This is a genomic window from Paratractidigestivibacter sp., from assembly GCF_963660155.1.
GTDB lineage: Bacteria > Actinomycetota > Coriobacteriia > Coriobacteriales > Atopobiaceae > Paratractidigestivibacter.
In genome coordinates this window covers 1-104,811 of sequence record NZ_CAVKWG010000033.1, presented here as the reverse complement: position 1 = coordinate 104,811, position 104,811 = coordinate 1, and the positions used below count along the sequence as shown (strand labels likewise).

81 protein-coding genes and 1 pseudogene are annotated in these 104,811 nt (G+C 65.5%); 64 read left to right on the top strand and 18 right to left on the bottom strand.

The window, feature by feature from the left end; translation table 11 throughout:
• The first annotated feature begins 325 nt into the window (after nt 1-325).
• The gene (locus U5709_RS06265; protein WP_321972477.1) at nt 326-1,174 is read left to right on the top strand and encodes an aldo/keto reductase; all 849 of its coding nucleotides are present in this window, start codon (nt 326-328) and stop codon (nt 1,172-1,174) included.
• Nucleotides 1,175-1,206: 32 nt separating this feature from the next.
• Nucleotides 1,207-2,121 (top strand): ROK family protein, encoded by a 915-nt coding sequence (locus U5709_RS06260; RefSeq protein ID WP_321972476.1) that lies wholly within the window; start codon nt 1,207-1,209, stop codon nt 2,119-2,121.
• A gap of 271 nt (nt 2,122-2,392) precedes the next feature.
• Here the strand turns inward: U5709_RS06260 and U5709_RS06255 are convergent, their stop codons facing one another.
• Entirely contained in the window at nt 2,393-3,775 is a 1,383-nt protein-coding gene (locus tag U5709_RS06255) for a cation:proton antiporter (RefSeq protein WP_321972475.1), read from the bottom strand.
• Between the two features lie 200 nt (nt 3,776-3,975).
• Here U5709_RS06255 and U5709_RS06250 point away from each other — a divergent pair, with 200 nt between their 5' ends.
• Nucleotides 3,976-4,776 (top strand): YebC/PmpR family DNA-binding transcriptional regulator, encoded by an 801-nt coding sequence (locus tag U5709_RS06250; protein WP_321972474.1) that lies wholly within the window; start codon nt 3,976-3,978, stop codon nt 4,774-4,776.
• Between the two features lie 89 nt (nt 4,777-4,865).
• Here U5709_RS06250 and U5709_RS06245 read toward each other — a convergent pair whose 3' ends face one another.
• Nucleotides 4,866-5,132 (bottom strand): hypothetical protein, encoded by a 267-nt coding sequence (locus U5709_RS06245; RefSeq protein WP_321972473.1) that lies wholly within the window; start codon nt 5,130-5,132, stop codon nt 4,866-4,868.
• Between the two features lie 84 nt (nt 5,133-5,216).
• Between U5709_RS06245 and U5709_RS06240 the strand changes: the two genes are divergently transcribed.
• The 11 genes from U5709_RS06240 (at nt 5,217) to U5709_RS06190 (ending at nt 18,511) form a co-directional block, all read left to right on the top strand.
• Nucleotides 5,217-6,500: an aminotransferase class I/II-fold pyridoxal phosphate-dependent enzyme gene (locus U5709_RS06240; RefSeq protein WP_321972472.1), complete on the top strand. Its 1,284-nt coding sequence runs from the start codon at nt 5,217-5,219 to the stop codon at nt 6,498-6,500.
• A gap of 235 nt (nt 6,501-6,735) precedes the next feature.
• The gene (locus tag U5709_RS06235; protein WP_321972471.1) at nt 6,736-7,569 is read left to right on the top strand and encodes a tetratricopeptide repeat protein; all 834 of its coding nucleotides are present in this window, start codon (nt 6,736-6,738) and stop codon (nt 7,567-7,569) included.
• Between the two features lie 40 nt (nt 7,570-7,609).
• Nucleotides 7,610-7,915: an STAS domain-containing protein gene (locus U5709_RS06230; RefSeq protein ID WP_321972470.1), complete on the top strand. Its 306-nt coding sequence runs from the start codon at nt 7,610-7,612 to the stop codon at nt 7,913-7,915.
• A gap of 21 nt (nt 7,916-7,936) precedes the next feature.
• Nucleotides 7,937-8,440, top strand: a complete 504-nt coding sequence (locus U5709_RS06225) for a twin-arginine translocase TatA/TatE family subunit (protein WP_321973020.1) — start codon at nt 7,937-7,939, stop codon at nt 8,438-8,440.
• 5 nt (nt 8,441-8,445) lie between these two features.
• Nucleotides 8,446-9,234, top strand: a complete 789-nt coding sequence (gene tatC, locus U5709_RS06220; RefSeq protein ID WP_321971182.1) for a twin-arginine translocase subunit TatC — start codon at nt 8,446-8,448, stop codon at nt 9,232-9,234.
• Between the two features lie 135 nt (nt 9,235-9,369).
• Nucleotides 9,370-11,931 carry a DNA topoisomerase I gene (locus tag U5709_RS06215; RefSeq protein ID WP_321973019.1) on the top strand — a complete coding sequence of 854 codons (2,562 nt, stop codon included), beginning with the start codon at nt 9,370-9,372 and terminating at the stop codon, nt 11,929-11,931.
• A 68-nt stretch (nt 11,932-11,999) separates the two neighbouring features.
• Nucleotides 12,000-13,784 (top strand): glycoside hydrolase family 2 protein, encoded by a 1,785-nt coding sequence (locus U5709_RS06210; protein WP_321973018.1) that lies wholly within the window; start codon nt 12,000-12,002, stop codon nt 13,782-13,784.
• Nucleotides 13,785-14,544: 760 nt separating this feature from the next.
• On the top strand, nt 14,545-15,180 hold the full coding sequence (tmk, locus tag U5709_RS06205) for a dTMP kinase (RefSeq protein WP_321971179.1): 636 nt from the start codon (nt 14,545-14,547) through the stop codon (nt 15,178-15,180).
• Nucleotides 15,180-16,292, top strand: coding sequence for a DNA polymerase III subunit delta' (gene holB / locus U5709_RS06200; RefSeq protein ID WP_321971178.1), 1,113 nt, complete (start codon nt 15,180-15,182; stop codon nt 16,290-16,292). The genes tmk and holB overlap by 1 nt, the downstream gene beginning before the upstream one ends.
• Nucleotides 16,293-17,810: a regulatory iron-sulfur-containing complex subunit RicT gene (locus U5709_RS06195; protein ID WP_321973017.1), complete on the top strand. Its 1,518-nt coding sequence runs from the start codon at nt 16,293-16,295 to the stop codon at nt 17,808-17,810.
• A 113-nt stretch (nt 17,811-17,923) separates the two neighbouring features.
• Complete coding sequence (locus tag U5709_RS06190; RefSeq protein ID WP_321973016.1) at nt 17,924-18,511, top strand: nitroreductase family protein; 588 nt, start codon at nt 17,924-17,926, stop codon at nt 18,509-18,511.
• A 120-nt stretch (nt 18,512-18,631) separates the two neighbouring features.
• Here the strand turns inward: U5709_RS06190 and U5709_RS06185 are convergent, their stop codons facing one another.
• A complete protein-coding gene (locus U5709_RS06185) occupies nt 18,632-21,562 on the bottom strand; it encodes an insulinase family protein (RefSeq protein WP_321973015.1) in 2,931 nt (976 codons plus the stop codon).
• Nucleotides 21,563-21,658: 96 nt separating this feature from the next.
• Between U5709_RS06185 and U5709_RS06180 the strand changes: the two genes are divergently transcribed.
• Complete coding sequence (locus U5709_RS06180) at nt 21,659-22,612, top strand: DMT family transporter (protein WP_321971174.1); 954 nt, start codon at nt 21,659-21,661, stop codon at nt 22,610-22,612.
• A 288-nt stretch (nt 22,613-22,900) separates the two neighbouring features.
• On the opposite strand, the gene U5709_RS06175 is transcribed toward U5709_RS06180, so the two are convergent.
• Entirely contained in the window at nt 22,901-23,857 is a 957-nt protein-coding gene (locus U5709_RS06175) for an undecaprenyl-diphosphate phosphatase (RefSeq protein ID WP_321971173.1), read from the bottom strand.
• A 225-nt stretch (nt 23,858-24,082) separates the two neighbouring features.
• Between U5709_RS06175 and U5709_RS06170 the strand changes: the two genes are divergently transcribed.
• Both U5709_RS06170 and U5709_RS06165 read left to right on the top strand, forming a co-directional pair.
• The gene (locus U5709_RS06170; RefSeq protein ID WP_321973014.1) at nt 24,083-25,183 is read left to right on the top strand and encodes a hypothetical protein; all 1,101 of its coding nucleotides are present in this window, start codon (nt 24,083-24,085) and stop codon (nt 25,181-25,183) included.
• Nucleotides 25,183-26,328 (top strand): hypothetical protein, encoded by a 1,146-nt coding sequence (locus tag U5709_RS06165; protein ID WP_321973013.1) that lies wholly within the window; start codon nt 25,183-25,185, stop codon nt 26,326-26,328. The genes U5709_RS06170 and U5709_RS06165 overlap by 1 nt, the downstream gene beginning before the upstream one ends.
• A 257-nt stretch (nt 26,329-26,585) precedes the next feature.
• Here the strand turns inward: U5709_RS06165 and U5709_RS06160 are convergent, their stop codons facing one another.
• A complete protein-coding gene (locus tag U5709_RS06160) occupies nt 26,586-27,560 on the bottom strand; it encodes a type I phosphomannose isomerase catalytic subunit (RefSeq protein WP_321973012.1) in 975 nt (324 codons plus the stop codon).
• A gap of 224 nt (nt 27,561-27,784) precedes the next feature.
• On the opposite strand from U5709_RS06160, the gene U5709_RS06155 reads away from it, so the two are divergent.
• Entirely contained in the window at nt 27,785-29,323 is a 1,539-nt protein-coding gene (locus U5709_RS06155) for a D-alanyl-D-alanine carboxypeptidase family protein (RefSeq protein WP_321971169.1), read from the top strand.
• Nucleotides 29,324-29,346: 23 nt separating this feature from the next.
• Complete coding sequence (locus tag U5709_RS06150) at nt 29,347-30,393, top strand: hypothetical protein (RefSeq protein WP_321973011.1); 1,047 nt, start codon at nt 29,347-29,349, stop codon at nt 30,391-30,393.
• A 76-nt stretch (nt 30,394-30,469) separates the two neighbouring features.
• On the opposite strand, the gene U5709_RS06145 is transcribed toward U5709_RS06150, so the two are convergent.
• Nucleotides 30,470-31,615, bottom strand: a complete 1,146-nt coding sequence (locus U5709_RS06145; RefSeq protein WP_321973010.1) for an acyltransferase family protein — start codon at nt 31,613-31,615, stop codon at nt 30,470-30,472.
• Nucleotides 31,616-31,877: 262 nt separating this feature from the next.
• On the opposite strand from U5709_RS06145, the gene U5709_RS06140 reads away from it, so the two are divergent.
• The 3 genes and pseudogenes from U5709_RS06140 to U5709_RS06130 form a co-directional block, all read left to right on the top strand.
• Complete coding sequence (locus tag U5709_RS06140) at nt 31,878-32,897, top strand: inorganic phosphate transporter (RefSeq protein ID WP_321971166.1); 1,020 nt, start codon at nt 31,878-31,880, stop codon at nt 32,895-32,897.
• Nucleotides 32,898-32,944: 47 nt separating this feature from the next.
• On the top strand, nt 32,945-33,577 hold the full coding sequence (locus U5709_RS06135; RefSeq protein ID WP_321971165.1) for a DUF47 domain-containing protein: 633 nt from the start codon (nt 32,945-32,947) through the stop codon (nt 33,575-33,577).
• Between the two features lie 610 nt (nt 33,578-34,187).
• Nucleotides 34,188-34,469, top strand: a pseudogene (locus U5709_RS06130) (peptide chain release factor-like protein); the annotation flags it as partial.
• A 32-nt stretch (nt 34,470-34,501) separates the two neighbouring features.
• On the opposite strand, the gene U5709_RS06125 reads toward U5709_RS06130, so the two are convergent.
• The 3 genes from U5709_RS06125 to U5709_RS06115 all read right to left on the bottom strand — a co-directional run bounded on the left by U5709_RS06125 (nt 34,502) and on the right by U5709_RS06115 (nt 36,263).
• A complete protein-coding gene (locus U5709_RS06125) occupies nt 34,502-35,551 on the bottom strand; it encodes a threonine aldolase family protein (protein WP_321973009.1) in 1,050 nt (349 codons plus the stop codon).
• A gap of 84 nt (nt 35,552-35,635) precedes the next feature.
• Entirely contained in the window at nt 35,636-35,917 is a 282-nt protein-coding gene (locus U5709_RS06120; RefSeq protein WP_321973008.1) for a type II toxin-antitoxin system RelE/ParE family toxin, read from the bottom strand.
• A gap of 46 nt (nt 35,918-35,963) precedes the next feature.
• On the bottom strand, nt 35,964-36,263 hold the full coding sequence (locus U5709_RS06115) for a type II toxin-antitoxin system Phd/YefM family antitoxin (protein ID WP_321971162.1): 300 nt from the start codon (nt 36,261-36,263) through the stop codon (nt 35,964-35,966).
• 160 nt (nt 36,264-36,423) lie between these two features.
• On the opposite strand from U5709_RS06115, the gene U5709_RS06110 reads away from it, so the two are divergent.
• From U5709_RS06110 to U5709_RS06060, 11 genes are all read left to right on the top strand, one after another.
• Entirely contained in the window at nt 36,424-37,515 is a 1,092-nt protein-coding gene (locus U5709_RS06110) for a branched-chain amino acid aminotransferase (protein WP_321971161.1), read from the top strand.
• A 518-nt stretch (nt 37,516-38,033) separates the two neighbouring features.
• Nucleotides 38,034-39,422: a GHKL domain-containing protein gene (locus U5709_RS06105; RefSeq protein ID WP_321973007.1), complete on the top strand. Its 1,389-nt coding sequence runs from the start codon at nt 38,034-38,036 to the stop codon at nt 39,420-39,422.
• A 9-nt stretch (nt 39,423-39,431) separates the two neighbouring features.
• Nucleotides 39,432-40,175, top strand: a complete 744-nt coding sequence (locus tag U5709_RS06100; RefSeq protein ID WP_321971159.1) for a LytTR family DNA-binding domain-containing protein — start codon at nt 39,432-39,434, stop codon at nt 40,173-40,175.
• Between the two features lie 418 nt (nt 40,176-40,593).
• Nucleotides 40,594-43,821, top strand: coding sequence for a beta-glucosidase (locus U5709_RS06095; protein WP_321971158.1), 3,228 nt, complete (start codon nt 40,594-40,596; stop codon nt 43,819-43,821).
• A 37-nt stretch (nt 43,822-43,858) separates the two neighbouring features.
• Nucleotides 43,859-44,926: a hypothetical protein gene (locus U5709_RS06090; protein ID WP_321971157.1), complete on the top strand. Its 1,068-nt coding sequence runs from the start codon at nt 43,859-43,861 to the stop codon at nt 44,924-44,926.
• 96 nt (nt 44,927-45,022) lie between these two features.
• The gene (locus U5709_RS06085; protein WP_321971156.1) at nt 45,023-46,747 is read left to right on the top strand and encodes a hypothetical protein; all 1,725 of its coding nucleotides are present in this window, start codon (nt 45,023-45,025) and stop codon (nt 46,745-46,747) included.
• A 460-nt stretch (nt 46,748-47,207) separates the two neighbouring features.
• Nucleotides 47,208-48,521, top strand: a complete 1,314-nt coding sequence (hisS, locus tag U5709_RS06080) for a histidine--tRNA ligase (protein ID WP_321973006.1) — start codon at nt 47,208-47,210, stop codon at nt 48,519-48,521.
• Nucleotides 48,522-48,533: 12 nt separating this feature from the next.
• Nucleotides 48,534-49,226, top strand: a complete 693-nt coding sequence (locus U5709_RS06075) for an RluA family pseudouridine synthase (protein ID WP_321973005.1) — start codon at nt 48,534-48,536, stop codon at nt 49,224-49,226.
• Between the two features lie 109 nt (nt 49,227-49,335).
• Nucleotides 49,336-50,391: a nucleoid-associated protein gene (locus U5709_RS06070; RefSeq protein WP_321973004.1), complete on the top strand. Its 1,056-nt coding sequence runs from the start codon at nt 49,336-49,338 to the stop codon at nt 50,389-50,391.
• Nucleotides 50,392-50,574: 183 nt separating this feature from the next.
• The gene (locus U5709_RS06065) at nt 50,575-51,801 is read left to right on the top strand and encodes a Tat pathway signal protein (protein ID WP_321971152.1); all 1,227 of its coding nucleotides are present in this window, start codon (nt 50,575-50,577) and stop codon (nt 51,799-51,801) included.
• Between the two features lie 189 nt (nt 51,802-51,990).
• Nucleotides 51,991-53,112, top strand: coding sequence for a transporter substrate-binding domain-containing protein (locus U5709_RS06060; RefSeq protein WP_321973003.1), 1,122 nt, complete (start codon nt 51,991-51,993; stop codon nt 53,110-53,112).
• Between the two features lie 467 nt (nt 53,113-53,579).
• On the opposite strand, the gene U5709_RS06055 is transcribed toward U5709_RS06060, so the two are convergent.
• From U5709_RS06055 to U5709_RS06045, 3 genes are all read right to left on the bottom strand, one after another.
• Nucleotides 53,580-55,874 (bottom strand): KUP/HAK/KT family potassium transporter, encoded by a 2,295-nt coding sequence (locus U5709_RS06055; RefSeq protein WP_321971150.1) that lies wholly within the window; start codon nt 55,872-55,874, stop codon nt 53,580-53,582.
• A gap of 106 nt (nt 55,875-55,980) precedes the next feature.
• A complete protein-coding gene (locus tag U5709_RS06050; protein ID WP_321971149.1) occupies nt 55,981-56,283 on the bottom strand; it encodes a hypothetical protein in 303 nt (100 codons plus the stop codon).
• A 26-nt stretch (nt 56,284-56,309) separates the two neighbouring features.
• Nucleotides 56,310-56,573, bottom strand: a complete 264-nt coding sequence (locus U5709_RS06045) for a type II toxin-antitoxin system Phd/YefM family antitoxin (RefSeq protein WP_321973002.1) — start codon at nt 56,571-56,573, stop codon at nt 56,310-56,312.
• A 204-nt stretch (nt 56,574-56,777) separates the two neighbouring features.
• Between U5709_RS06045 and rlmKL the strand changes: the two genes are divergently transcribed.
• From rlmKL to U5709_RS06030, 3 genes are all read left to right on the top strand, one after another.
• On the top strand, nt 56,778-59,063 hold the full coding sequence (gene rlmKL / locus U5709_RS06040) for a bifunctional 23S rRNA (guanine(2069)-N(7))-methyltransferase RlmK/23S rRNA (guanine(2445)-N(2))-methyltransferase RlmL (protein ID WP_321971147.1): 2,286 nt from the start codon (nt 56,778-56,780) through the stop codon (nt 59,061-59,063).
• Nucleotides 59,064-59,089: 26 nt separating this feature from the next.
• Nucleotides 59,090-60,007, top strand: a complete 918-nt coding sequence (locus U5709_RS06035) for a CPBP family intramembrane glutamic endopeptidase (protein WP_321971146.1) — start codon at nt 59,090-59,092, stop codon at nt 60,005-60,007.
• Nucleotides 60,008-60,189: 182 nt separating this feature from the next.
• The gene (locus U5709_RS06030) at nt 60,190-61,914 is read left to right on the top strand and encodes a phospho-sugar mutase (protein WP_321971145.1); all 1,725 of its coding nucleotides are present in this window, start codon (nt 60,190-60,192) and stop codon (nt 61,912-61,914) included.
• A 203-nt stretch (nt 61,915-62,117) separates the two neighbouring features.
• On the opposite strand, the gene U5709_RS06025 is transcribed toward U5709_RS06030, so the two are convergent.
• On the bottom strand, nt 62,118-63,278 hold the full coding sequence (locus U5709_RS06025; RefSeq protein ID WP_321971144.1) for a hypothetical protein: 1,161 nt from the start codon (nt 63,276-63,278) through the stop codon (nt 62,118-62,120).
• Nucleotides 63,279-63,476: 198 nt separating this feature from the next.
• On the bottom strand, nt 63,477-65,519 hold the full coding sequence (locus U5709_RS06020) for a PBP1A family penicillin-binding protein (protein ID WP_321973001.1): 2,043 nt from the start codon (nt 65,517-65,519) through the stop codon (nt 63,477-63,479).
• A gap of 174 nt (nt 65,520-65,693) precedes the next feature.
• Between U5709_RS06020 and tyrS the strand changes: the two genes are divergently transcribed.
• The 6 genes from tyrS to hisE all read left to right on the top strand — a co-directional run bounded on the left by tyrS (nt 65,694) and on the right by hisE (nt 71,717).
• Complete coding sequence (tyrS, locus tag U5709_RS06015) at nt 65,694-66,911, top strand: tyrosine--tRNA ligase (protein ID WP_321971142.1); 1,218 nt, start codon at nt 65,694-65,696, stop codon at nt 66,909-66,911.
• Between the two features lie 99 nt (nt 66,912-67,010).
• The gene (locus U5709_RS06010; protein ID WP_321973000.1) at nt 67,011-69,554 is read left to right on the top strand and encodes a U32 family peptidase; all 2,544 of its coding nucleotides are present in this window, start codon (nt 67,011-67,013) and stop codon (nt 69,552-69,554) included.
• Nucleotides 69,555-69,885: 331 nt separating this feature from the next.
• A complete protein-coding gene (locus U5709_RS06005) occupies nt 69,886-70,122 on the top strand; it encodes a NifU family protein (RefSeq protein ID WP_321971140.1) in 237 nt (78 codons plus the stop codon).
• A gap of 13 nt (nt 70,123-70,135) precedes the next feature.
• Nucleotides 70,136-70,960, top strand: coding sequence for a prolipoprotein diacylglyceryl transferase (lgt, locus tag U5709_RS06000; RefSeq protein WP_321971139.1), 825 nt, complete (start codon nt 70,136-70,138; stop codon nt 70,958-70,960).
• 9 nt (nt 70,961-70,969) lie between these two features.
• On the top strand, nt 70,970-71,344 hold the full coding sequence (hisI, locus tag U5709_RS05995; RefSeq protein ID WP_321971138.1) for a phosphoribosyl-AMP cyclohydrolase: 375 nt from the start codon (nt 70,970-70,972) through the stop codon (nt 71,342-71,344).
• A 55-nt stretch (nt 71,345-71,399) separates the two neighbouring features.
• Nucleotides 71,400-71,717: a phosphoribosyl-ATP diphosphatase gene (gene hisE / locus U5709_RS05990; protein WP_321971137.1), complete on the top strand. Its 318-nt coding sequence runs from the start codon at nt 71,400-71,402 to the stop codon at nt 71,715-71,717.
• A 94-nt stretch (nt 71,718-71,811) separates the two neighbouring features.
• Here hisE and U5709_RS05985 read toward each other — a convergent pair whose 3' ends face one another.
• The gene (locus tag U5709_RS05985; RefSeq protein ID WP_321971136.1) at nt 71,812-73,014 is read right to left on the bottom strand and encodes a coiled-coil domain-containing protein; all 1,203 of its coding nucleotides are present in this window, start codon (nt 73,012-73,014) and stop codon (nt 71,812-71,814) included.
• Nucleotides 73,015-73,329: 315 nt separating this feature from the next.
• Here U5709_RS05985 and murJ point away from each other — a divergent pair, with 315 nt between their 5' ends.
• Nucleotides 73,330-75,102 carry a murein biosynthesis integral membrane protein MurJ gene (gene murJ, locus U5709_RS05980; protein WP_321971135.1) on the top strand — a complete coding sequence of 591 codons (1,773 nt, stop codon included), beginning with the start codon at nt 73,330-73,332 and terminating at the stop codon, nt 75,100-75,102.
• A gap of 112 nt (nt 75,103-75,214) precedes the next feature.
• A complete protein-coding gene (locus U5709_RS05975; protein ID WP_321972999.1) occupies nt 75,215-76,444 on the top strand; it encodes an ATP-grasp domain-containing protein in 1,230 nt (409 codons plus the stop codon).
• Nucleotides 76,445-76,648: 204 nt separating this feature from the next.
• Here U5709_RS05975 and U5709_RS05970 read toward each other — a convergent pair whose 3' ends face one another.
• From U5709_RS05970 to U5709_RS05960, 3 genes are read right to left on the bottom strand one after another with little or no spacing between them, the layout of a single operon-like run.
• Entirely contained in the window at nt 76,649-77,398 is a 750-nt protein-coding gene (locus tag U5709_RS05970; protein ID WP_321972998.1) for an aspartate/glutamate racemase family protein, read from the bottom strand.
• 23 nt (nt 77,399-77,421) lie between these two features.
• Nucleotides 77,422-78,720: an aminoacyltransferase gene (locus U5709_RS05965; protein WP_321971132.1), complete on the bottom strand. Its 1,299-nt coding sequence runs from the start codon at nt 78,718-78,720 to the stop codon at nt 77,422-77,424.
• A gap of 45 nt (nt 78,721-78,765) precedes the next feature.
• Entirely contained in the window at nt 78,766-79,797 is a 1,032-nt protein-coding gene (locus tag U5709_RS05960) for a lipid II:glycine glycyltransferase FemX (protein ID WP_321972997.1), read from the bottom strand.
• Between the two features lie 169 nt (nt 79,798-79,966).
• Between U5709_RS05960 and uvrC the strand changes: the two genes are divergently transcribed.
• The 20 genes from uvrC (at nt 79,967) to gpmI (ending at nt 104,690) form a co-directional block, all read left to right on the top strand.
• Entirely contained in the window at nt 79,967-81,877 is a 1,911-nt protein-coding gene (uvrC, locus tag U5709_RS05955; protein WP_321971184.1) for an excinuclease ABC subunit UvrC, read from the top strand.
• A gap of 436 nt (nt 81,878-82,313) precedes the next feature.
• A complete protein-coding gene (locus U5709_RS05950; RefSeq protein WP_321971130.1) occupies nt 82,314-83,933 on the top strand; it encodes an ABC transporter substrate-binding protein in 1,620 nt (539 codons plus the stop codon).
• 154 nt (nt 83,934-84,087) lie between these two features.
• Nucleotides 84,088-85,044 (top strand): ABC transporter permease, encoded by a 957-nt coding sequence (locus tag U5709_RS05945; protein ID WP_321971129.1) that lies wholly within the window; start codon nt 84,088-84,090, stop codon nt 85,042-85,044.
• Nucleotides 85,045-85,046: 2 nt separating this feature from the next.
• Entirely contained in the window at nt 85,047-87,071 is a 2,025-nt protein-coding gene (locus U5709_RS05940) for a dipeptide/oligopeptide/nickel ABC transporter permease/ATP-binding protein (protein ID WP_321972996.1), read from the top strand.
• A complete protein-coding gene (locus U5709_RS05935) occupies nt 87,072-87,914 on the top strand; it encodes an ABC transporter ATP-binding protein (RefSeq protein WP_321971127.1) in 843 nt (280 codons plus the stop codon).
• A gap of 61 nt (nt 87,915-87,975) precedes the next feature.
• Nucleotides 87,976-88,956: an acetylxylan esterase gene (locus U5709_RS05930; RefSeq protein WP_321972995.1), complete on the top strand. Its 981-nt coding sequence runs from the start codon at nt 87,976-87,978 to the stop codon at nt 88,954-88,956.
• Complete coding sequence (locus tag U5709_RS05925; RefSeq protein WP_321972994.1) at nt 88,956-89,831, top strand: acetylxylan esterase; 876 nt, start codon at nt 88,956-88,958, stop codon at nt 89,829-89,831. The genes U5709_RS05930 and U5709_RS05925 overlap by 1 nt, the downstream gene beginning before the upstream one ends.
• 82 nt (nt 89,832-89,913) lie before the next feature.
• Nucleotides 89,914-90,837, top strand: a complete 924-nt coding sequence (locus U5709_RS05920) for a dihydrodipicolinate synthase family protein (RefSeq protein WP_321971124.1) — start codon at nt 89,914-89,916, stop codon at nt 90,835-90,837.
• 68 nt (nt 90,838-90,905) lie between these two features.
• Nucleotides 90,906-91,862: an ROK family protein gene (locus U5709_RS05915; protein ID WP_321971123.1), complete on the top strand. Its 957-nt coding sequence runs from the start codon at nt 90,906-90,908 to the stop codon at nt 91,860-91,862.
• Between the two features lie 52 nt (nt 91,863-91,914).
• On the top strand, nt 91,915-92,601 hold the full coding sequence (locus U5709_RS05910) for an N-acetylmannosamine-6-phosphate 2-epimerase (protein ID WP_321971122.1): 687 nt from the start codon (nt 91,915-91,917) through the stop codon (nt 92,599-92,601).
• A gap of 140 nt (nt 92,602-92,741) precedes the next feature.
• Nucleotides 92,742-93,824, top strand: coding sequence for a Gfo/Idh/MocA family oxidoreductase (locus U5709_RS05905; RefSeq protein WP_321971121.1), 1,083 nt, complete (start codon nt 92,742-92,744; stop codon nt 93,822-93,824).
• Nucleotides 93,824-94,573, top strand: a complete 750-nt coding sequence (locus U5709_RS05900) for a DeoR/GlpR family DNA-binding transcription regulator (protein WP_321971120.1) — start codon at nt 93,824-93,826, stop codon at nt 94,571-94,573. Before U5709_RS05905 ends, U5709_RS05900 begins: the two co-directional genes overlap by 1 nt.
• 230 nt (nt 94,574-94,803) lie before the next feature.
• Nucleotides 94,804-95,706, top strand: coding sequence for a 1-phosphofructokinase (gene pfkB / locus U5709_RS05895; RefSeq protein ID WP_321971119.1), 903 nt, complete (start codon nt 94,804-94,806; stop codon nt 95,704-95,706).
• Nucleotides 95,707-95,760: 54 nt separating this feature from the next.
• The gene (locus U5709_RS05890) at nt 95,761-97,737 is read left to right on the top strand and encodes a fructose-specific PTS transporter subunit EIIC (RefSeq protein ID WP_321971118.1); all 1,977 of its coding nucleotides are present in this window, start codon (nt 95,761-95,763) and stop codon (nt 97,735-97,737) included.
• 225 nt (nt 97,738-97,962) lie between these two features.
• Nucleotides 97,963-98,889 (top strand): RNase adapter RapZ, encoded by a 927-nt coding sequence (rapZ, locus tag U5709_RS05885; protein WP_321972993.1) that lies wholly within the window; start codon nt 97,963-97,965, stop codon nt 98,887-98,889.
• Nucleotide 98,890: 1 nt separating this feature from the next.
• Nucleotides 98,891-99,856, top strand: a complete 966-nt coding sequence (gene whiA, locus U5709_RS05880; protein ID WP_321971116.1) for a DNA-binding protein WhiA — start codon at nt 98,891-98,893, stop codon at nt 99,854-99,856.
• A 202-nt stretch (nt 99,857-100,058) separates the two neighbouring features.
• Nucleotides 100,059-101,084 carry a type I glyceraldehyde-3-phosphate dehydrogenase gene (gene gap, locus U5709_RS05875; RefSeq protein ID WP_321971115.1) on the top strand — a complete coding sequence of 342 codons (1,026 nt, stop codon included), beginning with the start codon at nt 100,059-100,061 and terminating at the stop codon, nt 101,082-101,084.
• A 96-nt stretch (nt 101,085-101,180) separates the two neighbouring features.
• Nucleotides 101,181-102,371, top strand: coding sequence for a phosphoglycerate kinase (locus tag U5709_RS05870; RefSeq protein ID WP_321971114.1), 1,191 nt, complete (start codon nt 101,181-101,183; stop codon nt 102,369-102,371).
• Nucleotides 102,364-103,131: a triose-phosphate isomerase gene (tpiA, locus tag U5709_RS05865; protein ID WP_321971113.1), complete on the top strand. Its 768-nt coding sequence runs from the start codon at nt 102,364-102,366 to the stop codon at nt 103,129-103,131. Before U5709_RS05870 ends, tpiA begins: the two co-directional genes overlap by 8 nt.
• A 5-nt stretch (nt 103,132-103,136) precedes the next feature.
• On the top strand, nt 103,137-104,690 hold the full coding sequence (gpmI, locus tag U5709_RS05860; protein ID WP_321971112.1) for a 2,3-bisphosphoglycerate-independent phosphoglycerate mutase: 1,554 nt from the start codon (nt 103,137-103,139) through the stop codon (nt 104,688-104,690).
• Nucleotides 104,691-104,811 lie beyond the last annotated feature (121 nt).

The window sequence follows — 104,811 nt, the reverse complement described above, 5'->3', positions numbered from 1 at the left end:
GGCGCCCCGATGACCGAAGGCCTCCTGCTTTTGAGGGTTTTGCGCCGCGCGTTTTGGACACGGGGCGCAAAACCCTTTTTTCGCGGAAGAAAGCATCCTCGATTTGAGGGTTTTGCGTCGCGTGCCCAAAACGGAGGGCGCAAAACCCTCAAAAACAGGAGAGGGGAGGCCCGCTATAAGACAAGTGGTCAGTCCCTTCGTCTTATCCTGCCCCCGAACGGATTCGCATGAACCGTTCGGGGCGCCTTTGTTTGCCGGCTGGGCTCACTGCGCTATGGTTGGAAGCACATTGGGCGCAGGACGCGCGAGCATGAAGGGGCGTTGTATGGATAACTTGACCGATGATTTTGAGCTGACCGGCGGCGTTGGGATTCCCTGCATCGGCTACGGCACGTGGCAGACGCCCGACGGCGAGGTGGCCGCGGCGAGCGTGGCCGCGGCCATCGAGGCGGGCTATCGCCACATCGACACGGCGGCCGTCTACGGCAACGAGCAAAGCGTCGGCGAGGGCATTGCTCGCGGCGGCGTACCACGCGACCAGCTGTTTATTACAAGCAAGCTGTGGAACACCGAGCGCGGCTACGAGAAGACCCTCGCGGCTTTCGAGAAGACGTGCGCGGACCTCGGGACCGATTACCTCGACCTGTACCTGATTCATTGGCCGGCCTCCGAGCACCAGTTCGAGGATTGGGAAGAGGTCAACCTTGCCACGTGGCGCGCCATGTGCGAGCTCCACCAGGCGGGCAAGATCCGTGCCATCGGCGTGTCGAACTTCTTGCCGCACCACCTCGAGGCGCTGATGAAGACCGACGTCGCCCCCATGGTCGACCAGATCGAGTTCCACCCCGGCTGCATGCAGGCAAAGACGGTCGAGTATTGCCGCGAGCACGGCATCCTCGTGGAGGCGTGGAGCCCGCTCGGCTGCGGGCGCGTGCTGCAGAACGCCGACCTCGGCGCTATTGCTGCCAAGTACGGCAAGTCCGTGGCGCAGATCTGCATCCGCTGGATCTTGCAGCACGAGGTCCTTCCGCTGCCCAAGTCCGTCACGCCCTCGCGTATTCGCGAGAACGCCGATGTCTTCGACTTCGAGCTCTCGGCCGAGGACATGGCGGCAATCGATGCGCTGGGAGAGTTCGGCGGCTCCGGGCTTCACCCCGATAAAGTTGATTTTTAGATGAGTGGCGCGTCCGCGACGAGGAGTTTGGCATGAAGGAGTACTTCGGTATCGACATCGGTGGAACGGCCGTCAAGTGGGCGGTTCTCACCGAGGACTACCGCGTTGTGGAGCGCGGCAGCTTGCCGACGGCGTTCGAGTCGGCCGACGAGGTCGTGGCCGTGCTGGCGGACCTGGTCCGGCCGTACGTGGGTCGCGTCTCGGCTGTGGGCGTTTCGGCCCCCGGTGGCATCTACGAGGGAGACCCCGACGGCACCATCCACCGAGGAGGCGCGCTGCTTTACATGGACGGCTGCCCGCTGGGACGCCGCTTGCGCGAGGAGCTCGGCCTTCCCGTGGCCGTGAACAATGACGGCAAGTGCTGCGCGCTCGGCGAGTACGCGGCCGGCGCCCTGCGCGGGGTGAGGACCGGCGTCGTACTCGCGGTCGGCACCGCTATTGGCGGCGGCATCGTGCTGGACGGCCATGTGCTGCGCGGCGCCCATTGCTTCGCGGGGGAGTTCTCGTTCTTGCGCAACAGCATCGATGAATCGGAGGGCGGAATGCCCCCGACGTTCGCCATCTCCGGCGGCTGGCGCAGCCTCGCCGGGCTCGTGTGCGAGGAGAAGGGCATCGAGCTCACCGACGACATCGACGGCCGGGTCGTCTTCGACTGGGTCGAGGCCGGCGACAAGGCGGCGCTGCGCGGCCTCTCGCGCTACGCGCTGCTGTTCGACCAGTGGCTCGCCAACCTGCAGGCCGTGCTCGACCCGGAGGTGTTCGTCATCGCGGGCGGCATCTCTCGCCGCCCGGAGCTCATGGCGGCCCTGCGCGCGCAGATGCCGGCGGCCATCGCGCCCTTCGAGGCGTTCGGCGGCATGCCCGAGCCGCAGGTCAAGGCCGCTGAGATGGGCAACGACGCGAACCTCGCCGGCGCCGTCATGGAAGCCATCCGCCTGGCCGGCTAGCGCGCGGCCCTCCCGCGCGGGCCCGCGCCCCGGGCCGGCCCGCGCACCTGCCGGCCTGGGGCCGATTCGGCGCCCGGTTCAGGCCCCTTCTGATATCTCGGGCGACTTTTCCGGGACTAAAACCGGAAACCCTGAGTAGCCTCCCGCTTCGCAGCGCGCTTACCTGCGGTTTTGCGACCCATGGTGGCCAATCTACTCGCCAGCTCCAAATTTAGTCCCGGAAAAGTCAGCCGACCTAGTCGGGCAACCAATAATTCGCGCCTATTGGTCACTAACGGCGGCGGTGGCGGCGGCGAAGCTCGGCGCGGCGGGCAAGGAAGTCGGCCGACGAGAGGCGCACGCCCTCCTCGCGAAGGTGTTGGCGCTCCTCGCGCAGCTCCTCCACGCGCTCGTGGGCGTGCTCGTGGTGCTCGTGGATAATCTCGCGCATGTGGTGCGGGTGCTCGGCCATCTCGTGGACGGCGTCGATGGGGTGGGCCGCCACGGCGCGCACCGAGAGGCTCGTTATGACGGGGATGACCAGCACTGTGAGGGCGCCCGCGCACACAAGCACACTTGCCATCGCCTCGTCCATGGCGCCCGCGGCCACGGCGGCCTCGGTCAGCGCCACAATCAGCGGCAGCGCCATCGTGCAGTACAGCGACGCAGAGATCTTCTCGCCGAGCGGCATGGTCCGCGTCTCGGGGGACGCCGTCAGGCTCACCAGCAGCGGCAACGCGCGCACCAGCAACAGCAGCGCCATAAAGCCCACCAGCAGCCCGGGGTTCTCGCCGACGGCTCGGAAGTTGATGCCGATGCCCGAGTACACGAAGAACACGGGCACAAACAGGCCGTTGCCCAGCGCCTCCACCTTGTCCATCAGTCGATGCCCGTGGTCCGCGGGCATCACGTGGCGTAGGATGAAGCCGGCCGCGAAGGCCGCGAGCACCGCGTCGAGGTCGAGCACCGCCGCCAAGGCGAGCAGCGCGCATAGCAGCGCGACCACCGCGCGCAGCGTGGGCTGCGAGCTGCTCTCGGCGTTCTCGTGCAAAAAGCGCGAGAGCCGCGAGCCCAGGTCGCGCGCCGTCGCCCCCTGTACCGCCACGAGCGCGCAAAAACCAATAAAGCCTAGCAAGACGGCCACGTTCGCGCCGAGCGAGCGACTCGGGGAGAGAAGCACCGACATGGCCACGACCGGCCAGATCTCGCCCATGGCGCCGTAGGACTCGATGACCTCGCCGACGGAGGTCCCGGCGAGCTCGCGATCTCGCATGATGGGCACGAGCGTGCCGTAGGCTGTGGTGGTCAGCGCGATGGCGAAGGCGGCGCAGCCCGTCTGATCGAGGCCGAGCCTCAGCCACGGCACCACCAAAAGCGCGATGCCGAACGAGGCGGCCCAGCACACGCTCGCGTGGCGGCCCATGGTGCCCGTGAGCTCGCGCAGGTCGAGCTCGTAGCCGGCCATGAGGAAGAGGAACCCCATGCCTAGGCGGCTCACCAGGTCGAGCCCGGGCGTCGACTGCACGATGCCCAGGCAGTTTGGCCCCACGATCACGCCCGCGACCACGAAGAACACGACTTCCGGCACGGGGCGGCCAGGGATCAGGCTCGCGACGAACGATGCGGCCACGACCGCGATCATCATGACGGCGAGCATGCAAAGATTGGCAACCAAAGCGATCCTCACGACGGCGCTGCAGACGATCTTCTCTTACCCAATCGCACGGCGTGGACAAAGGGACAGTCCCTTTGTCCACTTTTTGCAGGTCTTGTCGCGGTTCGAGCAACCTCTTTACAGCGGCGCGGGGTTTCCTTTAGCATATGGACGTTTCATGCCATGCGCGGCGAAGGGCCGCATACAAAGAGGAGATGTGCATGTCCGGACACTCTAAGTGGGCAACCACTAAGCACAAGAAGGCCGCTATTGACGCTAAGCGTTCCGCGCTCTTCTCCAAGCTTTCCCGCAACATCACCGTTGCTGCCAAGCTCGGTGGCGACCCCAACCCCGAAAACAACGCGTCGCTCGCCGCCGCCGTCGCCCGCGCCCGCATGGTTTCCATGCCCAACGCCAAGATCAAGGCCGCCATCGACAAGGCCTTCGGCGCCGGCGCCGACGCCGCCGTCTACTCCGAGATCGTCTACGAGGGCTACGGCCCCGCGGGCATCGCGGTCTACGTCGACTGCCTGACCGACAACAAGAACCGCACCGCCGCCGACGTCCGCTCCGCGTTCGCCCACTCCGGCGGCTCGCTGGGCACCTCCGGCTCCGTCGCCTTCCAGTTCGAGCGCAAGGGCTCCATCGCCGTCGACAAGGTCATCAAGTCCGACGACAAGAAGGTCGCCGACCGCGAGAACGCCGTCGACGAGGACGAGTTCATGATGGCAGTCGCCGAGGCCGAGGGCGACGACTACGAGGACGCCGGCGAGCAGTGGATTGTCTGGACCGCCTACGACAAGATGCAGGATGTCCAGAAGGGCCTCGAGGCCCAGGGCATCGAGGTCAAGGGTTCCGAGCTCACCATGGTCCCGACCACCCCGACCGACGTGACCGTCACTGACGCCAAGAAGGTCCAGCGCCTGGTCGACCGCCTCGAGGAGCTCGAGGACGTCCAGAACGTCTACCACACCATGAACATCACCGACGAGATCGCCGAGGCACTGGCCGAGGACGAGTAAGACTCGCGCACATGCTCTAACGCTTGCGGGCGGCCCCGAACTTCTCGGGGCCGCCCGTTTTTTCTTGCCCGCGTCCTCCGAGCGCGCGCCTATTCCACCGTCCCGTAGACCCCGCCCCAGCCATGGCCGACGAGAATCGAGTTCATCTGGTCGCACAGCTGCACGCGCGTGAAGCTGCGGGAGGGGAGAAGGTCGATGACTTCCTGCAGGTCGGCACCAAAGTCGAAGGTCTCGGCGCGCGTGAGGACGTCGATCTTGCTCACCGTGGCGTGCGCGGACACGCCGGGCCTGAAGAGGGTGTCCACCAGGCGCTGGAGCTCGCCGTACTCCTCGGAGCGAATCTCGTACATGTCCATCTGAATACCTTTCCGCAGGTGTGTCGCGGCCGGCCGCCGCGCCAATACTATACTCAGCGCAGCCACTGACTAAGGAGGACATTCATGCCCAACATGTACGAAGCGATGGCCACCCCCGAGCTCGACGCCGCCATCGCCGACCTCGAGCGCCAGGCAGACGAGGTCCGCGCCAAGGGCCTCGCGCTCGATATGGCCCGCGGCAAGCCGAGTCCCGAGCAGACCGCTCTCTCCAAGCCCATGCTCGACCTTCTGACCTCCGAGACCGACCTCACGGACGAGGGCGTCGCGGTGGACAACTACGGCCTGCCCGACGGCATCCCCTCCGCCCGCAAGCTCGCCGCCCAGATCCTGGGCGTGGACGCCGCGAACGTTATTGTCAACGGCTCCTCCAGCCTGAACCTCATGCACGACTTGGTCTGCCGCGCCTACACCCACGGCATCGCAGGCGAGAAGCCCTGGTGCGAGCAGGGCGAGGTCAAGTTCCTGTGCCCCGCCCCTGGCTACGACCGCCACTTCACCGTCACGGCCAGCTACGGCATCAAGAACATCCCCGTCCCCATGACCGAGGGCGGCCCCGACATGGACGTCGTGCGCGAGTACGTTGAGAACGACCCGCAGGTCAAGGGCATCTGGTGCGTGCCCATGTACGCCAACCCCACGGGCATCACCTACTCTGACGAGACCGTGCGCGCCTTCGCCGCCCTGAAGCCCGCTGCCCCCGACTTCCGCATCTTCTGGGACAACGCCTACTGCGTCCACACCTTCAGGGGCGAGGGCGACCACCTGCTCAACATCTTCGACGCGTGCCGCGAGGCCGGCGCCACAAACCTCGTCTACGAGTTCGGCTCCACCGCCAAGGTGACCTTCCCCAGCTCCGGCATCGCGTTTGTGACCGCCGACTCCGACGACATGGCCCAGATTCGCGCGGCCTTCTCCACCATGCGCGTCGGCCCCGAGAAGATCGGCCAGCTCGCCCACGTCAAGTTCCTGAAGGACGCGGACGGCGTCCGCGCCCACATGGCAAAGCACGCGGCCGTGGTGGCCCCGCGCTTTGCCCTTGTGGAGGAGAAGCTCGAGGCCGGCCTTGCCGCAACGGGCGTTGCCACCTGGACCAAGCCGAGCGGCGGCTACTTCGTGAGCTTCGACGGCCCCGAGGGCTCCGCCAAGGTGATCGTGGCCCTCATGGCAGAGCTCGGCGTCAAGCTCACCGGCGCCGGCGCCACCTGGCCCTACGGCGCCGACCCCAAGGACACCAACATCCGCATCGCGCCCACCTACCCCTCGCTCGCCGAGCTGGGAGAGGCCCTGGACGTTTTTGTCATTGCGGTGAAGCTCGTCTCGGCGCGCCTCGCCCGCGCGGCCCGCTAGCGCCGCTCGCCGCAAGTCTGTCCCCAAACCGCTGCGGAAAGGGGACTGTCCCCAAACCGCTGCGGAAAGGGGACTGTCCCCAAATGGCAGGCGGGTGGCTGGCTCGTCGCGCCGCATACGCTTTTTTGGATTAAGGAGGGCCCTTCCGCACACGCGGGAGGGCTCTCGTGCCATACTCTATAAACTTGCGGGCATAATGCCCACGGATGTTTGGCAATGAGAAAGGCCCCGAAACATGGCCCAGCAGAACACAAAGAAGAGCACCAACAAGGCGGACAACCTTGGTATCGGCGCCAAGTTCGTCATTGCCCTGTTTGCCCTCCTCATGGCGTTCTCGCTCGTTCTGCCTATGCTCTCGAGCGTCCTTTCGTCCACGAAGTCCACGTCCACGAGTACCGATACCACCACGGACACCAGCTCCGAGAGCGCCGACGACTCCGAGGAGAAGACCGAGGTCGAGAAGGCGGACGACAAGTACGGCGCCCTGGTGTCCTCGCTCGAGGAGAAATACGCTTCGGACTCCACGAACCTCGCCACCCTGCTTAACCTTGGCAAGGATTACATGGCCTGGGGCGCCTATGTGCGCTACTACGGGTCAACCGACAGCGACACCACCCATGCCAACGAGCTTCTCGACAAGGCCGTCACGTACTACGACGAGTACCTCGCACAGCGCGAGTCCAGCGCCGTGCGCGTCGACAAGGCCCTGTGCGCGTACTATCAGGAGGACGGCACCTCCGCGCTCAACCAGCTCAAGGCGCTCACCGAGTCCGCCCCCGATTACGGCCCCGCTTGGGCTAACCTGGGCCTCGTTTACGAGTCGTCCGGCGACACCGATTCTGCCAAGGAAGCCTACGCAAAGGCCGAGGAGGCCGACCCGAACGACGAGTACGGTGCAAAGACCTACGCCGAGCAGCGCCTCTCTTCCCTCGACTCCTCCGAGAGCACCGACGAGTCGAGCAGCGACTCCGCGACCTCCACGAGCACCTCGACCGGCAGCTCGACCACGTCCTCGTCTTCAACCAGCCAGGGTCTTTCCGACACCCTTTCCGAGCTCAACGGCCTCTAAGTCGCGAGCGCAGAGCCAACGTTCCAAGGGAGGAATCCTCATGAGCCTTTCCATCCAGACCATCGCCGACGCCGGCGCGACCAAGGTCCTCGTTGCCGGCGAGGTCGACGTCTCCAACGCCGATAAGCTGCGCGAGGCGGTCGATGCCGCTCTCGCCGCCGCCGGCGGCGAGCTCACCGTCGACCTCGCGGAGGTCCCCTATATCGACTCCACGGGCATCGGTGTCCTCGTCGGCGCCGCGCATCGTGCCGCCGACGCCGCAAAGAAGCTCATCGTCGCCAACCCGCAGAAGAACGTCGCGCGCGTGCTCGGCCTCCTCGGCGTCGCCGGCGACCTCAACATCTAGCAGTAAGAAGGGATCAGACCAGTGTTTGGCATCGGAGAAACCGAGCTCGTACTCATCCTGCTTTTTGCCTTTATGATTTTCGGCCCCGACAAGCTGCCCGGCATGGGCAAGACCCTGGGCCGCGCCCTGCGCCAGTTCCGCAACGCCCAGGAGGGCTTCACGCAGGTCGTCCAGACCGAGATCGTCGACCCCGCCACCGAGGCCATGAGCGACTCCCCCAAGAAGCCGAACCGCGAGTTCGATGAGGACGCCGACCTCGACGGCGAGGGCGCCGCTCCCGTCAAGAAAGCCGAGACCTTCGCCGAGCGCAAGCGCCGCCTCGAGGCCGAGCGCAAGGCCAAGGAGGCCGCCGAGAAGCAAGTCGCCTCAGATGAGGCCGACGCCCCTGCCCCCGAGGTCCCCGCAGACGCCCCCACCCCTGCTCCGATCGCGGAGGAACCGAAGAAGCCCTCCGTCGCCGACCTCTACACCATGAAGCGCCCCGCCGCCCCCGAGGCGACTACTGACACCCAGAAGGAGGCGTAATCCCCATGCCTATCGGTCCCGCACGCATGCCCCTCTTTGATCATGTCGGCGAGCTTCGCCGGAGGGTCACCATCGTCGTCGTCTCGGTCCTCGTGGCGGCCATCGTCATCTACTTTGCCACGCCTTCGCTCATCGAGCTCATGATCGAGCGCATCTCCGATGCCATGAACGGCGGCTCACTCTACGTTTTCACCGCGCTGGGCGGCTTCACCATTCGCTTCAAGGTGGCGTGCTTCTTCGCCGTCATTGTGTGCACGCCCATCATTATCTGGGAGCTCATGGCGTTCTTTTTGCCGGCGCTTAAGCCCAACGAGCGCAAGTGGGTCGTTCCCACCGTCGCCGCCATGGTCGGCCTCTTCTTCCTCGGCATGATTTTCTGCTACTTCATTATCCAGCCCGCGGCTTTTGGCTGGCTGCTCGGCGAGTCCGATGCCTTCGCGACCACCATGGCCGATGCTGAGGACTACCTCAACATCTATATGATGCTCGAGCTCGGCTTCGGCGTCGCCTTCCAGCTGCCGCTCATCATCTTCTACCTCACGATTTTCCACCTCGTGCCCTACTCGACGCTGCGCGGCCAGTGGCGCTACGTGTATGTGGCCCTCATGGTCTTGTCAGCTGTTGTCACCCCCGATGCAAGCCCGGTGACCATGTTCCTCATGTTCGCCGCGCTTATCGCCCTCTATGAGGTCGCCCTCGCTGTTGCCCGCTACGTGCTCGTGGCCCGCGACGGCAAAGAGTCCCTTAAGTGGACGCGCGCCGACTATGAGGAGCATGTCTTTAACGAGGCTTAGGCGAACGGTCTTTTGCCGGGCGGGCGGTGGGCGAGGGCCTTGCCGCCCGCCCGCTTATTTCTATAATGTGCTCCACATGCACAACCGCGGCCGACGCGCCGCGCGCACCATCACGGATACGAATAGGAACCGCTCTTGAAGCTCATCGTCACCGAGAAGAACGACGCCGCCGGCCAGATCGCCCGCCTGCTCTCCGAGTCGGGCAAGCCCACGGCCGACAAGGTCTACGACACGCCCGTCTACCGCTTCCGTATGGGCGGGGAGGACTGCGTGACCATCGGCCTGCGCGGGCACATCCTGCAGCCCGACTTCCCCACGGAGCTCAAGTTCAACGATCGGGAGGGCTGGTTCGCCGTCGACTCCAACGGTGAGATTATGCCCGCCGATTTGCCCGACGGCCTCGAGCACCCGCCGTACAAGTCCAAGCGCAAGCCGTACCTTAAGGACGGCGTCGACATCAAGGGCTGGAAGATCGCGAGCCTCCCGTACCTCGTGTGGGCCCCGATCCAGAAGCTCCCTGCCGAGAAGGGTATCATCCGCGCGCTCAAGAACCTCGCCAAGAAGGCCGACTCGGTCGTCATCGGCACGGACTTCGACCGCGAGGGCGAGCTTATCGGCTCCGACGCCCTGCGCCAGATCCTTGAGGTCAACCCCGACGTGCCGGTTTCCCGCGCGCGCTACTCCGCCTTTACCAAGGGTGAGATCGACCACGCCTTCGCGAACCTCGTCGACCTCGACCAGGACCTCGCCGATGCCGGCGAGAGCCGCCAGTACATCGACCTGATCTGGGGCGCCGTGCTCACGCGCTATCTCACCACGGCGCGCTTCTCGGGCCTGGGCAACACCCGCTCGGCCGGCCGCGTGCAGACCCCGACCTTGGCCCTCGTGGTCGAGCGCGAGCGCGAGCGCCTCGCCTTCGTGCCCGACGACTACTGGGTGATCTCCGGCGAGGCCAGCCACGACGGCTCCGAGTCCTTCAAGATGACCCATGCCGAGGGCCGCTTCTGGAAGAAGGACGCGGTCGACGCCGCTTGGGCGAAGGTCGCCGACGCCAAGGAAGCCAAGGTCACGGGCGTCGAGAGCAAGAGCCGCCAGCAGAGGCCGCCCGCGCCCTTCAACACCACGAGCCTGCAGGCCGCCGCGGCCGCCGAGGGCATCAGCCCCGCGCGCACGATGCGCCTCGCCGAGAGCCTCTACATGGACGGCCTCATCTCGTATCCCCGCGTCGACAACACCGTCTACCCGAGCTCGCTCGACCTCAAGGACTGCGTGCGCACCATCTCCAAGGTGCCGCAGTACGCGCCCACCTGCAAGGAGCTTCTCGCCCAGCCGAAGCTCACCGCGACGCGCGGCAAGCAGGAGACGACCGACCACCCGCCCATCTATCCCACGGGCGCGGCCGACCCCGACAAGCTCCAGCCCGCGGCTTGGAAGCTCTACAACCTCATTGCCCGCCGCTTCTTGGCCACGCTCATGGGGCCCGCGACCATCGAGGGCACCAAGGTCTCCCTCGATGTCAACGGCGAGTCCTTCACCGCTTCCGGAAACGTGCTGGTCAAGCCTGGTTTCCGCAGCATCTATCCCTATGGCCTCAAGAAGGACGACCAGCTGCCGGAGCTTCGCGCCGGCGACGTGTGCGCCGTCGAGTCCATGGACTTCGCCGCCAAGCAGACCGAGCCCCCCGCGCGCTACAGCCAAGGCAAGCTCATCCAGGAGATGGAGAAGCGCGGCCTCGGCACCAAGTCCACGCGCGCGAGCATCATCGACACGCTTTACCAGCGCAAATACCTCAAGAACGATCCTTGTGAGCCGAGCCAGCTGGGCATGGCCATCATCGACGCGCTCCACACCTACGCGCCGCGCATCACCACGCCCGAGATGACCTCCGAGCTCGAGGACGACATGACCAAGGTCGCCGAGGGCAAGGACACGCAGGCGGACGTGGTCAACCACTCCCGCGCGCTTCTCGCCGGCATGATGGACGGGCTCATCGAGCACACCGAGGACCTCTCGGAGGCCATCGCCGACGCCGTTACCGCCGACGCGAAGATCGGCGTCTGCCCCAAGTGCGGCCGCGACCTCGTGGTCAAGACGAGCGCCAAGACGCGCGGCAGCTTCGCCGGATGCATGGGCTGGCCCGACTGCGACGTCACCTATCCGCTCCCGCAGGGCCGCATCGAGGCCCTCGAGGGCGAGGCGTCCGTGTGCCCCGACTGCGGCGCCCCGCGCGTGAAGGTCCACCCGTTCCGCAGCCGCGCCTTCGAGCAGTGCGTGAACCCCGCCTGCCCCACGAACGTGGAGCCCGACGTCGAGGTCGGCACCTGCAAGGCGTGCGCCGAGGCGGGCCGCGAGGGCAAGCTCATCGCCCACAAGTCCGAGCGCACCGGCAAGCGATTCATCCGCTGCACGAACTACGAGGAGTGCAACACGAGCTATCCTCTGCCCGGGCGCGGCAAGCTCGAGGCGACGGGGGAGGAGTGCCCCGACTGCGGCGCGCCGATGGTCGTCGTGACCACCCCCCGCGGCCCGTGGAAGCTCTGTCCCAACATGGATTGCCCCGGCCGAGAGAAGAAGGAGGCTGCGAAGGCGGCCCGTGGCCGCGGCGGCGCGAGCAAGTCCTCCGCTGCTAAGAAGCCCGCGGCAAAGAAGACGGCGGCGAAGAAATCGACGGCCAGGAAGACGGCCGCAAAGAAGTAGGACAGAACGCAAGGCCACAGGCTCCCGCGGCAAATGCGGGGGCCTGTTTTTGGATAGGGGAGACGCACATGCTTGACTTCGCGCGCGTGCTCAAGGTGGGGCTCAAGCACCCGGCTGCAGGGCCGCTGATTCCGCTCACCACCCCGTGGGGTGAGCGCATCCTCGCAGGCGAGGAGCCTGCGTGGTCGCATCCGCGCCCACAGTTCGCGCGAGACGGCGCCATCTGCCTCAACGGGTGGTGGGGCTTCTCGGCGGGCACGGACGCGCTCGACCGGCAGGTCCGCGTGCCCTTCTCGCCCGAGGCGGCGCTTTCCGGCATCGGCGAGAGGACCGAGCCGGGCTGCGAGCTGTGGTATCGGCGCGAGCTGCCCGAGATCGACCTTGCGGGCGGCAAGCGGGCGCTTCTTCACTTCGAGGCTGTGGACTGGGAGTGTGAGGTTTGGGTCAACGACGTGCGGGTCGGAGGGCATAAAGGGGCATATTTGCCCTTTGCGCTCGACATCACCGAGGCGCTGGCCGCCAAAGATTCCGGCACGGCCGTGCTCAAGGTCCGCGTTTGCGATCCGGGCGATGCCGGCACGCAGCTTCGCGGCAAGCAGAGTTCGACGCCGGGCGGCATCTGGTACACGACGCAGTCGGGCATCTGGCGGGACGTGTGGCTCGAGGTCGTTCCTGCGACGCACTTGACGTCGCTGCAGGTGGACGCGTCGCTTGACGGAGAGGTGTCGCTCACCGTGGGCGTCGACGGCGCGGGCGCGGAGGCTGCCGTGGTCCGGGCGAGGATCCTCGACGAGGGCGAGGAGGTCGCGGCCGCGGCCGGCGTTGTCGGTGCGCCTCTATGCGTGCGCATCCCGCAGCCGCGGCTCTGGTCGCCCGCCGATCCGCATCTCTACGACGTTGAGCTTACGCTGGGCGACGACGTCGTGCGCAGCTATTTCGGCATGCGCGAGGTGGAGGTGCGGCCCGACGTCGACGGCTGCCGGCGGTTCTTTCTCAACGGCGAGCCTCTCTTTATGCGTGGGGTGCTCGACCAAGGGTATTGGCCCGACGGCCTCATGACGCCGCCCAGCCCCGAGGCGCTCGAGTTCGACATCCGCAGCATGTTGGACGCCGGCTTCAACCTGCTGCGAAAGCACATAAAGGTCGAGGACGGCCGCTTTTACGAGCTCTGCGACCGCTTGGGAATGCTTGTCATGCAGGACGTCCCCTGCGGCGGCGACGCCTACTCCTCGTGGCATTCCAGCAAGAAGCCCACGCTGTTTCGCGCCTCTTGGACGGCCGTGCGCGACACGGGAGAGCGAGCTCATCGCGCCCTGGCCGCCAGCGACGCGGCCTACCGTGAGGAGTGGGTCGCCACGTGCGAGGGCATGGTCGAGCTGCTGCGGGCTCACCCGAGCGTTGTGGCCTGGTGCCTCTTCAACGAGGGTTGGGGGCAGTTCGACGCGGCTGAGGCGGCGCAGCGCGTGTGGGCGCTCGACCCCACGCGCCCCGTCGACGCAACGAGCGGCTGGTACGACCAGGGCGTGGGCGACTTCTGGAGCATCCACAACTACTTTCGGCCGCTCGGGCCCGAGCGCTGCCGGGCTGCGGAGGGGAGAGCCTATCTGCTTTCCGAGTTCGGCGGCGTCACGCTGGCCGTGGCCGGGCACGTGAGCCGCGAAGATACCTACGGCTACGTCGAGGCCGCCGACGGCGCGGGCTTTAGGCGAGAGGTCGCGGGGCTTCTTGCCCAGGCCGACGCGCTGGAGGCGCAAGGCTGCGCCGGCTTCGTGTACACGCAGCTCTCCGACGTGGAGGAGGAGGTCAACGGCCTTCTTACCTACGACCGCCGCGTGAACAAGCTGGCGGGCTGATCGTGTGCCCGCGACTTTTTGAATCGCGAAAACAAGAAGGCAGGGCTCGGGGCCCATGGCGGCGCCCCTCGCCTTGATTCGCCCGTTGCGAGCAGGCCCGATGAACGGGTATGGTCGGTCGCGTACAGAGGCTTTCGCCCTCATGTATAAACGGAGATAGTGGGTTTTACCCCAGAATCAGCCGCCGTGCAGGGCGGCTGATTCGCTTTACGGGACACTCACTACCAAGAAACCTAGAGCTTAGAGATCAGGCGATAGATCGCCGCCGCCAAGAAGAGCACGGCCACCGACAAAGCCGACACGGTAATTCCGTCCACACGAACCCCCTAATCTGCCTGCAGGACTCGGAGGGCGCCGCTGCGCGCGTGCGAACAAAAGTACCATACATGTGTGGGGTGTGAGCTGGGAATTTTGGCCGATATGGTCTACGAACGTCCGCGTAAGGGCGTTTCCGGTCCGGCGGCTGCAAAAAACCGGGGATGGCGGCAGTTTTCTGCGGACCTTCCGAGTAGGTCGCGCTCTATGTCTAACAAAACCGCAGGTAGATGAGCTGCCAGGATTTCGGGTACTCGGGCCGCTCGCGGAAAACTGCCGCCATCCCTGGTTTTTGTGCGCGCGAGGTCGCGGCGGGAGCCGCTGACGGCCGACGCGCGCCGCCGGAGGGCGATGTTGCGCAGAAGGACGCAGGTCATTTTGGCCGAACCGAAGAATCGCGGTATGATTAGAAGGTTAATTCGGTGCAAAGCGGAAAGCGGGTGCCATGCAAGGGGTCTTCATCACGCTCGAGGGGGCTGACGGCTGCGGAAAGTCGACGCAGGCCGCGCGCCTCGCCACGGCGCTGGAGGAGGCCGGCCGCGAGGTCGTGCGCCTGCGCGAGCCGGGCGGCACCCCCATCAGCGAGAAGATCCGCGCCCTCGTGCTCGACCCTGCGAACGCCGAGATGGCGCCCGAGTGCGAGCTGCTCCTCTTTGAGGCGAGCCGCGCGCAGCTCGTGCGCGAGGTCATCGAGCCCGCGCGGACCCGCGGCGCCGTGGTGCTGTGCGATCGCTTCTACGACTCCACGTACGCCTATCAGGCCGCCGGCCGCTCGATTGGCGAGGGTACCATCCGCCGCGCGAATGCTCTCGGGAGCTGCGGCGTCGACCCCGACCGCACGCTCGTGCTCGATATGGATACCGACGCCGCGCTGGCCCGCGCCACGCGCGATGGGGCCGACCGCATGGAGGCCGAGGGCGTCGCGTTCCAGCGTCGTGTTCGCGAGGGGTATCTGCGCCTGGCCGCCGAGGAGCCCGGGCGCGTGCGCGTCGTCGATGCGTCGGGCACGCTCGATGAGGTCTCGGCCCGTCTCGCCCTTGCGCTCGCAGACGTGCTCCCCGAGCTTGCAGGCGGTGCCTGATGGACGCCCCCCGCGCTCTCGACGCCATAGCTGACCAGCCGCGCGTTCGCGAATTTTTGGCCACCGCCATCACGGAGGGCCGGCTCTCCCATGCGTATCTCTTTGTGGGGGCGCCCGGCTCCGGCAAGGTGGACGCTGCCTGCGCGCTGGCCCGCGCCGTCGTCTGTCCGAACGGCGGCGACGGCACCTGCGACGAGTGCCGCCGTGTCTCTCACCACACGCACCCCGACGTGCATTGGCTCGCTCCCGCGAGCGCCACGGGCTACTTGGCCGACCAGATCCGCGATTTGATCGCCGACGTGAGCCTCGCGCCCATGCGCGCGAAGGCCAAGGTCTACATCATCGACCGCGCCGACCTTCTGCGCGGAACGGCCGCGAACGCCCTGCTCAAGACCCTTGAGGAGCCGCCCGGGGGCGTCGTCTTCGTCCTCTGCGGGCGCACTGTGGCGGCCATGCTCCCCACGATCGTCTCGCGCTGCCAGGTCGTTCCCTTCCGCGTGAGCTCGCCGGACGCCGCGCTCCAGGCGACGGTGCGCGAGTCCGGCGCCTCCGAGCGCGACGCCCGCATCGCCCTTGCGGTGGCCGGCACTCCTGCCCGCGCGACGGAGTTCCTCAATTCCACCGAGCGACGCCAGGTCCGCCGCCTCGTGGTCCAGGCGCTGGGCGGGCTCGCCCGCGACGACTCCTGGGATGTCCTCAAGTGCGCGCAGGAGATCGCAGCGGCCGTCAAGATCCCTCTCGCCGCCATCAAAGATGCTCAGGAGGAGGCCGTCAAGGAGAGCTCCGACTTTCTCACCTCCGCCGCGCTCAAGGCGGTCGAGGCCGCCAATAAGCGCGAGCTTACGGCCCGTGAGCGTTCAGGTATGATGGAGGCCCTGGCAGCAGCCGAGTCGCTGCTGCGCGACGTGCTCGTCCGCTGCGAGGGCGTCGATTCGCCGATTGTCAACGAGGATGCCGCGGCCACGGTCGACCGCATCGCCGCCCGCTCCACGACCGCGGGGGTTGTGCGCGCGCTCGGGGCCTGCTCCGACGCCGCCGCCAACCTCTCGCGAAACGTTTCTGCGCAGCTGACCCTCGAGGTCATGCTGCTCGCCATAAAGGAGGCACTCTAAATGCCCAACGTCATTCCCGTTAAGCTCGAGTACGCGGTGCACGAGCTTTGGTTCGACCCCGCAGGGACGGGTGCCCAGGAGGGCGACCACGTCATCGTTCAGACCGAGCGCGGCCACGAGATTGGCCTCGCTGTGGGCGACGCGCAGTCCATGAACAACGACGAACTCACCTTGGCCATCGGCCACGCGCAGCTCAAGAGCGTGTTGCGCATCTGCTCGGATGCCGACCTCGACCACGCGGAGCAGCTGGCCCAGCGCGGCGACGAGGCGCTGCCGGTGTTTCGCCGCTACGCCTCGGCCTCCGGCCTCGAGATGAAGCCCGTGGGCGTCGAGTTCCTCTTCGACGAGGACAAGGCCGTCTGCTATTTCGCCGCCGAGGACCGCGTGGACTTCCGTCAGCTCGTGCGCGACCTCTCGCGCGAGCTGCACGTCCGCATCGACATGCGCCAGATCGGCGTCCGCGAGGAGGCCGCAATCGTGGGCGGCTACGGCCACTGCGGCCAGGAGCTCTGCTGCCGGCGCTTCTCCACGAGCTTCGACCCGGTGAGCATCCGCATGGCCAAGGAGCAGGACCTGCCGCTCAACTCCACCAAGATCTCGGGCGCGTGCGGCCGCCTCATGTGCTGCCTGCGCTACGAGTTCGAGGCCTATCGCGACTTCAAGGGCCGCGCGCCCAAGCGCAACGCCGTTATCGACACGCCGCTCGGCAAGGGCAAGATCGTCGAGTACAACACCCCCAAGGAGCAGATCGTACTGCGCCTCGAGGGCGGAAAGACCATTCGCGTCGACCTCGCCGATATGACGGCCTCCGAGGCCGCCTGCAAGAAGTCGCAGGAGCTCGGGTGCGCCTGTCGCCCGGACACCGTGACGCGCGAGGTGCTCGAGAAGCTCCAGAGCCCCGACGTCCAGATGGCGCTGGCCGAGCTCGACCGCAAGAACGGCGTTATCCCCGCCGAGGGCCCCGACGCGAGCGACATCTTCGTCGACACCCGCAAGCGCCGCCGCGAGCGCCTGTCCGCGCAGAAGGACGAGGGCAAGGCGCAGGGAGAGGACACGCGTCGCCGCCGCGGCGGCGAGAATCGCGCAGCGGAGCAACCCGCCGCAGCTCAGGAGGGTCGCCGCCGCAAGCGCCGCGCTCCCGGCGACGGAGGCAACGGGACGGCTCCCGCGCACATGAAGCCGGCTGCCGATGCTGCCGAGCCCAAGGCCGGCGGGGCCACGCGCAGGCGCCATCACCGTGCGGAGGGCGCCGACGAGGCATCCGAGCAGGAGCGCCAGCAGCCGCGCGGCGGCGGGATGCGCCCGCGCCGTCGCCGTCCCGGCGACAAGGGCGGCGCGGCGGCCCAGCAGCAGACGCAGGCGCCTAAGCAGCAGGGACAGGGCGGCCAGCAGGCCCAGGGCGGCCAGCAGGCCCAGGGCGGCCAGGGCGGCCAAGGCGAGAACAAGCCGCGCCGGCGCCGCCGTCGCCGCGGAAACGGCGGGGGTCAGGGTGGCGGAAACGCCCCGGCGGCCGAGTAAACCTAGTCGTCACCAAGCTGGCGCAATCGGTACGTTTTCTCAGCAAAATCCGTACCGATTGCGCCAGAATTTTGTCTTGCAGAGCAAAGCGGCCCGAATAGGGGAGGATACACATGGATTCAGAGACCTTTGACCAGTTGGTAAAGGGCGCGAGGACGTATCGGCGCTACGACGGCGAACCGGTCGGCGAAGACGTGCTCCGCGGGCTCGTGGACGCCGCGCGCTTTGCCCCGACGGGCAACAACATGCAGCTCCTGCGCTTCCATGTGGTGAGCGCCGACGATACCGCCGAGGCGGGCAAGGTCTTCTCTCACCTGCACTGGGCGGGCGCGCTCAAGGACTGGGACGGGCCCGTCGAGGGCGAGCTTCCCGGCGGCTACGTGATCATCTGCCTGCCCGAGAAGCTCGCCGAGAATCCCGTCCGCCTCATCGACGTGGGCATCGCGAGCCAGACCGTCGTGCTCGCCGCCGCCTCGCGCGGCCTCGGTGCCTGCATGCACAAGAGCTACGACGCGTGCCTGGGCGACGAGCTCGGCCTCACGGATGCCGGCTACGTCGTGAGCATGGTCGTCTCTCTTGGCGGGCGCGGCGAGAAGGTCGTCCTTGAGCCCGCGACGACCGAGCATGGCCTCACCTACTGGCGCGAGGCTGACGGGAGCCACCACGTGCCGAAGCTATCCTTGGACGACCTGCTCATCTAGGCGCCGGCCTGCAGGTCTGTCCCAAAAGCGCTGCAGAAAAGGGACTGTCCCCAAACCGCTGCGGTTCGGGGACAGTCCCCTTTCTGCTGCAGGTTGGGGACAGACTTGCTGCCCGGCGGGTTAGCAGAGCTCGGTGATCGCGAGGGCGAGGCCGCAGGACTCGAGGGCATCCCGGCCGCCGAGGACGCAGACCGACGAGGCGGGCTCGGCGTCGGCGAGGCTCGCGGCCAGCGCGCGGAGGTCGTCGCGCGTGACGGCGAGCTCCTCGGCGCGGACCTGGTCGCGGCGACCCTCCGGCAGCAGGTTGAAGCGGGCGACGTCCTGACGACGCGCTAGCGCGCGCGGCTTCACGGGCGCGTCGTGGGCGGCTACGGTGCTCACGATATAGCCCGTGAGCTCCTCTTCGGTGCCGTCCCACTCGGCGAGCCAAGGCGCGCAGCCGTCGTAGCGGCCAAGCGTCCCGTCGATGGCCGGGTCGCGATAGGACCAGAACGCGCGCGTGCCCGCGGCGCCGTGGCGGAAACCCGTGCCGTAGGCGCCGCCCTTGACGCGCACCTCGTTCCACAGGTAGTCGTAGGTGACGGCGCGCGTGGCCACGGCCCAGCAGCCTCGCGTCCCGCCGTCGAGCGCAGAAGGAGCGCTCGCGCGGACCACGTAGCTCACGTTGGAGGGGATGGCGAAGCCCTCGCTCATGGCGCCGGCGGGCTTCACGTCGAGCACGTGCGCGGCGCCTTCGCCCAGCGTGGGCAGGCCGAGGTCGCCCGCGGCGGCCCAGAAGCGCTCGCGGTCGGCGGCGCTGCCGATAAAGCTCACCGTGACCTCGTCGGCCGTGAAGATGCGCCCGCAGAGCTCGCCGAGCTTCTTGGCCAGCGCCTCTTTGCGCTCGTCCCACGCGGCAAGAAGCCCGCGCAGGAAGAGGTAGTAATCGATGCCGCCCATGAGGCCCGCGACCTTGCTACCGGCGGCGTAATAGGTCATGGCGCGCGACATGGCCGCCGAGTGGCCGCTGCTCACGAAGTACTGCTCGAGTGCGACCTTGCGCTGCGTGAGGATGTCGCGGATGTCGTCGAGGTCGTCGAAGCGCGTCGCGGACCAGACCTCGCGCGGGATGTCGGCCAGGCGCTCGACCTTCTCGGAAAGGGCGCTCGCGCTCACCACGAAGGCGGGGTCGGCGTAATCGAGGCGCTCGGCGGTAAAGACCTCGGTAAAGAACCCGAGGCCGCCGAGGTTCGTCTCCACGAGGGTGTCGAGGTCGGAGGCGGTGTGGGCCCAGGTGTCCAGCTTGCCGAGAAGATCGGAGAGCACGCCCACGTAGGGCAGCTCGTCGGCCGCAAGGCGGTGCAGGTCAAAGTAGTGGTACACGTAGGCGATGCCGTGGGTGTCGAGCTCGTGGGCGATGCAGGCAAGAGGGGCGTCGACCATGGGGGCCGCGGGCTCGGGGGCGGGGTCCTCGATGTCGGCCACGCTGAGCTGCGGCAGGCAGGCGAGCGCCTCGGGCGCATCGGGTGCCTCTTGCTCGGCGCGCAGCGCCTCTACCTCGGCGGCCACGGCGGCGAGCTCCTCGTCGCTCATCTGGGCACGTATGCTTGCCAGCTCGGCTTCCTCCTCGGCCGCGTCGCCGCCTTCCACGGGCACGAGCTCCACCTCGGCCGAGTGCTTGCTCTCGCAGACGATCTCGCGAAGAAGCTGCTCGTAGAGGCCGCGGTCGAGCCCCGCCTTGGCATAAGCGAGCGCGTCCTCGTAGTGCACGTAGTCGAGCGGGCGCTCGTCGTCGTAGAGCCAGGAGGACATGACGACCATGGAGAGGGCCACGCCGTCGGGGTAGCCGCCCCAGTCGCCCTCGCGCAGGTTGAACTCGGCCTGGGCGAGGGCCGCCGCGAGCTTGTCGCGCGGGATGCCGTTTTCCGCGAGCTCGGCGCAGGTGGACTCGAGCAGCGGGCGGAACTTCTCGGCGCAGCCGGGCTTGACGCCGCGCAGGGTGAACATGGCCTGCGGTTGCAGGATGCCGTCGATAAGCGCCCCGTCGAAGTCGTCGGCCAGGCCGGCATCCAGGATGGCGCGCTTGAGAGGCGCCTCGTTGGAGCCGCAGAGGGCGTCGAGCAGCACGTCGATGGCAAGAACGCGCTCGCGCTGGCTCGCCTCGGCGACCACGTACGAGACGCCTACCTCGGCGTTGTTCTCGGCGGTGGCCATCTGAATGCGCGCGGGCGCGGCCTCGACGGGCGCCTGGGGCTCAAGCGGGTTCGGCGCGCCGGCGTCGCGCTCGCAGGCGCGGGCGAAGTGGCCGTCGATAAAGACGAGCTCGCGGTCGATGTCCAGGTCGCCGTAGAGCACGGTGTAGCTGTTGGCCAGGTTGTAGTGGCGCGCGTGGGTCTCGAGGAACTTCTCGTAGGTGAGGGTGGGGATGGCGCGCGGGTTTCCGCCGGACTCGAAGCCGTATGCCGTGTCGGGGTAAAGCGAGCGAGAAAGCGCCTGGTAGAGCACGTCGTCGGGGTCGGACAGCGCACCCTTCATCTCGTTGAACACGACGCCGTTGTAGGCGAGCTTGGCGCCCTCACCCTCGCCCTCGACCTCCAGGTGCCAGCCCTCCTGCTCAAAGATGCGCGGGCGGTTGTAGATAGCCGGGTGCAGCACCGCGTCCAGGTAGACGCCCATGAGGTTCTCGAGGTCGGCGGTGTTTGTGGAGGCCACCGGGTACATGGTCTTGTCCGAGAAGGTGAGGGCGTTCAGGAACGTCTGCATGCTGGTCTTGAGCAGGTTGACGAAGGGCTCTTTGACAGGATAGGCGTCGCTGCCGCACAGCACCGAGTGCTCAAGGATGTGGAAGACGCCCGTGTCGTCTGCGGGCGGGGTCTTGAAGCTGATGGCGAACGACTTGTTCACGTCGCCGCAGGCGAGCCAGATGAGGCGCGCGCCGGAGGCGTCGTGGCGCATGACGTAGGCCTGGCCGCCGATCTCGGGCACGGCCTCGACGCGGGTGACGGTGAAGCCGGCGTGCGCGGTGCCCTCGGCGAGCGCCGGGTCGGCAGACGAGAAATCCTTGATGTCCATGGAGCTCCTTTGCTTGAGTTTCATACGTGTTGGAGCATACCGCACCCACGCGGGTGTTAACCTTGTTGGCCGACACGTGATAAGGAGACGTAAAACATGCCCGACCAGACCGCCGGCAAGATCGCCGAGAAGAACGCGCCGATCGCCCAGCCCGACGCCGGCGAGAGCCGCGCCCGCGTGCGCCGCGGCGTCGTCTGCGTGCTCATCGGCGGGACGTTCTGGGGGCTCAACGGCACCGTCTGCAGCTGGTTGATGGGCACCTACGGCATCGATCCCTTGTGGCTCGTGTGCCTTCGCGAGCTCACGGCTTGCTGGCTGTTCCTCGCCGCAGCGGCGGCGCGGCCCCAGAGCCGCGCCCAGCTCACGTGCGTGCTGCGCGATCGCGGCGGGCGCGTCGAGGTGCTCGCCGTGGCGCTGGGCGCGATCCTCTTCTCGCAGGTGGCCTATCTGGAGGCGGTTGACTGGACAAGCTCGGCGACGGCCACCGTCATGCAGAGCCTCGGCATGGCCCTCGTGCTGGCGTTCACCTGCGTGCGGGCCCGCCGGGGACCCCGCTGGAAAGAGGCGCTTGGCCTCGCGCTCGCGCTCGCGGGAACGTTTCTTCTTGCCACCGGAGGAAACCCGGGGCAGCTCAGCCTGCCTTTTGAGGGTCTCGTGTGGGGGCTTGTGTGCGCCGTTTCGTCGGCGTGCCTCTCCATCCTGCCCGCGCGCCCCATGGCCAAGTGGGGCAACTTCACGGTGAACGGCCTCGCGTTTCTCGTGTCGGGCTGCATCCTCTCGGTGTGCTACCAGCCGTGGAACCACATGCCGGTGCTCGACGGCGCTGCCGCGGCGGCGCTCGTGTTCTCGGTGGTTGTCGGCACCTTCGGCAGCTACGCGCTGTATTTGCAGGGCGTGCACGACGCCGGCTCCATGCGCGCGGCGCTTCTCGGCACCTCGGAGCCCATCGCGGCCACGATCTCGACTGTGCTCTTCCTCGGCACGACCTTTACTCCCGTTGACCTGGTCGGCTTCGCGCTGATCCTGGCCATGGTCTACCTCACGGCGTAGGGGCGAAAACGGACAAAGGGACAGTCCCCCTGTCCACTTCGGCGGTTGGAGGGGGCCGTCTCCCTGTCTTAAATGGAAGGGTTTCGGGCCGGTTGCTGCAAAAAACCAGGGATGGCGGCAGTTTTTTGAGGACCCTCCGAGTAGCCCGCATTTTGCGATCAATAAAACCGCAGGTAGATGCGTTGCTCGAAAATCGGCTACTCGGGTGGTGCGCAAAAAACTGCCGCCATCCCTATTTTTGTGCGTGCGGGGCCCCGAGTTTGGTGGCCGGGGCCGTCATAAAGCCCCTTAGAGCACCATCCGGGCGCCGAAGTAGGCGATGACGGCGATGCCGAGGACGATGCGGTACCAGCCGAAGGGCTTGAAGTCGTGCTTGCGGACGAAGCCCATGAGGAAGCGGATGCAGACGAGCGACACGAAGAAGGCTACGGCGCAGCCCGTGAGCAGGATGGCCGTCTCGGCGCCGGTAAAGATGTTGCCCTTGAGGAAAAACTTGACGAGGCGCAGGGCCGAGGCGCCCGCCATCACGGGGATGGCCAGGTAGAACGTGAACTCGGCTGCGACGGTGCGCGAACAGCCGAGAATCAGGCCGCCGATGATGGTGGAGCCGGAGCGAGAGGTGCCGGGGACCATCGAGAGCACCTGGAAGATGCCGATGCCGATGGCCGTCTTCCAATCGAGTTCCTCGATGGTCTGGACACGGGCGCCCTCATCTGCCAGCTCGGAGCGCGTGGCGATCTCGGCCGTGCTCGCCGAGACGGCGAAGTGCTTGGGCGCCGCGCGCAGCGTGCCGTTGCCGACGCCGGGAAGGGACCGGGAGGCGGTCTTCTCGCGCATATTCTCGATGACGATGAAGGCAATGCCGTAGACGATGAGCGCCGCCGCGATGACGAACGGGCTCCCCAGGTGCTCCTCCATCCAGTCGTCGAGCGGGATGCCGATGATGGCCGCGGGCACGCATGCCACGATGGTCTTGCCCCACAGCGTCCAGGTCTGGCGCTTCTCGTAGCCGCTCTTGGACGGCGCGAAGGGGTTCAGCTGGTGGAAGAAGATGACACAGACGGCCAGGATCGCGCCGAGCTGGATGACGACCAGGAACATGTCCCAGAAATCGGTGGAGACGTCCATGGTCAAAAACTGGTTGAGCAGCAGCATGTGTCCCGTCGACGAGATGGGCAGCCACTCGGTGATGCCCTCGACCACGCCGAACACGGCGGCCTTTAGGAGCTCGATGAAGTTGCTCACGTTCAAACCTTCCTTCTTTACGTAAAAAACCACTGTGCCGCAGCAAGAGAGGACCGCGCGGCGTCGTCGCCCCATAGACAGGGAAAAACCACGCCAGCGGGGAGCGCTCGCGCCGCTCGGTAGTGTAGGAATGGTGAGAACCCTCGACCTCGGCTAAAATGTTTTCCAATATGTTGCCGAAAACACGGCTTTATTCCGGGTTCCCGACGCAAAGGTTTTAATCGCTTGTTTGACGCAAAGAACATGCCGCACGCCCGTCTTCTCTCGCTGCCCCTGGCGCTCGCCGTCGCGGCGTCCGCGAGCGTGCCGGCTGCGCTTCTTGCCCCCACGTCCGTCCGCGCCAACTCCATTTCTGAGCTGACCCAGCGCATCGAGGAGAGCGGCGCTGCCTACGACGAGGCTGCCAAGAACATCGAGGAGCTGCAGGCAGAGATCGAGGAGAACGAGGACCGCATCGCCAAGCTCGAGGCCGAGATGCCTGCGAAGAAGCAGGCCGCGTTCGAGTCCATCCGCATGTCGTATAAGCTGCAGCAAGCCGGCGGCGGCCTCATCGAGTTTTTGCTCTCGGCCGAGGACTTCAACGACGTCATCTACAACGCCCGCTACCTCGAGACCATCTCCGCCAAGAACAACGAGGCGGTCCAGGAGCTCGTCTCGGCCACAAGCGAGCTCGACCGGGCCCGCAGCGCCCTGGCTTCCGAGAGGGCCCAAGCCGACTCCGAAGCGAAGGTCGCCAAGGACGCCTTGAGCGAGGCCATCGCTGCCCGCCAGAAGCTCATCGAGGAGCAGCAGGGGAAGGCCGCCGAGGAGACCGCCGCGGAATCGGCCGATGCCGCTGCAACCGATGCTGCCGCCGACGAGACCGCGACCCTCACCACGCAGTCCGGCACCGAGGCGAAGGTCGAGGTGCCGAGCACCGATGCGATCTCCGCCGTCACCACGACCGATGCCGGACTGGCCGACGCCGAGAGCGAGTTCGTGAACATGTGGCAGCCGCGCATCGACGCGTACTTGGCCGGCTCTCCGCTCGCCGGCTACGGCAAGACCTTTGCCGAGGCTGCCTGGACCTATGGCACCGACCCGCGCCTCTCGCCGGCCATCAGCTGCGTCGAGAGCTCCAAGGGCGTCGTGTGCTCCAAGTCGCACAACGCCTGGGGCTGGGGCTCCTCGAGCTGGAGCGACTGGGATAGCGCTATCCGCGACCACGTGAAGGGCCTCGCCACCACCTACGGCGGCCAGCTCACGGTTGGCGGCGCGCAGATGTACTGCCCGACCACTTGGCAGGACTGGTACTCGTCGGTTCTTTCCGAGATGAACTCCATCTAATGGCCGTGCGCAAAGATACAAGGCTGTGTCGCGGCACCGTGGCGGCTGGGCTTACGCTCGCGCTGGGCGTCGCCGGTCTCTTTCCGGCGCGCGCCGAGGCTGCGATCCTCGATGAGCTGCAGTCTCGGATCGACTCGTGTACCGAGGCATACAATACGGCTGTTGATCAAGCGATCGAGCTACAGAACCAGATTGGCGCCGACGAGCAGCGCATCTCGCAGATCGAGGACGAGCTGCCCACGAAGAGGGATGCCGCCTCGGCTTCCATCCGCATCATGTATAAGCTGCGGCAGTCGACGAGCGGGGTCATCGACCTGCTGCTTTCTGCCAGCGATTTTAACGACGTGATCACGACGGTCCAGTACCTCGACCACGTGGTGACGCGTAACAACGAGGCCATCTCGGACCTGACGCGGGCGACCTCCGAGCTCGAGCAGACGAGAAACGCCCTGGCGTCCGAGAAGAGGCGGGCAGACGAGCAGGTGAGCAGCGCGATGGCCTCGCTCGAGCAGGCGAATTCCGCCCGCGAGCAGTACGAGGCCGAGGCTGCGGCGCAGAAGGCGGCCGCCGAGGCCGCCGCAAAGGCCGAGGCTGAAGCAGCCGCGAAAGCCCAGCAGGAAGCCCGGGCCAAGGCGGAGGCCGAGGCGGAAGTGGTTGCATCGGCGGCGACCAGCGCCGAGTCTGCGCAGACGACCTCTGAGAGCGCGGCGACCCAGCAGGATCCGACGAGCTCCTCGAGCACGGCCACGGGTTCCGGTTCGGCTTCCGACACGTCGTCCAGCACGACCTCGGGTTCCGCGTCCAGCTCCTCTTCGTCCGACGTCAAGGACGAAGGCGAGTGGATGAGCGGCCTCGCCTCCGCTTACGGCATCGACAATAACACCGGCAGCACGGCAACGGCCTCCGGAATCCCACTGACCAGCGATTCCATGACGGTCGCTGTGCCTGTGAGCCAGTCTTACCTGCTCGGGAGCACGGTCGAGATCCGCTACGGCGGCAAGACCGTGACCGCCACGGTAACCGACACCGGCGGATTCGCGAGCTACGGCCGCGTGCTCGACCTCGCTGGCGGCGTCTGGAAGGCCTTCGGCTTCTCGAGCGACTCCGACTGGGGCGTTCGCGCCGTCTCTTACCGCTTCCTATAGGGGAGAGGCGGCGTTTCGCCGTCGGCTCGCCCCGAAACCACTTCATCCAGTAATGACGGGCTCGGCTTTGCCCCGGTATCGCAACATCCAGCAACGAAGAATTGCTGGGTGGCGCTGAATCGGGGCGAAAGAAGCCCCCGAGTTGCTGGATGTCGTTGTTTCGGGGCGCCGGGCTTCCTTGCCGCAGGGAGATGGGCCGGGGCTCGCGCGGCGCCTTGATTGAACGCCGGCACGCTCGCCGCGGCCCTCTCGCGCGGCTACAGCGCGGTGGGCACTCGGCTCACGATGAGCTTCATCCGGCCCGTGAGTGTGGCGTCGCCGTAGGCGGCGGGCACGATGAAGTGGTCGCCGCGGCGCACGGGCCGGCCCTCGGCCTTGCCCTCGCCCTCGATCACGCTCACGCAGCGGAAGGTCGGGATTGCCGAGAAGGTCTTCTCGCCGTCGAAGCTCACAAGGTCGACGATGTAGCGATCGGTGTCGGCAAGGTGCTGGATGCCGTCGATAACGGGCGTCGTGACCTTGCCGGATTCGGGTGCCTTGGCGTTGAAGTCCACGCACTCCACGCTTTGCTCGAGGTGAAGCGGCCGCGCGGTGCCGTCGTCCTGCATCCGGTCGTAGTCGTAGACGCGGTAGGTCACGTCGCTCGACTGCTGGGTCTCGAGAATCACGGTGCCGCCCTTGATGGCATGCACGGTCCCGGGATCGATCTGGAAGAAGTCGCCTTTGTGGACGGGGACCTCGTTTAGGAGCTCCGACCAGCGGCCCTCCTCGACCAGCTGCCGGAACTCGTCCGCGCCCGCCGCGCGCTGGCCCACAACGATGGTGCCGTCCTGATCGCAATCGAGCACGTACCAGCATTCCTTCTTGCCGAGCGAGCCGCCTTCGTGGGCGGCGGCGTACTCGTCGTCGGGGTGCACCTGGACGGAAAGATCGTCCGCAGCGTCGAGGATTTTGACCAGCAGCGGGAACTCGCCTGCCTCGCCTCCCCGCCCGTCGGGCACCGCGCCGAAGACCTCGCGGTGGTCGTGCCACACTTCGGAGAGCAGCATGCCGTCGTAGGTGCCGCCGTCCACGGCGCAGTCTCCGTTCGGGTGCGCCGAGATGGCCCAGCACTCGCCAATTGGGCCGTCGGGAATCTGGTAGCCCCAGTCGTCGGCGAGCTTGCGACCGCCCCAGATTTTCTCGTGGAACACCGGTTTAAGGAAGATGAGACCATGGGGCGACTGCGACATTGCTGCTCCTCTGCTCGACTGCCCGCCATGCATGCGACGAGTCTAGCTTAGCGCCTCGATGGGCTTCCGGGGTCCTCGCGCGGCAATTTGCGTACCGGCAAGAGAGGTGCCGCACCGTCCTGCGCCCGGCATGGGCCCAGGCGATGGTCCACATGCTGTGATTTGTGTCCGGTGGTTGGGCTAGACTCGAGTGCGGCATTGGGATCAGTCAGAAAGAGGAACCCTTGACCTCGCAGAACCGTTTCAGCCTTACCCGCGCCGCACTTGCCGCGGCCCTTGCTCTGAGCTTTGCTTTTTTGCCTGCGCTCGCGCGCTCGGCCGCGGCCGTTGATGTGGTGGAGACGAGCGCAACCAGCGCCGCTACAGGCGGCGATGCAGTCACGAGCGGCGCGACCGCGAGCGACGCGTCCACGAGCGACGCCGCCACGAGCGCCACCGCCACGGCCCGTGCCGTCTCCGTCGACGGCGAGGCACTGTCCAATCCCACCGAGGCTCCCGAGACGTACACCCCGGCGGCGTTCCTCGTCGACCGCGACAACGGCCAGGTGCTCTATGCCAAGGAAGCCGACGCCCGCCGCTACCCGGCCTCAACGACTAAGGTGATGACCGCCCTTATCGTGCTCGAGCGCTGCAAGCTCACCGACGTGGTCACCGTCGAGGCGGGCGACTTCACCGAGCTCGGCGAGGACAGCATGATGAGCGGCATCCAGGTAGACGAGCAGCTCACCGTGAAGGACCTGCTCGCGTGCATGCTGCTGCCCTCGGGCAACGACGCGGCCTACGTGCTCGCGCGCGCGGCCGGCGGCAGCTGGCAGCAGTTCGTGGCCCTCATGAACGCCAGGGCGACCGAGCTCGGCTGCGAGGATACCCACTTCGCCAATCCCTGCGGCCTGCACGACGACAACCACTACACCACGGCGCGCGACCTGTGCCGCATCTTTGAGGCCGCGCTGCAGAACGAGATGTTCTGCGAAATCGCGGGTGCCGCCACGTGGACGCTTCCGGCCACCAACAAGAACGAGTCACGCGTGCTCGAGACCACCGACTATCTCATCGACGCCGAGAGCGACGCCTACGCCGAGGGGATGACCGTCATCGGCAAGACGGGCTATACCCTCGAGGGCGGCAAATGTCTCGTCGTGGCTGCCGAGAAGGACGGGCGCCACCTGGCCGCCGTCACGCTGGGAGGCGAGAACGACGCCGAGTACGGCACCGCCACCTCAAACTTCTATGGGATGCGCGACCTTCTCAACTGGGGCTTCGACGCTTGGGAGACGACCGACGTGGTCAAGCGGGGCGACGTGCTCGCCTCGGTGGGCGTCGCGCTCTCGGAGGACGGCACCTCCGTCGGCGCAGCCGCTTCCGGCGCCGTCAACGCTTTTGTGCCCGCGGGCCTCGCGCTCGCCGACCTGACAATCGAGGCCGACGTGCCCGATTCCGTTGAGGCGGCCGTCTCGCAGGGCGATCCTCTTGGCGAGGTCATGGTGAGCTATGCCGGGCGCTACCTCGGCAGTATTCCCGTGGCCGCCGCCTCGTCCATGGGCTGGTCGCTTCGCCTCTTTGTGGGCGCGTGGCTTTCCGAACCCGCGCACCAGCTCATCGTGGGCGCCGTGCTCGTCGTTATCCTCGCCATCGTGATCGCGCTCATTGCCCGCGGCCGCAGGCGCTGCAAGCCCGCGCCCGCCCCCGAGGACGGGGCCGACCGCCGCAATGCGGATGCCAAGGCTCCCGGCGCGGCCCGCGGCGGCGCGCACTTCAAGTAAGCAACCGAGTAAGGAGCAAAGTCATGGAGAATAACACCGACCTTATGCCGCGCCCCGAGGGCGAGGACGTGCTCCAGCCCCAGTTGCGTCGCCAGCCGGATGATGCCCTTGCCGTCGTGCCCGACGAGGACTTCTCGCTGCGTGCGAAGATCATCGGGTGCATTGCTGCGGCGCTCATCTTGCTTCTGAGCATCTTTCCCGCGGCAAACTGGCTGTCCTCGCCGGCCACGCATGCCGAGAGCATAGCCAAGCTCGATGCCAAGGCCGAGACCGTGACGGCGCTCGTGGGCTCGGCCACCGCCGCCTCTGTGGCCATCACGCTGCTGCCCGACGACGTGGGCACGCCCATCGCCGATAAGCTCGTGGATGTCGCGGCCGATTTCGCCATCGTCCTTGGTGCTATCTATCTGGAGAAATACCTGCTCACTATCGCGAGTCTCGCGGCGTGCAGGGTCATCGTACCGCTAGCGTGCGTGGCCTTCTTCTTATTTATGATTTTGCCGCGCCGCGAGGCTAAGGAGAAACTCCTCTCCCTTTCGTTGCGCCTTGTGCTTCTCGCCATTGCGGTGGCCGTCGTCGTGCCTGTGAGCGTATGCGTCTCGTCCCTCATCGAGGACACCTACCACTACGACGCGAGCGGCGTTGCGCAGAGCCTGGGCGAGGAGGCGCAGAAGTCCGAGGAGGGCGACGTGAGCGACGCGACGAGCGACAACGGCTCTTCGTCGACGGACTCGAGCAGCTCCGACGGCAACTGGTTCAACGACTTCATCGATTGGGCGGGCAGCCTCGGCCAGACCGTGGCCGACGCCGCGGCCAGTGCTGCGAACGGCATCACCTCGGGCGTGACGGGTGCCCTCGACTCTGCCAAGGCATGGGTTTCCGACCTCGTGGAGGCCTTCGCCGTCATGATCGTGACCTGCTGCGTGATCCCGATCCTGGTGCTGCTCTTCTTTGTGTGGGTCATCAACCTGCTGCTCGGCCTGAACATCCAGGTGCCCACGGCGGCCATTGCCGGAGCGAAGGGGCGTCTGCGCCGCTCCGCTCGCGTGAAGCGGGTCCGCAAAGCGTAGGCTCGACCTGCAATGGGGACAGTCCCTTTTGCAGGTCCGACCTGCAAAAGGGACTGTCCCCATTGCGGGCCGGATGCTATTTGGTGAGCCCGAGCTTTCGGAAGAGGGGAGCGCGCACGGTCTGGTCGAGCACGAGCAGACAGAGCAGGAGCGCCAGGCTCATGAGGATGCCCACGGCTATGAGCTGGTAGGACGTGTTGCCCGGCGTCTCGTACACGGCCGTGAGCAGCTCGTGGAACCAGGGGCTCCATGCCGGCATGGTGAGCGCTTGGACAATGTAGAATCCGAGCACGCCCTGCGCGAGGCGACAGGCGATGGCGGATGCCGGCTCGGTCTTTCCGGGCGTCGCCCCCGCCGCGCCCGCTTGTCCGGGAACGCTTCTCGCGAAGAGGACCGCCGCGACAGCCATTGCGAATGCGAGCAGCGACGTTGACTTGAACGAAGTCGCGTACATGAGGTCCATCTCGCGTGCACAGGCCAAGCAGGCCTCCACGGCAACAGTTGCCGAGATGCTTACGGCAAGAAGCGCCCCCGCGCGTCGGCGGGGGAGACGCACGCGCGAAAGCGCGCCGCCCGCGAGAAACGCCGCGAAATACGTTGCCGCGCTCATGAGTTTTCGCCAGTCGAGAAGATCGCGGTCGATGTCGCCACGGTCGAGAAACGCGATATAGCCGTTTACACAGAACACGACGACGAGCAGCGCCAAAACAAGCACCCAAGGTCGGCGTATTCGCCCCCAAACCCAGCCGATTACCGGGACAATCGCAATAAATAGCAGGTAAACCCACATGAACTCGACCCACGCAAGAAATGCGGGAAACTCCGCGAGCGAGAGGCCCTCAACGGGTAGGACGGTTTCGCTCAACACGAGGCAGGCCGCCGTGTAGAGCGCGAGACTCGCCAAGAGCCCGCCCGCCCGCCTCGCCGTCCTGCGCACCTGCAAGCCCCAATAACCCGTCTCGCGGCTCGCGCGGGCACACGCCGGAATCAAAAACAGCCCCGAGACCATGAAGAAGACGTTGTTGCCGAAGGAGCCCAGCTGGTTGAAGAACCCCAGGGCAGTGCAGGTCACCGGGTTGTCGACGATATAGCCGCCGCTGCCGACGATCGAGGTCATCTCCTCGAACCAGGGCATGAAGGTGTGGAAAACGGCGATGCCGGCGGCGGCGACCAGGCGCAGGAGCTCGATCCGCGCGTCTCTTGTGCTCGCCCTATTCGCCACGGGTCACCCACCTTATCGTCTTCTTGCCGTTTTCCCGAGTATATGCCAGCGCGGCCTCGCATCGTCCGTCGCCCGATTGTAAGCTGCGTGTAAGCGTTGACCTTACAAAGCCCCTCCGCGCCTTACTTTGGCTTAAGAAACCGAATCTTTACGGTATTCTTAACGGGTGCTTACAGAAGCACGACAGTAAAGGGCGCATCGGTTCTTCGCGCATGTGTGGAAAAGAGTGCACTTGGTTACCCTAGCTGATTTTTTTGGTCTTATGGCCGCCAACCCCTTCCTCATCCTGGTGATGGTCCTGGTGCTCGGCACCATCTTCGTCAACGGCGCCACCGACGCCGCCAACGCCATCGCCGAGGTCGTGGGCACCCGCTCGATGGACGTCGATGACGCCATCACCATGTCCGTTATCTGCAACTTCATCGGCCTCGTCGGCATGACGTTCATCTCGACGGCCGTCGCCGACACCATCTCCGGCATGGTCGACTTCGGCGGCGACTCGCGTCTCGCCATGATCGCGCTGGCCGCCTCCACCGTCGGCATCGTCGCTTGGGGCGTGGCCGCTTGGATCTTCGGCATCCCGACCTCCGAGTCCCATGCGCTCATCGCCGGTCTTACCGGCTCCGCCCTCGCCGTCTCCGGTGGCCTTGACGGCGTCAACATGGACGAGTGGGTTAAGGTCATCTACGGCCTCGTCTTCTCCACCGTGCTCGGCTACCTCGCGGGCTGGGTCATCGCCAAGGTGATCCCCATCGCCTGCAAGAACGCCGACCGACGCCGCGCCAACAACTTCTTCGGCAAGATGCAGATCGCCGGCGCCGCGGGCGTCGCCCTCATGCACGGCGCGCAGGATGGCCAGAAGTTCATGTCGACCGCCATGCTCGCCATCGCCCTTTCCATGGGCAAGACCGTCGGCGAGATGGGCGGCTTCCCGCTGTGGATCGAGATCCTCTGCGCCGGCACCATGGCCATCGGCACCGCCATCGGTGGCAAGAAGATCATCAAGAAGGTCGGCATGGAGATGGTCCAGCTCGACAAGTACCAGGGCTTCTCCGCCTCCATCTCGGCCACGGTGTCGCTGTTTATCGCTACGGTGACCGGCCTGCCCGTCTCGACCACGCACACCAAGACCGCCGCCATCATGGGCGCCGGCGCCGCCAAGGACATCCGCTCCGTCAACTGGGGCGTCTGCAAGGAGATGGTCCTCACCTGGATCTTCACCTTCCCGGGCTGCGGCCTCATCGGCTTCGCGCTGGCCAAGCTCTTCCTCATGATTTTCTAAACCGATCGTCTCGACCCGTATCTACCGCATAGACAAGGAGCCCCACCATGGCACGCAACAAGAAGGAAGACGAGTTCTACACTCTGCTCAAGGATTTCTCCGCGCTTATCGTCGAGGCCGCCGAGGAGTATGCCGGCATCATCCACGACTACCCCGACTCCATGAGCCGCCTCCCGCAGATGAAGGTCTACGAGACCAACTGCGACGAGCGCGTGAAGACCATCATGCAAAAGCTCTACACCTCGTTCATCACCCCGCTCGACCGCGAGGACATCTCTGAGCTTGCACTGGCCATGGACAACATCGTCGACTCCATGTACGGCGTTACGATGCGTCTGGACCTCTTCAACATTACCGATATGCGCGTCGAGGCCGAGCAGGCCGCCGACCTGGCCGTCACCGCGGTCAAGGAGCTGCAGGAGATGATAAACCGCCTGCCCGACTACAACAAGAAGCCCGAGCCCGTCATGGAGAAGGCCATCTCGGTGGGCGACATCGAGGATCAGGGCGACACCGTGTACCAGAACGGCCTGCGCCGCCTCTTCCACGAGGAAGAGGAGGGCCACGGCGGCAAGTACGCCGTCACCTGGCTGCGCATCTTCGACCGCATGGAGCAGGTCCTCGACGCCTGCGACGATGCTGCCGGCATCGTGCGCGCAGTCATTATGAAGTCCGCGTAGACTCGCGTCGGGGGCGCCGAGAAGGGGGCCCGCGGCATGCCTCAGTGCTCAAACAGCTTCGAAAGGCCTCGTCATCTGTCGATGACGAGGCCTTTTTTGCAGAGCTGCGCCCGAGGCGCGTCGCGGGTTCCCTTCTCGGCGTCGTTGCCACAGGCCTAAGGCGTGGGGCAGGGCTCGAAATGCGGTCGCCACGTTATCTTGGAGGTGCAGCCCCGCCTCGTTGCTGCTCGGAGGTGATGTTCAGCTCTTGAATGTCTTTTTTGGCGGTTCGGACAAACAAACTTCGGCATTTGAGTGCCTTAATGCGAACTACCTGAGTAGCAACGTTGGTTTTGCCTGCTAAACAGCAGCTCGCTCGGTCTTGCTACTCTACGCAGCTGCGTTAAGGCACTCAAATGCCGAAGTTTGTAAATTTCCTGCGCTTCTATAGGCGGTTTGGTCGCTTCAAAGGGGGGTGGACCGAAATGGAGCCGCCCCGGCATCTGGGGATGACGGGGCGTTTTAGAATTGGGGTATGGATACGGGGGATTTGACATATTCGGATTACGCGGCGTTCTCGCGGTTGACGCTCGATGAGCTGGCGAAGCAGTGCGATGTGCAGGTGTTTCATGCCACGGGGCCGGGCGGGCAGGGTGTGAACACGACCGACTCGGCGGTGCGCACGACGCATGTGCCCACGGGCATCGTGGTGGTGAGCCGCGAGTCGCGCAGCCAGTACCGCAATCGCCAGATCTGCCTGCAGAAGATTCGCGAGGAGCTCGCTCGCCGCGGAAGGCCGCCCAAGGTGCGTCACAAGACGAAGCCGACGCACGGCTCAAAGGAGCGCCGTCTTGCCGCCAAGCGAGTCCGATCGCAGGTCAAGCGGCTGCGCCGCCGCCTCATCGACGAATAGGACAAAGGGACAGTCCCTTTGTCCCTTTTTCGTTAAAGGACCTTGGCGAAGGCGAGAAGCTCATCGACGTGCTCCTCGCGCGTGGCCCAGGAAGTCACGAAGCGGATGACGAGGCGGCCGTCGGGGAGCTGCGCGAAGATCTCGCAGCCTACGGCGTCGATGAACTTCTGCGCCACGTCCTCCTCGACCACAAAGAACTGCTGGTTGGTGTTGGCGGGCAGGTAGGACTCGAAGCCCAGGGCGTTCATGCCCTCGCGCAGCTTAAGCGCGTGCTCGTTGGCGCCGCGCGCGAGCCTCCAGTAGATTGCCTCGCCGCCGTCGGCCGGCTGCTCGAAGGCCGCCTCGAACTGCGCGCCGAGCAGGCGCCCCTTGGCCATGAGTCCGCCGCGCTCCTTGATCAGGTATGGGAACGCCGTCTTGAGCTCGGGGTCGGCGATGACCATCGCCTCGCCGAAGAGCATGCCGTTCTTGGTGCCGCCCAGGTAGAAGGCATCGGCGCGGGCGGCCAGGTGCCTAAGCGTGAGGTCGTTGCCCTCAGACGTCAGCGCCGCGGCCATGCGGGCGCCGTCGACGTAGACCTTGAGGTCGTGGCCGCGCGCCCAGTCGCAGATGGCGTCGAACTTCTCGCGGCTCCAGACGCCGCCGAACTCGGTTGCGTTTGTGATATAGATCATCTTAGGTAGCGTCATGTGGCGGCCGGTCATGGTCTGGTTTACGTACATGAGCTCGGCCAGCTCAGGCGAGAGGAACCCGTCTGTGTCCTGCGTAGCCAGCACGGTGCGCCCGCAGGCGGCGATGGCGCCCGTCTCGTGCACGTTGATGTGGGCATCCTTGGTGCAGATGACGCCCTCCCAGTCGTGCAGCATGCCCGTCACGCCCACGATGTTGGCCGAGGTGCCACCGATGCAGAACTCCACATCAACGTCGTCGCGGCCGCAGGCCTCGCGGATGAGCTCGCGCGCGCGGGCGCAGTGAGGGTCGCCTTCGGTGTAGCCCACGCACTGCTCATCGTTCGAGCGCACGAGCGCGTCCAGGATCTGGGGCGCGGCGCCCTCGGAGTAGTCGTTTCTGAACAGGTGCATGGCGGGTCCTTTCACAGTCGCGCGCGTTGGAATTGGAGCCGTGGTTACCCTAGCAGATAGAAGGACGTGCTAGTCCAGCAGTTCTCAATCGCTGATCATTGAGAAGCGATTCATCGGATTGCGACGCAGATTCTCGATTGCGAGGATCGTGATGATCAGCTTTTCCTCATCGATGTGGTAATACACGCCATAGCGAGCGCAGAAGAAGACGCGGCAATCTATTGGCGGACGTGCTGCGTTATATGCCGGGTCGTACTCCTCCCCGTAGTAGGGGTGTTCGGCGAGAAAGTCGATCAAGGCGCCGATTCGCGCATACACATCGTCAGGCTGCACCGCGGAGTATGCGTAAACCGCTTCATCGGTCATCTCGATGAGGAATGGGGTGCGAGGCTCCTCGTCGACCGAGTAATTCCTACTCGGCATTGCGGGCCGCCCGAATCCGGTCGGCGTCCTGCTTGGCCTGGGCCCACGGGCGGGTACGGCCGTTGAGCATATCGTCGTATCCGCGGGCAATGGCGCGCTGTACGCGCTCCTCGCGCTCTCGCACGGCGGAGAGCGCGCGTGCCTGGCGGTCGAACTCATCGGCATCCATCACGACGAGAGATGCCGAGCCGTTCCTGGTGAGATATACCGGCTCGCCGGTCTCGTGGCATACCTGGGCGATGGACCCAAGGTTTCTCTGCAGGTCAGAGATAGGCTTTACCACAGGCATATGGTGCTCCCTACGTAGGATTGCACATAAAATCACCTATATGATAGCAGGATATTTACGCCGCCCGTGTTTGGGGGCGCGCACATGGGAAGACGCCCCCTCAAGCTTTGTTAACACCGAGACACGCGGTTGCCCTCGCTCGGAAATCGGGGCTAACCTAATGACTTGCGTACCAATAGGTTCGATCGGCGACGCGCGGCGCCGCCCCGCAAGGAGATCAAGCATGGAGAAGAAGGACATCGACTGGGGCAGCCTTGGCTTTGCCTACCAGCACACCGACTACAGCTACGTCTGCAACTACAAGGACGGCGAGTGGGGCGAGGGCGAGCTCACGCCTGACCACTCCATCGTCATGTCCGAGTGCGCGGGCCTTCTCCACTACTGCCAGGAGGTCTTCGAGGGCCTGAAGGCCTACACCACCGAGGCCGGCGACATCGTCTGCTTCCGCCCGGACATGAACGCCGAGCGCATGTACGACTCCGCGCAGCGCCTCTGCATGCCGCCGTTCCCCAAGGACCGCTTCGTCGATGCCGTCGAGCAGGTCGTGAAGGCCAACGCTGCCTGGGTGCCGCCCTTCGGCTCCGGCGCCACGCTCTACATCCGCCCGTTCATGTTCGCCACCGGTGACGTCATCGGCGTCAAGCCCGCCGACGAGTACCAGTTCCGCATCCTCGTGACCCCCGTCGGCCCGTACTACAAGGGTGGCGTCAAGCCCGTCAAGCTGCAGGTCCCCGAGTTCGACCGCGCCGCCCCCCACGGCACTGGCAACATCAAGGCCGGCCTCAACTACGCCATGTCGCTCTACCCGAGCGTTCTTGCCCACCAGGCCGGCTACGCCGACAACCTCTTCCTCGACCCGCAGACCCGCACCTACGTGGAGGAGACCGGCGGCGCCAACGTCATGTTCGTCAAGCCCGACGGCAACCTCGTGGTCCCGCAGTCCTTCACCGACTCCATCCTGCCCTCCATCACCCGCCGCTCGCTCGTGCAGGTGGCCGAGGACCTCGGCCTTGAGGTCGAGCAGCGCCCGGTCAAGTTCGACGAGATCGACCAGTTCGTCGAGTGCGGCATGTGCGGCACCGCGGCCGTCATCTCCCCGGTCGGCGAGATCGACTATGGCGAGAAGAAGGTCGTCTACGGCATGGAGCACGTCGGCCCTGTCATGCAGAAGCTCCGCGAGACCCTGACCGGCATCCAGTCCGGCGCAGTCGAGGACAAGCACAACTGGGTCCACAAGATCGACGTGGAGTAACGCCCGAGGGGGGCTCCCCACGGTTGCCCCAGTGCTCAAACAGCTTCGGAAGGCCCGTCGGCAAAGCCGGCGGGCCTTCCTGCAGAACTGCGCCCGAGGTAACTGTGGGGAGCCGCGCGCGTCACCCCAGCCTTCGAGGGTGATCTGTTGGTGCGTGGACACAAATCGGTCTCGTGCACTATTTGTTGCAAACCTTATATTTGGGCCCAAGTTATCTACCTGCGGTTTTGTAATTTCGGGTGTTCGACTGCCTCCTGGGAACCGGCAAAAACGCTCCCAAAACGGGGGTCCGATAGTGCACAAGAGCGAGTTGTGTCCAAAAGTGGAGGTAAATCGCGCCAGGCTCTCCAAATCCCATCTCTTAACGTGTGGCAACTTTGGTACTAGCGGCGACGGTGGGGGAACAAGCGGCATCATTGCCCCGCGCTGGCCGATAAAGACGCGGCCGCTGGTCAATCCAAGGTAAAGTCGAAGACAAGAAGTGCCCGCAGAGCGACCTACTTGGGGAGGCATGTCGCTTGGAGCTGTTCAACCTCATCAACGGCGAGACGGTTAACACCGGCACCTTCATAACGGACGTGCTGTTTGCCGTTTGTGCCGTCATCCTATTTGGCGAGCTCAAGCCAAGCGCAAAGGCCATTGCCATAAACGCGCTCGAGGTCCTGCTTGTCTATGCCCTTGAGAACGCCCTCTGGCTCATCCTTGACCTGATGCTCGGCCTTGCAAACACAAGCGCACCATCGTATTGGGCGCTGTTTGGTGCCCTGGCGATCTACGCCCTTACCCAGCGCCGGCTCACCTTCACCGATAGGCTCGTGCGTTTTTCGACCTTCGGCACGTCTTTCATGATCACGGTCAGCATTACGGGCATCTTTGGCGCCGCCGTCCCCGTTATCCAGCGCTTTTCGTTCTGGTACGCGATTCCCAGCGTGCTCTCGTACGTGATGATGCTGACCTTCGCCATCGTGCTGCGCGTCTTTTCCATCGCTCACTTTCACTTTGTCCCCAGCAACTTCGTGGGACTGATCGTGGCCACCGACATCTTTGGCGTGGCGGCTGCGCAGAGCTTCATCCTCTTCATGACCGACTTCAAGAACCTGCAAGGCTACTCGTACGCCTCAAACGTCTTGGGGCAGGTCAACCATTCAGCCTCGCTCGTGAATCTGCTGGTGGACGTGAGCTTTCTTCTGCTGATCCTGTTCTCGTACATCATGTTCTATGTCCTGGCCAAGGAGCACGAGCAGCGCGCCGAGCTCCTGATCACCCAAAAGAGCGAGTCTGACGCCGAGGCCATGATGGGCGTCACGTACTCCATGAACGAGAACCTGCGCGAGATGCGCCACGAGCTCAAGAACCACGACGCCTACATGGCGGCCTTGCTCGAGGCCGGCGAGTACGACAAGCTGCGCGTCTTCTTTGAGGACTGCCAGGCCATCAACTACGACATCCTGCACTACGTCTCGTGCGGAAACCCGCTGGTTGACGCCGTGGTAAACGCCAAGATGTCACTCGCGCGCTCGAAGGGTGTCGAGGTCCAGACCATGCTTGCCGTGCCCGAGGTGCTGCCCTTCTCCGAGGCCGCCGTCTTCAGTCTGGTGGCAAACCTGCTGGACAACGCCATCGAGGGCACGCTCGCCAGCGCCGCACCGCAAGGGCCCATCCACCTGACCATTCGCCCGGCCGGCGGCTATTATGTCTTCTCGGTGTCAAACCCGTGCAACCCCAAGAAGGTCCGCCGCAACGACGAGGGTGCACTTCTGACCTCAAAGGGCAACGGCCAGCTGCACGGTTACGGCACCAAGGTCATTGCGGGAATCGCCGAGCGCTACAGCGGCGTTGCGCGCTTCAAGACAAAGGGAACGACCTTCGAGGCGGACGTGATGCTTGCCGCCGCGAGGGCAGAGTAGGGGACAAGCATGGCAGAAAGACTTCGCGTTGCTGTGTGCGATGACGACGAGGCGGCACTCGGCATCATCTCAAGTTCGCTCAAGGACGTTTTTGCGGCCCACGGCATCGACGCCACCACGTCTCTCTTTCCGTCTGCGCAGGAGCTCTCGCAAGCAATGCCAACGCGTCGCTACGACCTCTTGCTGCTTGACATCGACATGCCCGGGCTCGACGGCATCACCTTTGCCAAGCAGCTGCGCGAGCAGCGCGACCGGGTGGACATCATGTACATCTCCAACCGCGAGGACAAGGTCTTTGACTCCCTGCGCGTCTCTCCGGTGGGCTTCATCCGCAAGAGCCGCTTTCTGTCAGACATGTCCGAGGTCGTGGGGACCTATCTTGAGCAGCGCCGCGGTCGGCACAGCCAGTCGACGGTCATGCTGCGCGACTCAGACGCCGTCTATCCCGTGCGCGTGGACCAGATCTCCTACATCGAGGGCCAGCGCAAGTACCAGGCCGTCCACGTGGAGGGTCGCAACAGCCCAATTGTCTTGCGCCGCACCATGGGCGAGCTCGAGCGTGACCTTGCCGACGAGGGCTTCATTCGCATCCACAAGGGCTACCTCGTCAACTACCGCTTCATCGAGGTCGTGGGGTCAGGCGAGGTCCGGCTTACGAACGGCGAGGCGCTTCCGGTGAGTCGCCGCAAGGAAAACGAGACGCGCGAGAAGCTCCTCGAGTTTGTCCAGGACAACGACAGGATCGTCTTCTAAAAAGGCCCCAAGCTCTCAAGCCATTGGCTGTCGCCACGACCCCTCGTCCCTGCGGCGAGGGGTCTTTTTGTCTCCCTGCGTGCTGTCACTGTGTGCCGTCGTCGGCGGTACGACCGGAACCAACGGGTGAACGACCGGGCAGGTGGCAAGAAATACCCGCCGCGTGGCATGTGCCTGACTGGTCGCGCCGCTCGTTCCGCTGTTTGTGCCGCTGGTTCCGCGGCGCCCTCCCTTTTGTTCCGCCGCCGCCCGCGTGGTTCCCGACCCATTGAGGGCGCCAAATCCTGAACGCAAACTCAAGGCAGTCAAGTGCCCGCATTCCGTGCGGGCCAGGCGCGGCCCAGGCAAGGGGAAGGAAGGAGCAGCTTGAGTGCCAAAGGTGCGCGCCTGCAGGTAAACCAACGTAAGGGAGAAGAGAATGGCTAGTATTTCGAGGCGTAACTTCCTCAAGACGGCAGGCCTTGGCCTTGCCGGCACCGCGGGTCTTTCCGCGGCTCAGCTGGTGGCCCCCGCGACGGCTCTTGCCGCCAACGAGACGACCTCCAGCAGCACGACGACCTACGATTCCGACTACTGCTACAACGAGGGCTACGAGTCCTGCGTCAACATCGTGTCCGAGGGCGCCGTTCTTCTGCGCAACCAGGACAACCTGCTGCCGCTTGCCGAGGGTAGCAAGGTCACCCTTCTGGGCGCCATGTCCTACAACTACGTCGAGGGTGGCACGGGCTCCGCAGGCGGTGCCGACGACGAGAACACCGTGCTCATGGGCGACGCCATGATCGAGGCCGGCCTGGACGTCAACGCGTCCGCCTGGAGCTGGCTCGAGCAGCAGTGCGGCGGCTCCCGCGGCGTGTCCGCCAACGACCCCGGCGCCGAGAGCACCGGCGACGCCGGCGGCATGGCCGGTGGCATGGGTAGCTCCAACACCTGGGAGGAGTACCAGTACATCCACGAGTTCCCGATCGAGACCTACGAGGGAGCCAAGTCCACCCTGTGCGCTGACGGCTACACCGACTACGCGATCGTGACCTTCTCGCGCTCCGGCGCCGAGGGCGCCTCGCCGACCATGGACTACGACGGCGACGGCTCCACCCTCACCGGCTCCACCTACTTTGAGCTCAACGACCGCGAGAAGGCGCTTCTGGCCTTCTGCAAGGAGAACTACAAGCACACCATCGTGCTGGTGAACTCCGCCGCTGCCATGGAGCTTGGCTTTGCCGAGTCCGACGAGTACAACGTCGACGGCATGTTCTGGATTGGCCACCCCGGCGAGGCTGGCGTCTCCGGCGTCGCCCAGCTGATCACCGGCCGCTCCAACCCCTCCGGTCGCCTGGTGGACACCTACACCTACGACGTGACCACCAACCCCACCTACTACAACACCGACGACAACCGCTACACCAACGTGACGATTGCCACCGGCCAGGTGGGCATGGGCACCCAGCAGGGCAACCAGACCTTCTACCAGTACGAGGAGGGCATCTACGTCGGCTATCGCTACTACGAGACCGCCGCTGCAGAGGGCTACTTTGACTCCTCCGACTTCACGTCCCTCTCGTTCAAGAACGGCTCGGTCAAGGGTTACGACCAGGTGGTCCAGTACCCGTTTGGCTACGGCATGTCCTACACCGAGTTCACCGAGGAGATCAGCTCCTCCGACGTCAAGCTCGAGGCCCACGGCACCAACACCGTGACCGTCAAGGTCACCAACACCGGCTCGGCCGCCGGCAAGGACGTCGTCGAGCTCTACATGGACGCTCCCTACCAGACCGACACCGACAACTTTGGCATCAAGGGCAAGGGCCTGGAGAAGGCCAAGGTCACCCTCGTCGCCTTTGGCAAGACCGACATCATCGAGGCCGGCAAGTCCGCCGAGATCACGCTGAGCTTCAACACCGACGACGTTGCCGCCTACGACTGCTTTGGCCAGGGCTGCTACGTGCTGGAGAACGGCACCTACAAGTTCAACGTCCAGAAGGACGCTCACCAGTGGGGCGAGGCCGGAAGCGACAACGCGCCCTCCGCAACCGTCGAGGCCACGCTTGACGCCGCCATCATCTACGACGAGTCCGGCGACGTTGCCGGTGCCACCTACGCCGGCCCGCGCGACGGCGACGCCCAGGCCGCCAAGAACTCCATGGACGACGTCACCGCAGGCGACGGCAACATGCTTGACGGATACCTCTCCCGTGGCGCCATTGCCGCCGGCCTCAAGCAGATCATGACCCACACGTCTGACGAGACCCCCAACGAGCAGATGACCGAGGCCGCCAAGGCCGTTCTGGAGTCCTCCGGCAAGACCGAGACCCAGTACACCTTCGAGACCTACATCAAGGGCGTCAAGACATCCGTCACCGAGACCCTCTACGCCAAGGGCGCCAACATGATGCCCTTCGCGTCCAAGACGCCTGACGGCATTGACGTCTCCAACATGGACTTCCCCGAGTGGGAGAAGACCTACTGGGTTGTCGAGGGTGAGACCGTGGGCGACGGCGTGCCCAAGATCGTGGACTCCGAGCCCTCCGGCTCTTCTCACAAGCTGACCATCGACGACCTTGCCGGCGTCTCCATCGAGACCGAGGAGGGCCTGGACGCTTGGAACAAGCTTGCCAACATGACCACCATCGACGAGGCCATCGAGGTCCAGGGCAACTCCGGCTGGAAGGTCCCGGCCGTCCAGTCCGTGGGCATGCCGCAGCAGAAGTGCCAGGACGGCCCCGGCGAGCCCGCCAACGGCAGCCGCGAGGGCAACACCTGGTTCCCCTGCGCCGTCATCATCGCCGCAACCTGGAACACCGAGCTGGCCTACGCCGAGGGCGTCGCCTATGGTCACCAGGCCATCCTCTCCGGCGTCCAGGGCGCCTACGCCCCGGCCATGAACCTGCACCGCAGCCCGTTTGGCGGACGTAACTTTGAGTACTACTCCGAGGACGGCTTCATCTCCGGCAAGATCGGCGGCAACGCCGCGGCCGGCATCATGTCCACCGGCACCAACGTCTTCATCAAGCACTGCTCGATGAACGACGGCGACACCAACCGTGGCGGCAACACCTGCTGGGCTTCCGAGCAGGCCATCCGCGAGCTCTACATGCGCCCGTACGAGATCTCCATCAAGGAGTTTGGCGTCAACGGCGTTATGGGCTCCCTGAACCGCATTGGCCTTTCCTGGTTCCACTACGGCATGTACGTGACCATGATGCGCAAGGAATGGAACTGGTACGGCTACCTCATCACCGACGGCGATGGCAACGACGGCGACGTCTACAACTCCCCGCAGATGATGCTCTGCATTGACGGCGCAATCCTGAACAACGGCGGCTACATCAACAACGCAACCACCGTCGCGGCCTACGGCGATGCCACCGAGTACGCCTACGCCCAGCAGTGCCTGCACAACGTCATCCGCTACGCCATGTACCAGTACGCTGGCCCCCACGGCAAGGACGCAGAGGGCAACGCGGTGACCACCACCACGACCACCACGGGCTCCACCAGCGGCTCTGGCCTTCCCACCGGTGCCATCGCCGCGGGCGGCGTGGCTGCGGTTGCCGTCATCGCCGGCGTGCTTGTTGCCCTCAAGAAGAAGGGCTCCGCCGACGAGGACGACGACGAGGACGATGCCGACGACACCGAGGACGAGTCCTAGTCGCAAAGACGGAGGACTCAAAGAAAGAAGGCAAGAAATGATTGAGAAGAACGTCTTTGCCCAGCGCATCGGCTCCGGCCTTATGGCCTGCGCCCTTGCCACCACCCTGGGCCTTGGTCTTGTCGGCTGCAACTCGGCCAGCACAAGCACCGATTCTGGCTCCAGCACCACCGCGCAGACCCAGCAGTCTGCCGACACCCTGGCTGCCCCCACTGACCTCAACATCGACTTCAAGACGGGCAAGTTCACCTTCACGTCCAACGACGAGGGCATCGGCTACTACTTCCTGCGCGTCTACCCCACGAGCTCCGACGACGGCACGGACGAGTACCTTGCCACCTCCAAGCGCATCAACGGCGGAACCGGCCAGCTCTCCGGCTCGGTTGACGTCTCCAGCCTTGGCTGGGGCCAGTACAAGTTCAACCTGGTGAGCTTTGCCTCCACCGGCAGCGAGAAGTCCGCGCCCGAGGTCCAGAGCTGCGTCTACCAGCTTGGCGTGGGCGGCGTTATGGAGAAGCCCGAGATGATGGTCCTTGCGGACGGCAAGCAGGCCGAGTTCTACATCGACTGCTTCACCCTGTCCGACTGGTATGAGCAGCAGCGCATGCCCGAGGTCGAGTTCAACGTCTACTCCGACGCCGCCTGCACGACCCTGGTCAAGAGCCAGACCGTGGACCTGACCGACCTGGCCCCCGCCGCGGCGAGCGGTCCGTGGGTGACGGGTACCAACTGGGCAACCGATCCCGACGCGCTGCACAAGTACCTGCAGCCCGCCGAGGGCGGCTCGTCCGGCCCCATGGCCGTGACCGAGCCCGCCGGCCTCACCAGCCAGCTTGTCCTCGACGACCTTGACGCCGGCACCTACTACGTGACCGCAACCGCCAAGGGCACCTCCGACGGCAAGGTCTCTGACTCCAAGGCCAGCGACGTCGTCGAGTTCACCGTGACCGCTGACGCCCCCACCGGCGAGTTTGTGGCCACCAAGACCAGCCTTTGGGCTGATCCGGAGCTCGGCGGTGGCGGAGCTTCCGCCTCTGCGGGCGCCCAGGAGGGTCGCGTTGACTCCGCGGCCTCCCAGACCACCACGGGCGAGCTCGTTTCGTAGAGATCTCCTTTCTCCCCTGGCCGCGCGTCCTCTACCTCTTCCCGGGGGACGCGCGGCCCTCCCTTGTTTCTCTTCCAGATTTGCGAGGTGTGACTGATGGCAACTGCCACAACTAAACCCACTACAACCAAGAAGAAAAGGAAGAAGAAGGCCACGCCGCTCAACGGCTTTTTCCACTACGCCGAGCAGGGCGGCACCTTTGGCGGCGAGATTTGCGCCGGCATTGGCATGGCGGTTCTCGCCGTGTGCGGCATGTTCATGAACATGCAGCTTGTGGCCACGCTTTCCGTTTCCAACTACGCAGAGTCCACCATGGCCCAGATTGCCACCAACGGCGAGGTCTATGCCATGACCTGGCTGGCCTCGATGATCGCGGCCGTGATCGGAACGCTGATCATGGGTCTTGTTGCCCGCCGTCCGTTCGTGCAGGTGTCGAGCCTCGCGCTTTCCTGCGTGCTGGTGAGCACCGTCAGCCTGAACTCTGGCCTGACCTACTACAACATGCTGGCCATTTGCTTTGTGGCAAACGTCGTCTACCTGCTGGTTTGCGCCGTGCCTCAGGTGCGCCGTACGGTCTTTGGAGCGCTTCCGGCGCCTGTTCGCGCGGCGCTTCCTGCCGCCGCCGGCCTGCTTCTTGCCTGGATTGCAGCCCAGCTTACCGGTCTTTTCTCGGTGACGTCCAACCTGATGCCCAACTACGGCACCGCCTCCGTCATGGGTACGGGCTATGTTGCCCTGTCCGGCATGACGGACATCTCGGACTTCTCCTACATCACGGACATCTACCACCCGCAGATGCTGATTTCCGCCATTGCCGTGGTGCTGACGTTTGCCGTGTTTCTCTATGGTCGCGGCAGGAAGGGCGGCTATGGCAAGGCGCTTGCCATCGGCACCGTCTTCTTCCTGGTTGCCTCCGTGCTTGCGTGTGGCGTCAACTGGAAGAACTTCAACTTTGCGCTTTCCTTCCTGTGGGGCCGCCTGTGGATGGCCGGCTCGGAGGACGCCATGCAGGCCCACCTTTCCGCCGCCATCGCGAACTTGGGCATTGGCAAGGTCTTCACGCAAGGCTTTGACTTCAGCGGGTTCACCGGCAACGGCGGGAACTTGGCTGTCCTGTTTGGCTCTTCGCTTCTGAGCTACGTCTTCATGTTTGCCGCTGACGCCGAGTCCACCGTGGCCGCCTGCGACGCGGCCCTGCCTGTCCGCGCCACGGCCGAGGGCGAGGCTGCGCCCGAGCCCAAGGACAACGGCCTGGTGTTTATCGCCAACGGCGCCGCCAACGTTGTGGCCGCCGTGCTGGGCGCCTCGCCGGTTGCCGTGGGCAAGGAGTCCGTGGCTGGAGCGCGCGATCGCGCACGCTCTGGGCTTGCCGCCGTCGTGGCCGCCGCTGTGTTTGCCGTGAGCGCTGTGGTGTGGGTCGTGCCCACGCTGTGCGCAACCATCACGTCCTACACGATCAGCTTCAACATGTATGGCCACTATGGCTATTGCATGCAGCTTCTTGCCCAGACGAGCTTCTCGGTTGCCGACGCCGTCATGGTGATCGTTGGCCTGGGCATGGCCGTGCGTGCCGTGACCATCGACGTCCGAGACACCACGCAGGTGGCTCCGTTTGCCGCCACCGTTGCCGCAACCGTGCTGACCACCAACCTTGCCGTGGGCGTTGCGGCCGGCGCCGTGGCCCACGTGCTGGTCAACCTTGCCGCACCGCGCCGCAAGAAGGGCCAGCCCAAGAGCAGCCTTATTGAGCGCGTCGGCGGCGTGGACAAGCTCGTGCTTGCCGCTGTGAGCGTTGTGCTTCTGGTCTTGGTTGCCTGGTAAGACGCAATTTGGCTTAGCGCCTATCGCCTTTTGTTAGCGCGTCAGTGCACGAGGTGGACAAAAGTCCGCCTCGTGCACTGTTTGTTGCAAACCTTATATTTGGGCACAAGTCATCTACCTGCGGTTTTGTAATTTCAGCTGCACGGCCGTCTTCCGGGGGCCGGCAAAAACGCACCCAAAACGGGGGTCCGATAGTGCACAAGAGCGAGTTGTGTCCAGAATCTTTGGGAAATCGCTCCAATCGCCCTCGAAGCCCCCTTTTAACGTGCGGCCGCCCCCTCCGTCCCCCTCCTCGCGCTGAGTGCGGGCTGGAAGGGGCCATTTGCCCGCACTCAGCGCGTTTTTTGGCAAAACAGCCCGCACTCAGCGAGAGGGGGAGCGGCCACCGGCACCCCGTGTATACTGGCACGTGGCAAACTGTGCCCGCTACGTGCGGGCTTCTCTTGAGAGGACACATCACATGGGACAGAAGGTTCAGGGCACCGAGGACCTCTTTGGCAGCTACATGCGCGCCTGGCAGCACATGCAGGACGTCGCCCGCGACCTGTTTGGCGCCTATGGCTTCGACATGATCGAGACCCCGGCCATCGAGCAGGTGGATACCTTCGTCCACGGCATCGGCGAGTCCACCGACGTCGTCCGCAAGGAGATGTTCCGCGTGGTCTCCGGCGCGCTCTTTGGCGACCTGCTCGAAAAGGGCACCGAGGCCGGCCTCAAGCCCCGCCAGCGCATGGCCATGCGCCCGGAGGGAACCGCAGGCGTCGTGCGCGCCGCCGTGGAGAACAACTTCGTGCCGCAGGGCGCGGCTCCTGCCAAGCTCTGGTACGCCGAGGCGATGTTTCGCGGCGAGCGCCCGCAGAAGGGCCGCCTGCGCCAGTTCCACCAGGTGGGCGTCGAGTGGCTGGGCGCCCCGGACGCCGCCGCGGATGCCGAGTGCATTATCATGCTGATGGAGTACTTCAAGCGCCTTGGCTTTGACCCCGCCAAGCTCCACCTCTCCATCAACTCCATGGGCGACGGCGCCTGCCGCCCCGCCTATCGCGAGAAGGTCCGCTCCTTCATCCTGGACCACAAGGACGAGATGTGCGAGGACTGCCTCGAGCGCGCCGAGATCAATCCGCTGCGCGCCTTCGACTGCAAGAACCCGCACTGCCACGAGGTCATGGCCGCCGCACCTCTGGTCAACGACAACCTCTGCGAGGACTGCGCCGCCCACTACGCGCAGGTCAAGCGCTATCTGGACGCCGCCGGCGTGGCCTACACCGAGGACCCCACGCTCGTGCGCGGCCTTGACTACTACACCCGCACGGTCTTTGAGGTCGAGGTCGAGGGCGCGGGCGTCGGCGCCATCGGCGGCGGTGGCCGCTACGACGGCCTGATGGAGCTCGAGGGCGGAAAGCCCACCCCGGGCATCGGCTTTGCCGTGGGCTTCGAGCGCATCGCGCTGGCCCTGGCCTCCCAGGGCGTCGACCTTGCCACGCCCGAGCCCACCTGCGTCTACGTGACCGGCACCGGCGCCGAGACGCGCGACGCCGTCTTTGACGCCACCCTCGCGCTTCGCGCCGCGGGCGTTCGCACCGAGGCCGACTACCAGGGCCGCAGCCTGAAGGCCCAGTTCAAGCAGGCCGACAAGCTCCACGCCACCCTGTGCGTGGTGCTCGGCCCCGACGAGGTCGCCGCCGGCGCCGCCACCCTTCGTAACATGGCCACCCACGAGCAGGTCCAGGTTCCCATGGCAGACCTCGCCGCCGAGGTCGCCGCACGCCTGGCGTAGGGCCGCGCCTCCGTGAGCGCCCCCGACCTCAACGTCATATACGCAGACGACGTCTTTCTTGCCGCCGATAAACCGGCCGGGCTGCTCGTGCACGGCGACGGGACGGGGACGGCGACGCTCACGGACGCGGTGGCCGCGCACCTGGCGAGCGCCGGCCGCGTGGGCGTCCGCCCGCAGGCAGTGCAGCGCCTTGACGTGGACACGACCGGCCTTGTGCTCTTCTCGCTCGATCCCGCGACGCAGCCTAAGCTCGACGCGGAGGTCGCTGGCCGCGATATGCGCAAGGTCTACCTCGCCGTTGTTGCCGGCCGCTTTCCGTGGGCAGAGAAAACAATTGATGCGCCTATCGGCCGCGACCGCCACGATGCGCGCCGCATGCGCGCGGCTGGGGCGGGGCAGGGCAAGCCCGCGCAGACCCGCGTGCGCAAGCTCGCCTTCAAGGGCGGGCGCACGTTGCTTAAGGTGGAGCTCGTGACCGGCCGGCGGCACCAGATCCGCGTCCATCTGGCGAGCCTCGGCTTTCCCATTGTGGGCGACGCGCTCTACGGCGGCGCCCGCGCGGACGCGAGGCGCGGCGAAGAGGGCCTGCTTCTCCACGCATACGCCGAGGAGCTCGCGCACCCCGCGACCGGCGAGCCTCTCTCGCTCAAGACCGACTGGCCCTTCCGCCTCGGCGCCTCTTGGTCGCCCGTCGACCTCGCATAAGACACGGAGGACAGCCCTTTCGTCATATATGGAGCCACAAGACGAAGGGGCTGCCCCTTTGCGCTGATAAAGTAGAACGGTTAAGCCGCGTGAAGAAGGGTCGTCCCGCATGCTCAAGGTCAGCCAAGCTATCCTGCACGTCTTCGACTTCGAGGAGGGGTCGCGCTACTTCTCGGAGCGCCCGCTCGATCTCGAGGCCCGCGCCACCAAGTCCTACGTGCAGCGCCGCCTGCGCAAAATCGTGGCCAACCTCGAGTCCAACCACGGCGAGTTCACGCAGGATTCCGGCTTCGCGGGCGAGCTCGAGCACTACCTCATGGGCGGCACCGAGTTCGCGGAGTTCTCGGTGAGAATCGCCGACTGGTTCTGGAACGAGCTGCGTCGCGCGGAGGACCTCGAGCAGGTCGACCTTCTTGCCGCGGACTTTATCGACACCGACGCGGCGCCGGTGGACGCCGCCGCGAGCGACGCCGAGTTCGACGCGGCCTTCGACGGCCCGGCGGGCAAGCGCTTCTTTGCCATCGCGCTCCTGCCGCGCAAGCAGTCCTTCGTGCACGAGGTCGGCGGCTCGGCCAACGAGATCCTGCGCATGGACACCACGCTGCCCAACCCCACGGCCAAGATCGACACCTACGCGCTCATCGACTGCGACTCTTTCGCCATCGACTTCCACGACAAGGAGCGTACCATCGGCACTGAGTCTGTGCAGGTCCTGCCCGACAAGTTCCTGCAGTGCAGCGCCGCGGCCTCCACGCGCGAGGTTTTCGACGAGGTGAGCGTCATCGTGAGCGACGTGGCCGAGGAGTACGGCCTCACGCCGGCCGTCGAGGTGGGCCGTGCCAAGGCGGTCGTCGCCCAGCAGGCCGACCGCGACGAGGTCGTGCAGCCCGCCGAGGTCGGCCGTGTGGTCTTTGAGGACCGCCCCGACGTGCAGGAGGTCTTCGAGGAGCGCGTGCGCGAGGCCAAGCTTCCCGAGGAGGCCCCGGTGCGCCGCGGCGTGGCCAACCGCCTCGCCAAGAACCACAAGATCAAGACAGACACGGGCATCGAGATCACCTTCCCCTCCGACCTCGCCGACAAGCCCGGTTACCTCGATTTCGCCACCGGCGCGGACGGCACCATCACCATCAGCATCGGCAACGTCGCCCACATCGAGAACAAATAAGGGGGCGGGACAAAGGGACAGTCTCTTTGTCCACCAAAAGCGTGGGCGGGACAGAAGGGACAGCCCCTTTGTCACGCGTTCTTCTCCTTACGTGTGCATTTGGTCGCGTGCGACGATAAGGCGCTAAGATGGACATACTCTTTCTCACCTATGCCTAAACCACATCACGGGGAGATGTATTTTATGAACGACAAGGCCAGCAGTATCTCTCGCCGCGACGCGCTTCGTCTGCTCATGGGCGCGGGCGCCACACTCGGCGCCGCCGCAGCCTTCAAACCCGCGGCCGCTATCGCCGTGACCGCTCAGCAGAAGGCCGACAATGCTCAGGCCCAGGCCGACAAGACCCAGCAGGACCTCGAGGCCGCCCAGAGCGAGTACGAGGCCGCGCAGAAGAAGCTCTCCGCCATCGCCGACGAGTACGCCGCCGCCGCTGCCTCCCTCTCGGCTACCCGCGGGCAGATTGCGGACCTGACCTACCAGATCTCGGTCGCCGAGGAGACCATCTCGGCGACCGAGAAGCAGATCGAGGAGACGCAGAAGGACATCGAGGCCAAGCAGGCCAAGCTCTCTAAGCGCATGAGTGCCGCGTACAAGTCCGGCGCCCAGTCCACCATCGACCTGCTGCTCAGCTCCACTTCGTTCGAGGAGCTCACGAGCAACGTCTACTACCTCGACCACATCACCGAGTCCGACAAGTCCATGATACGCGAGGTCAAGACCCTAAAGGCGAGCCTAGAGGAGCAGAAAGCCGCCGTCGAGAAGCAGAAGGCCGAGCTCGAGAGCGAGAAGGCCGACCTCGAGGTCCTCGAGAGCCAGCAGGCCACCGAGCTCGAGGCCGCGCAGGTTAAGCAGGACGAGGCCGCGAGCTACGTCAGCAGCCTCTCCTCGTCGGTGCAGTCGCTCGTGGCGCAGCACGATTCTGAGCTGGCGGCCGCCCAGGAGGCCGCGGCCGAGGCAAAGAAAATCGCCGCCCAGGCCAAGACCGAGAAGAAATCGTGGGCCACGACTGCCAACACCCAGGTCCTCGGTAACGGCAACCTGGCTAAGCTGACCAGCGCGGTCGCCACGACGGCCTCTCCCGGCAGCGGCCTGTGCGCGGCCTGGGTCACCTACGTCTTCGCCAACGCCGGCCTCGGCTCCTACGACGGCAACGCATGCGACATGTGCGCCTGGTGGTGCGGCACCTCCGTCTCCAACATCAAGCCCGGCATGATCATCGCCGTCGAGAGCTCGAGCTCGGGCTCGACCGCCGGCAAGATCTACGGCCACATCGGCATCTACCTCTCCGACGGCCTCGTCCACCACAACGTCGGCTACATCATGACCGATACGGTGGCTAGCTGGACCGCCAAGTACTGCAAGTACATGGACGCGCGCTGCGGCTGGCTCGGGGGCATCGCCCTGTCCTAGGGCCACTCGCCGATTCGCTGGCGCGCCGAATTTCGTCAAATACCGAGAAACGCCCGCGTTTTCGTGGGCGTTTTTCTTTCTTTTGGCCTGACGTCGCGGCATTGCCAAGGGCTTGTTGACGCTGAACTTGAATCCGTCTGTATCGAAAAGCTCACGCGTCGGGGGATTTACATGATCCAACCGAGGAATATGACCCGTAGCCAGGCACTGCGGCTCGCGGGCTCGGCGGCCCTCGCCGCAGCGGTGTCGCTCGCCGCGCGCTCGTTGAGCTCGGGCCTGGGCGCCTCCGGCATAGGCGCGCTCAAGGTGGGCGTCCGCGCCGACATCGCCGGCGTGGACCAGTTGAACGAGGCCAACGGCAAGTATTACGGCCTCGAGGTCGACATTGCCGCCGAGATGGCCTCTCGCATGGGCTACGCCGGCTGCGAGTACTCCACCGTCACGCCCGACTCGCGCAAGGAGAATCTGCTCGACGGCAACATGGGCTGCCTCGTGGCCTGCTGCTCCGCGAGCGGCAAGCGTCGCGAGAACTTCGATTTCTCGCCGACCTATTACGAGGACCAGATTGTGGTCGCGGTCGAGAAGAGCTTGCTCATCACCAAGGTCGACGGCCTCAAGGGCGGCGTCTTCGGCACGCTCACCGGCGCGAACACGGCCGCCTACCTGGCCAACAACCTCTATGAGCGTGGCTTTATCGACGGCAAGGTCGTCTCTGCCAACGCCGTCAACACCGACGTGGCCTTCGATACCTGGCACCTCTATGAGTTTGAGAGCTACTCGAGGCTCTCCGACGCCTTCCGATCGGTGCTCGATGACGACACGCGTCATCTCTGCAAGTGCGGGGTCGCCGCGCACATCACCGACGCCAACTCCGGCCTCGCTACCAAGGAGAAGCTCCAGGAGCTCGCCGATGTGCTGCAAATCGCCGCGGTCTACGTGCTGGACGGCAACGGCGACATGATCGCCTCGTCCACGCCCGTCAAGAGCTACAGCCTCTCGACCGACCCCAACGAGAGCTCGTATGAGTTCCGCGAGCTTCTCGGCGGTAAGGACGAGCTCGTGCAGTCCGTCTCGACCAACGGCTCCACCGGCGAGGCGCAGCAGTTCATCGGCATGGCAACCCGCGACGAGCGCGGCTACGCGAGCGGCATCGCGCAGATCGCCGTGCGCCCGACGCGCCTCACGAACCTGCCCAAGTCCGTGAAGATCGGCCACGCGCTCGACAGCGTCAAGGTGGGCTCCGAGGGTTTCGCCTTCGCCGTGTCCAAGGATGATAACACCATCGCCTGCTTCCCGAGCGACAATATCTAAGGCGAGCAGACCAAGGCCGCCGAGGATCTGGGCAACGAGGCGGCTCGCGCCGCGCCGTCCGCACAGCAGGGAAGAAGCGCCCTTCGGGTGCCTCTTCTCATATTCGAGCAGGAGCTGCCGACCCATCTGAATCGGCGGCAATATTTGCGGCCATGAGGGCTCCGGATTGTGCCGTAAGCGGGTCCCGCCCGCAGCTATTTTGAAGCCTTGAGAAGCCCATTGGCCACAAACGACGGCGCAAAACCGGACTTGTCAACGATATTTTGCTCATGAGCAAAATATCGCGTCTGATTGAATCATCACGACCTGCAGTTTTGTCGAGTCTGCGAGACCTGCTACTCGATGAAACCCAAAAATTCGTTGACAAGTCGGTTCTTCGTGCACTTGCATCTCTGTCTGTCAAGAAAAACGCCCCGCGACCGAAGCCGCGGGGCGCCGAGCGGGTGCCTTATGCGTGCGAGGCGCTACTATTCGCCGTCGGCGATTTCGTCTTCACCGAAGATGTTCTCGTCCTCGTCGTCTTCCTCCTCGTTGATCACGAGGGGCTTGAAGGTCGCGGTGTCGCCGCCCACGAGATCCTTCAGCGTGCTCACGATGTTGTTCTCGCGGTCGCCGCGCATAGTCATGCTAAAGATGTCCTCGTCGTCGTCGACGGCGTCCGGGGCCGCCTTCGCGCTCTTCTCGAGGCGCTTGGGCGAGCTCGGTTCCGCATCGAGCAGCTGCACGCGCGTGAGTTTGTGCTGGGTCTTGCGTTTGGAGAACAGCGGCACGTACTCGAATAGGATGCTCGAGTTCTCGAGGCCGTACCACTTGGCGGGGCTGCCGCACATACGGCGGATCAGGTACTTGAGCTCCATCACGCGGTAATCGAGGCCGGAAAGGTCGGTCTCGGGGCTGATGACCTTGCGAATCAAGCAGAACCGGAAGTCGCCGACCGCGCTATGCGTGCGGTAGATCGAGTACTTGTGGTTCTGTGGGGAGATCTGGTGGTTATCGACGAGCTCCTGCACGATTTGGTACAGGTAGGTGTTCACGCGCTGGTTGACCTTGAAGCCGAGGCGCAGTTGCACCTTAAAGAGGAAGTCGGTGTCGAAGTCGTTGACAATGTACTCGTGCGTGAACGGCTCGTCGGTGACCTGCACGTTCAGGAAGTAGTAAGCCTTTGCGCGCTTGGGTTGCTTGTCCAGGATCGAGTAGAGGATGTCGCGGTCCAGCTTGTCGATGGACGAGTCGTTGGTGAGGAACACCAGGTTGTCGGCCAGGTAGGGGACCTCGTCGTCGTGACAGAGATCAAAGAGCTGGTCGAGGTACTTGTCGACCGGCAAAAAGACCGTCTGCGTGCGCTCGATGGCCGTGCCGCGGCGCCAGGTGTACATGACCACGAAGAGAACCGCGGCCAGGATGACCATCACGTAGCCGCCGTCGAAGAACATGGTGAGGCAGGACGCGAAGAACATGGCCTCGATGGCGCCGAAAATGACGGCGAAAAGACCCGCGCCCGCGGGGTTTTTGCGAACGCCCGCGATGTAGCTCGTGAGCAGCGTCGTCGTCATGAGCATCGTGATGGTGATGGCCAGGCCGTAGGCCGCCTCCATGCGCTCTGAGGTTTGGAAGAGCAGCACAACGAAGATCGTGCCGATCCACATGATGGAGTTGACCATGGGGATGTAGATCTGGCCCTTGGTCTCGGACGGGTAGTTGATGCGCATGTGCGGCATGAGGTCGAGGCGCACGGCCTCAGACACCAGCGTGTAGGAGCCGGTGATAAGCGCCTGCGAGGCGATGATGGCCGCAACGGCCGACAGGATGATGGCGAAGGGGCGCATCATCTCGGGGAGCATCTGGTAGAAGGGGTTGACGACGCCGGTGAGGGTGGGGTCGGCGGGGTCGCAGCCGAGCAGCCAAGCGCCTTGGCCGAGGTAGTTCAGGATGAGGCAGATCTTGACCACGGGCCAGGAGGCGTAGATGTTGGACTTGCCCACGTGGCCCATGTCGGAGTAGAGGGCCTCGGCGCCGGTGGTGGCGAGGAAGACGTAGCCCATGACCTGCAGGCCGGAGTTGTTCACTGGGCTCACGAGGAACTGGATGCCGTAGATGGGGTTCAACGCCTTGAGCACGACCGGGTTGCCGAACAGGTTGAGCAGACCCGCACCGCCGAGGAAGAGGAACCACAGCGTCATGACGGGGCCGAAAAACTTGCCGATGGAGCTCGTGCCGGCGCGCTGCACGGCAAAGAGCACACAGACGATGGCGATGGTGATGGCCATGACGAGGCCGGGGCCGTCACCCAAGATCTCGTGGCCCAGCGGAATGGTGCGAAGGCCCTCGATAGCGGTGGTTACGGTGACGGCGGGTGTCAGGATGCCGTCGGCAAGAAGCGCCGCGCCGCCGACCATGGCGGGGATGATCAGCCATTTGGCGCACCGCTTGACCAGCGAGTACAGCGCGAAGATGCCGCCCTCGTGATGGTTGTCGGCCTTCATGGCGATGACGACGTACTTGACGGTGGTGACCAGCGTCATCGTCCAGATAACGAGCGAGAGCGCGCCGATGATGAGGCTCTCGCTGACCGTGGAGATACCGCCGTTGTTCGCGACGATGGACTTCAGCGTATACATCGGGCTCGTGCCGATGTCTCCGTAGACGACGCCTAATGTGACGAGGATCATACCAGCGGACAGCGGGATGTCGGCGTTTCTTGCCTTGCGGGCAGCCTTGCGGGCGCGCACGCTCTCCGCGGTGTCCTTAATCGATGCTCCCATGACGCTCCAAACTCGGTGCCGATACAAAGCCCGAATGGGCCGATTCAAAACATCTATACAAATATAGTCGTTTGCTGAGAAGGCGGCGGTTGGCGGGCCCGGGCGGCTAACGCGGCCGGAAGTGGCTTCTCGGGTCTCCGGCGGTCCACTCTATGTTGATGAGCTGCACGAGCGACTTGGGCTCGTCCACCATGTGGTAAAGGGTGAACGGCGCGCCGGAAAGCGGCAGGTACCTGCAGGGAAACGGGGGAGTGGCCGCAGGGTAGTCCGGCAGGTGCTCAGGCCCCGCGAAGGGGAACTCGGCCAGCATCGCCACGGATTGCTCGATGCGCGCCATCGTCGCTTCACGATTGACGTTCTCGAGCAGAAACGACTCGGCGGAATCGGTGTACTCAATCCTGAACATCACGCGTTCCAGCCCTTGGCGGCGCGGATTCAGACAAAAACGTCGCCCGTCTCGAACACTTTGCCTTCCTGCGCTTCTTGGTATCCGGCAAGAAGGCCCCGATAGACATCCATTTCGCGCTCGTGCTCCTGCTGTCGGCGCGATATTGCCCGGTCAATGGCCTCCGCGTCCATCACGACGACGGCGCTCTTTCCGTTGCGCGTGAGATAGAGCGGCTCCGCCGTCTCTTTGAGGCGCGAGATCACGGCGCTTTGGTTGCGGTTGAAATCAGCTAAAGACGTGATGGCGGGCACCCGATCCTTCTATGCGCAAGAACAACAATAAATTTACTGCGGATGTATCATTCGGCATCGATGGCGCCCCGAACGACGTGAGATGGAACTGCGGGCGGGTCTTGTGGTTCTGCCGCACTTTTCGCATATGGGCGAGGCCGCTGCGCTGTCGACGCTAAGCTGGGGTAGTTGGTTGTTGCGTCTACGGGCGAAAGGTGTCCCGCTATGGAGTTCGTCGCTACGTGCCCTAAGGGGTTCGAGAAGCTGCTGGCCGAGGAGCTGGCGTCGCTTGGTGCGCCGCAGGTCCGCCAGTTGCGCGGCCAGGTCGCGTTCGGAGGCGAGCTCGCCGATGCTTACCGCGCCTGCCTTTGGAGTCGTCTGGCCTCGCGCATCCTGCTCGTGCTCGCGCGCGTGAGCGCCCGCGACGCCGACGCGCTCTATGAGGGCGTGCGGTCCGTCGACTGGTCGGAGCACCTCGCCGAGGGCGCGACCTTCGTCATCGACTCCCACGGCACGAACGACAACCTGAGAAACACCCAGTTCGTGGCCCTGCGCTCCAAGGACGCCATCTCCGACCAGCTCTTCTCGGCGCGCGGCATGCGCCCCGTGGTGAACACCGACGCGCCCGACGTGACCATCGACGTGCGCCTGCAGCGCGACCGCGCGACCATTTCCATCGACCTCACGGGCGAGCCGCTCTTCCACCGCGGCTACGATTCGCGCGCCGCCCGCAAGGTGGCGCCGCTGCGCGCCGACTACGCGGCCATGGTGCTCGCGGCCGGCCGCTGGTACCGAAACGTGCGTCACGGCGCGCCCGTGCTCTGCGCCCTTTGGGCAGGGCAAGGCGCTGTGCTCGTGGAGGCCGCCGGCGAGGCGCTCGACCGCGCGCCGGGCCTTCTCCGCGCCCGCTGGGGCTTCGAGGGCTGGGCTGGCCACGACGCGGACGCCTGGGACGAGCTGCTCGAGGAGGCAGACCGCCGCGCCGACGCCGGCGCCGCCAACAAGCTCGCGCTCTACGCGGCCGACACGCGCGCGGGCGCCGAGGCCGCCTGTCGCGGAGCCCTGCGCGCGGCCGGGCTCGACTGCGAGCTCACCTTCGTGCCCGCGGCCGAAGCGCTCGACGCCGCCCGCGCGGCCGGCGACGACGCCCTTGTGACCTGCGACCTCTCGTGGATCGGCGCCGATGAGCTCGCGAGCGAGGCCGCGGCCCTCACGACGCTCTCGGCCGCGGCGGGCCAAAACGTGGCCGCCCTCGTGCGCGACTCGTCCTGCGACGCCGCGCTCAAGCGCGACCCCGACGCCGTCTTCGACGTCATCTCCGGCCGCGAGCCCGCCTACGTGCGCTGCTTCGACGCCGTAGAGGGCGAGCCGGCGCCCGAGCCGACCTGCGTTGCCCTTGCCGGCGGCGAGAAGGCCTCCGTCCTCGTGCCCGCCTCCGATCAGTTCGCCGCGCGTCTCGCCAAGGTGGCCAAGCTCCGCGCCAAGTGGGCCCGGCGCGAGGACGTGAGCTGCTACCGCGTCTACGACGCCGACCTGCCCGACTACGCCGTCGCCATCGAGCTCTACCAGGGTGTGGACGGCCGCGGCCGCTGGCTGCAGGTCTCCGAGTACGCCGCGCCCAAGGAGGTCGACCCCGACCTCGCGCGCCGCCGGCTCATGGACGTGCTCGCCATCGCCCCGCGCGTCATGGGCGTGGACCCGGCAAACGTCAACCTGCGCGTGCGCACCCGCGCCCGCGGCGGCTCGCAGTACTCCGATGAGGGTAGCGCCGCGTCAAATGAAGCGCAGGTCAAAGGCGAGTTTTCTCGCATCCGCGGCCAGCGCGCCGACCAGCGCAACCGCCGCAAGCCCAGCCTCACCGACCTGCCAGCCGGCGCCCATCTCATCGACGAGGGCGGCCTCACCTTCGAGGTCAACTTCTCCGCGCGCCTCGACTGCGGCATCTTCCTCGACCACCGCGACACCCGCGCCGAGGTCCGCGAGATGATGAAGAAGACCCTGGGCTCCAAGCGCTTCCTCAACCTTTTCGCTTACACGGGCACCGCGACCTGCTACGCGGCCGACGGCGGCGCCAAGCACACGACGACCGTCGACCTCTCGCGCCCGAGCCTCGACTGGGCCCGCCGCAACATGGCTCGCAACGGCTTTACCGGCGCCGAGCACGAGTTCGTCCAGGCCGACGTCATCCAGTGGGTGCAGGAGCAACGCCACACAAAGAACCGCTGGGACCTCGTCTTCTGCGACGTCCCCACTTTCTCCAACTCCCAGCGCATGAAGAAGTCCAGCTGGGACGTGCAGCGCGACCACACCGAGCTCATCATCGGCGTCTCCCGCGTGCTCACCCGTAACGGCTGCGCCATCTTCTCGTGCAACCTGCGCAACTTCAAGCCCGACGAGGAGGCGCTCGCCAAGGCAGGCGTCGTGCTCGAGGACATCACGGCGAGCACCATCCCCGAGGACTTCAAGCGCAACCAGAAGATCCACCACGCCTATATCGTCCGCCGCGGCTAGCCCGCGCAATGAAAGGAGTCTGCGTCATGTCCAAACTGCGCGTCACCCACCCGTTCCTCTATGCGGTGGTCATATTCCTCATCTTCGGCTTCACCATGCAGTTGGCGTCGCTGGTGGCCACGATGGTCTTCACGGTCGCCTTCGGCAACGAGCCCATCGTCGAGTCCGCGAGCACGCTCTTCGGCGAGATCGCGGCCGGCCTCGTCCTGTGCGCCGTGCTCAGGGGCGCCGGCCGGGGGTGCCTGCTCACCAAGAAGGGCCGGGGCTTTGTGCCCGGCCTGGCCATCGGCGGCTACTGCTTCGTGTTCTTCGCGTTCGTCGCATGCGAGGAGATCGTCGAGCTCATGAGCGCCGGCGCCTTCTCGATCAACCTCGCCCCGGCCTCCGCGGTCTGCGTGCTCTCGATGCTCGCCGTGGGCGTCACCGAGGAGATCGAGGCGCGCGCCCTTATCGGCGAGACGTTCCTCGAGCACTTCGGAACGACGCGCGACGGTGCGCTCAGGGCCGCCGTCGCCTCCGGCCTCATCTTTGGCCTCATGCACATCACCAACGCCATCGACGCGCCCTTCTGGGACACCGTCAGCCAGGTCATCCTGTGCTTCACAGGCGGCATCCTCTACGGCGTCATCTATTTCCGCGGCGGCAACCTGTGGTCCATCGCGCTTATCCATGGCCTGAACGATGTCTTCGCCTCGCTCGACACCTGGCTCGTCAACGGCGGCGCGTCGCCGGCCATGGTGGACACCGGCTTCAGCGCCATCGCCCTCGCCGTCACGCTGCTTGTGGGCGCGCTCGACATCGCGGTGTCGCTCTACCTGCTCAGGAAGGACCGCGCGGGGGAGGTCGCGAAGACCTGGCCCGAGATCAGCGAGTCCGGCGGCTGGGCGACAGGTGAGCCCGCGGCTGCGCTCGACGCGGCGCCCGAGCGCCCTGAGGGCCTGTAAGGAGCCTCGCGGCTCTGCTCACAACCCAGAACATCGCGCGTTTCCTGCCCGGGCTTCGACCGTTCGCGGATAAGCCCGGGCTTTTCGCGGCCGATTTCCGCGGGGTAACTAAAATGAACCTCATCTATCGAAATTCGGCGCGGGCGCCGCCTGCGTCTTTACGAGAAGTGGGGGAGCATTACATGGACCAGTCCATCGAGCAGACCGTCAAGGTTTGGCAGGACAACGTGCACGAGGCCGACCTCGCCGAGGAGCTTTCCGCCCTCGTTGCCGAGGACGGCGACAAGCTCTACGACGCCTTCTATCGCAGCCTTGCCTTTGGCACCGCCGGCCTGCGCGGCACGCTCGGCGTCGGCACCAACCGCATGAACGTCTACGTCGTCGCCCAGGCCACCCAGGGCGTCGCCGATTACCTCAACGCCCACTACGACAAGCCCACGCTGGCGCTGGCCCGCGACTCTCGCCTCAAGGGCGAGGACTTCCAGAAGGTCGCCGCCGGCATCCTTGCCGCTAACGGCATCCACGTCTACGTCTACCCGCGCATCGAGCCCGTCCCCACGCTGTCCTTTGCCGTGCGCGAGCTGGGCACCTCGGCCGGTATCGTGCTGACCGCCTCCCACAACCCGGCCGCCTACAACGGCTACAAGGTCTACAACGACAACGGTGGCCAGATCACCGACGAGGCCGCGGCCGAGATTTCCGCGAACATCGCCAAGGCAGACCCGTTTGAGGCCTACGCCGGCGCCATGGACTTTGACGAGGCGCTGGAGAAAGGCCTTGTGGAGTGGACCCCCGAGTCCGTCCTTGACGGCTTCATCGAGAACATCAAGAAGGTCTCCGTCCCCGGCTTCAAGGCCTCCGACGGCTACTCCGTGGTCTACACGCCCTTGAACGGCACCGGCATGGAGTGCGTGACCCGCATCCTCAAGGAGATCGGCGTCGAGGACGTCTCCGTCGTTCCCGAGCAGGCCGAGCCCGACGGCAACTTCCCCACGTGCAACTACCCGAACCCCGAGTTCCGCGAGGCGCTTGACCTTGCCCTCAAGCTCGCCGAGGAGGTTAAGCCCAACTTGGTCGTGGCCACCGACCCCGATGCAGACCGTATGGGCACCGCCATCCCGCACGACGGCGACTACGTGCTTCTCTCCGGCAACGAGATGGGCGTTCTGATGATGGACTGGCTGGCCAACATGGCCGCCGAGAACGGCGAGGACGTTGCGTCCAAGGTTGCCGTATCCACCATCGTCTCGTCCTCTATGCCCGACGCCATCGCCAAGGACAAGGGCTTCGAGATGCGCCGCGTTCTCACCGGCTTCAAGTACATCGGCGACCAGATCGACCAGCTCAAGGACGCCGGCGAGGAGGATCGCTACCTCATGGGCTTCGAGGAGTCCTATGGCTACCTGGTGGGCACCCACGCCCGCGACAAGGACGCCATCGTGGCCACCATGCTCTGCGTCGAGATGGCCTCCTACTACGCCTCTAAGGGCATGGACCTCTACGAGGCCATGGACGCGCTGTACCAGAAGTACGGCTACTACCTCAACGGCACTATCAACGCCTCCTTCCCGGGTGCCTCCGGCGCCGAGAAGATGGCCCAGATCATGGACGGCCTGCGTAAGCAGCCGCTGGCCGAGATCGCCGGCTACAAGGTCGAGGGCGTGACCGACTACGCCACCGGCCCCGAGATGCCGCGCGTATCCGGCCTGCAGAAGGAGGCCGCGCAGGTGCTGCCGCCGGCCAACGTCATCGAGTACCGCCTCGAGGGCAACAACAAGGTCATCTTCCGTCCCTCCGGCACCGAGCCCAAGGTCAAGGCTTACCTCTTCTCCGTGGGCGCCACCCGCGAGGAGTCCGAGGCCGTACGCGACAAGCTCGGCGAGGCCGCTAAGGCCATCCTCTCGTAAGGCAACCAGCCGATTTTGAGCGCAGGCGCGCCGTCGGGAGTAACCGGCGGCGCGTTTTTGAGCGGCAGACTCCGCTTTTGAATGCTTTTCGGAGGCGCTTTCTTTGAAAACGGACCAACCCCGCCCATTTTCTTTGCGAACGACTGCGGCCTTCCGGTGGTGATCGGCAGAGCCGGCGCCGCGTCGTTGGAACGTTGGACGGGCTAGTCGGAACTATCCGAATCGCTGCTCTGGGCGCTCACAGCATAGAAGGTGTCGCAGGCCGAGGCGATGGTGAAGGAGGACCAAGGGCGCTCGGAGGCCTGGGGGTCGGTGGGGTCGTAGATGCCCACGGTGCCGTCCGAGTTCTCCGACACGACAAGAATCCAGTGCGCGTCCTCGGAGAGAGTGTCCGCCTTGGCCTCGATGAGCAGGTAGGTCCCGTAATCCAGCACCGCGTTGAGGTCCACTGCGTTCGACTCGTAGGACTCGACAGTAAGGCCAAGCCCGGACGCCGCGGACGTAAAGAAGGTCGCGGCGGTGCCGGACTCGCCGGTCGCGGCGTTTGCCTCGGTGGCCAAGGCTGCGATGTCCGCCGGAGTCTTGTCGTTCTTGCCGGTAAGCCCCATATAAGCCATCGAGAAGGCGACGGGGCCGGAGCCGGAAACCGCCAGCGCGTGCCCACCGTAGTCGACGGCTCCCCAGCGCGCATCCCAACAGTAGAGCTCGGGCGCCTTGCCCTTCGTCACGCTGCTGCCGAAGGCCTGGCCGGTCTTCTCGGCGTCGGGGTAAGAAGCAACGAAATCGATGGCCTCGGGGTGGGCGAGCGCGAGTTCGACCAAGAGGGTGTCGGCGTACTTATCGGCGTTCTGTGCGATTTGCGCGAGCTTGTCGTTACGGTCGAGAGCGGACTCGAGGCGGCTCGTGAGGTCGTCGGAGATGCCGGCGGCGACGCGGGGAGGCTGCTCGCTCTGCTGGGCTTCCTGCTGCTGTTGCGTCTCTTCGCGCTTCGCGTTGCAGCTGCTCACGCAAGAAGTGACCCCGACGACGAGCAGGATGGCCAAAACGACGCCGAGCGCGGCAAGGGTCAGTGCCCTGCGGTCCGCCATGCGCCGCCCGCGCCCGCCCTGGAAATTGATGCTTCGGGTGCGCAGCGGGTAGCCGCTGTTGCCTTTTCCGCCGGTGAGCTTGACGCCGCCCGCGCCCCTCAGCCCCCCGCGACCGTTGCCTCGCGATTGCGTGCCGCGCGGGCCGTGGTAAGAGCCGCCGAGCGTCACGCGCTCCGGGGGCCGCCCGCTGCCGTAAAACGAGCCGTTCGACGAGTCGTTCGACGAGCGGGAGGAGCCGCCGGAGCGGCGTCGGGAATCGGGGGTACTATATGCCATGTGGTTCCTCCGTTTAAACCTCATTAACCTTACCAATGATAAAGCACGGGCCCCCGAGGACGTTTCGCACAGCCGGCGCCAATCCGCGAGTGAGCGCTTGCAGGTTGGGGAGCGGCCTTTCTTCACAAGAAAAGCGCGGGCCCCGTGAAGCCCGCGCCTCGCGTTTCTCTGTGCTTTGGTCGCGATCCAGCCTACGTCTTACTCGCTATAGTCCCCGTTGTCGGAATTGCTGTTCGAGTAGTTGCTGTTCGAGTAGCTGCTTGAGCTGTAGTAGCCGTTGTTGTAAGAGGAGCTCGTCTCGGCGAAGGTCCAGGAGCTGTTGGACTTGTAGCTCGCGGTGTGGTCGGCCTCGGGGAACTCCTCGCGCTTCTTGCCGGCGAGGATGGAGTTCATGAAGGTGGCCCAGATGGGCTGCGCGGTGTTGGAGGTCGTGGCGTGGCTGCCCTGGTAGTAGGCGGTCTTGTTCGTGCCGTCGCGGCGGCCGAAGCGCACGACCGTGGTGACCTGGGGAGAGAAGCCGCAGAACCAGAGGTTGTCGTAGGACTCGGTGGTGCCGGTCTTGCCGCCGACGGGCTGGTTGATGTTGAGCATGCTGAGCACCGTGGAGCCGGTGCCGTAGCTCACTACGTTTTCGAGGACCTCGCGGGTGTCCTGGGCCACGGCAGAGTCGACGACCTGCTCGGGCGCATCCTCGTGCTTGTAGATCACGCTGCCGTTGCGGTTCTCGATCTTGACGATGGCCACGGTGTCGCGGTGCTCGCCGTTGTTGGCGATGGTCGAGTAGCCCTCGGCCATCTCGAGCGGCGAGACGCTCGAGGTGCCGAGCGTCGCCGTGCCGTAGGGGTCGATGGTGGAGTCGATGCCCACGAGCTTGCACATGGTGATGAGCTTGTCGACGCCGATGGTGTCGATGAGCTGCGCGTAGCCGGTGTTGGAGGAGACCTGCGTGGCGCGGTCGAGCGTGATGTAGCCGTACTGGTGGTTGTCGATGTTCTGGACGTTCCAGGTGCTGCCGATCTTCATGGGCGAGTTGCAGTTGAGGATGACCGTCGGGCTCATGCCCTCATTGAGCGCCGCGAGCAGGGTGAACGTCTTGAACGAGGAGCCTGCCTGGAACTTGCTCGTGGCCAGGTTGACCTGCGCGCCCTCGAGGTCGGTGCCGTAGTGCTGGCCGCCGACCATGGCCTTGATGTAGCCCGTGGAGTTGTCGATGCAGACGAGGGCGGCACTGACGTCGTCGTTGCCGGCGGCGCTCACATACTTATCGGTGGCCGCCTCGGCCGCGGCCTGGTAGTCGGGGTCGAGCGTGGTGTAGACCTTGAGGCCGCCCTGCATGATGGTGTCGCTCGAGAAGTTCTCGAGGAGTAGCTCGCGCACGTAGTCGGTGAAGAATGGGTAGGAGCCGCTCGCCTCGGTGAGCTCGCCGGGGTTGAGCACGAGCTCCTCGGCCTGCGCGGCGTCGTGCTCCTCTTGCGTGATGTCGCCCGCCTCGAGCATGCGGTCGAGAACGAGGTTGCGGCGAGAGACGCAGTTCTCGGGGTTCCTGAAGGGGTCGTAGATGGTGGGGGAGTTCGGCAGGCCGACGAGCGTGGCCGCCTCGGCAAGCGTGAGCTCGCTGGCGTGCTTGTTGAAGTACGTGATGCTGGCCGCCTCGATGCCGTAGGCCGAGTTGCCGTAATAGATGGTGTTCACGTACATGTTGAGGATCTGGTCTTTGGTGTACATCTTCTCCATCTGGATGGCGATGTAGGCCTCGCGGACCTTGCGCTTGAGCGACATCTCGAACTGCTCGTCCGAAAGGATGGTGTTTCTTACCAGCTGCTGGGTGATGGAGGAGCCGCCGCCCTGGCCGCTCTTGCCGGTGATCTGGCCCACGACGGCGCGCAGGATGCCCTGGGGATCCACGCCGCTGTGCTGATAGAAGCGCTTGTCCTCGGTGTCGACGGTGCCCTTGAGCACGTACGGCGAGACCTGGTCGAGGTCGACCGAGCGGCGCTGCTGCAGGTAATAGGTCGCGATTTCGTTGCCGCTGGCGTCGTAGATGCGCGTGGGCTCGGCGACCGCGTAGGAGTCGGCCGAGGTGTAGTCGGGCAGGTCCTCGAGCCAGCCGAAGACGACGCCGCCCATCGAGAGGCAGGCCGCGACGATGAGCAGCGCGACGAATCCGACGGCGCCGGCGAGGCCGAAGCCGACGATGTGGGTCCTGGAGTGCTTATGAGCCCTGCGGGTTCGAATACCCATGTACCCTCCTTGAGGGAGTCGATTCACATAAATCCAATTATAGAGGTCAGCTAGCTTTGTCTACCTTTGGGAATGCGCGGGTGTCGTGTTGTTGTGGAGTGCGTAGTCATTCGGCCTGCGGTATGCTATAAGGCTGTGATTCAAATCGAAGAATAACCCTTTGGAGGACAGAAAATGCTTCCCGTTGACGAGCAGCTCAAGGTCATCACCTCCGGCACCATGCAGATCGTTCCGATGGACGAGCTCAAGGCCAAGCTCGAGAAGGGCACCCCGCTCAATATCAAGCTGGGCGTTGACCCCACGAGCCCAGACCTTCACCTCGGCCACGCTGTCCCGCTGCGCAAGATGCGCCAGTTCCAGGACCTGGGCCACAAGGTCACGCTGATCATCGGCTCCGGCACCGCGCTTATCGGCGACCCGTCCGGCCGCGACTCCACCCGTCCGCCGCTTACCGAGGAGCAGGTGGAGGCCAACGCCAAGACCTACGTCGAACAGGCCATGAAGGTTCTTGACCCCGCTAAGACCGAGGTCGTCTACAACGGCGACTGGATCAAGCCGCTGAATCTTAGCCAAATGCTGGGCCTCATGAGCAAGTTCAACGTGGCGCGCATCCTCGAGCGCGAGGACTTCCACAACCGCTACACCGAGGGCAAGTCCATCGCTCTGCACGAGTTCATCTATCCGGTGCTTCAGGCCTACGACTCCGTGGTCATCAAGGCCGACCTCGAGATGGGCGGTAACGACCAGATCTTCAACCTGCTTGCCGGCCGCGACCTCATGCGCGCCGAGGGCATGGAGCCCCAGGTCGCCCTCACCATGCCGCTTCTGGTGGGCACCGACGGCAAGAAGAAGATGTCCAAGAGCTATGGCAACTACATCGGCCTCACCGACGAGCCGGCCGACATGTTCGGCAAGGTCATGTCCATCGCCGACGAGATCGTTCCGATGTACTACCGCCTGTGCTCCACCAAGGACCTTGACGAGGTCGACGCCATCGATGCCGCCTTCGCCGACGGCACGGCCGACCCCTATAAGCTCAAGCGCGAGCTGGGCGTGAACATCGTGGACCTCTACCACGGGCAGGGCGCAGGCGAGAAGGCCATGGCCGCCTTTGACGCCCAGTTCAAGGAGAACAAGGTCCCCGACAACATCGCCGAGTTCCCGGCGAGCATCGTCGAGGTCAACGACGAGGGCAAGGTCTACCTGGGCAAGTTGCTGGTTGACGTCAAGATCGCCGCGAGCGCCGGCGAGGCCCGTCGCCTGGTTGACGGCGGCGGCGTGAAGGTCAATGGCGAGGCTGTGGCGCCCAAGTGCTACAACGTGGACCCCGTGCCCTTTGCCGCCGGCACCATCATTCAGTCCGGCAAGAAGCGCTGGGCCAAGCTGGTCTAGTCGGCAATTATTGAGCGATGAGCGCTCCGGCGGACCGTTTTCGCCGGAGCGCTATTTGTGAGTGCGACGCCCGCACGGTGGCGTGAAGAGGAGAGGGTCATGGCCCACAAGAACGTGATCGAGCTCTTGGCGCCGGCGGGCGGGCCCGAGTCCTTCAACGCCGCGCTGGCAGCGGGCGCAGACGCCATCTATTGCGGCTTGGGCAGCAGCTTCAATGCCCGGCGCAGCGCCGACAACTTCGATGACGAGGGCTTCGCCGCCGCGTGTCGGTCGGCGCATCTTGCCGGCACGCGCGTCTACGTGACCATCAACGTTGCCGTGGCAACAGACGAGATGCCGCGACTCTTGCGGCTGGTCCGCCGGGCGTGGCTGTTCGGCGCAGACGCCTTCATTATCCAGGATTGGGGCGTGTTCTCCGAGGTCAGGCGCCTGTGGCCGCAGATTGAGACGCACATCTCCACGCAGGCGAACATCCATGACGCACGCGGCGTTGCGTGGTGCCGCGAGCGCGGGGCCGACCGTGTGACCCTCTCGCGCGAGCTCTCGCTGACAGAGATTCGCCGGATCGCCCGCGAGGGCGTGGAGCTCGAGTGCTTTGGCCACGGGGCGCTTTGCTTCTGCTACTCGGGCGTCTGCATGATGAGCTCGCTTGCGGGCGACCGTTCTGCCAATCGCGGCCTGTGCGCCCAGCCCTGTCGCCTGCCGTACGAGCTTATCGACGAAGAGGGCCGCATGGTGCCCATCCCCGACGTGGCCACGGCCGGCATGGCCGAGACGATGCGCGGAGTCGGCGGCACGCGCGCCCTTTGCCCCAAGGATTACTGCCTGGTCGACCACATCGACGAGATGATTCTGGCGGGCGTGGGGTCGCTCAAGGTCGAGGGCCGCATGAAGGCGCCCGACTACGTCTACCAGGTGGTGAGCGCCTATCGCCGCGCCATCGACGCGAGCATTGCGGGACGTGCGCTCTCGGACGAGGAGAGTGGCGCGGTGCATCGCCAGCTCAAGCGTGCCTTCAACCGTGACTTTACCGATGCCTACCTGCTCGGTCTTTCCGACAACCGCATGATGAGCTACGAGCGCTCCAACAACCGCGGCGAGGTCGTGGGCGAGGTCGTGTCCGGCCGAAAGTTGGAGGACCTGGTCGAGCGCCGCGGCGGCGGCAACGGCGGGCGCACGCGCATGAGGCGCTTCTCCCGCGCCGAGGTGACCATTCGCCTCACACAGCCCGTGGGCGCGGGCGACCTTCTCGAGGTGCGCCCGGTGAGCGACCCCACGCAGTTTCTCACTGTGACGGCCGAGCGCGACTCGAAGGCGAGCGAGGTCATATGCGCCACGGCGCCGCGCGTGATGGAGGCGGGCGCCATCGTGCGCGTGATCCGCTCGCAGGCGGCGCTTGCCGCCGCGGCGCGTGTGGCCAAGGCGGACGTGCAGAGAAAAAGGCCCGTCTACGTGCGCGTTGTTGCCCGGCTGGGCCAGCCGTTCGTCGTTGAGCTGGCGTGCGTCGACGGCGAGGCGGCCGCCCGCGCGGAGGGCTTTGTGGTCGAGGAGGCAAAGACACGCCCGGTGGGGGAGGACGACCTCGTGGCCCATGTCGGCCGTATGGGTGGAGGTCCCTTCGAGCCGGTGAGCTACGACGTCGAGCTCGACGACGGCTGCGGCATGGGTTTCTCGGCAGTGCACAAGGTCCGCGCAGAGGCTGTGCGCGCGCTGGAGGAGGCGCTTCTTGCTGGCTATGCCGCGCGTGAGGAGGGCATGGCCAAGGCGCCGTCCGAGTACGCGATTGCGGCGAACCTCGAGGCTGAACGTGCAGATCATGGCCTTGAACTGCGGAGCGTTGGCATAGAAGAGACTTGTGTCTGCGCGCTCGTGACCGATCCCGCTTGCGCCCGCGCGGCGTTTGCCGCCGGTGCCGCCCGCGTCTACGCTGCGGTGGACGACCTCGCGGCGGGTGAGTGGCCACAAGGCGTGATTCCTTGGCTTGACGGGGTCTGCCGCGAGGCCGATCACGACCGCCTTGACCAGCATGTTGTTGCCGGGAAGCCCTGCGCCGTGGGCAATATGTCCGAGCTTGCCCTGGCGGCCGAGCTCGGCGCGGCCCCGGAGATCCGCTCGTGCGTGCCCGTGCACAACGAGAGCTGCCTTGTGACCTTGGAGGCTGCGGGCGCCGCGGGGTTCTGGCTCTCGCACGAGCTCACGCTGGAGCAAATCTGCGAGCTGGCGCGGCGCTCGTCTGTGCCAGTGGGCCTCATGGTTTATGGCCGCGAGCGGGCCATGACTTCTGAGCACTGCGTGCTGCAGGTCATGGGTAAGTGCATCCACGACTGCGCGCGCTGCCCGCAGCGAAAGCGTCGGCTCAGCCTGCGCAACATCGAGGGGAAGCTGCTTCCTGTGCGCACCGATATCAACGGCCGCAGCCGCATCTGGGCGGCCCAGGTGCTCGATGCCACGCCCGAGTCGGTCGAGCTTCTGGCCGCCGGCGTCACGCGCTTCTTGGCCGACTGCACGCTGCTCGACGAGGCCGAGACCCGGCAGGCCATCGCTCGTGTGGCGGCCGCCCTCGACGCCGCCCGCGTCGGCAAGCGTCCCGCCGAGCGTGAGGCGGGCGCCACCTCCGGTCACCTCTACGCCCCTATCAAGTAGGGTGAGCTGCAGGCGGCATCGTCTCGCGGGCCCTCCCCACGGCGTTCGCTCAGTTTTTCGATGGTTAAATTCAAATCTCCGAGTAGCGGCCATTCGCCAACTGGGCAAATGCGATCGAATTCAGGTCTCTATACTCACCAATTCCGATTTAACCATCGAAAAACTGGACGAACCTAAAACCGTCTGCATGGGCCGTGCTCTGCCGCGCGACTGCAGCCCCCGAAACCCGCGGATGGCGGCTCGGAGCAGCTGAGGGCGATGTTATTAGGGTGGTCACGGGCCATATTGGGTAATATGAACTTCGCGTATTTCTCGACGAAAGGACATTAACATGGCTGTCGATAAGCAGCTTCTTGAAGAGACCCTCGACATCATCCGCCAGAGCCTGCAGGCCGACGGCGGCGACGTGGAGCTCATCGACGTCGACGACGAGGGCGTCGTCACCCTCGAGATGCAGGGCGCCTGCGCCGGCTGCCCGCTCTCGAGCCTCGACATGTCCGAGGGTATCGAGCGCATTCTCAAGGAGCACGTCCCCGGCGTGACGCGCGTCCAGCCTGCCGTTCTCTAGGCTAGGCAGCGCGTTGTTCCTCGACGATATCTATCAGGCCCTCGACCCTGTCGCTTTCACGTTGGGGCCGCTCACCGTGCGCTGGTACGGCTTGGCTTACCTTGCCGGGTTCGTTGTGGCGGGCATCGTCATCTGGCGCGTTTCTCGCCGCTGGGAGCTCGACCTTTCGGCTGACGACATCGTGAGCATCGTCATCGGCGTTGCGTTCGGCGTTATCATCGGCGCGCGCCTCGGTTACGTGCTCTTTTATGGCGCGGGTTACTACCTCGAGCACCCGGTCGAGATCATCGCCACCTGGGACGGAGGCATGAGCTTCCACGGCGGGCTCGTCGGGGCCGTGGTCGGCGGGTCCATCGTCTGCCGGCAGTACCGCATCAGCATCCCCACCATCTGCGACTTGGGCGTTATCGGCGCCACTTGGGGGCTTTTCTTCGGCCGCTGCGCGAACTTCGTCAACGGCGAGCTCTGGGGCAAGGAGTGCGACCTGCCGTGGGCCGTCGCCTTCCCGTCCGGCGGGGGTGTGTATCGTCACCCGTCGCAGCTGTATGAGGCGTTGCTCGAGGGGCTTGTTATCTTCTGCGTGCTTTGGGCGCTTTCTCGCAAGAAGCCCGCGCGCCCGCAGGGGACCTTTATGGGCACGTTCCTTATGCTGTACGGCATCTTCCGCTTCCTCATCGAGTTCGTTCGCGTGCCGGACGCGCAGCTCGGCTACCTCTTCGGGCCCATCACCATGGGTCAGTGCCTGAGCCTGCCGCTCGTTGTGCTGGGCGTCGTCTTGCTCGTCGCCGCTCATAAGCTCGCGAGACCGCAGGTCGGCAGGCTTCCCGAGCAAGACTAAGGAGGACACATGTCTGCAAACACCGAGGCGTACTCCTATGCCGGCGAGAACCCAGAGGTCGTGACGCTCGACGCCGCGTGCGTCAAGTTCGACGCCACCGGCCTCGTACCGTGCGTCGTGCAGCAAGAGGGTACCGGCGAGGTGCTCATGGTGGCGTGGATGAACGAGGAGTCGCTTGCCCTCACCATAAAGACCGGCACCACCTGGTTTTGGTCCCGCAGCCGCCAAGAGCTCTGGAATAAGGGCGCTACCAGCGGAAACATGCAACAGGTCAAGCATCTGCTCGTAGACTGCGATGCCGACACGCTGGTGGCCGTCGTCGACTCCCCGGGCCCTGCCTGCCATACCGGCCACCGCAGCTGCTTCTTCCGCGAGATCAAATAAGAACGGACAAAGGGACAGTCCCTTTGTCCACCATCTTTAGAAAAGGAGGCCCCGCGTGGGCGAGAGGACCAAGAACGTTCAGGACGGCAACATCGGCGAGACTCTCGAGGGCCTAGCCGCGGTGATCCGCGGTCGCCGCGACGTGTCGCCGGAGGAGTCCTATACCGCCAAGCTCCTACAGGGCAACTCGGACAGCCTGCTCAAGAAGCTCACTGAGGAGGCGACCGAGGTCGTCATGGCCTGCAAGGACAACGACCACGATCACATCCGCTACGAGGCGGGCGACCTCATCTACCACCTGCTCGTCGCGCTCGAGCGCTATGACGTTACGCTCGACGAGCTCGCGGGCGAGCTGGACGCGCGCAGGCACTAGCTGCCGCATCTGTCGCAATAAACCGCACGTAAATAAGCCCCGTTCGCTGTGAACGGGGCTTTTCTTTGCTGCAAATCCGGTGTAGGCGAGGAGCTTAGATGGGCGAGCCGCCGCCGCAGAAGCCGGAGCACCAATTGACGCTCTCGACGGAGACGCCGGTGCTGTCGCTGGACTGAACGACCTGTCCGTTGCCGATGTACATGGCCACGTGGAAGGTCGACGCGCCGCCGTCGTAGGAATAGAAGACGAGATCGCCGGGTTGCATCTGGGAGACGGAGCTGACCCAACGGCCGGAAGCCTTCATCCACTGGAACTGGCCATAGGCGTAGTGGCCGGACGCGTGCGGAATGGTGACGCCGGCTTGGCCCCACGCGTACCAGCACAGGCCGTTGCAGCTGAAGCCGGCGCTCGGGGAATCGGACCAGCTGTAGCCTTTGCCGACCTGCGCCAGCGCGGCGGCGACCGCGGCGGAGCGGGCGGAGCTGGAGTCGCCGGTGTACGTGCTGGCCGAAGAGGAGCTGGAGCCGCTTGAGCTGCTGTTCATATTGCTCGACGCCGCGGCTTCCTCCTGTGTCTTTTGTGCGGCGGCCCTGGCAGCCTCCTCATCGGCCTTCTTCTGCGCGGCCTCGGCGGCGGCGCGCTTCTCGGCCTCGATGCGCTCCTGCTCGGCCTTCACGGCTGCCTGCAGCTCGGTGGAGAGGCCGTTGACGTAGCTTGACTGCTGCGCGACGGCCTCGTTGGCCGCTTGCGCCTCGGCCGTCTGTGACTCCAGGAGCTGCTGCTGTTCCTGCTGCTGCTTCTCGAGTGAGGACTTCTCGCTGTTGAGCTCGTTCTCGAGGTTCGTGACGGTCTCGATGCTCTGTTGCTTGGCGGCCGAGACCCTGTTGGCGTAGTACACGCGCGAGACGAGGTCCTCGAAGTTCTGCGAGCTCAGGACGAGCTCGAGCAGGGTGGCGCCGCCGCCGCTTTTGTAAGATGTGGAGATGTGCTCGGAAAGCTCCTGCTTGGCGACGGCGAGGTCGGCCTCGGTGTCGCTGATCTGGGCCTGGAGCTCGGAGATCTGGGAGATCGTCTCGTCGAGCGCGTTGTTGGTCTCGTCGAGCGCCCGCTCGGCCTCGGCGACGTCATCCTCGAGCTCGTCCAGGTGTGCCATGGCGCTGTTGAGCTGGGACTGCAGCTCCTCGATGGTCGCGGCCTGCGCGGTCACGGGGACCGCGAGCGGGAGGACGGTCAGGGTGCCGGCGAGAACCGCGGCAAGTGCGACTCGGGAGGAGAGCGTGATGTGTTTGCCCTGCATTTTTCTCCTTCAATGGCGCGTGCTTTCGCGCCTGGGCCTAATTGATGAATACATGCGTAGACGGTCTATTATGATAGCGCGACGGCCAGGCCTTCCATAAGATATCTTCGAGATTCCGCTGCCCTGAATCTCTCCTTGAAGCTTATCCCGCGGGCGCCCCGCGAGGCTCGCGGCCATAGATACAGAATCCGTGGAACGCGCGCCGGCGTCTTCGGGCGCGAGCACCCGAGGGATAAACTATTGCTCCGTTGTGTACCGTGAACACTGGCCCGTTGGGCTTTTTTCATGTCTGGGGATGCGCAGGTGGACGCAGATATGCAGGCTGATGACCGTACCAAGCCGTTTTACGTGCCCAAGCACCTTGCCGGCGCGGGCCCGCGCGTCGATACCGGGGAGGGCGCGACCCCGGCCCTCGAGGCGGTCGGCGAAGCCGTCGCGATTGCCGCCCAGGCGCCTGCGGAGGGCGATGAGGTCGAACTCAGCGAGGAGGTCGTCAAGGAGCAGGTCGGCCGCTCGTCCAACATGGTGAGCATCCTCGTCATCATCAGCCGCATCACCGGCTTTCTGCGCACGTCTGTCCAGGCCTGGGCCTTGGGCGCCGCCGGTCTCGCCAGCGCCTACACCGTGGCGAACAACCTGCCCAACATGCTCTACGAGTTTGTCTGCGGCGGCATGCTCATCACGGCGTTTCTGCCCGTCTACCTCTCGGTAAAGAAGAAGCTCGGCCGCGAGGGCTCGAGCGCTTACGCCTCCAACCTGCTCTCCATCGTGGTCGGCCTCATGGTCATCGTCACCGTGGTGAGCCTCATCTTCGCCGCGCCCATCATCTGGACGCAGTCGGCCGGCGCCACCGAAGGCTTCGACTCCGACCTCGCGGTGTGGTTCTTCCGCTGGTTTGCCTGCGAGATCGTGCTCTACGCGCTCTCGTCCATCATCTCGGGTGTCCTCAACGCCGAGCGCGACTACTTCTGGAGCAACCTCGCCCCCATCTTCAACAACGTGATCACCATCGGCTCCTTCGTGGCCTACGGCTACCTCACGCAGGAGCTCGGCGTGGCGTGGCGAGAGGCGGCCGTGGTTCTCGCCATCGGCAATCCCCTGGGCGTCGCCGTGCAGGTCTTTTGCCAGATGCCCGCCCTTGCCCGCCACGGCGTGCACCTCACTCCGCGCGTGAACTTCCGCGACCCCGCGCTCAAGGACACCGTGACCATCGGCCTGCCTACCATCGTGGCAACCCTCGCGTCGGTGCCCACCACGGCCGTCGCCTCGAGCTGCGCGCTCTCGGTCACCGCGGCCGGCGCCTCCATCTCCTATTACGCCCGCGTCTGGTACGTGCTGCCGTATTCCATCTTCGCCATCCCCATCTCGGTCACGATGTTCACCGAGCTCTCGGCGAGCTGGATCTCGGACGATAAGCAGGCCTACATCGACTACCTCGCCGACGGCATGAAGAAGATCCTGTTTACCATCATCCCGTGCTCCATGCTGCTCATCGTCTTCGCGCCGGCCCTCATCGCCGTCTTCGGCGGCGGTCAGTTCGATACCGAGGCTGCGAGCCAGACCGCCGAGTATCTGCAGGCCCTCTCGCTCGCGCTGCCGTTCTACGCGCTCTCGTCGTATCTGCAGAAGGCCTGCTCGTCCATGATGCGAATGAATTTCTACGCCTTCGCGAGCGTCGTGGCCTCGATCTTGCAGGTCGTCGTCTGCATCTGGTTCACGCCGGTCTTCGGCCTGCTCGTCGTGCCCGTCTCGTCGGTGCTCTTCTACGGGATCATCGACGTCTTCGCCCTTGCTCGCATCCGTGCGATCGTGGGTGGCATCGGCGCCTCCCAGCTTGTGGCGCCCATCATCCGCTCGTTCGTGTTCGGCGCGATCGGCAGCGTTGTGGGCTTTGTGCTGCTGGAGCTCCTCGAGGCGCGATTCGGCATGTGCTACGGGGCGGCCCGCGGCCTCATGTACTCGGCCGCCGCGGGCATCCCGGCGATCCTCGCGTGCTTCGGGCTCGCGAGCTTGCTGCACATGTCCGACGCGCCGTTCTTCGACAGCATCTTCTCCAAGCTCGCCCGGCTCGTCCGTCGCGGCAAGTAGGGGAGAGGCGCGCCCCGCGCCTGCGCAGGCCCTGGGGCAGCCGCGGCGTATACTCGTGTCGCGCAACCACATCGATCCGTCGCGGCCGAGCGCCGCGCGAAGGAGCATCTCAATGGCAACCAAGAGAAACGACATCGTCCCGGTCATCCTCGGCGGCGACATGTCCTCTTACCCGCTGGCCCGCGAGTTCAATGAGGCTTTTGGCGTCAAGTGCACCTGCGTAGTGCCCGAGCCCATCCGCATCATCGAGCTCAGCTCCATCATCGACGTGCGCCACGCCCCGGATATGAGCGAGGACCACCTGCGCGGCGCCCTGGAGCAGATAGCGGCCGCCAACGCGGGCAAGCACGTCGTCGTCATGGCCAACTCCGACGCCGTGGTCGAGCGCCTCGAGCGCGTGCTTCCGGGCCTGCCCGGCAACGTGATCTCGCCCATCGCCCCGCGCGACGTCATGCTGCGCGCCTCCGATAAGATCCAGTTCGCCGAGATGTGTCGCGAGTACGGCCTCGAGGCGCCGCACTCCGAGGTCGTGCACCTCGCCGGCACCGACCCCATCCCGCCGACGCGGATCGAGTTCCCGCTCATCGCCAAGACCGCGGTGAGCTCCGCCGAGTACAACAAGCTCTACGCCAAGGGCTTCAAGAAGATCTATTTCCTCCACGAGCAGGCCGAGCTCGACCAGCTGTGGCAAGACCTGCGTGCCGAGGGCTTTACCGGCGACTTCCTTGTGCAGGAGCTCATCGAGGGCGATGACACCTACGTGGACATGATGACCGTTTACATCAACCAGAAGGGCGAGCCGACCATGTTCGCGGGCGCCCAGGTGCTGCTCGAGGATCACGCGCCGTCGCTCTTTGGCAACCCGGTGGCCATGATTACGCGGCCTTTGCCGGAGCTTTGGGAGAAGGTCGGGCACATGCTCTCCGATCTGGGCTGGCGCGGCTTCGCGAACTTCGACATGAAGCGCGACCCCAAGACCGGCCGCGAGATCTTCATGGACTTCAACCCCCGCATCGGCGCGAACTCCTACTACGCGTGCGCGGGCGGCCTGAATCCGATGGAGGCCCTCGTCGACGACTTCGTGGATGGCGGCTCCAAGGTGCTGCGCACCTCTCGCGAGGCCATCTACTCGCGCGCGCCTGTCTCGATGGTGCGCAAGTACATCGCCGACGCCGACCTGCTCGCCGAGTACGACGCGCTGGCCCGCGCGGGTGAGGTTTACAACCCCGTGCGCTACAAGGGCGATAGCCTCCGGGCGCGCATCATGGGCCTTCTCATGGAGAAGAACTACGTCCGCAAGTTCAAGCGCTACTACCCGGAGCGCACCGACACCGCGTTTTAGCCGGCTGCCTGCGGTTTGGGGACAGTCCCCTTTTTGCAGGTGGCGAGTCGGCGGGCGTGCCTGCGGTTTGGGGACAGTCCCCTTTTTGCACATGAATCGCCGCTTCAAGCAGTTCACCCAACGATTCGGCGACGAGTCCGCAGCCTCCACGCGTGTGCAAAAAGGGGACTGTCCCCAAACCGCAGGCGGGCGGAGCTTGCGCGGCTAGAGAAGCGCGACGACCGGCAGGTCCTCCACGTATTTGGCGCTGTTTTCGCGGTAGAACTCGACGCAGCGGTCGGCGAGCACGTCCATGGCGTCCACGAGGTACGCGGGTTTCTCGTCGAGGTCCTGGTAGACGACGGAGAGCTCGGTGCAGCCCACGATGACGGTCTCGCAGCCCTCCTCCTCGTGCAGGCGCCGCGCGACCTCGAGGAACTCGGTCGCGTCGTAGGGGAGGTTCTTCTTGATGTGGTCGTAGATGAGCGGCATGACGACCTCGTCCTGCTCGCGCTTGGTGGGCACGACCGCGCGCAGGCTCGCCTCGCTGAGGTAGTCCTGGAAAACGCCCGACTCCACGGTGCCCGAGGTGGCAAGAAGCCCGACCGAGCTCTTTGGGCCTGCGGTCTTGAGGATGCGCGCCACGGTCTCCCTCATGATGTTCAGCACGGGGACGTTGGCCGCCTCGACGATGGGGTCGTAGAAGTAGTGGGCCGTGTTGCAGGGGATGGCGATGTAGTCGGCGCCGGCGTGCTCGAGCCATGCCACGACTTTTTCCAGCTCAGGCAGGGGGTTCGGCTCGCTGTGGTCCAGGATATAGGCCGTGCGGTCAGGGATTTGGGGGTCGTTGAACACGACCATGGGGATATTGTCCTGGTCGCGCTCGGCCGGGGTCTTATGGATGACGCACTCCATGAAGTAGGCGGTGGCGAGCGGCCCGACGCCGCCGAGGATTCCGAGGATCGGCCTGTGCATGTGCGCTCCTTCCCGCGTTTTTGTTAGCGGCCCAAGACCTTGTGGGCGAGCTGCTTGGCCTTGTACGTGAGGGGCTTCACCGGCAGGGTGAAGGAGCCCATCATCTCGAGCACGTAGCCGCCGAAGCCCTGTTTGAACTCGAGCAGGCCGCGGCCGGGGTCGGACGGGTCGTCGAAGACGCCGTCGATGCCGTAGAAGTTGTACTGCTCGACGCCGCGCTCCAGGCACTCGAGCATCATGCGGTGCTGGATGGCGGTGGAGGCGTAGAACTTGGCGTACTTGGGGTCGCTGCCCGAGAAGAGGTAGACGCACTCGCGCGGGTGCCAGACGAAGAGCGCCGCGGCGGCCGGGATCAGGTCGCCGCCCTCCTCGATGTAGGCGCGGGCGGTCTCGATGCGCTTGAGCGAGGCCTCGTGCTTCTTGCGGATGTCGTTCAGCTTGCGCTCGACCTTCTCGGGCGTGCGGGCGGTCTCGAGGGATTTCTCGAGGTGCTCGATGTCGGCCTGGAACGCGTCGCGCTTGTCTTCCCAGCTCTTGAGGTGCGCCTGCGTGTCGAAGTAGGCGATGGTGAACTCAGCCGCGTCGCCGAGGCCGTCGTAGAGCGACTCGAAGTAGGAGAGCGGGCGGTTCTCGAAGCCCTGCTTCTCGCAGCTGAGCTGGCAGATGGCGTGAAACGTCGGCAGGTCCTCGCGGCCGATGCGCTCCACGCGCACGCCGTTGTCCTGCGCGATGCGGACGTTTCGCTTGGTGTTCTTGGCGTAGGTGGCAAGAAGCGCCTTCTCGTCGGCGATGCCCGTGAGGTCCTTGACGTAGCGCCAGCGCGGCACCGCCTGGTAGCCGAGGACGAAGCCGTCGTGCTCGAAGCCGATGTGCTTGAGCTCCTCGACGCCCGCGTCGTCGGCGCCCGCGCGCGCCCACGCGGGGACGCCTGCCGCGCGCTCGCCTGCGGCCACGGGCGCGCCGTCCGAGGCGCGGTAGCGGTAGACGTTGTCGGGCGTGATCTCGAGCTGCGCGGCCCCTGCGGCCTTGGCGCGGGCCTTGAGCTCGGCGAAGACGAACTCGGCGAGCTCGGTGTCTGCGAGGTCGACGAGCGGCCCGTTGTGCACCTCGGCGAAGGTGGAGAGGCGTCCGCGGTGGAGCTCGAGCTGCGTGGCGGCAACGAGCGTGTCGCCCTCGTAGAAGCCGAGGCAGCTCACCTCGATGCCGTTCTTCTCGCGGACGCGGCCCATGCCGGAGCTTTGCTGGAAATTGCCCCAAGGGCTCTGGGCGCTGAAGGCATCGAGCTCCTTAGGGGAGATGTCTATGCAGGTAAAGGAACGCATGCGTTGCCTTTCGGGTTTGGATGTGGCTGCGCGTCGGCGGCGCGCCTAGGAGCGGTCGCGAAGCTTCTTGGCCGCGCAGAGCGCGCGGTAGAAGGTCTTCTTGACCACGAGGTCGCGGTCGGGGGCCACGTCCACGACGCCGTTCTTCGCGAACTTGGTCTTGAACTCGTTCAGGCCCATGAGCTCGGGCGCGAAGTCGCTGCCGATGCCCATCATGTCGTAGTCGGCGCAGCCCTTGTTTTGGAAGAGGTCGACGCACTCGAAGAGCACGAGCTTGTCGGTCACGTGCTGGCGCATGGTTTCGGAGAGCGACGCCCCGTAGTAGCGCACGGCGCGGGTGCCCGAGATGGTCACGATGGACCACGTGACCACGCGGCCGTCGATGCGGCCGGCGTAGACGCGGCAGTGCTCGGGGCCGAGGATGCGGATCATGTCCTCGTAGTCGGAGCAGGGGGCGGGGACGAAGCCGTCGCGCTCGCCCGTCTCGCGCATGACGTCGTAGTGCTCCTCGAAGGACTGGAGCGCGAGTTCGGTCTCGTCGGCGCAGACGGCGGGGCTCTCGCGCAGCGCCTTGCGGACGTCGCGACGGCCGCGCGGCTTCATGCGGCTGAGGATGTCCTCCTCGGTGCCGCCGGCAAGGTCGATGACCACGGTCTGATTATAGGGGCGGGTGGAGAGCACGGGCTCCACGCTCGCGGGCTCCGAGGCCACGGCGAGGCGGCAGAAGACGACCTTCTTGTCCGTCTTGCGGATATAGGCGGCCAGGGCCTCGAGCGCCTCGGCCTCCAGCGCGTCGTCGCGCTCGACGCACCAGACGGGGCCGTGGGCGCTGCGCAGGTAGTGGTAGCCGTGGGTCTCGTAGTCGAAGAGGCTCAAGAGCGCGATGGTCGCCCCGTCGCGCACGAGCTCCACGCAGCCCCAGGCGCTGCGGCCGGGGATGGTCGCCTGGTAGTCGGCCCAGGCGGAGGTCTGCTCGATGGGGAGGTTCACGCCGAGGCAGGCGGCCTTCTGCTCGAGCTCGGAGATGCTGATCTTGTTGACCTGAATCAAAAGATGCTCCAGTTGGTCGTTATTCACAAACAGATTCATTTTAGGGGCTGCGTGGTGCGTGTCCGCCGCGCCGGGTACACTCTTTAAGAAACCCCCATTGCAGCCGTGAGCGCCCGAAGGAGCCTGCGTGTCCGACGAAGACCGCGACATACGCGCCGACATCGACGCCCTCGATCGCGCGGCCGCCCGCGAACACGTGGCTGAGGCTGCAGACGGCCTCGCGAGCCTCGTGGATCAGGTGGCCAAAGTCCCGACCGAGCCCGGCTGCTACCTCTGGAAAGACGCCTCCGGCACCGTCGTTTACGTGGGCAAGGCCAAAAACCTGCGCGCCCGCCTCAAGCAGTACGTGACGCTCTCTGACGACCGGCAGAAGATCCCCCTTATGATGCAGGTCGTACGCTCCTTCGACTATGTGGTCGTGGGCTCGGAGCACGAGGCGCTCGTGCTCGAGCGCAACCTCATCGCGCAGTACCACCCCTACTTCAACGTGGACTTCAAGGACGACAAGTCCTACCCCTACATCGCCATCACCGAGTCCGACATCTTCCCGGCCATCAAATACACCCGCGAGAAGCACCGCCGCGGCACGCGTTACTTCGGCCCCTACACCGACGCGAAGGCCGCCCGCGAGACCATCGACACGCTGCGAAAGCTCGTGCCCATCTGCACCGCCAACTGCGCGGAATGGAAGCGCGTGAAGCAGCTGCTCGAGCGCGAGCCCGACCAGGCCGCCGTGGCGAACATCGTGCTTGTCGGCAAGTGCCGCCCCTGCTTCGACTACCACGTGGGGCGCGGCCCCGGCGTCTGCTGCGGCGCCATCGACACGGTCGAGTACGCCCGCCATGTGCGCCAGGTCGAGGACTTCTTGCAGGGCAAGAGGAGCGCCATCGTGGGCGAGCTCACCGAGCAGATGGCCGAGGCCGCCGCCGACCTCGACTTCGAGCGCGCGGGCCGGCTCAAGAAGCGCCTGCAGGGGCTCGACGCCTTAGACGTCAAGCAGCAGGTCATGTTCTCGGCCGACGTCAACATGGACCTCATCGGCTTTTACCGGGAGGAGACCATCAGCTGCGCCTGCGTCTTCGTCGTGCGCGAGGGCCGCACGGTCCGCTCGGTCGAGTTCATCCTGGACAAGGGCGCCGACGTGGGCGAAGACGAGCTACAGGAGGGCTTCGTCAAGCGCTACTACGACGAGACGGCCGACATACCGGCCGAGGTGTGCCTCTCCGTCTCGCTGGCCGATGGCGATGTGGTCGCGGGCTGGCTTTCCGAGAAGCGCGGCCACAACGTGCGCCTGCACCGCCCGCAGCGCGGCGAGAAGAAGCGCCTGCTCGACATGGCCGCCGCCAACGCCCGCCACGCCCTCATGCGCTACATGGTGCGCACGGGCTACGCCGACGACCGTACGAACCAGGCCTTGATGCAGCTCGAGAGCGCCCTTGCCCTGGACGCCCCGCCGATGCGCATCGAGTGCTTCGACATCTCGACTCTGCACGGGCACTTCACCGTGGCCTCCATGGTCGTCTTCACGAACGGCCGGCCCGACAAGTCGCAGTATCGCCGCTTCAAGATCCAGACGCCGCTCACCGAGGCGAACGACTTCGTGAGCATGTCCGAGGTGTTGGGGCGGCGCTATGCCCCTGAGCGCATGAGCGACGAGCGCTTCGGCTTACGGCCCGACCTCCTCGTGGTCGACGGCGGAAAACCGCAGCTCACGGCAGCCATGAACCAGCTTGCCGAGCTCGGGCTCGACATCCCGTGCTGCGGCCTTGCCAAGTCCGACGAGGAGGTCTTCGTCCCGTGGGACGAGACGCCCGTCGTGCTGCCGTCGGGCTCGGCCTCGCTCTATCTCATCAAGCAGGTCCGCGACGAGTCGCACCGCTTTGCCATCACCTTCCATCGCGAGCTTCGCGACAAGGCCATGACGCGCTCGGTGCTCGACGACGTGCCGGGCATAGGCCCCAAGCGCAAGCGCCTGCTCATGCGCGAGTTCGGCTCGCTCAAGCGCCTGCGCGAGGCCGATGAGGAGAGAATCGCTGCCATCCCCGGCGTCCCCGCTGAGGTTGCCCACGCCGTCTGGCAAGCGCTCCACGAGCAGGCCGACCTTTAGGTCCCGGAGCGCCCCGGATGTGAACATACATCAAATAATAAATCAAGGCCTTGCGTATGGGCTGCGACATCGAGAAGCGCGGGCCGCTCTGCGCAAGGTGGTTCCTGACGATTGATACCAGTTACAGACCAGTCGTATTAAAACCTTAATACCAGTTAAATGAATGGCACGTATAAATAGATACCAGTGGCTTATCGTCCCGAAGACAACATACGCTTGACACGACGATTTAACAGCGATGTAAACAGCGCTTTGTTGTTTACAGTTAGGTTTGAACCGTGTTTGGGAATCGCCCTAATTTACCGTATGCCGGCAATTGGCCTACCGTTGGGCGCTCTATGAGTGAGAGCGAGGAGCACATATGGGTAGTCTCCAATTCATAGGGGCGGCCGCCTCGGAGCGGTCGCGGGAGGATTCAAACAGGAAGAGGCAAGACATGAAGAAGATCGTGAACTCTGCCGTCACCCGTCGCACGTTCCTCGGTGGCTCCGCCGCCGCGGCGATGCTCGGCCTGGCCGCCTGCGGCGGCTCCGGCAGCTCCAGCTCGAGCTCCAGCTCCAGCAGCTCCAGCTCCACCGGCACCGAGGGCGGCGGCGCGCTGACCGTCGGCTCCGCCTACTCTCCGTCGTCCTATGACCCGGCCAACTGCTCCTCGGCCTTCTGCCTTTCCGCCAACTCCAACGTCATGGAGGGCCTCTACAACATCGACTTCACCAACTACTCCGTGATCTCCGGCCTTGCCGCCGGCGAGCCCACCGAGGTCGACGCCAACACCTATGAGGTCACCCTGCGCGACGGTGCCAAGTTCTCCGATGGCACCGACGTCACCGCTGACGACGTCGTGTTCTCCTTCGGCCGCGCCACCGCCGACGGCGGCATGTACGTGTCGTTTCTCACCATGTTCGACTCCATCGAGAAGAAGGACGACAAGACCGTCACCGTCAAGGTCAACATCCCCAACTTCTCCCTGCTGAAGGAGCGCCTGGCCATCATCAAGGTCATGCCCGCCTCCCTGTCCACCGACGACGCCGCCTCCAAGCCCGTCGGCTCCGGCCCCTGGATGTACAACGAGATGTCCGACACCTACGTCGTCCTCAAGCCCAACCCCAACTACAACGGCGAGTTCCCGGCCAAGGACAACGAGCTTCGCATCGAGTCGCTGTCCGACACCACCGCTCGCACCACGGCCCAGTCCGAGGGCACTACGCTGATCTCCGAGTCCATTCCGCCCGAGTCCATCGACCAGCTCGAGGCCGCCGGCGTCGACGTCGACCAGGTCGAGGGCTTCGGCACCCGCTTCATCATGTTCAACGTCAAGAAGGCCCCCTGGAACGACGTCAAGGTCCGTCAGGCCATCATGTACGCCCTGAACACCGATCAGATGATCACCAACGCCTTCTCCGGCCTGGCCTCCGTTGCCACCAGCTACCTGCCCTCCACCTTCACCAACTACCACAAGGCCTCCGTGGTCTACGAGTACGACGCCGACAAGGCCAAGTCCCTGCTCTCCGAGGCCGGCGTGACCCCGGGCTCCATCGTCCTTCGCACCACCGACAACGCGCAGGTCGTGGCCATGGGCACCCAGGCCCAGCAGGACCTCCAGGCCCTCGGCTTCACCGTCGAGCTGACCTCCGACAAGTCCGCCGCCACCTACGCCGCCATCGATCAGGCCGACGAGTCCTGGGACATCCTCATTGCCCCCGGCGACCCGTCCTGCTTCGGCGGCGACACCGACCTGCTGCTCAACTGGTGGTTCGGCGACAACGTCTGGATGAAGACCCGCTGCGCCTGGAACACCTCCGAGGAGTGGAAGACCCTCAACCAGAAGATGTCCGACGCCCTGGCCGCCAGCGCCGCGGACCAGCAGAACCTCTGGAACGAGTGCTTCGACATCCTTGCCGAGAACGTCACCCTCTACCCGGTCCTGCAGGTCATCACCCCGACCGGCTCCTGGCGCTCCAACGCCAGCCCCAAGGGCGAGAAGGTCTCCAGCAACTTCAAGGGCATCGGCACCACCGGCGTCCAGCTTGCCGGCGTGAACACCATCACCGCCTAGTACCTTGTTCCAAAACGTAATCGTATAGGCTCTGAACTGCGATTCGTTTAGCACTCAAACGTGCGGGAGGCCCGAGCGACCGCCAGTTGCTCGGGCCTCCGCTCTATGAAAAGCAACCAATAAACATCATTGGAAAGAGAGGGGAGAGCAAAACGTGAACAATCTCCTTCGTCTCGTCGGAAGGCGCCTGATAGCGCTTCCCATCATGGCCGTGGCCGTGACGTTTCTGATCTTCTTCCTGATGTCCTTCTCGCCGATCGACCCGGCCTACAACGCCCTGGGCGAGGCCGCCACCCCTGAGCAGGTGCAGAAGTACCACGAGGAGTACGGCCTGGACGACCCGTGGCCGGTTCGCTACGTGCGCTACATGGGCGACCTTCTCCACGGCGACCTGGGCACCTACAGCGCCCGCCGCAGCTCCGTGGCCGAGCGCGTGGCAAAGGCCCTGCCCGTCACCATGCAGCTGACCTTCTTCGGCCTGCTCATCGGCGCCGTGGTCTCGTTTTTGCTGGGAATCATCGCGGCCCTGTACCGAGACAGGTGGCCTGACCAGCTGATACGCTTCATATCCATCGCGGGTCTGGCCACGCCGTCGTTTTGGCTGGCAGTGCTGTTGATATTGCTGTTCTCGTCCTACCTGAGGCTGCTTCCAGCCTCCGGCGCGCTGCCCGACCCCCTTACCGACTTCGGCGGCTACATGGCCCGCATGATCATGCCCGCCATCGCCCTTGCCTTCCCGCTCACTGGCCAGATGACGCGCATCGTGCGCACCGCCATGGTCGAGGAGCTCGACAAGGACTACGTGCTCACCGCCAAGGGCTCCGGCCTTCCGCAGAAGGTCATCATCGCCCGCAACGTGCTTCGCAACGCCCTGATCACCCCCGTCACCACCCTGGGCATGAAAATCGGCTACCTCATGGGCGGCGCCGTGGTCATCGAGGTCATCTTCAACCTGCCCGGCATGGGCATGGCAATCCTTGACGGCGTCTCGGGCAACGAGCCCAACCTCGTCATGGGCGTCGTCATTGTGGTCGCGCTGTCCTTCATCGTGATCAACATCGTGGTCGACATGCTGTACCTGCTCATCAACCCTAGGATTAGGAGCGTGTAGCCATGCTGACCGCAAGAAAGGAAGACGCCGAGAAGCTCGAGTCCATGGCCAAGTCCAAGGGTCCCAAGCTCTCCGGCCTCAAGAACATGAAGACCTCCTCCAAGATTGCCCTCGTGGTCTTGCTGGCAGTCGTGCTCGTCTCCGCGCTGGCCTCCGTCATCGCGCCGTTCGATCCCTACGAGATCGGCATGGCGCGCCAGGCACCCGACGCCGTGCACGTCTTTGGCACCGACGACAAGGGACGTGACATTTTGTCGCGTATTCTCTACGGTGGCCGAATCTCGCTGGTCATCGGCTTTGGCGCCACGCTGTTTGCCCTGTTCTTCGGCTCCATCGTGGGCGCCCTTGCCGCCGTCACGCGCAAGGCCGTCTCCGAGTTCATCATGCGCATGCTCGACGTGATCATGTCCGTGCCCGGCATCGCCCTGGCCGCCGTTCTCGTCACGATCCTTGGCAAGTCGATCCCGGCCATCATCTTCTCCATCGGCTTCATGTACACGCCGCAGATCGCCCGCATCGTGCGCGCAAACATCGTCTCCGAGTACGGCGAGGACTACGTGCGCGCGGTCATCGTCTCCGGCGCCCGCGCCCCGTGGATCCTCATCAAGCACGTGCTGCGCAACTGCGCGGCCCCGATCATGGTCTTCACCGTGACCCTCGTGGCAGACGCCATCATCTTCGAGGCCTCGCTGACGTTTCTTTCCGCCGGCATCTCCGAGCCCACGCCCACCTGGGGCAACATCCTGGCGGACGCCCGCGCCGGCGTGCTGTCCGGCCGCTGGTGGCAGGCGCTCTACCCGGGCATCGCCATCATGGTGACCTGCCTTGCCCTGAACATCCTGTCCGAGGGCATCACCGACGCCATGGCCTCCGCCCCCTCCGCGCCCGTGGACGCCGAGAACGCCGAGAGCCGCCGCGAGGCCGACCTTCTCGTTGCCGACCCCGTGCGCGCCTACAAGGAGCAGGCCGATTCCCTCTCCGCGCGCCTGGCCGCCCTTCGCGAGGTGGAGCTCGCCCGTACCGACCGCCGCGTGCCCGACTACTCCGTCGAGCCGCTGCTGCAGGTCAAGAACCTCTCCATTGGCTTTCCGCGCCACGGCGACGTGGCCGTTGTGGACAATGTCAGCTTTGACGTGCGCCCCGGCCAGTGCATGGCCCTGGTGGGCGAGTCCGGCTGCGGCAAGTCCATCACCACCAAGGTGATCATGAACCTGCTGCCGGACACCGCCAAGATCGCCGGCGAGGCCATCTACAAGGGCCAGGACCTGCTCAAGCTCTCGCCCGAGGAGCACCGCAAGCTCCTGGGCACCGAGATTGCCATGGTCTACCAGGACTCGCTTTCCGCCCTCAACCCCTCGATGCTCATCTCCGCGCAGATGAAGCAGCTCACCAGCCGCGGCGGTACCCGCAGCGCCGAGGAGCTGCTGGAGCTCGTGGGCCTGGACCCCAAGCGCACGCTCGAGAGCTACCCGCACGAGCTGTCCGGCGGCCAGTGCCAGCGCGTGGTCATCGCCATGGCGCTGACCCGCGACCCGTCGCTGGTCATCTGCGACGAGCCCACCACCGCCCTTGACGTGACGGTCCAAAAGCAGGTCATCAAGCTGCTGAACGACCTTCAGAAGAAGCTCGGCTTCGCCATGATCTTCGTGTCCCACGACCTGGCGCTTGTGGCCGAGGTCGCAAGTGAGATCACCGTCATGTACGCCGGCCAGGTGGTCGAGTCCGCCCCCACCAAGGAGCTTCTCACCAACCCGGTCCACGAGTACACGCAGGGCCTTCTGGGCTCGGTGCTCTCCATCGAGGCCCACGACGGTAGCCGCCTGCACCAGGTGCCGGGCTCCGTGCCCAGCCCCTCGGACTTCCCCGCGGGCGACCGCTTCGCGCCGCGCTCCAGCCACCCCACGGTGGGCCTGGACGTCCGCCCGGTCCTGAAGCCCGTTCCCGGCGTCGACCACCACTTTGTGGCCGAGATCCCTGACGAGGCCCTAGCCGCCGCTGGCGTGGCCTCCCGACTGGAGGTGAGGTAGATGAGCGAGCAGAACGCCGCGAGCAGCGCTGCCGCCGAGCAGCAGCCCATCATCTTCCTGGACGACATCTCGGTGACGTTCAAGACGCGCACCGGCTCGTTGTTTCGCCCCAACCTCGTGCACGCCATCAACGGCCTGACGCTCAAGCTCATGCCGGGCGAGACCATAGGTCTTGTCGGCGAGTCCGGCTGCGGCAAGTCCACCACGGCAAACGTGATGTGCGGCCTGCAGTCGCCCACGTCCGGCAAGGTCTACTTCAAGGGCGAGGACGTCACCAAGCGCACCGCCGAGCTCCGCAAGAAGATCGGCCGCGTGGTCTCCGTGGTCTTCCAGAACCCGGCCACCGCGCTGAACCCGCGCATGGCCGTCCACGACCAGCTGCTTGACCCGCTGGTGGTCCACTCCGTGGGCTCCGACGACGAGCGCGAGCAGCGCGTGCGCGAGCTCTTTGGCCTGGTGGGGCTTCCCACCTCGGCCATGTACGCGCTTCCCGGCCAGCTCTCCGGCGGCCAGCGCCAGCGCGTGGCCATCGCCCGCGCCCTCTCGCTGCAGCCCGACGTCATCATCGCCGACGAGCCCACGAGCGCCCTGGACGTCTCGGTGCGCGCGCAGATCTTGAACCTTCTGACCGACCTCAAGCACGAGCTCGGCCTGGCCATGGTCTTCATCAGCCACGACATCCAGACCGAGCGCTACATCTCTGACCGCATCATCGTCATGAACCACGGCCAGATCATGGAGCAGGGCCCCGCCCGCCAGGTCTTCGAGGACCCGCAGGACGAGTACACAAAGACGCTGCTTGCGGCGGCGCCCTCGCTTCTGCACCCCAACCTCGGCCAGTAAGCCCGCAACCCCGGCTGGGCGCGTCCTCAGGGGCGCGTCCGGCCAAGAAGAGGTGAGAAACGTGCCATTCTCGGCCACGAGACTCGCGGAGCTAGAGGCATGTCGGGGCAAGAACCCCATCCCGCAGGACTTCGACGAGTTCTGGGCGCTTCGCATGGCCGAGGCCGACGCGCAGCCCCTCGACTTCGAGATCCGTCCCTCCGACGAGATTCCGCAGTTCGACACCTGCAGCTACTACGACCTCTACTTCACCGGCATGGGCGGTGCCCGGCTCTACGCCAAGTACGCCGTGCCGAGAAGTGCGGACGGCGGCCCCGTGCCGCTGGTGCTGCAGTTCCACGGCTACCCGGGCTGCACCCGCTCCTGGGCCGAGCAGTCCAGTTGGCCCGGCCTCGGTTACGCGATCCTCTCGATGGACAACCCCGGGCAGGGCGGTCGCTCCGAGGACGTGGGCGGCTTCAAGGGCACCACGGTCTCCGGCCACCTGGTGGCCGGCGTCGACGGCGGCCCGGAGAACCTCTACTACGTCCGCCTCTACCAGGACCAGCGCATCTTGTGTCGCATCGTGCGCCAGCTCGCGGGCATCGACGCGGGCCGCGTCTTTGTGAACGGCAGCTCGCAGGGCGGCGGCATGGGCCTTGCCTGCTGCGCCCTGAACCCCGACCTCGTGCGGCGCGCCGCCATCCTGTACCCCTTCCTCTCGGACTTCCGCGAGGTGTGGGAGCTTGGTGCCGACGCCATCGCCTACGAGGGCATCCGCTACTATTCGCGCTGGTTTGACGCCGACGGCTCGCGCGCCGACGAGTGGTTTGGCACGCTGGGCTACGTGGACAGCCTGTCATTCGCGCACCTGGTGCGCTGCCCGGTGCTCTTTGGCACGGGGCTTGCCGACGTGGTCTGCCCGCCCGAGACGCAGTTTGCCGTCTACAACGCGCTCTCGTGCCCCAAGCGCCACCTGCTCTTCCCGGGCTTCGGCCACGAGGAGATCCAGGCCTTCGACGACGCGATCATCGGCTTCTTCCAGAAGGAGGGGGACCAGTGATGGCTGACTTCGAGTCCTGGTGGCGCGAGCGCGCCAAAGTCGCCGAGAAGTGCGCGGCCGGTCAGACGCCCTGCCTCTCTGATGTGGGCGTCCAGACCCCCGTGGCCGACTACCGCGAGATGCGCTACGTCTCGCTCGACGGATCTTCGCAGGTGGCCCGCGTGATCGTGCCGCGCGCGGCCGGGCCGCACCCCTGCATCCTGGTGTGGCACGACCTCGACCGCGGCACGCGCGGGTGGTTCCAGCTGTCGCGCTACGTGGCGGCGGGCTATGCCGTCGTGCACCCGGCGTACCGCAGCTGGTCAGGCGACCTCACCGCCGGCTGGCAGGACGGGCCTGAGGGCCTTAAGGTCGCGCGTCTCGTCGAGGATACCCTTGTGGCTTGTGCCCTTGCGCGTGGCCTCAAGGGGGTGGACGGCCAGCGCCTCATGACCCACGGCGAGGGATTTGGGTCGCTCTTTGCCCTGGCTGCCGCCGCGTTTGCGGAGGGCGTCGTCAAGTGCGCCGTTGTCAACGCCATGCCCGCCAAGATCGAGTCCGCGTGGAGGGAAGGCGCCGCCCAGATGGCCTACCAGGGCGTTTGGCGCCACTTCCGCGAGCAGGACCCGTGCGCCGAGCACGCGGCTGAGCTCTTCTCGGCGCTTGCGTACGTGGACGCGGCGGAGTTTGCCGCGCTGCTGCCGGCGTCGTGCGAGCTTCTCGACGGCGTGTGCCTCATGGACGAGGTGGCGCCGCCGGCCACGCAAAGGGCTCTCTTCGACCGCGCCGACTGTAAGAAACAGATCGTCACCTATCCGAAGTTCGGGCACGAGCGCCTGAACGACTTTGAAAACAGGCTTCTCTCCTTCATGCATTTCGGCGAGCGCAGCGCGTGAGCCGCGCATGAGGGCTAGCATCGTCAACGCCCCTTGGGGCAGGCCGGGGGAGAGGCCCCCGGACAGCAGAAAGGTTCTTCTCATGGCTGACAAGTTCCAGATCCACGGCGTGGTTCCCCCCGTCGTCGTCCCCGACACCCCCGACCACGAGCTCGACGTGCCCTCCTTCGAGCGCCTGATCAACCGCATGATCGACGCCGGCGTCGACGGCCTGTTCTTCCTGGGTTCCTCCGGCGAGGTCGTCTTCTCCACCGACGAGCGCCGCCGCCAGGTCATCCAGGAGGCCATCCGTATCGTCGACCACCGCGTGCCCGTGCTCGTGGGCATCATCGACACCGAGACCGACCGCATGGTCGCTCAGGGCAGAATCGCCCAGGAGCTTGGCGCCGATGCGCTCGTGGCCACCTGCCCGTTTTACGCCCTGCAGGGCATGGAGGAGGTCGAGGAGCACTTCCGCATCCTTCACGACGAGCTCGACCTGCCCATCTTTGCCTATGACATTCCCGTGTGCGTGCACACCAAGCTGCCCTGGAAGCTTCTTGCCAAGCTGGGCGCCGAGGGCGTGCTGGCCGGCGTCAAGGACTCTTCCGGCGACGACGTCTCCTTTCGCTATCTGGTGCAGGAAAACGAGAAGCTCGGACATCCGCTGTGCCTTCTCACCGGCCATGAGGTCGTCGTTGACGGCGCCTACCTGGGCGGCGCCGACGGTTCTGTCCCGGGCCTTGCCAACGTCGAGCCCGCGGGCTACGTGCGCATGTGGAAGGCCGCGCAGGCCGGCGACTGGGCCACGGTCAAGGCCGAGCAGGACCGCTTGAACGAGATCTCCCACATCTGGGACGTCACGAGCGGCGTGGTGGGATACGCCGGCGGCGTGGGCGCTTTCAAGACGGCCCTGCACCTCATGGGCGTCTTTGACTCGCCCACGATGCCGCGCCCGGTCAAGGCCATGGAGGGTGCAAATGTCGAGGCCATCCGCAAGGTGCTTGCTGACAACGGTTTGCTGTAAGCGACGATTCGTAACTTGCGGCGGGGCGGCCGTGCGCGGCCCCGCAGCACCTCTCGGAAAGGTTGAGCATGGAAGCCAAGAAGGTCGTTGCCCTGGACATCGGCGGCACAAAGATCGCCTCGGCGCTGGTCACCTTGAGCGATGACGCGGCACCCAAGGTCGAGTTCTTCGAGAAGGTCCCTACCGAGGCGGCCCGCGGCGGCAAGATGGTTCTCGCCAACGCCATCGCGTCTGCCAGGCGCGTGCTCGAGGCGGCCGGCGGCGACGCCTGCGGCATCGGCGTCAGCTCGGCGGGCGTCATCGACCCGGCCACGGGTGATGTCACCTTTGCCAACGAGATCATGCCGGGCTGGGGCGGCACCCATTTGGGCGCCGAGCTCGAGGCCGCCTGCGGCCTTCCCGCGCGCGTTCTCAACGACGTGCACGCCCATGCGCTGGGTGAGGTTCGCTGGGGCGCCGGCCGCGGCAAGGACAGCTGTCTTGTGGTGGCCGTGGGAACCGGTGTGGGCGGTGCCTTTGCGCAGGACGGCCACATCATGCTGGGAGCGCACGGCGAGGCCGGCCACGTGGGCCACATGAGCTGCTCGGACGCCGCCGGCGTGCCGTGCTCCTGCGGGGCCGTGGGCCACATGGAGAGCGTGGCCGCCGGCCCCGGCATCATCGAACGCTACCTCGAGCTGGGCGGCTGCGCCACAGACGAGGACGGTAGCCCCGTTGACGGTGCCGTCATCGACCGTCGCGCCGCGGCGGGGGAGGATGCCGCCATTCAGGCCGAGGCCAGAAGCGGCCACGCCATCGGCGAGGTCCTGGGCAGCCTGACCAACATGCTCGACCCCGACTGCATCATCCTGTCCGGCTCCGTGGCGCAGTGCGGCGATGCCTGGCACAAGGCCATGGAGGCCGGTTGGTCGCAGTCCGTCATGCCGCCCGTGCTCGCGACGCCGATTCTGTCGGGCGACCTCGGGGGAGACGCGCCTCTCGTTGGCGCCGCCGAGCACCTGCGCCGCTCCGCCTACGCAAACTGACAAGACAACGATACGAAGGGACAGTCCCTTCGTATCATCCTAAGGAGAAAAAATGGTCGATCCGCTGATCCAAGGACTCAAGGGCAAGCTCGTGGTGAGCGTCCAGGCCTATCCCGGCGAGCCGCTGCGCCACCCGGAGACCATGGCCCAGATGGCGCGCGCCTGTGAGCTGGGAGGGGCGGCCGCCATTCGCTGCCAGGGCCTCTCCGACATCGCCGCCATCAAGGGCCGCGTCGACGTGCCCGTCATCGGCCTGTGGAAGGAGGGCCACGAGGGCGTCTACATCACGCCCACGCTGCGCCATGCCGTGGCCTGCGTCAACGCCGGCGCCGACGTGGTTGCCATCGACGCTACCGACCGCCCGCGCCCCGACGGCCGCACCTTCGAGCAGACCGTGGCCGAGCTGCGCGAGCAGTGCGAGACGCTCGTGATGGCCGACTGCATGACCATCGAGGACATCCGGCGCGCCGTTGCCTGCGGCTGCGATTTGGTGTCCACCACGCTCAGCCACAACAAGGCCGCCATCGACACCACCATGAACGACGGCCCGGACATCCCGATCCTGCGCCAGGCGCTGGCGGAGTTCCCCGGCTTCCCGGTGATCTGCGAGGGGCACGTGCACACGCCGGCCGACGCCAAGCTCGTCATGGACGAGGGCGCCTGGGCCGTGGTCGTGGGCACGGGCATCACCCACCCCACGAGCCTCACCAGCTGGTTCAAGGCCGCCATTGAGGAATAGGGCCGCGTTTACCCGATTGATTCCCAATCCAGGGGCGGGCCGTTGGCCTGCCCCTCGTTTTATGCGGTCAAAAAGCGATATACTGCGCATATGTGAAAGAAACTGCGTGTTTATGCGCTTCAATTTGGAGGGAATCAAGCATGGCCGATGAGAACGTTTCCGCACCGCTCGATGCCGAGGCTGCGGCGAAGGCCGCCTTCGCCGCCGTGGCAAATCAGGGGTTCCCGAGCGATATCTTCACTGCGCCGCAGCTCAGATGGGCCGTCGTCGGCTGCGGTGTCATTGCCAACCAGATGGCCGAGTCGCTTACCCTCGCGGGCCGGCACCTGCTCGGCGTCCAGAACCGCACCCGTGCCAAGGCCGAGGGCTTCGCGTCGGCGCATGGCGTCGAGCGCGTCTACGGCACGTTCGCCGACCTCTGCGCCGACCCGGACGTAGACGCCGTGTATGTGACCACCCCGCACAATACCCACATCCGCTACCTGCGCGAGGCCCTGGCCGCCGGCAAACACGTGCTCTGCGAGAAGTCCATCACGCTGAACTCCGCCGAGCTCGATTGCGCCCGCGCGCTTGCCCTCGCCAACAATGTCGTGCTCATGGACGCCACCACGATCCTGCATATGCCGCTCTATCAGGTGCTTCTTGCCCGCGCAAAGGCCGGGGAGTTCGGGCGCATGAACTTGGCCCAGGTAAACTTCGGGAGCTTCAAGCCTTATGACCCCAAGAGCCGGTTCTATAACCGCGGCCTCGCCGGCGGGGCCGTGCTCGACATCGGCGTCTACGCGCTCAGCATCATGCGCCTCTTTATGGAGTCGGCGCCGACCGAGGTCGCGAGCCTCGGCAACACCTGCGAGACCGGCGTGGACGTGGCCGGCGGCGCCGTATGCCGCAACCCCGAGGGGCAGATCGGCGTGATCAGCCTTACCCTGCACTCCAAGCAGCCCAAACGCGCCGTTATCAGCTTCGACAAGTGCTACATCGAGGTCGATCAGTACCCGCGCGCCGATACCGCGCGCATCGTGTGGACCGAGGATGGGCGCGTCGAGGAAGTGTCTGCCGGCACCGAGGCGTACGCGCTGTGCTACGAGATGGCCGACCTCGAGCGCGCCGTCGCGGGCGATGCCGAGGCGGCTAGGCTCATCGACTACGCTGCCGACGTTATGAGCGTCATGGACAAGCTGCGCGCCGATTGGGGCGTCGTGTATCCTGAGGAGGAGAAATAATGCTTGCCGACCAGCGGCACTCCCATATTCTCGAGATCGTCAATGCCAACGGATCGGCCACGGTCGTGAATTTGGCTGCTGAACTGGGCATCTCCGAGTCGACTATCCGACGCGACCTCGAGAAGCTCGACGAGGCCGGGCGTCTCACCAAGGTCCACGGCGGCGCCTTGGCCCTCGACCACGAGGGCGTCACGCGCGACGTGCCCATCGCCGAGCGCTCGACTCTGCACACGGCCGAGAAACGCGCCATTGCCGCCGCCGCCGCCCCGCTTGTGGGGCCGCACGACTTCGTCTACCTGGACGCCGGAACCTCCGTCGACGCCCTTATCGACGTCCTCACCGAGAAGCGCGCCCGCTACGCCACCGATTGCGTGAGCCATGCGCTCAAGCTCGCGTCGCGCGGGTTCGACGTCGTCGTTCTCGGCGGCTCGCTCAAGAGCGCGACCGAGGCGCTCGTCGGCCCGGACGCCAACGCGAGCATCTTGCGCTACCACTTCACCTTGGGCTTCTGGGGCACGAACGGCGTCACGGCAGACGACGGCTTCACCACGCCGGACTTCGCCGAGGCCGAGGTCAAGCGTATCTCCATGAGGCAGACCCTCCACCGGTTCGTGCTCGCCGACGCGAGCAAAGTGGGGCGCACGAGCTTCGTCACCTTCGGCGACTTCGAGTCCGCCACGCTCATTACGAGCCCGCTTCCCGCCGGCAGCCCCTACGCCGCCCTCGACAACGTCGAGATCGTCGGCTGACCTGCATTGGGGACAGTCCCTTTTGCAGGTAATGACCTGCAAAAGGGACTGTCCCCAATGCAGGTCACTGCCAATATCAGTCAGTTTCTGTCACTGAATCTACCGCTCACAGCCGATAACCTACCGCTCACCGTCATTTGGAAGATTCTGCGCGAGGCTATTCACAAATGAGCAAAAACGTGCAATAGTTCTCACCAGCAATCAGACAAACGACGTCACGGAGGCCGGCAATGATCTACACCGTCACGTTCAACCCCTCGCTCGACTACATCGTCCGCGTGGACGACATGCGCCTCGGGCAGATCAACCGCACGAGCTACGAGCAGATCCTGCCCGGTGGCAAGGGCATCAACGTCTCCATCGTTCTGGGCAACCTCGGCCACGCCTCCCGCGCCCTCGGCTTCTCTGCGGGCTTCACGGGCATCGCGCTGGAGTCGCTGCTCCAGTCGTCCGGCGTCGACCGCGACCTCGTGCACGTCGCCGAAGGCTTCACGCGCATCAACGCCAAGGTCAAGTCCAACGAGGAGACCGAGCTCAACGGCCAGGGCCCCCGCATAACCGACGCCGACATCGAGAAGCTCTACGTCAAGCTCGACGCGCTTACCGACGGCGACATCCTCGTCATCGCCGGTTCCGTGCCCAACACGCTTCCCGGCGACATGTACGAGCGCATTATGGCCCGCCTCGACGGCCGCGGCGTCCGCATCGTGGTCGATGCTGAGCGCGACCTTCTCACTCGCGTCCTTCCTTACCACCCGTTCCTCGTCAAGCCCAACAACCATGAGCTCGGCGACATCTTCGGCGTCGAGCTCGCGACCCGCGACGAGGTCGTCCCGTACGCCAAGAAGCTCCAGGAGCAGGGCGCGGTCAACGTCCTCGTCTCGATGGCGGGGGAGGGCGGCGTCCTCGTCGACGCCGACGGCGGCGTGCACCAGAGCCCGGCCGCCAGGGGCACCGTGGTCAACTCCGTCGGCGCCGGCGACTCGAGCGTCGCGGGCTTCATCGCCGGATACCTCGAGACGGGCTCCTACGAGACCGCTTTCAAGATGGGCCTCTCCGCAGGCTCCGCAAGTGCCTTCGCAGATCACCTCGCCACGCGTGAGGAGGTTGAGGAGTTGATGTCTCGCGCCTAGGTACGGGCATCGCAAAACAGCGTTTTTGTAGTTCCAAGGAAAGGAGCTCTAAGCATGAAGATCACCGATTTGTTGAGCGCGCAGAGCGTGAAGGTGGGGGCGGCGGCCGCGAGCCAGGCCGACGCCATCGACCAGCTCGTCGCTCTCCACGTCGCCGCCGGTAATGTGACCGACGCTGACGGCTACAAGGCGGGGGTCCTCGCCCGCGAGGCGGAGTTCTCCACCGCCGTGGGCGACGGCATCGCCATCCCACACGCCAAGGTGGCCGCGGTGGCCAAGGCCGGCCTCTCCGCCATGACCGTCCCGGGCGGCGTGGACTGGAGCGCCCCCGATGGCGCCCCTTGCGACCTTATCTTCGCCATCGCCGCCCCCGAGGGCGAGAACAACGTCCACCTCGAGATGCTGGCCAAGCTCTCCGCGCTGCTCATGCACGAGGACTTCGCCAACGCCCTGCGCGCCGCCAAGACGCCTGAGGAGTTCCTTGCCGCCATCGATGCCGCCGAGGCCGGTCGCGACGCCGCCGATGCCGCCAAGGCCGAGGCCGCCGCTGCGCCCAGGACTGCGGACTCCGAGTGGCCCCAGATCCTGGCCATCACCGCCTGCCCGACCGGCATCGCCCACACCTACATGGCCGCCGAGAACCTCGAGAAGAAGGCCGCCGAGATGGGCCTGACGCTCAAGGCCGAGACCCAGGGCTCCGCGGGCGCCAAGAACGTGCTCACCGCCGACGAGATCGCCCACTGCAAGGGCATCGTCATCGCCGCCGACAAGAACGTCGACCTGTCCCGCTTCGACGGCAAGCCCGTCTACACCACGACCGTCTCCGCGGGCATCAACGACCCCGAGAAGCTCATCAACATCGTGATGAACGGCGAGGCGCCGGTCCACCACAACGCCGGCGGCGCCGTTGCCGCCACCGCCAGCGCGGAGCAGGAGTCCACCTGGCACAAGATCTACAAGCACCTCATGAACGGTGTCTCCCACATGCTGCCGTTCGTGATCGGCGGCGGCATCCTGACCGCCATAGCGTTCCTCGTCGACCAGCCGGGCCTGGGTACCAGCTCCTACGGCTCCTCGATCCCGGCCGCGGCCCTGTTCAAGACCATCGGCTCGGAGGCCTTCGGCCTGATGCTGCCGATCCTCGCCGGCTACATCGCGAGCTCCATCGCCGATCGCCCCGGCCTCGCCCCCGGCTTCGTCGGCGGCCTCTTCGCCAAGGCGGGCTATGACTTCGCTTACCTGAGCACGCTCGATTCCTCCGGCCTCATCTCCGGCGGCTTCATCGCCGCGCTCTTCGCCGGCTTCGCCGCAGGCTACCTGACCCTCGGCATCGAGAAGCTCTGCGACAAGCTCCCGAGCTCCCTTGAGGGCATCAAGCCGATGCTCATCTACCCCGTGCTCGGCACCCTTGCCATCGGCGTCGTCATGCTCGCCCTCAACCCGATCTTCGCCGCCATCAACACCGGCCTCAACAGCTTCCTCGCCGGCCTCGGCACGAGCAACATCGTCGTCCTCGGCCTCGTGCTCGGCGGCATGATGTCCATCGACTTCGGCGGCCCCTTCAACAAGGCTGCTTACGTCTTCGGCACCGCTGCTCTCGATCCGAGCTCCGGTCTTGGCACCACCGGCCAGATCATCATGGCCGCCGTCATGGTCGGCGGCATGGTTCCGCCGCTGGTCATCGCCCTTTCCACCACGTTCTTCAAGAATCGCTGGACCAAGGACGATCGCAACGCCGGCCTGGTGAACTACATCATGGGCCTCTCCTTCATCTCCGAGGGCGCCATCCCGTTCGCCGCCGCCGACCCCGCCCACGTCATCCCGTCCTGCATGATCGGCTCCGCCGTCGCAGGCGCCCTCTCCGCGGCCTTCGGCTGCACCAGCCCCGCCCCGCACGGCGGCGCCTGGGTCACCGCCGTCATCGGCAACCCGATCATGTGGCTCGTCGCCTGCATCGTCGGCTCCGTCGTCGGCTGCCTCATCCTTTCCTTCTGGAAGAAGCCCCTCTCTAAGGAGGAGTCCGGCCTCTAAGGCTCAACGGACCTAGGTTTCTTTGCCGCCCGCGCGTCCAATTTGGGGGAGACGCGCGGGCGGCTTTTTGTGCGCGCTGTCGGCTCGGGGCTGTGTCGAGGCGCTCGTGGCGCCCGCGCGCGGTCCTGATGGGCTCCGGACGCCGGCCGCCGGCCCGTAAACCCCGCCGGCCCGGGCGTTTCAGCTGCCGTATACTCAAAATCGTCGTCAACGAAGGGGGAGAAGATGCCGACCGACGCCCAAAAGATGCGCGCCGCCGAGAGCCGCAACCGCGTGCCCGACGTCATCGTGATCACCGGCATGTCCGGCTCGGGCCGCACCCAGGCCCTGCACGTCTTCGAGGACATGGGCTACTTCTGCATCGACAACCTGCCCCCGCGTCTGCTTCTGCAGCTCGCCGAGCTCGTGGGCATCAACTCCGGCGTCGGCCGCCACCTGGCCGTTACCTGCGACCTTCGCAGCCAGGGCCTCTTCGACGAGATCTCGGACTCCATAAAGCAGCTGCGCGAGCACGAGATCACCTGCCAGGTCGTCTTCCTTGACACCTCCGACGACGTCCTCATGCGCCGCTACGACGAGAACCGCCGCCGCCACCCGCTCGCAGTCCCCGGCGAGTCGCTCGCTTCCGCCATCGCGCGCGAGCGCCAGCAGCTCGTGGCCGTCCGCGACGCCTCCGACCTCGTCATCGACACCTCGTCGCTTCCTACCAAGGACCTGCGCGCCCGCCTGCGCCGCGCCTTCTCCGAGCTCACCGACCAGCAGCTCATGGAGGTTTCGGTCTTCTCCTTTGGCTTCAAGCACGGCATGCCTGTCGAGGCCGACCTCATGATCGACGTGCGCTTCTTGCCAAACCCGTTCTACGACCCGCAGATGCGCACCCTCACCGGCAACGACCCCCTCGTCCGCGACTTCGTGCTCCAAAACGACGTGACCCAGAGGTTCCTCGACGCCTGGGAGCGGCTGCTCGACGTGGCCATGCCCGGCTATGTGGCCGAGGGCAAGAGCCGCCTTTCAATCGCCGTCGGCTGCACGGGCGGCCAGCACCGAAGCGTCGCCATCGCTAACGCCACGGCCGATTACCTGCAGCGCAGCGGCTACCGCGTCGCGCTCTCGCACCGCGACCTGGCACTTGCCAACGTGAGGAACAGCTAGCATGTCGTTTACCGCCGAGGTAAAAGACGAGCTCGCCCGCGTTGACGGACCGAACGAGAACGCGCAGCGCGCGCAGCTCTCGGCTATCATGCGCGTCTGCGGCACGCTGAGCTTCCGCGGCCCCGGTCGCTACTCCATCAAAATCGCCACCGAGACGGGCGCTGTCGCGCGCACCGCCATCAAGCTCATTCACAAGCTCTACGATCTCGAGACCTCGCTCACCGTGCGCCGCAGCGTCCTGCACAAGACACGCAACTACCTCATCGAGATCCCCGAGCAAGCCGAGCTCGCCGATGTGCTGGTGGAGCTCGGCATCCTCGCGCCAGGCCAGGGCCTTTCCGCGGGCGTCCCCAGAAACCTCCTCCGCACGCGCTCGGCCATCTCGGCCTTCGTCCGCGGCGCCTTCATGGCGGGCGGCTTCATCGCCGACCCCCGCGGCGAGTTCCACCTGGAGGTCGCCGTCACTGGCGAGGACTTCGCCCGCGAGCTCGTGGCCCTCATCGGCTCCTTCGGCGCGACGGCCCGCCTCAACCACCGCCGCGGCGCCTACGCCATCTACCTTAAGAGTTACGAGGACATCACCGCGCTTCTGCGGGGTATGGGCGCCGAGCGCGTCGCCCGCGTCGTCGAGCTCGCCCGCGCCAAGAAATCCGTCAAAAATGACGTCAACCGCCGCGTCAATGCCGAGATGGCCAACCAGGCGCGCTCCACGGGCGCGGCCGCCGACCAGCTCGAGCTCATCGACGAGGCCGAGCACCTCATCGGCTTCGCCGCGCTGCCGCCGGCCGTCGCCGCCTTCTGCGAGGTCCGCCGCGAGAACCCCGAGCTCAGCCTCGCCGCGCTGGGGGAGGAGATGGACCCGCCCGCCTCGAAGTCGGCCATGTACCACCGACTGCTGCGCCTGCAGAAGCTCGTCGAGGACGCGCGCGGGCAGGGGAGCCCCGCCGACGCGGGCCTGCCCGACTAAACCGCCGCGGGCTGCTAGTTTTTCGGCGAACGCGCATGATTCTGCGCGCAAGCATAATTTTCCGCGCATTTTTGGAAACCCAATTTGCTGACGAACGTATAAACACGGCTGCGTTTGCGGTACACTTTTCGGTGGCATTGTTTGCCAACCGTATACAGGTCCCAAGGGGAGAAGCCCCGCGGACCATGTGAAAGGAGAAGGCATGGCAGTAAAGGTTGCTATTAACGGCTTTGGTCGCATCGGCCGTCTGGCTTTCCGCCAGATGTTCGGTCACGAGGGCTCCGAGATCGTCGCTATCAACGACCTCACCTCTCCGGACATGCTCGCTTACCTGCTGAAGTATGACTCCACGCAGGGCAACTACTCCCGCGACCACGAGGTCGTGGCCGGCGAGGACTCCATCACCGTTGACGGCAAGACCATCAAGATCTACAAGGAGGCCGACGCCAACAACCTGCCTTGGGGCGACCTCGACGTCGACGTCGTGCTCGAGTGCACCGGCTTCTACTGCTCCAAGGACAAGGCCCAGGCCCACATCAACGCTGGCGCCAAGAAGGTCGTCATCTCCGCTCCCGCGGGCAACGACCTCCCGACCATCGTCTTCAACGTCAACCACGAGCAGCTCACCGCTGATGACAACATCATCTCCGCTGCCTCCTGCACCACCAACTGCCTCGCCCCGATGGCCAAGGGCCTGAACGACTTCGCCCCCATCGTCTCCGGCATCATGACCACCATCCACGCCTATACCGGCGACCAGATGCCGCTCGACGGCCCGCAGCGCAAGGGCAACAAGCGTCGTTCCCGCGCCTGCGCCGAGAACATCGTCCCCAACTCCACCGGTGCCGCTAAGGCCATCGGCCTGGTCCTCCCCGAGCTTAACGGCAAGCTCATCGGCGCCGCTCAGCGCGTCCCGACGCCCACCGGCTCCCTCACCAACCTCTACGCCGTCGTCGAGGGCACCGTTACCGTCGACCAGGTCAACGCCGCTATGAAGGCCTACGCTGAGTCCATCCCCGAGACCTTCGGCTACAACGAGGACGAGATCGTCTCCTCCGACATCGTCGGCGAGACCCACGGCTCCATCTTCGACGCCACCCAGACCATGGTCCAGGACCTCGGCAACGGCCAGTCCCTCGTTCAGGTCACCTCTTGGTACGACAACGAGAACTCCTACACCTCTCAGATGGTCCGCACCATCAAGTACTTCGAGAAGTTCGTCGCGTAGTTCTCGCTCCGACCTTAGCTTCACTGGGGCGCGGTCGCAGCTTTCGGGCCGCGTCCGCGCCCCTTTTCTTTTCAATCCTCTACCCAAGGAGTGAGCATGGCTTTTACCAAGAAGACTGTTCGCGACGCTGACGTCGACGGCAAGCGCGTCCTGTGCCGCGTTGACTTCAACGTCCCCATCAAGGACGGCGTTGTGGGCGACACCACCCGCATCTCCGCTGCTCTCCCCACCATCAAGTACCTCGTCGAGCACAACGCCAAGGTCATCCTGATGAGCCACCTTGGCCGTCCCGACGGCACAGGCTTCCAGGCTGAGTTCTCCCTCGAGCCCGTCGCCAAGAAGCTCGCCGAGATGAGCGGCCTCGACGTCAAGTTCGTGGCCGACACCTACGGCGACGAGGCCAAGGCCGCCGTCGAGGCTCTTCAGCCCGGCGAGGTCCTCGTCCTCGAGAACGTCCGCTTCGACAAGCGCGAGAAGAAGAACGACCCCGAGATCGCCAAGACCCTCGCTTCCTACGGCGACATCTTCGTCCTCGACGCCTTCGGCACCGCTCACCGTGCCCAGGGCTCCGTCGTGGGCCCCGCCGCCTACCTGCCCGCCTACGCCGGCTTCCTGCTCGAGAAGGAGGTCGACACCCTCACCGGCATCTTCGCCGACCCCGAGCGCCCCTTCGTCGCCATCGTCGGCGGCTCCAAGGTGTCCTCCAAGATCGGCGTCCTCGATCACCTCATCGACTCCGCCGACACCCTTATCATCGGCGGCGGCATGGCCTACACCTTCTTCCTGGCCAAGGGCTACACCGTCGGCACCTCCCTCAAGGAGGAGGACTGGGTCGAGCGCGCCGGCGAGATGATGAAGAAGGCCGAGGAGAAGGGCGTCAAGATCCTGCTCCCCATCGACAACGTTGTTGCCGACCACTTCGGCGAGGACGCCGAGGGCGAGGTCGTCGACTCCGACAAGATCCCCGATGACCGCATGGGCATGGACATCGGCCCCAAGACCTGCGAGCTCTACGCCGAGGCCATCAAGGGCGCCAAGACCGTCTTCTGGAACGGCCCCATGGGCGTCTTCGAGATGGATCAGTTCGCTGCCGGTACCGAGGCCGTCTGCCGCGCCGTGGCCGACTCCGACTGCACGTCCATCATCGGCGGCGGCGACTCCGTCGCGGCCGTCAACAAGTTCGGCCTGGCCGACAAGATGAGCTGGATCTCCACTGGCGGTGGCGCTTCCATGGAGCTCGTCGAGGGCAAGGCTCTTCCTGGAGTGGAGGCGCTTCTCGATGCGTAAGTTGATGATTGCCGGCAACTGGAAGATGAACAAGACCTACACCGAGGGTGTCGTCCTCGCTCAGGGTCTTGCCGACGAGCTCAAGGGCGCCGACGTCAAGGTAGACGTCGTCGTGTGCCCGCCGACCGTTGACCTCAAGGGTGTCTCCGAGGTCATCGAGCAGTCCGAGGCTCCCTTCGAGCTCGGCGCTCAGAACGTCTATTACGCCGAGTCCGGCGCCTACACCGGCGAGACCGCCCCGAACATGCTCGAGGCCGTCGGCGCCAAGTACTGCATCATCGGCCACTCCGAGCGCCGCGGTTACTTCGGCGAGACCGACGAGGACATCAACAAGAAGGCCAAGATCCTGATGGAGCACGACATCGTGCCGATCAGCTGCTGCGGCGAGCCCCTCGAGATCCGCGAGGCCGGCACCCACGTGCAGTTCGTCGTCGACCAGATCAAGGCCGACACCGAGGGCCTCGAGATCTCCGATCCCTCCAAGTACGTCATCGCCTATGAGCCCATCTGGGCCATCGGCACCGGCAAGACCGCCACGGCCGACGACGCCCAGGAGGTCTGCGGCGCTATCCGCCAGACCCTCGTCGAGGTCTTCGGCGCCGAGACCGCCGATCAGATCCGCGTTCTCTACGGCGGCTCCGCCAAGCCCGAGAACATCGCCGAGCTTGTCGCCAAGCCCGACGTCGACGGCGCCCTCGTGGGCGGCGCTTCCCTCAAGGCCGCCGACTTCGCTTCCATGGTCGTTAAGGCGGGCGAATAGATCTTATGGCGCAGCGTCACCTTCCCGCGATTCTGATCATCATGGACGGGTGCGGCCTGGCCCCCGAAGGCGCGGACAACGCCGTCGCGGCCGCCAACACCCCGTTCATCGATAGTCTCTACGCGAACTACCCGCACACCACCCTCGGCGCTTCCGGCGAGGACGTCGGCCTGCCCGACGGCCAGATGGGCAACTCCGAGGTCGGCCACCTCAACATCGGCGCCGGCCGCATCGTGTTCCAGGAGCTCTCGCGCATCAACAACGCCATCAAGGACGGCTCCATCAACGAGAACGACGTCTTTGTCCGCGCCATGGACGACGTCAAGGCCGAGGGCAAGACCCTGCACCTCATGGGTCTCATGAGCCCCGGCGGCGTCCACTCCCACATGGACCACGTCAAGGCCCTGGTCGAGATGGCCGCGGGGCGCGGCGTGCAGCGCGTGCGCGTCCACGCCTTCATGGACGGCCGTGACGTCGACCCGCAATCCGGCGCCGAGTACGTTGCCGAGTTCTGCGACTTCCTCAAGGAGCTTGGCGAGAAGACCGGCGTCGACGCCCGCGTTGCCACCGTGTCCGGCCGCTACTGGGCCATGGACCGTGACAACCGTTGGGAGCGCATCCAGCGCGCCTATGATGTCATGGTCAACGCCTCCGATGCCGAGGCCTGCCCGGTCGAGGGCATCAAGGCCTACTACGAGAAGGACCCGCGCGGCGACGAGTTCGTCGAGCCCTTCGCGTGCCACAACGAGGGCATCCACGCCGGCGATGCGATGATCTTCTTCAACTTCCGTCCCGACCGCGCCCGTCAGATGACCCGTGTCTTTACCGACGACGCCTTCGACGGCTTCGAGCGCGAGAAGATTGCCCTGTCCCACTTCGTGACGATGACCGAGTACGACCCGACCTTCGACGTCGAGGTGGCCTTCCCCAAGACCTTCCCCGAGAACGTCCTGGCCGACGTCATCGCCCAGAACGGCCTGAAGCAGCTCCACACCGCCGAGACCGAGAAGTACGCCCACGTGACCTTCTTCATGAACGGCGGTATCGAGGAGCCCAAGGAGGGCGAGGAGCGCGTGCTCGTCGCTTCCCCGAAGGTCGCCACCTACGACCTCAAGCCCGAGATGAGCGCCCCCGAGGTCACCGAGAAGCTCGTCGCCGCCATCAACGAGGATCGCGCCGACTTCTACATCGTGAACTTCGCCAACTGCGACATGGTCGGCCACACCGGCGTCTTCGAGGCCGCCGTCAAGGCCGTCGAGGCAACCGACGAGGCCCTCTCCAAGGTTGTCCCCGCCATTCTCGCCAAGGGCGGCTTCGCGCTGATCACCGCCGATCACGGCAACGCCGACCACATGTTCGACGTCGACGCCGACGGCGAGAAGCACCCCTTCACGGCACACACGACCAACCGCGTGCCGTTCATCATCGTGTCCGACAAGGCCAAGCTCACCGGCATCGAGGACGGTCGTCTCTCCGACATCGCCCCCACCATGCTCACCATGGCCGGCCTTGAGCCCTCCGCCGAGATGACGGGCCGCGCGCTCGCCGTCGAGGAGTAGGCTCCCGCACACGCACCGCTAAGGGAGTGGACAAAGGGACAGTCCCTTTGTCCACTCCTTTTTTGTCTGCGCTTTGGGGACAGTCCCCTTTTTGCACACGAACCGTCGCATCAAGCAATTG

Bases quoted from the DNA above. Each gene is read 5' to 3' on its own strand.
- U5709_RS05985 (WP_321971136.1), bottom strand. From the start codon at position 73,014: ATGCAGGGCAAACACATCACGCTCTCCTCCCGAGTCGCACTTGCCGCG.
- U5709_RS06095 (WP_321971158.1), top strand. From the start codon at position 40,594: ATGGCTAGTATTTCGAGGCGTAACTTCCTCAAGACGGCAGGCCTTGGC.
- U5709_RS06065 (WP_321971152.1), top strand. From the start codon at position 50,575: ATGAACGACAAGGCCAGCAGTATCTCTCGCCGCGACGCGCTTCGTCTG.
- U5709_RS06020 (WP_321973001.1), bottom strand. From the start codon at position 65,519: ATGGGTATTCGAACCCGCAGGGCTCATAAGCACTCCAGGACCCACATC.
- U5709_RS06110 (WP_321971161.1), top strand. From the start codon at position 36,424: ATGACTTGCGTACCAATAGGTTCGATCGGCGACGCGCGGCGCCGCCCC.
- U5709_RS05915 (WP_321971123.1), top strand. From the start codon at position 90,906: ATGGAAGCCAAGAAGGTCGTTGCCCTGGACATCGGCGGCACAAAGATC.
- tyrS (WP_321971142.1), top strand. From the start codon at position 65,694: ATGCTTCCCGTTGACGAGCAGCTCAAGGTCATCACCTCCGGCACCATG.
- gap (WP_321971115.1), top strand. From the start codon at position 100,059: ATGGCAGTAAAGGTTGCTATTAACGGCTTTGGTCGCATCGGCCGTCTG.
- U5709_RS06165 (WP_321973013.1), top strand. From the start codon at position 25,183: ATGGCCGTGCGCAAAGATACAAGGCTGTGTCGCGGCACCGTGGCGGCT.
- murJ (WP_321971135.1), top strand. From the start codon at position 73,330: ATGCAGGCTGATGACCGTACCAAGCCGTTTTACGTGCCCAAGCACCTT.
- U5709_RS06135 (WP_321971165.1), top strand. From the start codon at position 32,945: ATGGCACGCAACAAGAAGGAAGACGAGTTCTACACTCTGCTCAAGGAT.
- U5709_RS06180 (WP_321971174.1), top strand. From the start codon at position 21,659: ATGCCCGACCAGACCGCCGGCAAGATCGCCGAGAAGAACGCGCCGATC.
- U5709_RS06120 (WP_321973008.1), bottom strand. From the start codon at position 35,917: ATGACCGATGAAGCGGTTTACGCATACTCCGCGGTGCAGCCTGACGAT.
- U5709_RS06230 (WP_321972470.1), top strand. From the start codon at position 7,610: ATGAGCCTTTCCATCCAGACCATCGCCGACGCCGGCGCGACCAAGGTC.
- rapZ (WP_321972993.1), top strand. From the start codon at position 97,963: ATGCCGACCGACGCCCAAAAGATGCGCGCCGCCGAGAGCCGCAACCGC.
- U5709_RS06245 (WP_321972473.1), bottom strand. From the start codon at position 5,132: ATGGACATGTACGAGATTCGCTCCGAGGAGTACGGCGAGCTCCAGCGC.
- U5709_RS05900 (WP_321971120.1), top strand. From the start codon at position 93,824: ATGCTTGCCGACCAGCGGCACTCCCATATTCTCGAGATCGTCAATGCC.
- holB (WP_321971178.1), top strand. From the start codon at position 15,180: ATGGACGCCCCCCGCGCTCTCGACGCCATAGCTGACCAGCCGCGCGTT.
- hisI (WP_321971138.1), top strand. From the start codon at position 70,970: ATGTCTGCAAACACCGAGGCGTACTCCTATGCCGGCGAGAACCCAGAG.
- tmk (WP_321971179.1), top strand. From the start codon at position 14,545: ATGCAAGGGGTCTTCATCACGCTCGAGGGGGCTGACGGCTGCGGAAAG.
- U5709_RS05925 (WP_321972994.1), top strand. From the start codon at position 88,956: ATGGCTGACTTCGAGTCCTGGTGGCGCGAGCGCGCCAAAGTCGCCGAG.
- U5709_RS06160 (WP_321973012.1), bottom strand. From the start codon at position 27,560: ATGTCGCAGTCGCCCCATGGTCTCATCTTCCTTAAACCGGTGTTCCAC.
- U5709_RS06240 (WP_321972472.1), top strand. From the start codon at position 5,217: ATGCCCAACATGTACGAAGCGATGGCCACCCCCGAGCTCGACGCCGCC.
- U5709_RS06150 (WP_321973011.1), top strand. From the start codon at position 29,347: ATGGAGAATAACACCGACCTTATGCCGCGCCCCGAGGGCGAGGACGTG.
- U5709_RS06005 (WP_321971140.1), top strand. From the start codon at position 69,886: ATGGCTGTCGATAAGCAGCTTCTTGAAGAGACCCTCGACATCATCCGC.
- U5709_RS05920 (WP_321971124.1), top strand. From the start codon at position 89,914: ATGGCTGACAAGTTCCAGATCCACGGCGTGGTTCCCCCCGTCGTCGTC.
- U5709_RS06100 (WP_321971159.1), top strand. From the start codon at position 39,432: ATGGCAGAAAGACTTCGCGTTGCTGTGTGCGATGACGACGAGGCGGCA.
- U5709_RS05935 (WP_321971127.1), top strand. From the start codon at position 87,072: ATGAGCGAGCAGAACGCCGCGAGCAGCGCTGCCGCCGAGCAGCAGCCC.
- U5709_RS06140 (WP_321971166.1), top strand. From the start codon at position 31,878: ATGGCCGCCAACCCCTTCCTCATCCTGGTGATGGTCCTGGTGCTCGGC.
- U5709_RS06025 (WP_321971144.1), bottom strand. From the start codon at position 63,278: ATGGCATATAGTACCCCCGATTCCCGACGCCGCTCCGGCGGCTCCTCC.
- U5709_RS05950 (WP_321971130.1), top strand. From the start codon at position 82,314: ATGAAGAAGATCGTGAACTCTGCCGTCACCCGTCGCACGTTCCTCGGT.
- pfkB (WP_321971119.1), top strand. From the start codon at position 94,804: ATGATCTACACCGTCACGTTCAACCCCTCGCTCGACTACATCGTCCGC.
- U5709_RS05965 (WP_321971132.1), bottom strand. From the start codon at position 78,720: ATGCGTTCCTTTACCTGCATAGACATCTCCCCTAAGGAGCTCGATGCC.
- U5709_RS05975 (WP_321972999.1), top strand. From the start codon at position 75,215: ATGGCAACCAAGAGAAACGACATCGTCCCGGTCATCCTCGGCGGCGAC.
- whiA (WP_321971116.1), top strand. From the start codon at position 98,891: ATGTCGTTTACCGCCGAGGTAAAAGACGAGCTCGCCCGCGTTGACGGA.
- U5709_RS06125 (WP_321973009.1), bottom strand. From the start codon at position 35,551: ATGCACCTGTTCAGAAACGACTACTCCGAGGGCGCCGCGCCCCAGATC.
- U5709_RS05910 (WP_321971122.1), top strand. From the start codon at position 91,915: ATGGTCGATCCGCTGATCCAAGGACTCAAGGGCAAGCTCGTGGTGAGC.
- U5709_RS06185 (WP_321973015.1), bottom strand. From the start codon at position 21,562: ATGGACATCAAGGATTTCTCGTCTGCCGACCCGGCGCTCGCCGAGGGC.
- U5709_RS06260 (WP_321972476.1), top strand. From the start codon at position 1,207: ATGAAGGAGTACTTCGGTATCGACATCGGTGGAACGGCCGTCAAGTGG.
- gpmI (WP_321971112.1), top strand. From the start codon at position 103,137: ATGGCGCAGCGTCACCTTCCCGCGATTCTGATCATCATGGACGGGTGC.
- U5709_RS05890 (WP_321971118.1), top strand. From the start codon at position 95,761: ATGAAGATCACCGATTTGTTGAGCGCGCAGAGCGTGAAGGTGGGGGCG.
- U5709_RS05905 (WP_321971121.1), top strand. From the start codon at position 92,742: ATGGCCGATGAGAACGTTTCCGCACCGCTCGATGCCGAGGCTGCGGCG.
- tpiA (WP_321971113.1), top strand. From the start codon at position 102,364: ATGCGTAAGTTGATGATTGCCGGCAACTGGAAGATGAACAAGACCTAC.
- U5709_RS05870 (WP_321971114.1), top strand. From the start codon at position 101,181: ATGGCTTTTACCAAGAAGACTGTTCGCGACGCTGACGTCGACGGCAAG.
- U5709_RS06195 (WP_321973017.1), top strand. From the start codon at position 16,293: ATGCCCAACGTCATTCCCGTTAAGCTCGAGTACGCGGTGCACGAGCTT.
- U5709_RS06265 (WP_321972477.1), top strand. From the start codon at position 326: ATGGATAACTTGACCGATGATTTTGAGCTGACCGGCGGCGTTGGGATT.
- tatC (WP_321971182.1), top strand. From the start codon at position 8,446: ATGCCTATCGGTCCCGCACGCATGCCCCTCTTTGATCATGTCGGCGAG.
- U5709_RS06010 (WP_321973000.1), top strand. From the start codon at position 67,011: ATGGCCCACAAGAACGTGATCGAGCTCTTGGCGCCGGCGGGCGGGCCC.
- U5709_RS06115 (WP_321971162.1), bottom strand. From the start codon at position 36,263: ATGCCTGTGGTAAAGCCTATCTCTGACCTGCAGAGAAACCTTGGGTCC.
- U5709_RS06060 (WP_321973003.1), top strand. From the start codon at position 51,991: ATGACCCGTAGCCAGGCACTGCGGCTCGCGGGCTCGGCGGCCCTCGCC.
- U5709_RS06210 (WP_321973018.1), top strand. From the start codon at position 12,000: ATGCTTGACTTCGCGCGCGTGCTCAAGGTGGGGCTCAAGCACCCGGCT.
- rlmKL (WP_321971147.1), top strand. From the start codon at position 56,778: ATGGAGTTCGTCGCTACGTGCCCTAAGGGGTTCGAGAAGCTGCTGGCC.
- hisS (WP_321973006.1), top strand. From the start codon at position 47,208: ATGGGACAGAAGGTTCAGGGCACCGAGGACCTCTTTGGCAGCTACATG.
- U5709_RS06055 (WP_321971150.1), bottom strand. From the start codon at position 55,874: ATGGGAGCATCGATTAAGGACACCGCGGAGAGCGTGCGCGCCCGCAAG.
- U5709_RS06090 (WP_321971157.1), top strand. From the start codon at position 43,859: ATGATTGAGAAGAACGTCTTTGCCCAGCGCATCGGCTCCGGCCTTATG.
- U5709_RS05970 (WP_321972998.1), bottom strand. From the start codon at position 77,398: ATGCACAGGCCGATCCTCGGAATCCTCGGCGGCGTCGGGCCGCTCGCC.
- U5709_RS06085 (WP_321971156.1), top strand. From the start codon at position 45,023: ATGGCAACTGCCACAACTAAACCCACTACAACCAAGAAGAAAAGGAAG.
- U5709_RS06035 (WP_321971146.1), top strand. From the start codon at position 59,090: ATGTCCAAACTGCGCGTCACCCACCCGTTCCTCTATGCGGTGGTCATA.
- U5709_RS05940 (WP_321972996.1), top strand. From the start codon at position 85,047: ATGCTGACCGCAAGAAAGGAAGACGCCGAGAAGCTCGAGTCCATGGCC.
- U5709_RS06190 (WP_321973016.1), top strand. From the start codon at position 17,924: ATGGATTCAGAGACCTTTGACCAGTTGGTAAAGGGCGCGAGGACGTAT.
- U5709_RS06030 (WP_321971145.1), top strand. From the start codon at position 60,190: ATGGACCAGTCCATCGAGCAGACCGTCAAGGTTTGGCAGGACAACGTG.
- U5709_RS06235 (WP_321972471.1), top strand. From the start codon at position 6,736: ATGGCCCAGCAGAACACAAAGAAGAGCACCAACAAGGCGGACAACCTT.
- U5709_RS06070 (WP_321973004.1), top strand. From the start codon at position 49,336: ATGCTCAAGGTCAGCCAAGCTATCCTGCACGTCTTCGACTTCGAGGAG.
- U5709_RS06250 (WP_321972474.1), top strand. From the start codon at position 3,976: ATGTCCGGACACTCTAAGTGGGCAACCACTAAGCACAAGAAGGCCGCT.